This is a genomic window from Streptomyces sp. NPDC058985, from assembly GCF_042740985.1.
In the GTDB taxonomy this organism is placed as follows: Bacteria; Actinomycetota; Actinomycetes; order Streptomycetales; family Streptomycetaceae; genus Streptomyces.
Window position 1 is genome coordinate 164,699 of sequence record NZ_JBHYJX010000004.1, and the last position, 112,289, is coordinate 276,987.

The window sequence follows — 112,289 nt, forward strand, 5'->3', positions numbered from 1 at the left end:
TTTTTTTTTTTTAATTTTAGTTTATCTCGGTTATTATTCCCTGCCCCGGGCGGGGGGGGGCGCGGGGGGCCCGCCCCCCGGCCCCCCCTCCGCGCATCCGTACGCCCTACTCCTCGCCGAACAACTCCTTGGCGTGCGCCACGCTCAGGGAGCGGTCGAGCCAGGTCACCAGCACGTCGAGATCGGTACAGTCCGTGACCCTCTCCCGGACGGCGTCGGGGATCTCGACACCCCGCACCTCGAGAATGTGCAGGATGTCCTCGGCCTTGCCCTTGGCGCGGCCTTCGAGCCAGGACTCTTCGACGATCGTGTTGCTGCCCGGAAAGTTCGGGGTGTAAGTGGCCATCAGATGCCTCCAGTAGTCACGACCCGGGCCCTCACCCAGCCCGATCTCGACGATCTCCGCCCAGTCCACACGGTCCACGTCCCCGGCCTCTTCCGTCTCGGCGCTGCTCCCGGACCCGGACCTCTCGGCGTCGTCCGCCACTCCTGACGCCAGCGCGTCCAGTATGGCAGTCAGCCCCGGGTCCTTGGCGTAAGCGAGCGCGGAGAAGACGGCGACTCCAAGGTCCTGGGCCGCCTCGTCCGCCTCGGTGATCACGGGAAGGATTCCAGGCCCCAGGACCAGCGGAAAGACGACCATGCTCGTGTGGAAGCCCCGTCCGACACGGATCGGCTCCGCCGCCCACGACGCGGTCGCCTTGTCCTTGCAGACCACGAGAAGGAACGGTGGCAAGCGGTACTTGGCGTAGAGGTGGGCCAAGTAGTACGTCCAGCTACTGTGCTTGTCCGGATCCGGCTTGCCCTGCGACTCGACTGCGAGCACGAAGCCACCCTCCTCGCCGGCGGCACGGACGCGGAACACACTGTCCACGCGGCGCTCAAGTGGTCTGATCTCGGTGAGATCGGAGTCCACGGGCTCGATCGCGGTGTACTCCGGGAAACCAATGCCCGCCCGGGGGAGAAGCCGGGCGAACAGCCCCGGATCCGCCCGGAAGATCCGGTGCAGGGCTTCATGCGGTGAACTGACCATGCGATGGGACGTATTCGCGCGGGCACGCTGCACGCGGGCGTTCGACCGGGACTCAGCCGAAGGAGTGAAAGTGCCGCTGGCCTATGCCAGACCACGACGCGCGACACGCGCAGGGCGCCCGGCGGATGATCCGCCGGGCGCCCTGGGCGTGTGCAATGCCTACGCGAACTGGCGCAGGAAGGCCTGCCAGCCCTCGCGGGAGACGGTGAGCAGGGGGCCGTCCTGCTGCTTGCTGTCGCGGACGGCACGACCGGCGGGGGCGGTGTCGGCGACCTCGACGCAGTTGTTCTCCTGGCCCGAGTACGAGGACTTCCAGAAGGGGCTAACGACCTCGGTCACGATGTGTCTTCCTTCAAGCTCCGCAGGATGCCCCGGATGAGCTTCGCGCTCGCGTCCGGTGTCAACGCCGACGATCGTAGTAGGTCGAACGCATTGGCGTAAGCGGCGAGGTCTTCGGCTGCTTCAAGGACGGATGTACCACGCAGGTTGTCCATGGTGACCGCTTCGACCGTCGGCTCCTCGTCGAAGCTGAAGGAGGAGAAGGCAGAGGTATAGCCGAGCAGGACACCGGCACTGAACGGCAGCACCTGCACAGTGACGTTCTTCCGCTTCCCGATCTCAAGGAGTGCGGACAACTGCTCCCGGTGGATGTCGACGCTCACCAATGGGTGCGCGAGGACCGCCTCCGAGAGGATGGCCGTGTACGAGGCCCCGCCCTCTTCGATCTTCGCCTGCCGCCCCATACGGACCTTCACCAACTGTGCAGCCTGTTCTGGCTCCATGTAGTGGGGGCCGCCGACGATGACCGCTTCCGCGTAGGCCGGAGTCTGCAGCAGCCCGGGCACCATGATCGACACCCACTCGCGGATATAGGTCGCGTCGTCCTCCAATGCGAGGTGATCGACATAGTCCGGACGCAGGTGCTCCGCGTGTTCGAGCCACCAGCCCCGGTTCCGGGAGTGCTTGGCCAACTCCTCCAGCTTGGTGCGCACCTCCGGGTCTGTGACGCCGTACGCGTCAAGCAGTAGCCGGACCTCGATGACTCGGGCGGTGACGTGCCCGCTCTCAAGGCGGCTGACCCTGGCCTGACTTGCCGCGATGATCTCGGCGGCCTGCGGCTGGTCAAGCTTCGCGGCATGCCGGTACTGCCTCAGCGCCGTGCCAAGTCGCCTACTGCGTACGGTCGGCCGTCCCCCTGCGGGCATGGCTCCTCCCCTCTCCGCGCGCAACGATGCCACACCGGCCGTCAACATTGAGTGCGCGTCACTCGATCGAGTGGACGACTGAATGTATTCAGTTGAGCCGGTTGTGCGGGAGTTGTTTGCAGCCCTAGCTTCGGCTCATGCCCGCAACCGAGACCTTCCGCATCCCCAAGCGCAGGCGGCACGTTCCGACAGCCCGGCAGCGCCTACGAAAGGCCCTCGCAGACTGGGGCCTCACGGACGAACTCTGCGACGCCGTCGTCCTGTTAGCCAGCGAACTCGTCACGAACGCCGTGCTTCACTGCCGGGTCCCCCACGCACAGGTCAGGGTCACCCTCACCCTCGACGGGCCGGAACTGACCCTGGAGGTCTCCGACCCGGACCGGGACAGACTCCCCCGGCTCCACCACTCCGCCGCCGCCGACGACGAGGGCGGACGCGGGCTGGCCCTCGTATCGGCGCTGTCGGACGACTGGGGTTGCCGCCAGGACCCGTACACGAAGTGCGTCTGGGCGCGGTTCACGGTCGCGGGGAGGGTTGATGTGGCTCCGGCGACTCCGTGACGCACTCGCCCGACGCCGCACTCACGGGACGACTGCGGGCCTTGACCGCCAGGTACGCGAACCGGACCCGTACGTGTGGCCACTCCCCAGCCCGTACGACGCCCGCTGGCGCCGCTGGCACAAGCGGTGCCGGGCGGCGGGCCGTTACTTGCCGTGGCCGGGTGACGAGCATTGCTGGGCGGCGACGGACCACCCGCAGCCGCCATCGTCCTGGCGAACCGAGGACGACGCGGTACGGCCGTACGTCCTCAGACCTTGATACTGCGCCGCACCCTCGCGATCACTTGTTGCGCCTCGGCACCGTAGACAGCCGACTCCGCGAAGGTTTCCCAAACGCGGCGGTAGAGGGCAATCGTTTCCGCGTCGTCGAGCCAGAGCGCAGCGTGCCAGTCTTCGACGGTTACCAGCCTGTCATCCAAGATCCAGAACCCGTTCCCCGGCGGCAGGCGGAGTGCAGCGTCCAAGGGGACAATCCCGAGTTGAACGGTGTCCATACCCACCAGCCCAACCAACCGGTCCAGTTGCGCTGCCAGCACCGCCGGCGGGCAGGTCTCTGCCCGCAGCGCGCCCTCCCACATCAGTGTCTTCAGCTGTTTACCTGGCTGGTACAGCCACTCCTGCCGCTTCATACGGGCTCGTACCGCATCCTCTGAGTCTCGTGGAGAGTTTCGGAACTCCGCATAGCGCTCAAAGAGGTTCCGGGCGTAGTCAGCCGTCTGAAGCATGCCGTTGACGGCGAAGGTGTCCCACACATGCAAGGTACGGGTCTCTGCTACAAGGGTGTTCCACTCCTCCTGCACCGGGGCATGTCCAGCCGCCAACCGTCGGCGCCAGGAACGGATGTGACTCTCGAAACCCTTCAGACGGCTGCGCAGTTCGGGGTAAGCGGCAGGCTGCCCCACGGCCTCGCACCACGCTCGGAGATCGTCCTCCGTGGGAGTCTGCCTGCCGTTCTCCAGTTTGCTGACCTTCGACTGCGGCCATCCCAACCGTTGAGCCAGTGCAGTACCGGTGAGTCGGCCATTGGCACTTTCCACGCGCAGTTCCCTGAGTCTGCGCCCCAGCGCCGCACGCGCCCTCTGATAGTCCGTGCTCACCGGTACCGTTCAAGCTCCTACGCGTCGCCCTGCATGTCCGCCGTGAACCGCTTCCACGGTACGGCGTGATGCCAAGCAGCATCCCGCACCATGCAGCAGCGCACCACCTCCGCAGGCTCGGTGATCAGGTCCACGTGCGTGAGCTGGTCGTCGTCATCGAACCGCAGGAGCGCGATGAGGCGGCTGTCGAACAGCCAGAAGTCCTCGGCGGGGAGACGGAGCCGGTCTGCGTCGGCGCGCCACAGATTGCGGATGTCCTCACCCATGCCACTGTTCCGCTTGGCGTTGTCGAGGAGGTACCTCTGACCGACAGTGGCGGGCTGGTCGACGATGCGCACCCGCTCCACGCGTTTGCCTAGGTCGGTCTGTTCTCGGATCGTCTTGCAGTACGGGTGGTCGAACGTCCAGTTGGCTTTACCGGTCTCCACGAACTGACGGTAGGTGTCAGTCGTTTCGTCACTCGCGTAGCGCCGCCGCGTCTCCAGTCGCCACGCGGTGTGCTCGAACTTGCCGAACAGTCCGCCGAACTCGTCCAGTCCGATGGTTCGCGCGTTCCTCGCCCGGCCCTTCGGGGCCCAGTCCACCAGAAGGTCTCGTGGCACCACCACCGCGACCTCACCCTCCGAGAGGTGCTGAAGCTGTGAGACATCCTCCGGGTCGGTAAGTGGAGGGCCGTGCACGACAACCTCCCCACTGTCCAAATCCTCGTGCACAGACGGGCAGCCATCCTCACCGCTGCCTGTCCCGTTGAACCGCAACCTGCGCGCCATACGCACCAACCCCCTGGGGGCCTGGACTATGTTGCGCACCAGCATGTCGGTGTCTCTGCGTGCATGTCCACGCATCCTGAGTGACCGCAAGAGAATAGTGGGGAATATTCTCAACTCTGCTCCCCTCCCCTCCCTACGGTCGTCCCGAAGCCCCACCCGACAGGAAGGGACAGCCATGCCGAACCTCGGCGACCTGTATCAACTCGACCTCACCCACGCCTCATTCACCAAGGCATGCGGCGGCAACACCCACCCGGACGGCGAGTCCTGCGTCACCCTCGCCCGCATCGCCGACGACGCGTGGGCCCTCGGCGACAGCAAGCGCCCGGGCGCCGAGCCCCTGCGCTTCACGACGGAGGATCTGAGCGTGGCCGGGATCGACCCGGAGCGGTTCGGTCTCGCCCGCTGAATCACCGCCCGCACCCCCTTCCCGGTCGTCCCGACCGGGAAGGGGCCCGAGACGCCGAAGGACCGCCGGTGCACCACCACGGATATCTCTGGGTCGGCCCCAAGCCCCGCTTCGACCAGGAGGCCCTGCGACGCCCGCCGCATCCCGAGCCGCCGCCCGCCGGGAGCCGGCCGGAGCTGATCCAGCGGTACCGCGAGGTGGCCGCCGAGTTCCCCGCCTGCGACCTGCCGCCGCTGGAGACACGGCACTGGCTGCGCAAGCCGCCCGCTCAGGTGCGGGGTACCTGGGAGGAGCCACGGAACGCCGCGGCGTGGCTCCGCGACCGCCTGGCGGAGTACGCACCCCGCTTCGCGTCGTGCGCCCAGCGCGACGCCCTTCGCATCACCGCTCACGTCATCTCGGCGGAGGCACGGCTGGCGTGGGGCGGGGACGTGTCGCTGGGCTGCTACCTCGAACGCCCCGCGTTCCTCTCCCTCGCCCTGGTGACCTGTCTCCCGGACGACGGGGCCCACGCCACGCACTGTCCCGGTCAGCGTCACGAACCCGGGCTTGAAGCTGACACCGTGTGAGGACCTAGCGTTTGCGTCGTGGATGACGGGACGTGGTGGACGGTGGGCGACCTGGCGATCGCGTCCGGGGTGTCGGTGCGGGTGTTGCGCCACTGGGACGCGCTGGGCGTGGTGTCGCCCGAACGTACGCCGAGCGGCCACCGTCGTTACGGCCCCGCGCACGTCACTCGTCTCTACCAGGCGATGGCCCTGCGCCGGACCGGTCTGGGTCTTCGGCGGATCGCCGCTTTGCTGGACCAGGCGGATCCGGACCCGGCGGCGACATTGCGCGCCCACCTCGACGACGTCGAGGAGGACCTCGAACGGCGAAGGCAGCTCCGCGACCGGCTCGAGGCCGCGCTGGCGAGTTCGGAGTCGGACCAGTTGATGAAGGTGATCGAGACCATGACCATGTTCGAGCAGTACGTGCACGGCTACCGCGCCGAGGAGAGCACCCGTCTCGCGGACCAGGCGGGCGCCCTTGTCGAGCTGCTGCACGGTGACACCCGCTTCGGTCCGGGCGAACGAGTCCTGGAGATGGGGTGTGGCGTGGGCGCCCAGACCGCCACGCTGGCGTCGCGGAGCCCGCACACGGACTTCGTGGCGGCCGATATCGCCCCCGAGTCAATGGAGTCGGCCTCACGTCGCGTCGCTGCCGCGGGTCTCACGAATGTCGAGTTCGCCGAGAAGGACGTGTTCGCCCTCCCTGAACGGGAAGGCGGCTTCGCCGAGGCGTCCTTCGACCACGTCTTCGTGTGCTTCCTGCTCGAACACCTGCCCTCTCCGGTCGACGCGCTGCAGCGGCTCCGCCGCCTCGTCCGGCCCGGCGGCACGATCACCGTCATCGAGGGCGACCACGGCTCGGCCTACTTCCATCCGGACGACGAAGCCGCCCGCGCGGCCATCGCGTGCCAGGTGACACTGCAGCGCCACGCCGGCGGCGACGCCCTGATCGGCCGACGGCTCTTCCCCTTGCTGAACGAGGCGGACTGGTCGGGCATCACCGTCACCCCGCGCACCGTCTATGTCGACGACAGCCGGCCGGAACTGGCCGACAGCTTCACCAGGCGCACCTTCACCGCGATGATCTCCGGTGTCCGGGAGCCCGCCGTCGCGGCGGGGCTGATCGATCCGCGTACCTTCGACGCGGGCATAGCCGCCCTACGACGCACGGCCGAACCCGATGGGGTGTTCTGCTACACGTTCTTCAAGGCGGTCGCACACCGCCGGACCTGATCGTGACCGCAGAGGGGATCAGGCCAGCCCCGCCCCGATGGCGCGGCGGACCGCGTCGGCGCGGTCGTGGATGTGGGCCTTGGCGAACAGGTTGTTGATGTGGGTCTTGACCGTGGCCTCGCTGATGAAGAGCTTCTCGGCGATGCCCCGGTTGGACAGGCCCTGGCCGATCAGGGCGAGGACCTCGCGTTCGCGGGGTGTGAGGTCGTCCGGCAGGGGCTGCCCGGCCGGTCCCGGAGCGGGCGTCCTGGTCCTGGCCGTCGCCAGCAGCCGGTTCTGGACCTCTCGGTCGAGGACGGACTGGCCCGCGCCCGCGGCGCGGATGGCCCGGGTGATGTCCTGGCGTCCCGCGTTCTTGGTGAGGTATCCGCGGGCCCCCGCGCCGAGCGCGCCCAGGATCGACTCGTCGTCGGCGAAGGTGGTCAGGACGACCACCGCCACCTCCGGATGCTCCTCGGTCAGGCGGCGCGTGGCCTCGATTCCGTCCATCACGGGCATCCGCAGGTCCATCAGCACCACGTCGACCGGTCCGGCGGCGACGGCCGCCAGTACTTCGCCGCCGTCCGCGGCCGCCGCGACGACGTCGATGTCCTCGGCCAGCCCGAGCACCGCGGCGAGCGGCTCCCGTACGGCGGCCTGGTCGTCCGCGACGACCACCCTCAACCGCGCCGTGTTCCCGGCCTGTTCACTCATCGTGGTTGCTCAGCCATCGTGGTTGCTCACTCATCCTGGAATCACTGCCTTCACCTGCCAGCCGCCCTCGTCCCGGCCCTCGGTGACCGGTCCGGCGGCGACGCTCCCGCCCAGCAGGGCGACCCGTTCACGCATGCCGATCAGGCCCATGCCGCTGCCGGCTCCCGGGGTCGCCGTACGGGTGGCACGTCCGTTGCGGATCCTCAGTGTGATCGACGCGGCGGTGAACGTCAGCTCCACGCCGACCCGTCCGCCGGGCGCGTGCCGGGCGGCGTTGGTCAGGGCCTCCTGGGCGATCCTCAGCACGTTCTGGGTCACCTGGGCCGGCACCTCGCGGACGGTTCCGGTGACCGTGAGGGCGTCGTGGTGGCCCGCCGATTCGACCATCGCGGTCAGGCTCTCCAGCAGCGGCAGCGCGTCCTCACGCAGCGCGTGCACGGTCCACTGGGCCTGCTTCAGGCTCTCCTTGACCAGGCCGTGGGCCTTGGCGTTGGCCTCCCGGACCTTCTCCAGGTCACCGGTGTCGAGCAGGGCGTCGGCCAGTTCCAGCTGCATGTTGATCCCGGCGAGGGAGTGCGCGAGGACGTCGTGCACGTCCCGGGCGATCCGGCCGCGCTCGGTCAGTACGGCGGTCCGGGCCTCCGCGCGGGCGGCGCGTTCCGCGGACTCGGCGGCCGAGAGCGCCGAGCGGACGGCCTGGCGCTGACTGCGGTTGAGGATGCCGACCACGACCGGGACGCCGGTGGTGAGGCCGAGCACCCAGGGCAGATCCGGGTCTCCCGGCCCGAGGTGGAAGTACAGGACACCGGTGCAGAGCAGGGAGCACATGGCCGCGAGGGTGAGAGCCGGCCTGGTTTCGAGCCGGTGACCGGCGTGCCCGGCGAGGAAGAACGCGAACAGGTAGCCCGTACCGCTGCTGCCGGCACCGATCAGGGCGGCCGCCGCGACGACGCCGAGCGTGAGCCAGACGCGTGCCGCACGCGGAGGGACGCGCTGCTCGGGCAGGGACCGGGCCAGCAGTGCCGCGGAGTTCACCACGAACAGGCACGCGACCGCCAGGCCCTGGCCGCTGACCCCCATGGGCCGGATCGTCAGGGCTCCCACGACGATGACCGCGAGGTTCAGGCCCCACCGCACACGCGGGTCCTGACCGGGGACCGGCACCCGGACCGGCCGCGGTCCCGTCCCCGGGTCCGGGGACGGGGTGCTCTGGGTGGCGGACACGGGCCGAACATAGCGCACGGTCAGGCCGTACCGTCGAGGACGGGTACGGCGGGGGCGAGCGCCCCGGCCCGGGCGCGGCTGCGCAGGTAGATCGTGGCCACCCGCGTGACCACCTCGGTGACCGCCATCATCACGAACGCCGTCACCCATGCCTGGTCGCTCGTGATGTGGTGGGCGACGCTGAACCGGGCGACGTCGTCGGCGCCGCCGCCGTGCTCGGCCCAGACCTGGAAGCCCATGCGGGCGCCCATGCCCAGCACCCACAGGATCGCCGACACGGCGCCAGCCTTGATCATGAGGTGTCCGTCGAGTGCCCGGATCCGGGTGTACACGCCGCCCGCGACGCCGAGCGCGGCGCCCACGGCCGTCAGGGCCGCGATCAGCACCAGGTCGTTCCCCGCGGTCGGCACGGAGTCCAGGTACGAGTACGCCACGAAGGCCACGATCCCCAGCGGGATCAGGAAGGTCTTGCGGTCCAGCCGGGCCTCCCGCAGCTGCCGGAAGACGACGAGGACGAGGACGATGTCGGTGATCCACTCGGTCGTTGTCATGCCCTCAAGGCTGCTCGGCCGGGGCTCGCGACACCTGGACCCAGGGGTGGAGCGGGGGGTGGAGATCCGCCGCGTTCCCGGTCTCCACCCCCGGCCCGCCGAGGGACCGCACTCCGCCGGTGCCTACCGGCTCAGCCGCTGGAACCGCCGTACCGCCAGCGGCAGGAAGACCGCCGTCAGGATCACCGGCCACACCAGCGCCATCAGCAGCGCGTGCTGCTCGACCCAGGTGTCGCCGCCGCCGACCGGGGTGCCGAACAGGTCGCGGGCGGCCGCCGCCGTGGAGGAGATGGGGTTCCAGGCGGCCACCCAGCCCAGCCAGTCGGGCATGAGCTGCGGGGCGACGAAGATGCTGGAGATCATCGTCAGCGGGAAAGCCACCGCGAACAGGCCGCCCGCCGCCTCCGGGTTGGGGACGAGCAGGCCCAGCCACACGCCGATCCAGATCAGCGCAAACCGCAGCCACAGCAGCAGCCCGAACGCGGCCAGGAAGCCCCAGCCGCCGTCCGGACGCCAGCCCATGGCCATCGCGGTCAGCATCATGATGGCCAGCTCGGCGCAGGCGGCCAGCAGGTCGGTGACCCCGCGTCCGGCCACCACCGCGGAGGACGCCATCGGCATGGAGCGGAAGCGGTCGATGACGCCCTTGGTGGAGTCGTAGACGACGAGCGTCGCGGTGTTGATGAAGCCGAACGCCATGGTCATCACGAACATGCCCGGCATCAGGAAGTCCTTGTAGTCCCCGCCGCCCGGCACCGTCATCGCGCTGCCGAAGACGTAGCCGTACAGGAGGACGGAGAGGATCGGGAAGCCCAGCTGCCAGGCGATGTTGACGGGCTGGCGCTGGTAGTGGAGCAGGCCGCGGCGGACGAGGTTGCCGCAGTCGGCGAGCAGCCAGTACAGGCGCCCGCGCTCGGGCGGTGCCGTGGTCGGGTCGAGGGCACTCATGCCGACACCGTCTCCTTCTCCGCACGATCCGAGCGATCCGAGCGACCCGAGCGATCCGCACCATCCGCGCGATCCGTGCCATCCGTGCGATCCGCACCACCCGTGCGGTGTCCGGTCAGGCGCAGGAACACGTCGTCGAGGCTCGGCCTGCGCAGCCCGATGTCCTCCACGGCGACGCCCTCGTCCTGCAGGGTGCGCGCCACCTCGGTCAGCGCGGCCACCCGGTCGGTGACCGGGGCGTGCACGCGCAGCGTCTCCTCGTCGGACTCGGGCTCGCCCTCGCAGACCCGGGCGACCACCTTCACCGCCCGTGCCAGGCCGGCCCGTTCGGCGACCACGACCTCGACGCGGTCGCCGCCGACCAGGTTCTTCAGGCCGTCCGGGGTGTCGTCGGCGATGGACCTGCCCTGGTCGATGACGGTGATGCGGGAGGCCAGCTTGTCGGCCTCCTCCAGGTACTGCGTGGTCAGCAGCACGGTCGTGCCGCCCGCCACCAGGGCCCGCACCGATTCCCAGACCTCGCCCCGGCTGCGGGGGTCGAGGCCGGTCGTCGGCTCGTCCAGGAACAGGACGGACGGGGCGAGGATCATCGACGCGGCGAGGTCCAGGCGGCGCCGCATGCCGCCGCTGTACTTGCCGACGCCCCGGTCGGCGGCGTCGGTCAGGTCGAACTGGTCCAGCAGCTCGACGGCGCGGGCGCGGGCCCGGCGGCCGCCGAGGTGGAACAGGCGCCCGAACATCTCCAGGTTCTGCCGGCCGGTGAGCACCTCGTCCACCGCCGCGTACTGGCCGGTCAGGCCGATCCGGGCGCGCACCTCGCGCGGCTGCCGGGCGACGTCGAGGCCGGCCACCTCGGCCCGGCCCCCGTCCAGCTTCACCAGCGTGGACAGGATGCGTACCGCCGTGGTCTTGCCCGCGCCGTTCGGCCCGAGCAGGCCGTGCACGGTGCCCTCGCGGACGGCCAGGTCGAAGCCGTCGAGGGCGTGCTTGTCGCCGTAGCGCTTCTCCAGGCCCTCGGCGCGAACCGCGTGTCCGTCGCTCATGGGTCCCCCTCTCACTCGTCAACTGAGTACACCGTACCCGATTGCGCGTACGCCGTACCCAGTTTTTTTCCGCGGCCCTAGACTGACCCCATGGCGAGCGGCACGGAGACCAGCGGCAGCGGCGACATCGCCCGCACCCTCGAACTGTTGTGGGACACCGGCCCGCGTCCCAGCCGGGGGCCCAAGCCCGGCCTGACGCTGGAGCGGATCGTGGAGACCGCCGTCGAGGTCGCGGACCGGGAGGGGCTCGGCGCCGTCTCGATGCGCCGCATCGCCACCGAGCTGGGCACCGGCACCATGTCCCTGTACCGCTACGTCCCCGGCAAGGGCGAGCTGCTCGACCTGATGCTGGACCGGGTGCAGCGCCCCTCGGAGAACCCCGCCGAGCCGGGCGACGACGGCTGGCGCTCGGCGCTGCTCGCCCTGGGCCACGCCACTCTCGCCCTCTACCGCCGCCACACCTGGCTGCTGGAGGTCAACCAGTCCCGCCCGGTCCTCGGCCCGAGCGCGCTGGAGGGCATGGAGAGGGTGCTCGCCCGGATCAAGCCGATGGGACTGACCGACCCCGAGCTGCTGTCGGTGATCCTCCTGGTCGACGGGTACGTCGTCGGGGCCGCCCGCACCCAGGTGTACGCGGAGGAGGCCGAGCGCACCTCGGGACTCACGGACGCGCAGTTCTGGGAGGCGCAGGAGCCGATGCTGGTGAAGGCCATGACCAGCGGGCGCTATCCCGTCCTGGCCGGGATGTCGGACGACACCTTCGGCCCCGGCTTCGACCACTTCGAGTTCGGCCTGCAGCGCATCCTGGACGGTCTCGAGGTCTTCGTGGCCACCCGGAGCGCGGCACCGGTCCCCGCCGCGGACACCGGCGCCGACTGCTCAGCGCCGCCGGAACAGCCGTCGTAGCCCGAACAGCGCGAGGCACGCGACGACCAGCCCGGCCGCCCCGACCTTGAGCGTGTCCCCGCCGGGGACGCCGGAGTCGGAGTCACCCCCGCCCGAGGCGTCCGAACCGCCCCCGCCCGAGGAGCCCGCGCCGGGCGCGTCCTGGGCCTTGACCGGGCTGTCGGCGCCCTCCATGCCCAGCAGCAGTTTCGCGCCGTCGGTGGTGTAGGTGACGGACTCACCCTGTCCGAGGGGCACGCTGATCCGGTCCCTGCGCTGGATCTTCCCGCCGTTCCAGTCGTACCAGATGCCCCCGAGGTAGCCGCGCACGGCGAGCGACTTCCCGTCCGGGGAGAACGCGGCGTCGGTGGCCCAGAGGTCGACGGGGACGGTGGGCCGGAAGACGTTGGTGCCGGAGGCGGAGAGCTTCGCCGGGCCCTCGTAGAGGTGCCCGCCGTCCTCGTTCTTGTCGATGAGGTAGACCCGCCCGGTCTTCGGGTGGACGGCCATCGACTCCGCGTCCCGGGCGCCGTCCTCGTACTTCACGACGTACTGCGTCGCCTTGACGGTCTGGTCCTTCAGCTCTTTCGGCTCGGGCAGCTCGTAGATCCACACGTACGGCCAGGTGCCGCCGAGGTTGTCCCCGATGTCGCCGACGAAGATCCTGTTGCCCGGCCCGACCGCGATCGCCTCGACGTCGCGGGGCTTGCCGACGCCGGAGAGGGCGACGCGGGCGACGGTCTCGCCCGTGGCGCCGTCGACGGCGTACAGATAGGGCCCGTTGTCCTGGTCGTTGTGCGTCCAGTAGACGCCCGGGTGGAGGCGGGAGGCGGCGAGGCCGCTGGACTCGGTGATGCGCGGGTCCCTGATCGTGAACCCGTCGCTCCCGGGGACGCCGTCGGCTGCGGAGGCGGGCACGGCGAACGCGCCCACGAGGAGGGCCGCGGCGAGGAGGGCGAGGGGTCGGCGCATGTGCCAAGCCTGCCATCCCGCGCGGGCGTTCAGGCGGGCGGTCACCCTGGGTGGCCGGGCTCACATCCCGGGTGGTCTGGCTCACGTCGCGCCCGCCGGAGCGATCGTCCATGATGAGCGGATGCTCAGGTTCATGTTCGTCGGTGACTCCATGACGATCGGAAGCGCCGGCGAACACACGTGGCGCTATCGGCTGTGGCAGCACCTGTGCGCCTCGTACGGCCGCCCCTTCACCTGCGTCGGCCCGCGCGAGACGCTGCACGACCAGGTGACGGACGCCCCCACCTCGTACGCCTACGCCGAACCCGGCTTCCCGCGCGCCCACCTGGCCGGCTGGGGCGAGGGCTGGCACCACATGACGCCGCTGATCGCCGAGACGGTACGGGAGTACCGCGCGGACGTGCTCCTGGTCTCCCTGGGCCTGATCGACCTCGGCTTCTACACGAACGCGGAGCAGACCGCCGACAACGCCCGCGCCTTCGTCGCCGAGGCCCGCTCGGCCAACCCGCGCGTGCGCGTGGCCGTGATGCCGGTGCTGCACAACATCCGGGTGGACGCGGACCCCACCTTCGCCGGGCAGGTCCACCGCTTCAACGAACTCCTCGCCAAGACCGTCGCCGACCTCGACGAACCGCGCTCCTCCCTGCTGCTCGTCCCGCCGCCCGCGGAGTACGAGTTCCACGCGGACACGTACGACGGCACCCACCCCAACGAGAGCGGCGAGCACCGGATCGCGGCGGCGTTCGCCGAGGCGATGGAGGAGGGGTGGGGCCTCGGAGGGCCCTACTCCGCCGCCGCGTAGACCGCCGCGTAGACCACTGCGCAGACCGCCGTGGTCACCCGGACCCACCCCCTACCGGGGTATCACTGCGACCTGGCTCCTCAGGGTGACGCCGCGCCCCCGACCCGCACATAGGCTGGCGCCCATGACCTCAGTCGAGGAGGGTCGCCCTCGCGCGCTGCTCGCGGGGGCTTCGCGGCGGTGGGTACGGCTGCTGCCGTGGGCCGTGGCGTTCGTGCTGGCCGTCGCCCTGCTGCCCACCACCATCGTCGTCCTCACCGCCGACTACGGTCTGGGCGGCGGCCTGGCGAGCGCGCTGGCCGTCGCACAGGCCGCGCCGCTGCTGCTCGCCGTCGTACGCCCGCTGCGGGCCTGGTACGTGATCTTCGCCGCGGACGTGGCCGGGGCGCTGGCCCTGCTCACCGTCGACTTCGAAGCGCGCCTCCTGTGGCCGTTCCCGCCCATGGGGATCGTCGGGTACATCGGCCTGTGCCTCGCCCTGGGCCTGCGCGAGCGGCGCCGGACGCTGCTGCTGGTGTGGCTGGCGACGGCGGCAGCGAACGTCGGCCTGGGCTTCGCGGCGCCCCACGGCTTCGGCGCCAAGGGCCTGTTGCTCACCATCCTCGGAGGCGTCGCCCTCCTGCTGGGCGGTGTGCTGCGGGAGCGGCACGAGGTGCAGCGCAGGCTGGCCGAGCAGGAGACGATCAGCGAGGCCGAGCGGGGACGGCGGACGCTGCTGGAGGAACGCGCCCGCATCGCGCGCGAGCTGCACGACGTGGTGGCGCACCACATGTCCGTCATCACGGTGCAGGCGGACACCGCGGAGTACCGCCTCGCGACACTGCCTCCCGACGTGCGGGAGGAGTTCACCTCCATCGCGGCGACCGCGCGGGAGTCGCTCGGCGAGATGCGACGGCTCCTCGGCGTGCTGCGCAACGAGGAGGCGCACGGCGAGCTGGTGCCCCAGCCGGGTCTCCCGCAGATCGCGCAGCTGGTGGAGGCGACCGCGAGGACCGTCGGACCGGTGGAGTTCACCCCCTGCGACGCCGAGGTGCCGGAGGCGGTGGGCCTCTCGGCGTACCGGATCGTCCAGGAGGCCCTCGCGAACGTCGTACGGCACGCGCCGGGTGCCGCGACACGGGTGTCGCTGTCGGTGTCGGAGCCGGTCGCGGACGGCGGGGACCGGCTCACCGTCCTGGTCGTCAACGGACCGCCGCCGGAGCCGCCCGCCGCGCCGCTGGAGGCGGGCGGCACCGGGCACGGCCTGGTCGGCATGCGCGAGCGGGTCCGGATCATCGGCGGCACCCTCGACGTGGGGCCGCTGCCGGACGGCGGGTTCCGGATCGCCGCCCGACTCCCCCTGGCCGAAGCCGACTCGCCTGACGGAAGCTGAACCGACTCCCCCTGACTGAAGAGGACTCCACATGACCACGCGCGTCATGATCGTCGACGACCAGGCCATGGTGCGGGCCGGCTTCGCCGCGCTGCTGGCCGCGCAGAGCGACATCGACGTGGTGGGCGAGGCCCCCGACGGCGCCCAGGGCGTCGAGCTGAGCCGGCGCACCCGGCCCGACGTCGTGCTGATGGACGTCCGCATGCCCGAGATGGACGGCCTGGAGGCCGCGCGCCGCCTCCTGTCGCCCCCACCGGGCGTGACCCACCGGCCGCGCGTCCTGATGCTGACCACCTTCGACGTCGACGACTACGTGTACGAGGCGCTGCGGGCCGGCGCGAGCGGCTTCCTGCTGAAGGACGCGCCGCCCGCCGACCTCATCGCGGCGGTACGCGTCGTGGCCTCGGGCGACGCGCTGCTCGCCCCCTCGGTGACGCGCCGCCTGATCGCGGACTTCGCCCAGCAGCGCCCCGCCGCCCGGGGCAAGCCCGCGCTGCGCCTGAAGGCCCTCACCGAACGCGAGACCGAGGTCCTCACCCTGGTGGCCCGCGGCCGGTCCAACACGGAGATCGCCCAGACGCTGGTCCTGGCCGAGCAGACCGTGAAGACCCACGTGAGCCGCGTCCTCACCAAGCTCGACCTGCGCGACCGCGCCCAGGCGGTGGTCTTCGCGTACGAGTCGGGGCTGGTGGCGCCGGGTGAGTAGCCGCCACCCCCTACCGGGGTAGCACGCCCAGGTTGGCTCCCGGGTATGACGCCCGGGTCGCGGCCGCTGCCGCACTCTCCGTCCCGTCGACATCGCGTCGACATCGCGTCGAGCAGTGAACGGATGAGGGAGCGGAAGATGAGGCTACGCGGCGGCAAGCGGCAGAAGGCGGACGACCGGCCGGAGGCTCCGGCCGAGGGGATGCCCGGTCTCGCCGTCGAACTGCGCGGTGTCCGGCGGCAGTACGGGCGGGGCGCGGGCACCGTGCACGCGCTCGCGGGCATCGACCTCGCCCTCCCGCGCGCCACGTTCACCGCGGTCATGGGGCCGTCCGGGTCCGGCAAGTCCACCTTCCTCCAGTGCGCGGCCGGCCTCGACCGGCCGTCGGCGGGGTCCGTGCGCCTCGGCGGTACGGAGATCACCGGCATGAGCGAGAACGAGCTGACCGAGCTGCGCCGCAGCCGCCTCGGCTTCGTCTTCCAGGCGTTCAACCTGCTGCCGTCACTGACCGTGGAGCAGAACGTCCTGCTCCCCCTGCGCCTCGCCGGGCAGCGCCAGGACCGGCGCCGCGCGGCCGCCGTACTCGCCCAGGTCGGGCTGGCCGACAAGGCCCGGCGCCGCCCCGGCGAACTCTCCGGCGGCCAGCAGCAGCGCGTGGCCGTCGCCCGCGCCCTGGTCACCACCCCCGACGTGATCTTCGCCGACGAGCCCACCGGCGCCCTCGACACCGGCACCGCCACCGAGGTCCTCGGCCTGCTCCGGCACGCGGTGGACACCCTCGGCGCCACCGTCGTCATGGTCACCCACGACCCGGCCGCGGCCGCCTGGGCCGACCGCGTGCTCTTCCTCGCCGACGGCGGGTTCGCCGGCAGCCTGGAACGCGGTTCGGCGGAGCGGATCGCGGCACGCATGGCGTCGCTCACCGCCCGAAACGCCCAGACCGACGTGATGGCGGGGGTGGCGGCGTGAGGAGCCTCGCCCCGAACGGCCTCGCGCGCGCGGCCGTGCGCTTCAAACCCGCCTCGTTCGCGGGCACGTTCGTCGCGCTGATGATGTCGGCACTGATCGTCACGGCCTGCGGCATCCTGCTGGAGAGCGGCGTCCGCGCCTCGGTGCCGGCCGAGCGGTACGCGAACGCCCCGGTGGTCGCGGCCGCCGACCAGTCCGCGCGCCTCGTCGCCGACACCATCGACGGCCCGGAGGAGAACGCGTTCCCGCTGCCGGACACCGCCCGCGTGGACGCGGGGCTCGCCGCGAAGGCCGCCCGGGCGCCGGGTGCCGCGGCCGCGGTGCCGGACTTCACCTTCCCGGTGCGGCAGGGCGCGGGCCCCGGCGGCGGCACGGGACTCACCGGCCACGGCTGGGGCTCGCACGCCTTCACCGGCACCGCGCTGACCGAGGGCGCCGCACCCGGCGCGGGCGAGGTGGTGCTCGACGCCGCCGCGGCCCGTACCGCGAAGGCCGGCGTCGGCGACGCCGTCGCGCTCGAAACGGCCGCCGGACGCGCCGAATTCCGGGTCTCCGGGCTGGCCGAGGCCGGACCGGGCGACACCGCGGCGACCGGCGCGAGGGCAGGTGGCGGTGCCACCGCCTGGTTCGCCGACACCGAGGCACCCGTGCTGGCCGGGCACCCCGGCAAGGCCGACGCCATCGCCGTACTCGCCGAGGACGGCACCGGCACGGATGCCCTCGCCGCGGCCGTCGGCAAGTCCCTGGCCGGCTCCGACGCGCTGGTCCGCACCGGCGACGACCGGGGCGAGGCCGAGGACCACGGCCTGGCGTACGCCAAGGAGACCCTCACCGGACTCGGCGGCTCCTTCGGCGGCGTCGCCACCCTGGTCGCCGTCTTCACCGCGGCCGGGACCGTCGCCCTCTCCGTCGGCCAGCGCGGCCGCGAGTTCGCGCTGCTGCGCGCCGTCGGCGCCACCCCGCGGCAGATCCGCCGCGCGGTCGCCACCGAGGCACTCCTCGTCGCGCCGCTCGCCGGGCTGCTCGGCTGCCTGCCGGGGATCGCGCTGGCGAACTGGTGGTTCGGGCAGCTGAAGGACCGCGGGGCCATCCCGGAGGCGGTCGGCCTGCACGTCTCGTGGCTCCCGCCGGCCGCCGCCGTGGGCGCCGGGCTGCTCACGGCACTCGGCGCGGGCTGGGCGGCCGGACGCAGGCCCGCGAGGATCAAGCCGGGACAGGCGCTCGCCGAGGCCTCGGTGGAACGGCTGCGGCCGGGCGTCGTCCGTACCGTCCTCGGGCTGGCCGCCCTGGCCGGCGCGGCGGTCCTGGCGGGCGTCGCCGCCTCCGCCGCCGGTGGCGACGCGGCCAACGCCTCCCTCGGCGTGATCATGCTCTTCATGCTGGCCGTCGCCCTGCTCGGCCCGGTGGTGGCCCGGCTCTGCGCCGCGCTCTTCGGCCTGCTGCTGCGCGGCGGCGGTGCCCCGGCCGCGCTGGCCGCCGCCAACTCCCGCACCAACGCCCGCCGGCTGGCGTCCGCGCTCACCCCGATCGTGATGGCGATGGCCTTCGCCTCGACGCTGGTCTTCATGCACACGAGCGAGAGCCGCACCGCCGAGAACCAGCTCCGCGCCGGCCTCACCGCCGACCACGTCGTCACCGACCCGGCGGGCCTGCCCGCCGACGCCGCCGACCGGGCCGCCCGCGCCCCCGGCGTCGAAGCGGCGGTGAGCCTGCTGGACACCCAGGTGCTAGTCCCCGTCCGGGGCGGCGGCGAGACATCGCTCCAGGCGTCGGCGACCCAGGGCATCTCGGGCTCCGGCGCCCAGCTCGCCGAGGTGCAGGACCTCGACGTACGCAGCGGCAGCCTGGACCGCGTGGGTGCCGACCGGATCGCGGTCGACAGGACCCTCGCCACCGCGGCGGACGTCGAGGTCGGCGACGCACTGCCGCTCTACCTCCCCGACGGCACCCGGGCCCGCCCGGAAGTCGTCGCGGTCTACGGCCGCGGCCTGGGCCTGGCGGCGGTGACCATGGACCGCGCCTCGCTGGCCGGCCACGTCACCTCGGCCTTCGACAGCACGCTGCTGGTGAGCGGCGGCGAGGCCGGGCCGCTCACCGCGCTCGGCGAGGTCACCGACGCCTCGGGCTACGCCCTCGCGCGGAACGTGGAACGGGAACTCGGCGCCTGGGCCAACTACATGATGGCCGCCGTCCTGGGCGGCTTCGCCGCCGTCGCCGCCGTCAACACCCTGGTGATGACGGTCCTCGACCGGCGCCGCGAACTGACCGCGCTCCGCCTCGTCGGCTCCACCCGCAGCCAGGTGCTGCGGATGCTCCGCTGGGAGTCGCTGCTGGTGTCGGTGGCGGGCGTGGTGCTGGGCACCGCCATCGCCATGATCACGCTGACCCCGATGATGCGCGGCCTGACGGGCGAGTCCCCGCACGTCCCGCCGCTGCTGTACGCCACGTTCGCCGCGGTCGTGGTGGCCCTCGGCCTGCTCTCCGTGACGCTCCCCGCCCGGGCGGCACTGCGCGACCGGGACGGCTGAGATCACTTGCCTGGAGCGCACTCCAAGCCGTTGGCTGGGAACCATGGAGTACACGCAGCTGGGACGCACAGGACTCAAGGTCAGCAGGCTCGTCCTCGGGACCATGAACTTCGGTCCGCAGACCGACGAGGCCGACAGCCACGCCATCATGGACGCGGCGCTGGACGCCGGTCTGAACTTCTTCGACACCGCCAACGTGTACGGCTGGGGCGAGAACAAGGGCCGTACCGAGGAGATCATCGGCAACTGGTTCGCGAAGGGCGGCGACCGGCGCGACCGGACCGTCCTCGCCACCAAGGTGTACGGCAACATGGCCGCCGACGGCGAGGCGTGGCCCAACCACGACAAGCTGTCCGCCGTGAACATCCGGCGGGCGGTCGACGCCAGCCTCAAGCGGCTCCGGACGGACCACATCGACCTGTACCAGTTCCACCACGTCGACCGCGCCACCGGCTTCGACGAGATCTGGCAGGCGATCGACGTCCTGGTCCAGCAGGGCAAGGTGCTGTACGCGGGCTCGTCGAACTTCCCCGGGTACAAGATCGCCCAGGCCAACGAGACCGCCGCCCGGCGCGGCGGCACCATCGGCCTGGTCAGCGAGCAGTGCCTGTACAACCTGGCCGAGCGGCGGGCCGAGATGGAGGTCGTCCCGGCCGCGCAGGAGTACGGGCTCGGGGTCATCCCCTGGTCGCCGCTGCACGGCGGGCTGCTCGGCGGCGTGCTCAAGAAGGAGGTGCGGGGCGGACGGCGGGCCTCCGGACGGGCGGCCGACACCCTGGCCGACCCGGCGGGCCGGGCGCGGATCCAGGCCTACGAGGACCTGCTCGACAAGCACGGCATCGCACCGGGCGAGGCGGCGCTGGCCTGGCTGCTGACCCGGCCCGGCGTGACCGGCCCGATCGTGGGTCCGCGCACCGCCGAGCAGCTCGACTCGGCGCTGCGGGCCGTCGAGCTGGAGCTGTCGGACGAGCTGCTGGCCGGTCTTGACGAGATCTTCCCGGGTCCGGGGCCGTCCCCGGAGGCGTTCGCCTGGTAGCGGGGTGAGCGGGGCGGCGGCCGGTCAGCCCAGCGCCGCCGCCACCGCCACCACCACGAGCATCAGCACGAGTACACCGGCCATGATCCGGTTACGGGTCTTCGGGTCCACGCCTCCGAGCCTAACCGGACCCGCCGAGCGGGCTGCGGCCGACCGCCTCGTAACGGGGCTGCTCCCCGGGCACGCCTGACTTCGGCAGACGGCTGCGGACCAGGACCAGCTCCGTCACGGTCCAGGCCGGGCCGGTGAAGCCGTCCAGCGCCGCGAGGTACGGCCGTACGTCGTGCGCCTCCCGGCTGCGGGCGACCGTCAGGTGCGGCTTGTAGCGCCGGTGCTCCCCCATCGCGACGCCCGCCTTGCGCCCCGCCGCCTGCGCCCGTTCGGCGAGCAGCCGCAGCGTCGCGAGGTCACCCTCCGCCCCCACCCACAGGGCCCGCCCGTGCCCGAAGTGCCCGCCGCCGCGCAGCGCCAGCCCGAAGGGCTCGGTGCGGTGCGCGGCCCGCGCCAGCCGCTCCGACAGCTCCGGCACGAGTGCGTCGTCCACTTCCCCGTAGAACGCGAGCGTGAAGTGCCACCCCGGGCGCCCGGTCCAGCGCAACCCGTCCGCCCTGGGCAGCCCCCGCAGCCCGGCCACCTCGGCGGCGAGGGCGGCGGTGACGTCCTCGGGGGGCAGGACGGCGGCGAAGAGTCTCATGGGCCACAGTCTGCCCGGCATGACCTCAGTGCCGTGCAGGTCGTTGTACGCGCGACTGTATTCGTCCCGGGGAGGCACGGCTGACATGACCGACACCAGCGGCGAACTCACGCTCGACGTGATGTTCGAGTGGCTCGAGAAGATGCCCGTCCCTGAGGGATACAAGACCGAGATCGTCGGCGGTCACATCTTTCTGTGGCCTCAGCGGGACACCAGCTGGGACATCACCATGGCCGTCCTCGAGCAACTGCGGTCCAGGTACCCCCTCAAGTGCCTCGGGTCCGACATCCGCGTGGACTACCCAGGACGCCTCAACGGCTTCGCCTCCGACGTTGTGGCCCTCGCGGAGGGCGCCCAGCGGGACGGCAAAGACCACTGGCGCCATCAGGACGTCGAGTTCGTCGCCGAGGTCATCTCCAAGGACACCGCCGCCAACGACTACGGCCCCAAGAAGGCCACCTACGCCGCCGCCGGCGTCCCGGTGTACCTGATCGTCGACCCGTACACCGGCGAGTGGCACCTCCACACCCTGCCCAAGGACGGCGAGTACCACAGCGCCGTCAGCTTCGGCTTCGGCGAGGACGTCGACCTGACCGGGACCGTCGTCGGCCTCACCCTCAAGACCGACGACTTCCCCCGCGACTGACCCGGCGCCCGGGCCGCCTACGCCGCCGGTGCCAGCGCCTCCCGCCGCTCCCGCGGCACGAACCGCACCTTCGGGTGCCCCCGGTGCCAGCCGACCGAGAGGCGCAGGTTGCCGACGCGGGCCAGGACCAGGCCGATGACGATCGCGGCGGTGGCGGCCACCGCGCCGCCCGCGGCGAAGCCGACCCGGGCGCCGTAGGTGTCGGTGACCCAGCCGACGATCGGGGCGCCGACCGGCGAGCCGCCGAGGAAGACCATCATGTACAGGGCCATGACGCGGCCCCGCATGGCCGGGTCGGTGGACATCTGGATGCTGGTGTTGGCGGTGACGTTGACCGTCATGCTGAAGACGCCGATGGGGATCATGAGCAGGGCGAAGAGCCACAGCCCCGGTGCCGTCGCCGCCACGATCTCCAGGGCGCCGAAGGCCAGCGCCGCCGCGATCAGGACCCGCAGCCGGGCCGTGCCGCGCCGGGCGGCGAGCAGGGCGCCCGCCAGCGAGCCGACGGCCATGAGGGTGTTGAAGAGGCTGTACGCCCCGGCGCCCGCGTCGAAGACGTCGTCGGCGAAGGCGGACAGGAAGACCGGGAAGTTGAAGCCGAAGGTGCCGATGAAGCCGACCAGCGTGATGGTCCAGATCAGCTCGGGGCGCCCGGCGACGTAGTGCAGGCCCTCGCGCAGCTGCCCCTTGCCGCGCGGCGCGCGCTGGACGGCGTGCAGGTCGCGGGCGCGCATCAGCAGCAGGCAGCTGAGCGGCGCGACGAAGGAGAGGCCGTTGGCGAGGAACGCCCAGCCGGTGCCCACTCCGGTGATCATGAGGCCGGCGACGGCGGGGCCGACCAGCCGGGCGGACTGGAAGTTGGCCGAGTTCAGGCTGACCGCGTTCTGGAGCTGGTCCCGGTCGACCAGCTCGGAGACGAAGGACTGCCGCGCCGGGTTGTCGACGACGGTCGCCAGGCCCATCGCGAAGGCGGCGACGTACACGTGCCAGACCTGGACGTGGCCGGTCAGGGTGAGGACGGCGAGGAAGAGCGCGGTGACGGCCATCGCGGACTGGGTGACCAGCAGCGTGGGGCGCTTGCGCAGGCGGTCGACGAGGACACCGCCGTAGAGGCCGAAGAGGAGCATCGGGAGGAATTGCAGGGCCGTCGTGATGCCGACGGCCGCCGAGGAGCCGGTGAGGCTGAGCACCAGCCAGTCCTGGGCGATGCGCTGCATCCAGGTTCCGATGTTGGAGACGACCTGGCCCGTGAAGAACAGGCGGTAGTTCCTGACCTTCAGGGAGGCGAACATCGAGGTCCGGGACGTGCGGGGGGTGTCGGGGGCGGTCGGGTCGTCGTGGCCGTCAGGTGCGGGGGCGGAAGCTGCTCCGGATCCCGTACTCAAAAGGGTTCGCCTCCTCGCGAGAACTGCTTACTTGTGGGCGAGCTTCTCCAGCACGGGGGCGGCGGCGCGCAGTTTCGCCCACTCGTCCTCGTCGAGTCCCTCGACCAGCGTGGCCAGGAACGCGTTCCGCTTGCGGCGGCTCTCTTCGAGCATCACCACGGCCTGCTCGGTCTGCGTCACGACCTTCTGCCGCCGGTCCTCGGGATGCGGCTCGAGACGGACCAGGCCCTTCGCCTCCAGCAGCGCCACGATGCGGGTCATCGAGGGCGGCTGGACGTGTTCCTTGCGGGCGAGTTCGCCCGGGGTCGCGCTGCCGCAGAGGGAGAGGGTGCCCAGCACCGACATCTCGGTCGGGCTGAGCGACTCGTCGACCCGCTGGTGCTTGAGCCGACGGGACAGCCGCATCACGGCGGAGCGCAGGGAGTTCACGGCGGCGGCGTCGTCGCCATGCTTGAGGTCCGGCATGTTCCTTAGCCTAACTCATTAGTCTCGCGAAATACCACCGCACAACCGCCCGCGTGCCCGTGACGCCCGCCACCGAAACCCACGGTTCACCCGTACGAGTGAGTCGTTTCCGGAAATCGGAGCATCACCCGGCCGGCGGGGGCGACCCTCGACCGCATGGGGACCAGCGTGCTCAGCCTGCGGATGGACGGGGAGCTGCTCGAACGGCTCCGGCACCATGCGGCGAAAAGGGGAATGAGCGTCCAGGACTATGTCGTCCGGACGCTCATTCGGGATGACTTCGACGAGCGGTTCCAGTCCGCCGTGGAGGAGACGGAACGGTTCTACGGGGTCACCTGAACCCCGCCGGTCAGGTCAGACCGAGGGCCGGCATCAGGTAGTAGAAGGCGAAGACCGCCGACACCGCGTACATCGTGACCGGGACCTCGCGGCCCCGTCCGGCCGCCAGGCGCAGCACCGAGAAGGTGATGAAGCCCATGCCGATGCCGTTGGTGATCGAGTACGTGAACGGCATCATCAGCATCGTCACGAAGGCCGGGATCGCGATGGTGAAGTCGGACCAGTCGATCTCCCGGACCGAGCCGGCCAGGATCAGGAAGCCGACCGCGACCAGCGCCGGGGTGGCCGCCTGGGACGGGACCATCGTGGCGACCGGGGTGAGGAACAGCGCCAGGGCGAAGAGCCCGCCGGTGACGATGTTCGCGAAGCCGGTGCGGGCGCCCTCGCCGACGCCGGCCGTGGACTCCACGAAGCAGGTGGTGGCCGAGGCGGAGCTGGCGCCGCCCGCAGCGACCGCGATGCCGTCCACGAACAGGACCTTGTTGATGCCCGGCATCTGGCCCTCGCCGTCGGTCAGCTTGGCCTCGTCGCTGACGCCCATGATCGTGCCCATCGCGTCGAAGAAGCACGACAGCAGCACGGTGAAGACGAACAGCACGCCGGTCAGGACACCGACCTTCTCGAACCCGCCGAACAGGCTGACCTCGCCGACCAGCCCGAAGTCGGGCGTGGCGACGGGGTTGCCCGGCCACTCGGGCGTGGTCAGACCCCAAGAGGGGATGTCGGCGACGGCGTTGATGATCACCGCGACCACGGTCATCACGACGATCGAGATCAGGATGGCGCCGGGGGTCCTGCGGACGATCAGCGCGAGGGTCAGCAGCACGCCGAGGACGAAGACCAGCACCGGCCAGCCCTCCAGGTGGCCGCCGGTGCCCAGCTGGAGCGGGACGGTGGTCTGCGCGGCGTCGGGCATCCGGGTCACGAAGCCGGAGTCGACGAGACCGATCAGCATGATGAACAGGCCGATACCGATGGCGATGGCCTTGCGCAGGCCGTAGGGCACGGCGCTCATCACGCGCTCGCGCAGACCGGTGGCGACCAGCACCATGACGACGAACCCGGCCAGCACGACCATGCCCATGGCGTCCGGCCAGGACATCCGCGGGGCGAGCTGGAGGGCGACGACGGAGTTCACGCCGAGACCGGCGGCCAGCGCGATCGGGACGTTGCCGATGACACCCATCAGCAGCGTGGTGAACGCGGCCGTGAGCGCGGTGGCGGTGACCAGCTGACCGTTGTCGAGCTGGTTGCCGTACATGTCCTTCGCGCTGCCCAGGATGATCGGGTTCAGCACGATGATGTACGCCATCGCGAAGAAGGTGGCGAAGCCGCCCCGGATCTCACGGGGCAGCGTGCTGCCGCGCTCGGAGATCTTGAAGTAGCGGTCGAGGCCGTTCTGCGGGGGCCGCCGGTCCTCCGGCGACTCGGGGGACGGGGGGACCTTGGCGGAGGCCGAGGTGGGCATGCGGGGACCTCATCACCGACAGCAGGTTCCCCCACGGCCTTGTCGGTGTTTCTGCGCTTGGAGTTTTCTACGAAAGAAAGTGGTCAGAGACAAACGGGTTCAGTATGAACGTATGAGCCCGGGATCGCTATCTCCGCGCGTAGACCCCGTGGGTGCCGCGCCGACAACCCGTTCGCCCGCTCCTCGTAAGCTGTACGCATGAAGAAGTGGACACCCACGCGCGAGGCACCGGAGCCCCTGGAGGGCCCCGTGGTTCCGACCATCGTCGGCGGCACCGTCCTGTGGTTCGTCCTCTTCCTGGCGCAGCTCCCGTTCTACGGCTGGTTCGACGACCACGGCCACACCTGGTGGGTGTGGACCTGCCTGGCCGGAGCCGGGCTCGGCCTGATCGGCATCTGGTACGTCCGGGGCCGCGAGGCCGCCCTGCGGCGGGCGGCGCGGGACGACGCGTAGTACCAGGGCATCACCGGCCGGACCGCCCCGTCCTCCCCAGGTCGGATCTTTGCCGTTTTGAGCCGGTGAGGCCCCGAATCCGCCCGTACCGTCGAGCCCATGACGCATCTCGACGCCGACGACCGGCTCGACCCCGCGCACCCGCGTCCCGCCCGCACGCCGGCGACCGGGCTGACGGCGGCCGAGGTCGCCGAACGGACCGCACGCGGCCAGGTCAACGACGTACCGGTGCGCAGCAGCCGCTCGGTCGCCGACATCGTGCGCGCCAACGTCTTCACCCGGTTCAACGCGATCATCGGCGTCCTCTGGGTGATCATGCTGATCGTCGCGCCCATCCAGGACAGCCTCTTCGGCTTCGTGATCCTCGCCAACACCGGCATCGGCATCGTCCAGGAGTGGCGGGCCAAGAAGACCCTCGACTCGCTCGCCCTGATCGGCGAGGCCCGGCCGACCGTGCGCAGGGACGGGACGGCCACCGAGGTCAGCACCTCGCGGATCGTGCTGGACGACGTCATCGAGACCGGGCCCGGGGACAAAGTCGTCGTCGACGGTGTGGTGGTCGAGGCCGACGGTCTGGAGATCGACGAGTCACTGCTGACCGGCGAGGCCGACCCGGTCGTCAAGCGGCCCGGCGACCCGGTGATGTCCGGCAGCTTCGTGGTCGCGGGCGGCGGCGCCTTCCAGGCGACCAAGGTCGGCCGCGAGGCGTACGCCGCACAGCTCGCCGAGGAGGCCAGCCGCTTCACCCTGGTCCAGTCCGAGCTGCGGTCCGGCATCTCCACGATCCTCAAGTACGTCACGTGGATGATGGTCCCGACCGCTCTCGGCCTGATCCTCAGCCAGCTGCTGGCCAAGGACAACGAGCTGGACGACTCGATCGCGCGCACCGTCGGCGGCATCGTCCCGATGGTCCCCGAGGGCCTGGTCCTGCTCACCTCCGTCGCCTTCGCGATCGGCGTCGTCCGGCTCGGCCGCAAGCAATGCCTCGTCCAGGAACTGCCCGCCATCGAGGGCCTGGCCCGCGTCGACACCGTCTGCCTGGACAAGACCGGCACCCTCACCGAGGGCGGCATGGACGTCACCGCCCTGCGCCTCCTCGACGGCGCCGACGAGGCGTACGTCCGCACGGTGCTCGGTGCCCTCGGCGCGGCCGACCCGCGCCCCAACGCCTCGCTCCGGGCCGTCATCGAGGCCTACCCGGCGAACGGCGAGTGGCAGCGCACCGACGCCCTGCCCTTCTCCTCCGCCCGCAAGTACGGCGGCGCCGCGTTCAGCGGGCCCGACGGCGCCTCGGGCACCTGGCTGCTGGGCGCGCCGGACGTGCTGCTGGCCGAGGACCACCCCGCCCTCGCCGAGACCGGACGCCTCAACGAACAGGGCCTGCGGGTCCTCCTCCTCGCCCGCGCCTCCCGCGCCCTGACCGACCCCGCCGTCGCCGCGGACGTCGCGCCCACCGCCCTGGTCGTCCTGGAGCAGCGGCTGCGCCCGGACGCCGCCGACACCCTGCGCTACTTCGCCGAGCAGGACGTCCGCGCCAAGGTCATCTCCGGCGACAACGCGGTGTCCGTGGGCGCGGTCGCCGCCAAGCTCGGCCTGTCCGGCGCCACCGTCGACGCCCGCCGCCTGCCCGCCGACCGGGAGGCGATGGCCGGGGCGCTGGACGACGGCACGGTCTTCGGCCGCGTCACCCCGCAGCAGAAGCGGGACATGGTCGGCGCCCTCCAGTCGCACGGCCACACCGTCGCGATGACCGGCGACGGCGTCAACGACGTCCTCGCGCTCAAGGACGCCGACATCGGCGTGGCGATGGGCTCCGGCTCGGAGGCGACCCGGGCGGTGGCGCAGATCGTGCTGCTGAACAACAGCTTCGCCACGCTTCCGTCGGTGGTGGCCGAGGGCCGCCGGGTCATCGGGAACATCACCCGGGTCGCCACCCTGTTCCTGGTGAAGACCGTCTACTCGGTGCTGCTGGCGATCCTGGTGGTCTGCTCGCAGGTCGAGTACCCGTTCCTGCCCCGGCACCTGACCCTCCTCTCCACCCTCACCATCGGCGTCCCCGCCTTCTTCCTCGCCCTGGCCCCCAACAAGGAGCGGGCCAGGCCCCACTTCGTCCGGCGGGTGATGCGGTACGCGATCCCGGGCGGCGTGGTGGCGGGCGCGGCGACCTTCGTGACGTACCTGATCGCCCGCCACCACTACAGCGGCCCGGGCGCCCTGGACGCGGAGACCAGCGCGGCGACGCTGACGCTGTTCCTGATCTCGATGTGGGTACTCGCGATCATCGCCCGCCCCTACACGTGGTGGCGCGTCCTCCTGGTGGCCACGATGGGCGCGGCGTTCCTGGTGGTCCTGGCGGTCCCGTGGCTCCAGGACTTCTTCGCTCTCAAGCTGGTGGGGGTCACGATGCCGTGGGCCGCCGTGGGGGTCGCGGTGGTGGCCGCGGCCTCGCTGGAACTCCTGTGGCGATGGGTGGACCACCGCTTCCCCGCCTGAGGGTGATGCCGCAAGGGGCGCGGGGAACCGCGCGACCAGCCACCACGGCGCCGCGCCAACCCACGAGCCGGAGCCGTCAGTCGAACCAGCGGTCCCTGGCCAGCTCCTCCGTGCGGGACTCGTCCTCCAGCAGGGCCGCGACCTCGAACCGCCGTGGCCACTGCCCCGCCGCCCAGGCCAGCCCCGCGGCGACCCCCTCCAGCGTCGCCGCGTGCAGCGCCCCGTCGTCGGTCAGCCGCCAGTCGATCTCCACACCGTCGACGACCAGTTCCCCGTGCTCCACGTACGACGCCGGGGTCCGCGCCCCGAGCAGCACCCGCACCGGCTCCGGCACGTCGTGCTCGGTGCCCTCGGAGTCCACGTGCCCGGTGACGGACTCGCTCAGCCGCCGCACCTGGAACAGCTCCGCCAGCTCGGCGGCCCGGGCGGGCCGTACCGGCAGCAGCGGCACGCCCGAGGTGAAGGGCAGCAGGTCCGGCGAGTCGACCACGACCGCGTCGGCGGCGTCCACCACGCGCACCTCGCCGTCGACCACGGCCCGTACGTCGTCCGGCAGGGTGACCTGCTCCGGGTCCAGGTCGGCCAGCGCGCCGTACAGGGCGTGCAGTTGGGCGGCCGTGACCGGGCGGGCGGGGTCGGCGAGGCGGTCGAGCAGTTCGGCCGCGCCGCCGGGCTCGTCGAGGAGGGCGGCGACCGAGGTGCGTACGCCCAGCGCCCGCAGCACCTGCTCGTCCTCGAAGCCGGAGGCGTCGGCCTCGTCGTACAGGCCCCGCAGCAGCGGATCGGAGCCCGCCGCGCGGAGTCCGGCCGGGCGCCGTCCGCCGAGCACCGGGTGCCCGCGCAGCCACCACGCGGTGTACGGCCGTACGACCTCGTGGGTGCCGTCGGGCAGCAGCACGCGGACCGGCTGGACGAGCGCGTCGCGCAGGGGCGGCCGGGACAGCAGGGCGAGGGCCTCGGGCCACCGGTCGTCGTCCACCAGGTCCAGGTCGCGCACGGCGACGATCTCGGTGGCGACCGGCGGGACGGGCGTGTCCGGGAAGCGGTCCAGGACGTCCTCGCTCCACACGTCCACGGCGTCCAGCAGCCCGGCGTCGTCGGGTTCGGCGAAGTCCCCCTCGCGGGGCTCCAGTTCGTCCGGGTCGAGGACGACGTCGGTGGCGCGGACGAGGGCGAAGGTGACGAGTACGCCGCAGGCGGCCAGCGCGTCCTCCCCCCACTTCTCGGCCAGCTCCGCGTCCACGGCGGCGACCTCGTCCTCGCGCATGACCCGCGCGAACGGGCCGCCGGGGAAGACGAGTTCGCCCGCCGGGGAGAGTTCGCCGTCCTCGTCGGGCAGGGCGAGCGCGCCGAGCCAGGGCTCGTCCCCGGCGTCGAGTCCGGCGTCGCGGACCAGGCCGAGGACGGTGTCGGCCAGTTCCTCGGCGTCGAGGGCGTCCTCCTCCCAGTTCGCGCCGCCGTCGTCCTCCAGCGAGGCGGCCACGGCGGCCCGGACCTGCGGGGTGGTGAGCACGGCACGCGGGGTGGCCGGGAGGGCGCCGAGCTTCTCCAGGAGCGGATGGGCCGCGTCCGGGTGGGCGATCTTCAGGCCGAGGCGGGTGAGCACCTCCGGGTCGAGGGAGGCGGCCTCCGGGGACGGCAGCAGCACCTGCCGGGGCCCGATGGTGGTCCGCACCGCTCCCGTCCCCAACCCCTGGGAGGCGCCCCCGGCCAGCGGTACCGGCAGCCCCGAGAGCCGGTCGGGGTCGACGCCGGCGAGGCTGTCGTAGAGCCGGTGCCACCAGCCCGGGTCCTTCTCCAGACCGGCCAGCCGGTCGATCGCGTCGGTCAGCGGCACCCGGGCGACGCCGAGCGTGCGCAGCTCCACCCGGCGTTCGAGCCCGGCGCGCAGCAGGGTCGGCAGCACCTCGGCGAGGACCCGCACGGTGTCGGCGCCGGCGCCCTCCACCACCTCGGCGTCGCGCGGGCGCAGGGAGTCGGGCAGGTCGGGGTCGTCCTCGGCCGGTCCGGCGGCGGGCGGCAGGAAGGCGGTGCGCGGCAGCCGTTCGAGGATCGCCTGGCGCAGCGCGCCGTCCAGCTCGCCCTTGCCCAGCGGGCCGGGCACGAGGTCGATGAGACCGGCGGTGACCGGGCGCCAGTCGGCGAGCAGCCCGGCGTAGGCGTCGGCGGCCCGCTCGGTCAGGAAGCCGGTCAGCGGGCCGGGCGCGGCGTGCCGGCGGGTGGAGTCCAGCGGGAAGGAGGCGATGAGCAGGGCGGGCACACCGAGCGGCTCGTCGCTGGGTGTGGGCGCGTGCACCACGGGGCTGGTGCGGGGCCGCGCCGGGGTGCCGTCGGCGTCGACCGGCACCGCCCAGGTCACGGACCAGTGCGGGCGCAGCCGCTCCTCGACCGGCCGGTCGGCGAGCAGGTCGGGGGTGAGCGGGCCGTGCGCGGCGGCGGTGCGCCAGCGGGTGGTGCCCTCGCGGGAGTCCTCGACGACGGTGAGGGCGCCCTCGGTGCGGCGGGACAGCGTGCGGACGTCGTCCGCGACCTCGACCACGACCTCCGCCAGGCCCGGCAGGGCGAGCAGCAGGGCGTCGTCCACGGCGTGCAGGAGCCGTTCGGCGAGGTCGGCGGCGGCCGTGTCGCGCAGCGGGAGGATGACGGCCGTGTCGTAGGGGCCGGGGGCGCTGCCCTCGGCGGAGAACGGCAGCCGCAGCAGCGGGACGTGTCCGTCGCGCCGCCGGATCTCGTCGCCCAGTCCTGGGCTGTGCCCGGCGGTGTCGGCGGCCAGGTCGCGGGCCTCGGCCAGGGACCAGCGGACCCCGCCATGCCGGCTGACGACGGCGGGCTCGTCGGTGACGGCCAGCACGGCGGCGAAGCCGACCCCGAACCGGCCGACGGCGCCGTCCCCGGCGTCCCGCTTGGCGGAGGCGCGCAGCGTGGACAGCGACTCGACGCCGGTCGCGTCCAGCGGGGCGCCGGTGTTGGCGGCGACGAGGACGCCGTCGCGCAGGGTCAGCCGGAGCCGCCCCGGCACGCCGGACCGGGCGGCGGCGTCGGCGGCGTTCTGCGCCAGCTCGACGACCAGCCGGTCGCGGTAGCCGCCGAGGACGAGGTCCTCCTCGGCGTTGGCGTCCTCACGGAACCGGGCCGGGCTCGTCGCCCAGGCGTCCAGCACCCCGCGCCGAAGACGTCCCGTACCGAACGGATCGGCCCCTTCGGCGGCAGGCTGCACGAACATGCTCACGGTGACTCTCCTCATCGACGGACCACGAAGGTACCGCGAGGACGCCTCGTCACCGGCCCGGGATTCCTCCGGCCCGGGCGCCGTCATCCGGCGCGGGCGCCACCACCCGGCCCGACCGCCACCATCCGGCCCGGCCGCCACGATCCGGCGCGGGCGGCACCATCCAGCCCGACCACCACCATCCGGCGCGGGCGGCACCATCCAGCCCGACCGCCACCATCCGGCCCAGGCGCCACCATCCAGCCCGACCGCCACCATCCGGCCCAGGCGCCACCATCCAGCCCGACCGCCACCATCCGGCCGGGGCGCAGTGATCCCGCTCGGGCGCCGTCATGCGGCCGAGGGACACCATCCAGCCCGGCCGCATCATTTCAGCCCGTCCGGCGTTTGAGGACGAGGCCGTCAAGGCCGATGGGGGTCCGGGGGCGCAGCCCCCGGGGACGCGAGCCACGACGCACCCGCACCGATCCACCCGCCGAGGCAACCTACGAGTGCCCCAGCTCCGCCGACGCCTCGTCCTCCGCCAGGGAGACGGACCCCGAGTCCGACGCCGGCCGCAGCGGGAACGGATCCACCCGCGTCTCGTCGATCACCGGCGGAGCCACCCGCGGCGGCTTCGGCATCACCGCCGCCTCGGAGTGCCCCCCGCACCCGTAGGCCAGCGACACCACGTGCCCGTCCGCGGGCGAGAACTCGTTGGCGCACACCCCGAAGGCCTGCCCGAGCGAGCCGCCGATCCGGGCCAGGAATCCGCAGCTGACGCAGGACGCGGGGGCCGCCTGGGCCATCGCCGTCTTCGGGCCGTAGCCGTCCTCCCAGCGGTCGGCGGCGACGTGCAGCCCGTACCGGGACAGGACCCGGGTGCGGCGCAGGCCCAGCTCCTCGGCGACCGCCGAGATGGTGCCGCGGGCGGGCACCGTGGACAGCTCGGCGGGCGGCCCGGCGGTCACCTCCGCGTCCTCGGCCTCGACCAGGTCGGCCATTTCGTGGGAGACGGCGGAGTTCGGCGGCGGCTCGTCCTCGCCGGTCCAGCCGGGCTCCAGACGCAGGTCCTCCGCGTCGGTGGGCAGCAGGTCGCCGGGGCCCATGTCGCCGGGCCGCAGCCGCTCGCTCCACGGCACCCACTCGGGGGCGAGCAGCGCGTCGGGGCCGGGCAGCAGCACCGCCTCATCCACCGTGACGATCTTGGCGCGGGAGGCGCGGGCCACGGTCACGGCCCAGCGCCAGCCGCGGTAGCCCATCTCCTTGCAGGCGAAGTAGTGGGTGACGACCCGGTCGCCCTCCGACACCAGGCCCTCGTGCTCGCCGACGACGCCGGGGGCGGCGGCCTCCTCGGCTGCGGCGCGGGCGAGGTCGAGGGCCTCGGCGCACAGGCGGTCAGGGGTGCGGCTTCGCGTTGTCGCTGCGCTCACAGGTATCGCTTCTCTCCATACGCCGTCTCACGAGTGCGCCGCTGCCTGCGAGGGGCGGACGGAGCGGACCTGTGGACCGCGTCGACGTCCGCGCCCGATCGCGCTCGGGCACACCTACGTCATCCATTCTGCGGGATGGCCGTAAGGCGCGCGGCCGAGAACGTTCGCCACGGCGCGCTAGGCACGCTACCTGCTCATGTGCGCTGGGCCTACACCGACGGGAGTTTCGGCGGGGTACGGTCCGGTGTCGGTCCGCTCTTCCCGCCCGGCGCCGGCGGCCGCGTCACCCGACTCGATCACCGCCATCCGTGCCGATGGGACGCTACAGCCCCCGCTCTCGGGGCACTATGACGGGGTGGCAGCCGCACGGACGGAGTTCAAGGGCGGGGGCCGGAGGCGTGGCCCCGGCCCGCGGTTCCGCGCGCTCGGCCGCGCTCTTCGCCTTCCGGTGACCGGGACCGCGCGCGGTATCCGGAAAGCGACGCACGCGCACGGGGCCGGCGAGTCGGGCCTCGGCAAACTGATCGAGCTGCACGGGGTGAACGGCGCCGGCGACGTCATGATCACCGTGGCGCTCGCCTCCACCGTCTTCTTCTCCGTCCCCACCGACGAGGCCCGCGGCCGGGTCGCGCTGTACCTGGCCATCACCATGGCGCCGTTCACGCTGCTCGCGCCGGTGATCGGCCCGCTCCTGGACCGGGTGCCGCACGGGCGCCGCGCCGCGATGGCGTGCGCGATGGCCGCGCGGGCGCTGCTCGCGCTGGTGCTGTCCGGGGCCGTCATCACCGGCAGCATCGAGATGTACCCGGCCGCGCTCGGCGTGCTGGTCGCCTCGAAGGCGTACGGCGTGGTCAGAAGCGCGGTGGTGCCGCGGCTGCTGCCACCCCGGTTCTCCCTGGTCAAGGCGAACTCCCGGGTCACGCTGTGCGGCCTGCTCGCCACCGGCGTCGCCGCGCCGATCGCGGCCGGGCTCCAGCAGGTCGGGCCGCGCTGGCCGCTCTACGGCGCGTTCGTGATCTTCGTGGCGGGCACCGTGCTGTCGTTCACGCTGCCGCACACGGTGGACTCGGCGCGCGGCGAGGCCCGGGCCCTGCTCGCCGCCGACGAGGACCATCTGCACGGTCCGCTGCGCAAGCGGAGCAAGCGGCCGGGGCTGCGCACGGTCGGCCCGGCGGTGACGCACGCGCTGGCCGCCAACGCCGCCATCCGCTGCCTGACCGGCTTCCTGATCTTCTTCCTGGCCTTCCTGCTGCGGGTGCACCCGCTGTCCGGGCAGAGCGCGGCCGTGTCCCTGGGGATCGTGGGCGTCGCGGCCGGGACCGGCAACGCGCTGGGCACGGCGGTCGGGGCGTGGCTGCGGTCCCGGGCGCCGGAGATCATCATCGTGACGGTGGTCGCGATCGTGCTGGGCGCGGCGGTCACGGCCGCGGTGTTCTTCAGTACCGTCCTGGTGGCGTGTCTGGCGGCGGTCGCGGGGTTCGCGCAGGCGCTGGCCAAGCTGTCCCTGGACGCGCTGATCCAGCGGGACGTGCCGGAACTCGTCCGCACCTCGGCGTTCGCCCGCTCGGAGACGCTGCTCCAGGTCTCCTGGGTGCTCGGCGGCGCGGTCGGCATCGTGCTGCCCCTCAACGGCACGCTGGGCCTGTCGGTGGGCGCCGCGATCATCGCCGCCGGGTGGCTGACGACCGTACGGGGGCTCATCGGCTCGGCGCGGCACGGCGGGCCGGCCAGAGCCAGGGTGGCGTGATCACGCCACGCCGTACCCAGGTGGGGGACGGGCCGCGGGCGCCAGATAGCCTTCGCCCATGACCACGTTGCTCCGCGGCACTGCCGCCCTCGGACACGGCGCTGTGCGGCGCCGCCGCGCCGTCGCCGCCGCCGGCGCGGTATCCGCCGGACTGCTCCTGCTGTCCGCCTGTGACAAGCCCACGCCCATGGCCACGGTCACGGTCGGCAGTGACTCGGTCAGCTCCGAGGCCGAATGCGGCGGGCACGGCAAGACCCTGGAGACCGCCGAGATCCAGAAGTGCCTGGAGAACGACGACGTCAAGTCCATCTCGGTCAACGCCGACGACACGGTCCGCTTCGGCGTCGACCCGGAGGTCGCCGACGAGCGCTGGACGATCCTGATGAACGGTCAGCAGCTCACCGACGACACGGACAACACCTACCGGACGGTCCCGGGCAGCGTGTTCTTCAACGCCCAGTACGGCGCCCAGGGCGACTCCACGCTGGTCACCATCAAGGCCGGCGACGGCAAGGACGACAGCGAGGCGGCCACCGGCCTGTGGTCCTTCAAGCTGAAGAAGGACGACTGACCACGTCCGCCACGCGCGTTCTCGTGGCCACCGCGGTCCCCGCCGAACGGGACGCGGTGGCTCGGGCGTTCCCGGAGCCGGCCGCCGAGCTGTCCCGTCCCGGGGTGGTCCTGCACCGCCTCCCGGACGGCGGCCCGGACCTGCTGGCCGCCGGGGTCGGCCCCGCCCTCGCCGCCGCCTCCACCGCCGCCGCCCTGACCGCCGCGGCGCTCGACGGCGCCCCCTACGCCCTGGTCGTCTCGGCCGGCATCGGCGGCGGCTTCCCGCCAAACGCGCCGGTCGGCTCGCTCGTCGTCGCCGACGCGATCACCGCCGCCGACCTGGGCGCCGAGACCGCCGACGGCTTCCTGCCGGTCACCGACCTCGGCTTCGGCACCGTCACCCACCACCCGCCGCCCGCCCTGGTGCGCGCCACCGCCGCCGCGACCGGCGCCCGCCCCGGCACCGTCCTGACCGGGTCCACCGTCACCGGCACCGCCGAACGCGCCGCGCTGCTGCGCGCCCGCCACCCGGACGCGCTGGCCGAGGCGATGGAGGGCTTCGGCGTCGCCGAGGCCGCCGCCGCGCACGGGGTGCCGGTACTGGAACTGCGCGCCGTCTCCAACCCGGTCGGCCCGCGCGACCGTGCGGCCTGGCGCATCGGCGAGGCCCTCGCGGCGCTGACGGACGCCTTCGGGAAGCTCGCACCCGTCCTCAGGAGTTGGAACCCATATGACCGACACGACCGACGCGACCGGTTCGACCGCTGAGACCCTCCGGATCGCCTACTCGCCCTGCCCGAACGACACCTTCGTCTTCGACGCCCTCGCCCACGGCCGGGTGCCGGGCGCGCCCGCCCTCGACGTGACGTTCGCGGACATCGACATCACCAACGGCATGGCCGAACGCGGCGAGTTGGACGTACTGAAGGTGTCGTACGCCGTGCTGCCGTACGTCCTCGACGAGTACGCCCTGCTGCCCTGCGGCGGCGCCCTCGGCCGGGGCTGCGGGCCGCTGGTGCTGACCCGGGAGGCGGACGCGGACCTGCGCGGCCGCACGGTCGCGGTGCCCAGCGAGACGTCGACGGCGTACCTGCTGTTCCGGCTCTGGGCGGCCGACACGGTGCCCGGAGGGGTCGGCGAGATCGTGGTCATGCCGTTCCACGAGATCATGCCGGCCGTGCGGGACGGGAAGGTCGACGCGGGACTCGTGATCCACGAGGCGCGCTTCACGTACCGGAACTACGGGCTGCACAAGCTCGCCGACATGGGCGAGCACTGGGAGCACACCACCGGGCTGCCGATCCCGCTCGGCGCGATCATCGCCCGGCGGTCGCTGGGCGCCGAGACCCTGACCCGGCTGGCCGACGCGGTCCGCGCCTCGGTCCGCGCGGCCTGGGACGACCCGGAGGCCTCCCGGCCCTACGTCATGGAGCACGCCCAGGAGATGGACCCGGCCGTCGCCGACCAGCACATCGGGCTGTACGTCAACGAGTTCACGGCCGACCTCGGCGAGGCCGGCTACGCGGCGGTCCGGGGCCTGCTGACGCGCGCGGCGGCCGAGGGACTGGTGCCGGCCCTCGGCCCGGACGCGCTGGCGTTCCCCTGACGGGCGGGCCCGGTCAGACGTCCAACTGGTCGGCGACGGCGCGGAGCAGGCCGGCGATCTTCTTGCCGGCCGTCTTCTCGGGATAGCGGCCCCGCTCCAGCATCGGGGTGATGTTCTCCAGAAGGGTCGTCAGGTCCTGGACGATGGAGGCCAACTCGTCGGGCTTCTTGCGCTGCGCGGCCGCGACCGACGGGGCCGGGTCCAGCAGGGTCAGGGACAGGGCCTGGTCGCCGCGCTGCCCGGCGACGACGCCGAACTCCACGCGCTGGCCGGGCTTCAGCGCCTCGACTCCGGCGGGGAGGACCGAGGAGTGCACGAAGACGTCACCGCCGTCGTCGCGGGAGAGAAAGCCGAAGCCCTTCTCGCTGTTGAACCACTTGACCTTGCCAGTCGGCAAAGCACACGCTCCCTCGATCAGTCCCGGACGCTTACCGACGCCGGTGAACCACTGCCAGGACACCCTACCGGGGGTCTCTCCACGGGAGCAGGCCTTAAAACTGGCCTGCTCCGCCGGGGAACTACCCTGGTCGAGTGCGTGAACAAACCCAATCGAATTCCGCCGCGCCCGGTGACCGACTGATCCGCGCCGGCGCGATCGTCTTCTTCGTCGGTACGGTGGCCACTCTGGTCACCGTGGCCCCGCTGCTGCTGGGGACGACGCCGTTTCCCACCTACATGTTCGGCCTGAGCATGCTGATGGGCGTGGGCTTCCTGATCGCCGGGGCGGGGGTGTTCCGGTCGATCGCGGCCGGGCGCCGTCAGGCCCGCGCGGCGGCCGCCCCGTCGCCCTCGCCGTCCCCGTAGCCCGCGAGCCACTCCGGGAACTCCGTCAGGTCGGCGAGGACCACGTCCGCGCCGGCCGCGCGCAGTTCCCCGGCACCGCAGGGGCCGCTGGCCACCGCCACGGAGCGGGCGCCCGCGGCCCGGGCTCCGCGGACGTCGCCGACGTGGTCGCCGACGTAGACGTCCGCGCCGTGCTCGCGCAGCGCGACGGCCTTCTGCTCGGCCCACAGGTCGCCGACCACGGCGTCCGGCTCGATGCCGAGGTGCGCCAGGTGCAGCTTGGCGTTGGGCTCGTACTTGGCGGTGACGACGAGCGTCCGCCCGCCGGCCGCGCGTACGGCGGCGACGGCCTCCCGGGCGCCGGGCAGCGCGAGCGTCGGCTCGATCGCGTAGGTCGGGTACATCTCCCGGTAGAGGTCGGCGGTGGCGGCGATCTCCTCGGCCGGGAACCAGTTGGCCAGCTCCTCCACGAGCGGCGGCCCCAGCCGTGTCACGGCCAGGTCGGCGTCGACGTACGTCCCCGTCCGCTCACTCAGCGCCAGGTAGCAGGCCCGGATGCCGGGCCGCGAGTCGATCAGCGTCATGTCGAGATCGAATCCGACGGTGGGGGCGGTACGGGTGGTGAGGGCCATGGCCCCCATTGTGCAGGTCCCCTCGACGGCGCCGACCGGGCCCCTGGCCGGCCGGAGTGGGCCGGCCGCCGGACGGGCCCGCACCGGGTCCGGCAGCCGGCCGGTCACTGAGGCGCCACGCGCCACGCGCCTCGCCGCCAGACCGCCACGCCGCCACGCGACGAGACCGCCAGACCGGCCCGACCGCCGGAAACGACCCGGGACGCCCCACTCCGGCCACGCGAAGAGCACCGCCCCGGGCCACGCGCCTTGCCGCCACGCCGCCAGACCGCCAAGCCGCCAGACCACCAGAAACGACCCGGGACGCCCCACTCCGGCCACGCGAAGGGCACCGCCCCGGGCCACGCGCCTTGCCGCCACGCCGCCAGACCGCCAAGCCGCCAGACCACCAGAAACGACCCGGGACGCCCCACTCCGGCCACGCGAAGGGCACCGCCCCGGCGAGGCGAGCCGCCCGATGCGCCCAGCAGGCGCACCGGGCCCGTGCGATCCACGCGCGGGGACGAGAGGCGTGCCCGGCGCCTTCCTGCGAGGAGCGTTCAGCCGCGTGGGCGGCGGGAGTGCCAGAGCAGGTACAGGGCCGTGGCGACGGCGGCGCCGCGGAGGATCCAGGGCCAGGTCTCGGTGACCGCGTCGTTCATGTGGCCCTCGGCGATCGGGTCGCCCCAGCGGCCCTCCGTGCGGCCCCACAGCCAGACCACACCGGCGGCGGCGACCGTGCCGGGCAGGCCCAGGACCGCCCACTTCGACTGGGCCGCGGTCAGGCGGCGCGAGAGGTAGGCGATCAGCCAGCCCAGGCCGAGGGCGACGAGGTTGCCGAGGACGGCGCCGAGGACCAGGAGCCCGGCGGCGAGCAGGAGCAGCGGGTTGTTCCAGCCGCCCTCGGGCCAGGGGCGGGGCAGGCGGCGCGCCCTGCCCTCCGGGACGGGCTCCACGACCGCCTCCACGGCCGGCTTCGCCTCGGCGGTGGTCTTCTTCCGCGCCTGCTCCTCCGGCTTCGGCGGCGGTTTGAGCAGCTCCGGGATCTCCACCCCGCCGACGAACCCGGGCACGCTGTCGCCCATGGCGCCGAACGGGCCGCCCTCCACCCGCCACCAGTCCGGCTGCGGACCACGGCCGCCGCCTCCCAGCTCCTGCGCGCTCGCCACATGGGGTGGGGAGGCGGCCGGCTGTTCGGCCGGCCGTTCGGGCGGGGGTTCGGGCGCCTTCCGCCGCAGGCCCTTGCGGCGCTCGCCCCTGCGGGGGTCCGTTTCCCGCTGCTCGGGCACCGCGGTCGGCGGCGGCACCGGCGCCGGGCGGACCCCGCTCGTGCCGCCCGCCGCGTCGACGAGGTCGTCGGGGCTGCCGAGCCGGTCCAGGATGCGCCGGACGGCGGCGGGACTGTCCACGGTGGTCCTGGCCCGGTGCCGGTCGATCTCGTTGCGCAGCTCGGAGACCAGCCGCATGCGCGCGGCCGACGGCAGCTGCCGCTGCTGGGCCACGTCGCCGACGCGGCTCAGATACTCGTAGACGACCTGGTCGCTCTCGATCCCCACGGTCCCCTCCGGGGCGGTGTGTTGTGACAGCCCGTCGGACGAAGGTACCGAATCCTTCCGTGGGCGGCGGACACCCCGCGCACGGCACCGGCGCACGCCACCCTCCACCGTCACCCCCACCCGCTAACGTGGACGGGATGAGCACCGAGGAGAAGTCCGCGGCCCCCCGGTCCCTCGCGGAGGCGCTCCGTGTCCGGGACGACGTCTCGCTGGCCGCCCTCCTGCGCAGCCGTCCCGACCTCATCACTCCCGTGCCCACGGACCTGACGCAGCTCGCCACCCGGGCCGGCACCCGGGCCTCGGTCGTGCGGGCGCTGGAGCGTCTCGACCGGTTCGCGCTCCAGACGGCGGAGGCGCTGGCCGTGGCGTCGGACCCGGCGCGGTACGGCGAGCTGCTCGGTCTGATGGCGGGGGACGACGAGGACCCGGCCGTCGCCGCGGCGCTGCCCCGGGCCGTCGCCCTGCTGCGCGAGCAGGCCCTGGTGTGGGGCGCCGACGACCGGCTGCGGCTGGTGCGCACCGCCCGTGAGCTGCTCGCGCCCTCCCCGCAGCACCCGTCCCCCACGGGTCTCGGGCCCACCGTGCGGGAGGCGACCGCCGGGATGTCGCCGGGGCGGATCCAGGAGATCCTGACCACCGCCGGTCTGCCCTCGACCCACGACTCGGTCTCCGCGGTGACCGCGCTCGGCGCCCTGTTCGCCGACCGGCGCCGGATGACGGCCCTCCTGGCCGGGCTGCCCGAGGAGTCGCGGGAGGTGCTGGCCCGGCTGGTGTGGGGACCCCCGTACGGGCAGGTCACCCACGACCCGGCGGCGCACCTGCGCGCGCTCCTCGACCGCGGCCTGCTGCTGCCCACCGCGCCCGGCACGGTCGTCCTGCCCCGCGAGGTCGCCCTGCACCTGCGCGCGGGCCGCGCGCACCGGGCGCCCGAACCGGCCCCGCCCACGGTGGAGGCCGCCGCCACGCACCGTCCACAGGTTGTGGACGCCACCGCGGCCGGGCAGGCCCTCGCGGCGCTGGCGACCGTGGCCGAGCTGCTGAAGGAGTGGGACGAGGGCGGCCCGACGGTGCTGCGGGCCGGCGGGCTGAGCGTGCGCGACCTCAAGCGCACGGCCGTCGCCCTGGACCTGCCCGAGCCGGTCGCCGCCTTCTGGCTGGAACTGGCCTACGCGGCCGGGCTGATCGCCTCCGACGGCGAGGCCGACGAGCGGTACGCGCCGACCCCGGCGTACGACGAGTGGCGGGAGCTGCCGCCCGCCGAGCGCTGGGCGAGCCTCGCGCAGACCTGGCTGACGGCGACCCGGACGCCGGGTGTGGTCGGCGGGCGGGACGCGAAGGACCGGACGCTCTCCGCGCTGGGCCCGAACCTGGACCGTTCGGCGGCGCCGGAGGTACGGCACCGGGTGCTGGCCCTGCTGGCGGGCCTGCCCGAGGGGGCCTCGCCCACCGAGGAGTCGATGCTGGCCCGGCTGCGCTGGGAGCGCCCCCTGCGCGGCCCCGAGCGGGACCGGCGGGAGGACGACCTGCGGACCCGGCTCGCCCGGTGGACGCTGTCCGAGGCCGAGCTGCTGGGCATCACCGGCCGCGGCGCGCTGGCCGCGCCGGGGCGGGCCCTGATCGGGGCGCCCGAGCCGCCGCACCCGGCGAAGGAGCCCGAGGGCCCCGGCGACAAGCTCCCCGTCCACCACCGCACGCCCGCGCCGCCGGCTCCCCCGGCCCCCGGCGAACGGGCCGCCGCCGAGGCGGCCGCGGCCCGGCTGCTGGCGCCGCTGCTGCCGGAGCCGCTGGACCACGTGCTGCTCCAGGCCGATCTGACGGCGGTGGCGCCGGGGCCGCTGGAGCGTCCGCTCGCCGACCTGCTGGGGGTGCTCGCGGACGTGGAGTCCAAGGGCGGGGCGACGGTCTACCGGTTCACGCCGGGGTCGGTGCGCCGTGCGCTGGACGCCGGGCAGACCGCCGCCGACCTGCACACCTTCCTGGCCCGGCACTCCCGCACGCCGGTGCCGCAGCCCCTGACGTACCTGATCGACGACGTGGCCCGGCGGCACGGGCAGCTGCGGGTGGGCGCGGCCTCGGCGTACGTGCGCTGCGACGACGACGCGACGCTGGACGAGATCCTGGCCGACCGGCGGGGCGCAGGCCTGGGCCTGCGCCGCCTCGCGCCGACCGTGCTGGCCGCGCAGGCCGAGCCGGCAGCGCTGCTGGAGGGGCTGCGCGCGATGGGGTTCGCGCCGGCCGCCGAGTCCGCCGCGGGCGATGTGCTGATCGCGCGGGCCGACGCCCGCCGCACCCCGCCGCGGGCGGCGCCGGAGCCGGTCCCCGACGGTCCGCCCGCGCCCGACGACACCCTGCTGGCGGCCGCGATCCGCGCCGTCCGGGCGGGCGACCTGGCCTCCACGGCCCCGCGCAAGCCGGGCCCCGGGGACGGCGAGGGCGGGGCGACGGGCGGCGAGCTGCCCCGCACGGGCGCCGCCGAGACGCTCGCGACCATGCAGGCGGCCGTGCTGACCGGCGAGGCGCTGTGGATCGGCTACGTGAACGCGGAGGGCTCCGCCAGCCAGCGGGTGATCGCCCCGATCCGGGTGGAGGGCGGCTTCGTCACGGCGTACGACCACACGGCGGACGAGGTGCGCACCTATCCGCTGCACCGCGTCACGGGCGTGGCGGAACTGGCCGACGACGCGACGTGACACGCCCTCTTTCGGGCGTACGCGCCGGTTCATGCACGCCACGCCGGGTGATTCGCACCTGAGAGGGAGCTTTTTTCATAAACCGCATCGACCTTTCGGCGCTCGGGCAGCCACGGGGTGTCCTGCACCGAAACCGAAAGGAAGAACCCGATGCGTACTGCCGTTCGCCGAGTCGCCACCGTCCTGGCCTCCACCGCGACCCTGATCGCGGCGTTCGCCGCCGAGGCCGCCGCGGTCGGCATCGACCTCGGTGGAGGCCTCACCCTCTGACCGCCCGCTGATCCGTCACGCCCCCTTCCGGCGGGCCGGGCTCCCAGTCCCCCTGGGCCCGGCCCGCTCCGGATCACCTTCCCCCGCTCCCTCCCCCACCCTCCCCCTCCCCCTCTCCCTCTCCTCCCTCGCTCCGGAAGGCTCCCGATGCGCCCCAAGACCGCCGAACCTCTCCGCTCCACCGCCCGTTCCGCCATCGCCGTCTCCGTGGCCGCCCTGATCACCGCCGCGGCGCTGTTCGGCGCGCTCGCCCCCAAGGCCGCCGCGCTGCCGCTCCCGCTGCCCGCCACCGGCGTGGAAGCGCTGGTCACCGAGGGCGTCACCATCGAGGGGCCGCTGATCAACAACATCGGTCTCAGGTAGCCCGGCGGCGCGATCAGGCACACTGGACGTTTGGCCGATCCGTCGAGTCGCTGTCGGCCGTACGCACGCGAAAGGGTGCCGCCCGTGAATGGTCCGCTGATCGTCCAGTCCGACAAGACCCTGCTCCTGGAAGTCGACCACGAGCGGGCCGGTGACTGCCGTCGGGCCATCGCGCCGTTCGCCGAGCTGGAGCGGGCGCCCGAGCACATCCACACCTACCGGGTGACGCCGCTGGGCCTGTGGAACGCGCGGGCGGCCGGCCACGACGCCGAGCAGGTCGTGGACGCCCTCGTCGAGTACAGCCGCTACCCCGTGCCGCACGCGCTGCTCGTCGACATCGCCGAGACGATGGACCGCTACGGCCGCCTCACCCTCTCCAAGCACCCGGCGCACGGCCTCGTCCTGACGACGACCGACCGGCCGGTGCTGGAGGAGGTCCTGAAGTCGAAGCGGATCGCGCCGCTGGTCGGCACCCGCATCGACCCCGACACGGTGGCCGTGCACCCCTCCGAGCGCGGGCAGATCAAGCAGACGCTGCTCAAGCTCGGCTGGCCCGCCGAGGACCTCGCCGGGTACGTCGACGGCGAGGCGCACCCGATCGAGCTGGCGGAGAACGGCTGGGCGCTGCGGCCGTACCAGAAGCAGGCGGTGGAGAACTTCTGGCACGGCGGCAGCGGTGTCGTCGTCCTCCCCTGCGGTGCGGGCAAGACGCTGGTCGGGGCCGGTGCGATGGCGCAGGCCAGGTCGACGACGCTGATCCTGGTCACGAACACCGTCTCCGCCCGGCAGTGGAAGCACGAGCTGGTCAGGCGCACGTCGCTGACCGAGGAAGAGATCGGCGAGTACAGCGGCACGCGGAAGGAGATCCGGCCGGTCACCATCGCCACGTACCAGGTGCTGACGACCCGGCGGAAGGGCGTCTACCCGCACCTGGAGCTGTTCGACTCCCGGGACTGGGGGCTGATCGTCTACGACGAGGTGCACCTGCTGCCGGCGCCGGTGTTCAAGTTCACCGCCGATCTCCAGGCCCGGCGGCGGCTCGGTCTGACCGCGACCCTCGTCCGCGAGGACGGCCGCGAGTCCGACGTCTTCTCCCTCATCGGACCGAAGCGGTTCGACGCGCCGTGGAAGGAGATCGAGGCGCAGGGCTACATCGCGCCCGCCGACTGCGTCGAGGTCCGGGTCAACCTCACCGACTCCGAGCGGCTGGCGTACGCCACCGCCGAGACGGAGGAGAAGTACCGCTTCTGCGCGACGACCGACACCAAGCGGAAGGTGACGGAGGCGATCGTGCGGCGCTTCGCCGGGCAGCAGATCCTCGTCATCGGCCAGTACATCGACCAGCTCGACGAGCTGGGCGAGCACCTGGGCGCGCCGGTCATCAAGGGCGAGACGTCCAACGCCCAGCGGGAGAAGCTCTTCGACTCCTTCCGGCAGGGCGAGATCAGCGTGCTCGTCGTCTCCAAGGTCGCGAACTTCTCGATCGACCTGCCGGAGGCGACGGTCGCCGTCCAGGTGTCGGGCACCTTCGGTTCCCGGCAGGAGGAGGCGCAGCGGCTCGGCCGGGTGCTGCGTCCGAAGGCCGACGGCCACCAGGCGCACTTCTACTCGGTCGTCGCCCGCGACACCCTCGACCAGGACTTCGCCGCCCACCGCCAGCGCTTCCTGGCGGAACAGGGCTACGCGTACCGGATCATGGACGCGGACGAGGTGCTCGGCGAAGGGGTCTGAGGGGGCTGAGGGTCTGAGGGGGCTGAGAGGGCTGAGGGGGTCTTCCCGCGTCCTGGCGGGCCGGGGTCAGTGACGGCGGACGCCGGCCTCCTCGCCGTACTCGCCGAGGATCACGACGTCGAAGGCGGCGCCCGCGAACACCCGCACGGCGCGCACGGCGTCGCCGAGCCGGTGCCGGTGGCTGCCGGCCACGGGCGTGGCACCGGACGCACGGACCGGTGCCGGGGCGGGGTACATGGTTGCTGCGCTCATGTCTCCATGGTGCGACCGTCCGGCCCCGACCGGCATCGGTCTCCGGACCGAACCCGCTCCGCCCCCGCGTACACCTCCCGGGGGACGGGTGCCCCTCAGGTCGGAGGGCCCGTCCCCTAGGGGTCGAGCGGGATGACACCAGGGGAGCGAGCGGGGGATGACGCCGGCGGGTGAAAAAGCGTTGGCCCGCCCGCCGCCTCCTCCCCTAAAATCTCCGCTCTTGCCCGCCTCCCTCACGGAGTGCCGTCGTCCGGTTGGAAACCGGACGGCTTCCCGCGCGCGCCCGCGCCCACCGCACCGCAGGTCACCCGGAGGCACCGCCTTGTCCACGCCCGTCCACGACGACCCCGCGCCCGATCCTCTCTCCCGCGAGCGCGCCCACCTGGCCGCCTCGCGCTCCGCCCTGCGCGCCATGCGCGAGGACGTGGAGTCCCTCGACATCTCCGACGTGACGGCGAACTGGGTCAACGCCGCTGTCCTGGAGAGCCAGATCGAGGACCGCATCAAGGCGCTGGCCGACCTCAGCGAGACCCCGCTGTTCTTCGGCCGGCTCGACTACCTGCACGCTCCCGGTGCCGAGCAGGCCGAGGGCGCCGAGGGCGAGCGCTTCTACGTCGGGCGCCGGCACGTGCACGACGCGGACGGCGACCCCATGGTGATCGACTGGCGGGCGCCGGTCTCGCAGCCGTTCTACCGGGCGTCGAAGAAGGACCCGCTGGACGTCTCGCTGCGCCGCCGCTTCGGCTACACCGGCGGGGACCTCACGGCGTACGAGGACGAGCACCTGTCCGACCCGGCCGAGGCGGCGACCACCAGCAAGCTGCTCCAGCGGGAGATCGAGCGGCCGCGTGTCGGGCCGATGCGGGACATCGTCGCGACGATCCAGCCCGAGCAGGACGAGATCGTGCGCGCCGGGCTGACCGGCTCGGTCTGCGTGCAGGGCGGCCCCGGCACCGGCAAGACCGCCGTCGGCCTGCACCGGGTCGCCTACCTGCTGTACGCCCACCGCGAGCGCCTGGCCCGCACCGGCACACTGGTCATCGGGCCGAACCGGTCCTTCCTGCACTACATCGAGCAGGTGCTCCCGGCCCTCGGCGAGCTGACGGTCCGCCAGGCCACCGTGGAGGACCTGGTCGGTCACGTCGAGGTGCGCGGTGCGGACGAGGCGGCGACGGCGGTGGTCAAGGGCGACGCGCGGATGGCGGAGGTGCTGCGTCGGGCCCTCTACTCGCATGTCTCCCCGCCCGCCGAGGGGATCGTCGTGGTGCGCGGCTCACGGCGCTGGCGGGTGGCGGCGTACGAGCTGGAGGAGATCGTCCGCGAACTGCTCGCCCGCGACATCCGCTACGGCGCCGCCCGCGAGGCGCTGCCGCAGCGCGTCGCGCACGCCGTGCTGGTGCAGATGGAGCGGGCGGGCGAGGCGCCGGACGACCGGGTGCAGAACGCGGTGGCGCGCAACGCGGCCGTGAAGGCACTGGTGAAGTCGGTCTGGCCGCCGGTCGACCCGGCCAAGCTGGTCCTGCGGCTCCTCTCCGACGCGGACTTCCTCGCCGAGCACGCCGCGGGGGTCCTCTCCGAGGACGAGCGGAAGGCGGTGCTGTGGGTGAAGCCGGCCCGCTCGGTGAAGTCCGCCAAGTGGTCGCCCGCGGACGCCGTGCTGATCGACGAGGCGACCGACCTGGTCGAGCGCACCCACTCGCTCGGGCACGTGGTCCTCGACGAGGCGCAGGACCTCTCCCCGATGCAGTACCGCGCGGTGGGCCGGCGCTGCACCACCGGCTCGGCGACCGTCCTCGGCGACCTGGCGCAGGGCACCACGCCGTGGGCGACGCGGAGCTGGGCCGAGGCGCTGGGGCACCTGGGCAAGGGCGGGGCCGTGGTGGAGGAGCTGACGGCCGGTTTCCGCGTGCCGACGGACGTCATCGCGTACGCGTCCCGGCTGCTGCCGCACATCGCGCCGGGCCTGACGCCGGTCGCGTCGATCCGCGAGAGCCCGGGCTTCTTCGAGGTCCGCAGGACGCCCGCGGAGGGGACGGCCGGGGTGCTGGCGGCCTGCGGCGAGCTGCTGGCGCGTGAGGGCTCCGTCGGCCTGATCGCGGCGGACGCGCACGTGCCGGAGCTGGCGGCGGCGCTCGGCGCTGCGGGCGTCGGCTACGTCGGGCCGGGCGAGGAGACCACGCACGCCACCCGCCTGACCCTGGTCCCGGCCTCGCTGGCCAAGGGCCTGGAGTACGACTACGTGGTGCTGGACGAGCCGCGGGCCGTGGTGGACGGCGAGCCGGACGAGCGGACGGGGCTGCGGCGGCTGTACGTGGCGCTGACGCGCGCGGTGTCGGGACTGATCGTGACCCACGCGACGGAGTTGCCGCCGCAGTTGGCCTCGTCCTAGCTGCGGGCAGTCGTGCCTCCCCCAGTGCCTGAACGGCCTGGGAGGTTCCCCCAGGGGCGGCACGGGTGGGCGATGGGGGTCCCCCCGCTCGAGCGAAGCCGAGAGTGGGGGAGGCACCCCGCAGCGCCGGGCTGCGCCACCCACCCCCGCCTGCGCCAACGCGGGTTCATCACTCGATCGGCGTTCAGCCCCCCAACACCCGCCGCCACTCCGCGACCGCCTCCGCCGACACCGGCCCCGCCCACCCGGAGGGCCGCGCCGCCCCGCCGATGTGGAAGGCGTCGATCCCCGCCGCGAGCAGCCCCGGCACGTGGTCGAGGCGCAGGCCGCCGCCGACGAGGAGCTGCTGCTCGTAGCCCGGCTCGCCCCGCCGCCGCGCCTCGGCGAGCAGGACGGTCATGCCCTCGTCCACGCCCCCGGCCGCGCCTGCCGTGAGGTAGGTGTCAAGGCCCGGGAAGTCCCCGAGCTGCTTGCGCAGGGCGTCGCGGTTCGCGGCGCGGTCGATCGCCCGGTGGAAGGTCCACCGGCACCCGTGCAGCACCCCCGCGATCCGCTCCACCGCGTGGAGGTCCACGTCCCCGTCCGGGTCGAGGAACCCGAGCACGAACTCCGTCGCCCCGGCCTCCCGCATCCGGCCGGCGAGCCGCGTCAGCCGTTCGACGTCCCCGGCGGCGAATCCGTCCGCGAGGCGCAGCATCACCCGCAGGTCGATGTCGACGGCGGCGCGGATCGCGGCGACGGTCTCGGCCGACGGGGTGAGTCCGTCGGCCGCCATGTCGGTGACCAGTTCGAGGCGATCCGCGCCTCCGGCCTGGGCGGCGACCGCGTCCTCGACGTCGAGGGCGATCACCTCCAGGACTGCACGCTTGCTCATGGGACCCCATTCGTCGGCCTGCTACAGGTCTAGTCCAATCCAAGACTACGCCCAGACGGCAGGCCGGGGCGCCCCCTCAGTCGCCGAAGAGATTCAGCTCCGCCGCCTCCACCCCGGCCAGCTCGTATCCGGCGGGGTCGCCCGGCGGCCGGCCGGCGTACAGCCGTACGAGGGTGGCGGCGTCGCCGATGAACCGGCCCGGGGGCCGCTCACCGCTCACCGCGCCGAGTTTCAGGGGCTCGTCCACGTCGTCGAGGTCGGCGTGGAGCGGCACGTGGCCGCGGTCGCGGGTGAGGGTGGCGAGCAGCGCGAGGGCGGCGGGCAGGGCGGGCCCGGCGTACGCGCCCGGCTCGCCCAGGGCCGCCCGCACGTCACCCGCGTGCACCCACTCCCCCAGCGCGATCCCGTCCAGCTTGCCGCCCGCGCCGCCGATCACCGGACCGGCCTCGGTCATGCCGCGCTCCAGCTCGTCCACGACGCGGGCGTTGCTCCAGTCCGCGCGTTCGGCGATGTCGCGGTCGTTGGACTCGGGGGAGAAGACGCCGTCCTCGAAGCGGCTCTCCACCACCCGGATGAGGGCGCTGGAGCAGTGCGCCAGCACGTCGCGCACGGTCCAGCCCGGACACGCGGCCACGGGCAGCGCGAAGTCGGCGTCCGCCCGCGCCCGCAGCAGGGGCACCAGTGCGTCCCGCTCGGTGGTGAGCAGCCGGCCGGGCAGCTCGGGGTCGCGTACGTCGTTCACGTCGGCAGGAGTCGTCATGGACCCCACGTTAGGGCCGGGCGGGGGCCGCGGTCAGCGTCCCGTCAGGTCGTCGACCTCGGCGGCGAAGAGCAGGGCGGGGTCGAAGCCCATGCCGGTGAAGTGTCCGGCGAGTTCGAGGGAGAGGGCGCCGTGCACGCGGGTCCAGAAGGCGAGGGCCCGGTGCAGGGCCGCGGCGGGGGCCGGGTGGCCGCCGGCCCACTGCCGGTGGCCGTCGAGGTGCGCGTCGAAGTCGGTGGCGGGGCCGTCCGACGGCAGCGCGGCGCAGGCGTCGAGGATGACCGCCATGGTCTCGGCGGCGATCCCGGTGATGTCGTCGGGGGCGTGGTAGCCGGGGACGGGGGTGCCGAAGACGAGGAAGTAGCGCTGGGGGTCGGCGAGGGCCCACGCGCGCAGGACGTGCGCCAGTCCGGCGAGGTCGGCGCCGGAGTCGGCGGCCGCCTTGAAGCCGTCGGCAAGGCTGCGGTAGGCGTCCCGGACCAGTTCGGTGATCAGCTCGTCGCGCCCGGCGAAGTACCGGTAGAGCGCGGGTCCGCTCATGCCCATCCGCTTGGCGATCGCGTTGAGCGAGAGCGCGGAGGCGCCCGCCGTGGCGATCTGCTCCCACGCGTGTTCCTTGATCTCCGCGCGCACCTGGGTGCGGTAGCGCTCGCGCGGGGTCCCGGTGCGCGCCTCGGGCATGGTCCGCCGCCTCTCCTCTTCCACGTCGCTGCCACGTCGCTTCGTCGCCGCTTCATCGTCAAGATGGAGTGAGAGGTTATCACCGGAGCTACCGCCGGAAGCTGGAAGAATGGCCGCATGGCCGACCTCGACGCCCTGCGCTCCCGCTTCGCCCGTGCCCTGGAGCAAGCCGCCGCCCCCGGTTCCGGCCCCGACCCGGCGCCGTACGCCGACCGCCTGCTCGCCCGATGGCAGGAGCCGCACCGGCGGTACCACACGCTCGCGCACCTGACCGCCGTACTGGACCACGTCGACGTACTGGCCGGGCACGCCGACGACTTGGCCGCCGTCCGGCTCGCCGCCTGGTTCCACGACGCGGTCTACCTCCCCGAGCGCTCCGAGAACGAGGAGCGCTCGGCCCGGCTCGCCGAGCGCGCCCTGGCCGAGGCCGGGGTCCCGGCGGAGCGCACCGCCGAGGTGGCCCGGCTGGTCCGCCTCACCGTCACCCACGCCCCGGCCGGCGACGACCGCGACGGACAGGTGCTGTGCGACGCGGACCTGGCGGTCCTCGCCTCGCCGCCGTCGGCGTACGCGGCCTACACGGCCGCCGTGCGCGAGGAGTACCACTTCGTGCCGAACGACGCCTTCCGCGAGGGCCGGGCCGCGGTCCTGCGACAGCTGCTCGGCCTGCCCCGGCTGTTCCACACCCCGCACGGCCGCCGGGAGTGGGAGGCGACCGCCCGCCACAACATCACCGGCGAGCTGGAAATGCTGTCGCTCGGAGACACCCCGGACGCTTAGCCTGCCCGGCATGCGGACCATGGGTGGGGAACAGGTGGAGGAAGCCGTCGCGAGCGCCGTCGCGCTGCTGCGGACGGCGGTCGACCGGGACTGGGAGACGGCGCGGGCGGGCCGGCTGGAGTGGAGCTGCCGGTACACGGCGGAGCACGTCGCGAGCGATCTCATCGCCTACGCGGGGCAGTTGGCCGGACGCGCCACCACGGCCTACGTCCCCTTCGAGATCACCCTCGACGAGGGCACCGACAACGAGGGCGTGCTCCATGTGATCGAGACGACCTGCGCGCTGCTCGCCGCGACCCTGCGCACCACCCCGCGCGAGGTCCGCGCCTTCCACCCGTACCCCTACCGCAGCGCGAACCGCGAGGGCTTCGCCGCGATGGGGATCGCCGAGGTGCTCCTGCACACGCACGACATCGCCGAAGGGCTCGGACTGACCTACGAGCCGCCGGGCGGGCTGTGCGCGGGGGTCCTCGCCCGGCTCTTCCCGCACGTCCGGCCCGGCACCGACCCCTGGAGCACCCTGCTGTGGGCCACCGGCCGCGGCGACCTGCCCGATCGTGCCCCGGTCACCGAGTGGCGCTGGCGCAACAACCTGGTGATCCCCACCGAACGGCTCACCCTCCAGGGCGTCACACCGGCCGCCGCCACCGACCTCGCCGCGGGCGGCGACGGCGGGTTCGAGTGGGTCGGCGACGGGCCCTTGCAGGGCACCCGGGTCGCCGCCGGGCTGCTGCTCAAGGCGTACGAGGCGGGCGTGCACCGGCCGGAGTGGGGTGTCTTCGTGCTCGTGCGCACGGAGGACGGGCGCGCGGTCGGCGGTATGGGCTTCCACGGGCCGCCGGACGAGGACGGGCGGGTGGAGGTCGGCTACGACCTCGCCGAGGCGGGCCGCGGCCACGGCTACGCCACCGAGGCGCTGCGCGCGCTGTCCGCGTGGGCGCTGGCACGGGAGGAGGTGACGTCGGTGTTCGCGACGACCGAGCCCGCCAACGTCGCCTCCCAGGCAGTGATCACCCGCGCCGGCTTCACCCGGATCGCCGGCGACGAGAGCGACGAGGGGCAACTCGCCTACGAGCTGCGCGGCTGACCCGCGGAACCTGCCCCGGCTCCGGAACCCGTTCCCGAGCCCTTGCGGCGCCGCAGCCCCGCCCCGTGCAGCAGCCGCACCACCTCACGGCTGCTGACCTCCAGCGCACCGGCGGACACCGCGTCGGCGTACCGCTGGGCGGGGACGTCGTAGTGGTCGCGTTCGAAGGCGCGGCGCGGCACGCCCAGCGTCGCGGCGAACGCGTGCAGCTCGGCGTAGGAGACGTCGCTGACCAGGTGCGACCACATGCGGCCGTGGCCCGGCCAGGTCGGCGGGTCGATGTAGACGGTCACGAGTACGTCCTCACAGGTACGCCCTCACCGGGCCGGGCCGCCGGCGGCGGCACCGCCCAGCGAACCGACCGCGGCGACCTTCACGCCCGCCTTGCCGCACACCCAGTGCGGGTCGGGACCCAGTTCCGGCTCGACGTCCAGCGCGTGCGGGTCGCCGGAGCCGCAGACCGGGCAGAGCGGCCAGCGGCCGTACCGCTCCAGCAGGGCGTCCTGCACGTCCTGCGCGACCAGCCCGGCCACGAACTCCGCGCCCTCGGGCCACTGCTCGACCCACCAACGCCGTTGTACGACGGACTCCTCGACCAGCGACACGACGTCCGGCTCGGCGACCTCGCCCGCCACGAGATCGGCGAGTACGAGGGCGCGCGCGGCGTGCAGCACCTGCTCCAGGGGGCTGATGGGGTCCATGCACCCATTGTGCGCACTCTTGACCCGCGGACCGAAACGAAAATATCTTTCATGAGTGACCGATGAAGTGAAGGAAACTTTCGCGAATGCCTCCGGGGGCCGTCGCGCCACCGGCGGCGGGACCGCGCCGCCCGCGCCCGCCGCCCTCGCGGCCAAGGTGCGCACGCTGGCGCCGTCGATGACCCGCTCCATGCAGCGGGTCGCTGAGGCCGTCGCCGGCGACCCGGCCGGTTGCGCCGCCCTCACGGTCACCGGTCTCGCCGAGCTGACCGGCACCAGCGAGGCCACCGTCGTACGCACCGCCCGGCTGCTCGGCTACCCCGGCTACCGCGATCTGCGCCTCGCACTGGCCGGGCTCGCCGCCCAGCAGCAGTCCGGCCGCGCGCCCGCCATCACGACGGACATCGCGGTGGACGACCCGATCGCCGACGTCGTCGCCAAGCTGGCCTACGACGAGCAGCAGACCCTCGCCGACACCGCCGCCGGGCTGGACACCGGCCAGCTCGGCGCGGCCGTCGCCGCGCTGGCGGCCGCCCGCCGCACCGACGTGTACGGCATCGGCGCCTCCGGCCTGGTCGCCCAGGATCTCACCCAGAAACTCCTGCGCATAGGGCTGATAGCCCACGCCCACAACGACCCGCACCTCGCCGTGACCAACGCGGTGCAGCTGCGCACCGGGGACGTCGCCCTCGCGATCACCCACTCCGGGTCGACCGGGGACGTCATCGAACCGCTGCGGGCCGCCTTCGAACGCGGCGCGACGACCGTCGCCATCACCGGCCGCCCCGACAGCCCCGTCACGCAGTACGCCGACCACGTGCTGACCACGTCCACGTCGCGGGAGAGTGAGCTGCGGCCGGCGGCGATGTCCTCACGGACGAGTCAGCTGCTGGTGGTGGACTGTCTGTTCGTGGGGGTGGCGCAGCGGACGTATGAGGCGGCGGCGCCGGCTTTGGCGGCGTCCTATGAAGCGCTGGCCCATCGGCATGGGGGGTCCCGCGGGAGACCGTAGACGGTATTCGCCATGCGCGGCTGCGGGCCCGTCGTGGCTGGTCGCGCCCACGCGGCGGAGCCGCACATCGATACAGTCCCGCGCCCCTGGGGCAATACAGAGACCGACCTTGGAAAGAGCCGTTTCCTGATGACTGCAACCCCCCATCACCCCGATCTCCGTTCCCAGTTGGAGACCCTCGCCACCGAGGCGTTCCGGCCCGAGCTGGCCGAGATCGATCGGCTGTCCACCCTCGACATCGCCCGGACGATGAACGGTGAGGACGCCGGCGTCGCCGCCGCCGTCGCCGCGCGGCTGCCGGAGATCGCCGGTGCCATCGACGCCGTGGCCGCCCGGATGGCGCGCGGCGGGCGGCTGGTCTACGCGGGCGCCGGGACCGCCGGGCGGCTCGGGGTGCTGGACGCCTCGGAGTGCCCGCCCACCTTCAACACCGCCCCGGGGCAGGTCGTCGGCCTGATCGCGGGCGGCCCGGACGCCATGGTCACCTCCATCGAGGGCGCCGAGGACTCGCCCGACCTGGCCCGTGCCGACCTGGAGGCGCTCGGGCTCACTGCCGACGACGCGGTGGTCGGCGTCTCCGCCTCCGGCCGCACCCCGTACGCCGTCGGCGCCGTCGAGCACGCCCGCGCGGCCGGCGCGCTGACCGTGGGGCTGGCCTGCAACGAGGGCAGCGCCCTGGCCGCCGCCGCCGAGCACGGCATCGAGGTCGTCACCGGGCCCGAGCTGATCACCGGATCGACCCGCCTGAAGGCCGGCACGGCGCAGAAGCTCGTCCTCAACATGCTGTCGACGATCACCATGGTCCGGCTCGGCAAGACGTACGGGAACCTAATGGTGGACGTGCGCGCGTCCAACGAGAAGCTGCGCGCCCGCTCACGCCGGATCGTCGCGCTCGCCACCGGCGCCGCCGACGCCGACATCGAGCGCGCGCTGACGGCCACCGACGGCGAGGTCAAGCACGCGATCCTGGTCCTCCTCGCCGACGTGGACGGCCCGGCCGCGGCCCGCCTCCTGGCGGACTCCGACGGCCACCTGCGGGCAGCGCTGGCGGCGGCGGACGGCTGACCCGCGCGACGGCGTCCGGCGGTCCGGGCGGCGGAGGGGTGCCGGGAGGGGTGCCGGGAGGGGTGCCGCTCCCGCCGCGTGGCCGTCCGCCCCGAAGCCCGACCCCGGTACCGGCGGGCGCGGCGCCCTGTTCCGCGGCCGGGCCCGCCGGGCAGGTCCCCGCCCACCGGCCCGGGGCCGTCCTGCGGCGTGTGGGATTCTGGAGGGCATGAACCACGCCCAGCTGACCGCCCTGGGCCGCGCCCTGCGCCTCCTCGGTGAGCACGGCGAGGCCCTGACCGGTGACACCCCGGACGCCAAGCTGCACGAGGTCCGCGCGGACGTGAAGCGCGCGCTGGACCTGCTGGAGGAGAGCGTCGCGACGGCGGCCCCCAGCACCCGCTGCCCGGAGCATCCGACCGGACCGGTCGACGAGGCCGCCCCCGACCGCTGCCTGCTGTGCGAGACCCGCCGCCGCAGCGCCCGCCGCGCCGAGTACAACGGCGGCCCCCTCCCGGCCCGGCCCACCGAGCCGGTCCAGTCCCGTTACGGGGTACGGGGCGACCGTCCGCAGCCCCAGCAGCGCTGGCTGCCCGAGCTGTGGAACGGGCAGGCGTGGCAGCTGTGCGGCACCCCGCGCCGCGACCGCCGCGAGGCCGAGCTGTACATCGCGGCCCAACTGCGCGCCCCGCGCGCGGCGATGGCGTACCGGCTGGTCCACGAGTTCACGGACTACGAGGTGCTGCGGGTGTGGGGCACACCGGTGCGGGTCGACATCGAACCGATGGGCGGCCTCTGAGGTGGTCAGACGGAACGACCTGCGGCGCGCCGCCCTCGTCGACGCCGCCATCGAGGTGCTGGCCGCGCAGGGCGCCCGGGGTCTGACCTTCCGGGCGGTGGACGCCGAGGCCGCCGTCCCGGCCGGCACCGCGTCCAACTACTTCGCCAACCGCGACGACCTGCTCACCCAGACCGGCGCCCGCGTCTACGAGCGTCTCCACCCGGACGAGGCGACGATCGCCCGCCAGCGCGCGGCCGGGAACGACCGCGACACCTACGTCCGGCTGATGCGCGAACTCGTCGACCGCATCTCCTCCTTCCGCTCCGGCTACCTCGCCCTGCTCGAACTGCGCCTGGAGGCCACCCGGCGCCCGGGTCTGCGCGCCGTCCTGACCGAGCGCATCCGCGAGGACGTCGACGCCAACGTCGCGTACCACGAGGGCTCCGGCCTCCCCGGCGACGCCATGGCCGTCAAGCTGCTCTACCTCGCCCTGAACTGGCTGATCGTCGAACAGCTCACCCTCCCGGACGTGTTCACCGAGGAGGAGCGCGACCGGCTGGTGACGGCTGCGGTCGAACGGATCGTGGTGCCGGACGCGGACTGACCGCGCGGGTCAGATCTGGTTCTCCCCGCCGTCGACATGCCAGTTGACGCCGAGCACGAAGCTGCTCCGCCCGGACGCGAGAAAGGCCACCACCTCCGCGACCTCCTCGGGGCGCCCCACCCGGCCGAGGGGGACCCCCGCGGCGAACCGCGCCTTGGTCGCCTCCGGGTCCGCCGAGGTGGCGGCCACCGAGTCGAGCGCGGGGGTGGCGATGGTGCCCGGGGAGACGGCGTTGACCCGCACACCCCGGCCCTTCAGCTCATTCGCCCAGGTCCGGACGTACGAACGGACCGCCGCCTTGGTCGCCGCGTACGTGCCGAAGGCCTCCACCCCGTCGTCGGCGCGGACCGAGGTGTTGACGACGACGGACGCCCCGTCATTGAGCAGCGGCAGCGCCTTCTGCACGGTGAAGACGGTGCCGCGCACATTGACCCCGAAGATCTGGTCGTAGTGCTCCTCGGTGGTCTCCTCCAGGGTTGCGAAGGCGCCGGACCCCGCGTTCGCGAAGAGCACGTCGAGCCCCCGGCCACGGGCACGCACCGCTTCGTAGAGCCGGTCCAGGTCGGCCTGGTCGGCGATGTCCCCCACCACCGCGGTCGCCCGCTCCGCGCCGATCGTCTCCACGGCGGCGTCCAGCTCGGTCTTGCGCCGCCCGGTGACGAACACGTGCGCCCCGTCCGCCGCCAGCCGCACGGCGGTGGCCAGACCGATGCCGCTGCTGCCGCCGGTGATCACCGCGGTCTTGCCGTCGAACTGTCCCATGGGAATGACCTCCATCAATTTAAGTACCGATCGGTACTGAACAGCGACCGTAGCACTTCAAAACCGATCGGTACAGAAGAGGTATGCTCGGTGCCATGGATGCCATGGATGCCACGGAGAGGGGCCGGAAGAAGGCGCCGGTCGGCCGGCCGCGGGGCTTCGACGCCGACGAGGCGCTGGAGCGCGCGATGCGGGTCTTCTGGGAGCACGGCTACGAGGGCGCCGGCCTGACCGACCTCACCAACGCCATGGGCATCACCCGCACCAGCATGTACGCGGCCTTCGGCAACAAGGAGGCCCTGTTCCGCAAGGCCCTGGAGCGCTACGAGCAGGGCCCCGCCTCCTACCTGGCCCGGGCCCTGAAGGAGCCGACCGCCCGCGAGGTCGCCACCGCCTTCCTGAACGGCTCGGTGCGGACCACCACCACCCCGGACCGCCCCAGCGGCTGCCTCGGCGTCCAGGGGTCCCTCGCCGCGGGCGAGTCGGGCCGGGCCGCCCGGGACTTGCTCGCCGACTGGCGCAACGGGGGCGTCGACCAGCTACGGGATCGGTTCCGGCAGGCCGTGGACGAGGGCGACCTGCCGCCCGGCACCGACCCCGCCCTCCTCGCCCGCTACCTGATGACCGTCGCCAACGGGATCGCCGTCCAGGCGGCGGGCGGCGCCACCCGGGACGACCTCCGACAGGTGGCCGACATCGCCCTGCGGGGCTGGCCGCCGGTCTGACGGGGGCCGCGCTAGCCCCGCGCGCTCTCGTGGTTCGTGCGCCGCAGTCTGGCCCGCATCACCTGGTCCGTCGCCGCCGCCGCGACCGACCCGTGCGGGCAGTCCCACTCCCGGCCGCCGCCGACCGGACGCAGTTGCACGCTGCCGCCGACGTGCCCCATCACCTCCCCCACCCGGCCGTCCCGCACGTCCACGGCATGCGTGCCGACGGCCGGGCTCTCACCCCGCACCACCGACGCCAGCCGCTCGGCCACCCGGACGTTGCAGCGTCCCAGCTCGACCAGGGCGAACGGCTCGTCGCTCGCGCCGGTCACCGGATCGACGCACAGGGACGGCAGGACGATGCCCTCACCCACGAGAGCCTGCCGCAGGGACTCGACGACTTCCTCGGTCGACCGCACCCTTCTCCACCTCCACGCTGAGTTCGTGATTCGCCACACAGCGTGTCCGGTACGCCTCTAACCTGGCCAGAGAGGGTGCCCCAACAACCCCTGCTGTACGACCGGGAGTTCCGTTGCCATGCCTGGACCGAAAGACCTCGACCCCTCGACGTCCCCCCGCGCCCTGCTGGGTGCGGAGTTGCGCCACGCGCGGGAGAAGGCCGGGCTGAGCCAGGAGGAGTTGGGCGGGCGGTTGTTCGTCAGCGGGTCGTTCATCGGCCAGTTGGAGGCAGGGACGAGGCGGATGCAGCGCGAGTACGCCGGGCTGCTGGACGACGCGCTGGGGACGGAGGACTTCTTCCGGCGCAATTGCGCGGCTTCGGCGAAGTCGAAGTATCCCGAGCATTTTGCCGAGGCGGCGGAGGCGGAAGGGTCAGCTACGGCGATCAAGGAGTACGCGTCGATGCTGATCCCGGGGCTGCTTCAGACTCCCTCCTACGCTCGGGCCGTATGCCGCGCCTATCAGCCGACGGCGACTGACGAAGTGATCGACGAACTGGTGACGGCGCGGATGGAGCGGGCCCGCATGCTCGCCGATCCAACAGAGCCCATGTTGTGGGCCGTCATTGACGAATCCGCGCTGCGCCGCGCCACCGGCGGGCGGGAAGTGATGGCAGGGGCACTCCGCCACATCGCCGCCCTCATGCGCGAGAACCGGGTCATCGTGCAGGTGTTGCCCTTTGACGCGGGAGCACACCCCGCGATGCAGGGCTGCGTCAAGCTGATGGACTTCGCGAGCGCCCCTCCGCTCGTGTACCTCGAAGGGGTGGGCACCGGGCGGGTGGACGATGACCCGGCCACCGTCGGGCGCTACAGGTTCTACTACGAACTCCTCATGGTCTCCGCGCTCTCGCCCACGAAATCCCTGTCCATGATCGAGGAGCTGGCGCAGAATTACGCCCATGGAGACGACCTCTGAGTACGCGTGGCACGGGTCTAGCTACAGCGGCGGCAGCGGCGGCAATTGCTTGGAGATCGCTCGCTGGCGCAAGTCCACGTACAGCGGCGGCAGCGGCGACAACTGCCTGGAAATGGGGCTTGGCAACCCCGCCACCACCCCCGTCCGCGACTCCAAGGACCCCGACGGACCAACCCTCCTCTTCCAAGCCGCCGCCTGGTCCGTCTTCGTAGACGCCCTCAAGGCGTCCCCAGTCACCGCCGATTGACCGCGTAGCGTCAGTGCGGCGGCGGAGCCGGGTGCAGGGCGTTGGACGCCGTGCAGCCGGCCTCCCCCCGCATCCGCTGGATCCGGGGCGGCACCCACACCTCGGTCTCGCCGGGGCCCACGCGGGCGAGGAGGCAGTCCTGCGGGCCGAAACCGTCGCCCGGCACCAGCAGGAGCACGCCGACCCGTCCGCCCTCGGCCTGCACCTCGCTGCGGATCTCCGGGTCCATGTCCAGCGCGCCGATCACACGGCGCACCTCCGCCTCGTCGGCCCGGCCACCCTCCGGCACCCGCGGGAGCTTCGCGCGCAGTTCCCTTTCGGGCAGCTGGGGCGGCTCGGGCGGTGGGCCGAAGACCAGGGGAAGGCTGTCCGGGCAGTCCACGTCACGGGGCTTCTCGCGCCACTCGGACCAGGGTGCCACGCGGACCGCGAAGCACCGCCGTACGGTGACCTCCTCGACGTCGAAGGTCGCGTTGTACGCCGTACCGGACGTGCGGACGACCAGTTCGAGGCCGTCCCCCTCGTGGGACGAGGTGCCGTCCACCCGCATCACCTCCACCCCCTCCATGGCGGCGGCCTCACGCCCCGCCTCATCCGGCGTGCGGGTGCGCTGGCTGTAGAGCCGCTCTCCCACCGTCCTGGCCACCTCGCGGGCCTCGTCCGTCGCCTTCTCCTCGGAGGGCTCGGCCACTCCGCAGCCCGCGACGAGCAGCGCCAGGGGCGCGAGCAGCAGGAGCGGACGCAGTACGCGTCCGGCGCTCACACGCCCCGTCCCACGAGGGGCAGCGGCGTGAACTCGTGATCCTCCCAGAGGCGCCTGGAGGTCTCCCCCGGGTAGGGCGCGACGACCGGCTCGGCGTCGAGGACCTGGACCAGGCGCCGCTCCGTGTCGTACGCCGGCCAGCCGGGGTCGCCGGTGCGGGCGAACGCCGTCCAGGAGGAGCGGAAGCGGTCCGACAGGGCCAGCGCCTCCGGCGACGGTTCCGCGCCGTCGAAGAAGAGGATCCCGAGGTCGGCCCCGAAGGTGCCGAAGAGCAGCGGGACGTCCAGGGCGTGGCAGGCGCCGAGGGCCCCGCCGACTGCCGGGGCGGGCCAGGTCAGTTCGTAGACGTGGGCGCGCCCACCGCCGGCGACGTGTGCCTCGGCCAGGTGGAGTGAGGGCATGCCGAACAGCCAGTCCGTCTGGACGCGTTCGTAGAGGTCGTTCGCGGAGGCGCCCGGGAACGCCTCGCGGTAGGCCGCCTCGCCGCCCGGGGCGTACAGGCGCAGGGCCGCGCCCGCCCGCTCCTCGCCGATGGAGCCGAGCTTGCCCGCCATCATGGAGAACAGGCGGTTCTCGTCGCGGTTGTGACCGACGACCAGGTCGACCTCGCGGGAGGCGCCGGAGGCCAGCGCCCGCCAGGGCATGACCGGCAGGACCTCGCCGTCGACGACCGGGGCGTACGGGGTGACGGTGGGCGCCGCCTGTCCCCAGCGGTCGACGCGGCCGGGCATCTTCGGGGCGAGGGCCTGACCGGCCTTGACGAGCTGCTCGGGAGGAACGGTGCCCAGGTCGGCGACGGTGGGGCGCAGCCCGGCCTCGGCGGCGAGGGCGGTGCCGAGGTCCCGGGCCAGTTCCGGTGAGAAGAAGGTGCCCGGCACGCTCTGCGCGATGGCCCGCCCGAAGAGCCCGGCGGCGCTCGGCATGGCGAGCAGAGCGGCCACGGAACCGGCGCCCGCGGACTCCCCGAAGACGGTGACGCGGCCCGGATCGCCGCCGAACGCGGCGATGTTGTCCCGCACCCACTCCAGCGCGGCCACCTGGTCGAGCAGACCTCGGTTGGCCGGGGCGCCCTCGATGTGGGCGAAACCCTCCATGCCGAGGCGGTAGTTGAGGGTGACGACGACGAGGTCGCCGTCGGCGGCGATGCGGCGGGCGTCGTAGCCGGGGCTGCCGGAGTGGCCGAGTTTGTAGGCGCCGCCGTAGATCCACACCATCACCGGGCGGCGGGCGGCCGGATCGGGCTCGGGCGTCCAGACGTTGACCGTCAGCCAGTCGTCGCCCTGGGGGAGCGCACCGGCCGGGCCCGCCACGGCGAGGTCCTGCGGGGGCGGCGGGCCGAAGACGTACGCGTCGCGTATGCCGTCCCAGGGGCGGGCGGGGCGCGGGGCGGCGAACCGGCCCTCGCCCACCGGGGGTTCGGCGAAGGGGATGCCGCGGAAGACGGTCAGCCCGTCCTCCGCGCGCCCGCGCACCGCACCGGCGGCCGTGCGCACCACGGGTTCCACTGACTCCACGGATCCAGGGATCGTCATCCCACGGACCCTACGCCGTGGTGCGCACCGCGAGCGGACCGGGTCAGCTGAGGGTCTTCAGCGACGCCGCGTCGTAGGGGGCGAGGCTGTCGAAGCGTCCGGCGAGGACCTTCTCGGCCCACAGCGGGTCCTGGAGCAGCGCGCGGCCGACGGCGACGAGGTCGAACTCGTCGCGTTCCATGCGGTCGAGGAGGTTGTCGAGACTGCCGACGGGCGCGCCCTCGCCCAGGAACGCCTTGGTGAAGTCGCCGTCGAGGCCGACCGAGCCGACGGTGATGGTGGTCCTGCCGGTCAGCTTCTTGGTCCAGCCGGCGAGGTTGAGGTCGGAGCCGTCGAACTCGGGCAGCCAGTAGCGGCGGGTGGAGGCGTGGAAGGCGTCGACGCCGGCCGAGGCGAGCGGGGTGAGGATCGCCTCCAGCTCCTCGGGGGTCTCGGCGAGGCGGGCGTCGTAGGCCTCCTGCTTCCACTGCGAGTAGCGGAAGATCACGGGGAACTCCGGCGAGACCTTCTCCCGCACGGCGGCCACGATCTCGGCGGCGAACCTGGTGCGGGCCACGGGGTCGCCGCCGTAGGCGTCGGTGCGGCGGTTGGTGCCGGACCACAGGAACTGGTCGACGAGGTAGCCGTGGGCGCCGTGGATCTCCACGCCGTCGAAGCCGATGCGCTCGGCGTCCGCGGCGGCCTGGGCGAAGGCGCCGATGACGTCGTCCAGGTCGCGCCGGGTCATGGCCGTGCCGGTGACCTCGTCCTCGCCGATGCGCAGCCCGGACGGGCCGACGGCGGGGGCGTCCGCGAAGGGCGGCTGGCCGGCCTTGCGCACCATGCCGATGTGCCACAGCTGCGGCACGATCGTGCCGCCCGCCGCGTGCACCGCCTCGGCGACCTTCGCCCACCCGGCAAGCTGCTCCTCGCCGTGGAACCGGGGCACCCGGCTGCTCTGCCCGGCGGAGTCGTGACCGACGTACGTCCCCTCGGTGACGATCAGGCCGACACCGGCGGCGGCGCGGCGGGAGTAGTACGACACCACGTCCTCACCGGGGACACCGCCCGGGGAGAACATCCGGGTCATCGGCGCCATCGCGATGCGGTTCGGCACGGTGAGTCCGTTGATGGTGGCCGGGCGGGCGAGGATCCGGGCGGCGCGGGAGGCGGCCTCGACGGGGGTGACGGTCACGGGGGAGGGCTCCTTGGTGGGGGGTACCAGGTGGTATGTGCGTGTGCATGGACACTCTCCTGCGTGAACCCCGTATCCACCAGCCCTCATTCCGCCCACGGCACCCGCCGGGACGTGATCCGGCCCACACCCCCGGACAGCGCCGAGGGCGGCACCCCCCGTTCGGGGAGTGCCGCCCTCGGTTCGTTCGGGACGCTCGATCAACCGGAACCGGTCGATCAGAAGTCCATGTCACCGCCCGGCATGCCGCCCGGAGCACCGGCCGCGGCGGCCTTCTCCGGCTTGTCGGCGATGACGGCCTCGGTGGTGAGGAACAGCGCGGCGATGGAGGCGGCGTTCTGCAGCGCGGAACGGGTCACCTTCGCCGGGTCGATGATGCCCTCGGCGATCATGTCGACGTACTCGCCGGAGGCGGCGTTCAGGCCGTGGCCGACCTGGAGGTTGCGCACCTTCTCGACGACGACGCCGCCCTCGAGACCACCGTTGACGGCGATCTGCTTCAGCGGGGCCTCCAGGGCGAGCTTCACGGCGTTGGCGCCGGTCGCCTCGTCACCCGACAGCTCCAGCTTCTCGAAGACCTGGGAGGCCTGGAGCAGGGCCACGCCACCACCGGCGACGATGCCCTCCTCGACGGCCGCCTTCGCGTTGCGGACGGCGTCCTCGATGCGGTGCTTGCGCTCCTTGAGCTCGACCTCGGTGGCGGCACCGGCCTTGATGACGGCCACGCCGCCGGCCAGCTTCGCCAGGCGCTCCTGGAGCTTCTCGCGGTCGTAGTCCGAGTCGCTGTTCTCGATCTCGGCGCGGATCTGGTTGACGCGGCCGTTGACCTGGTCGGTCGAGCCGGCGCCGTCGACGATGGTGGTCTCGTCCTTGGTGATGACGACCTTGCGGGCGCGGCCCAGGAGGTCCAGGGACGCGTTCTCCAGCTTGAGGCCGACCTCCTCGGAGATGACCTCGCCGCCCGTGAGGATGGCGATGTCGCCGAGCATGGCCTTGCGGCGGTCGCCGAAGCCCGGGGCCTTGACGGCGACGGACTTGAAGGTGCCGCGGATCTTGTTGACCACCAGGGTCGACAGGGCCTCGCCCTCGACGTCCTCGGCGATGATCAGCAGCGGCTTGCCCGACTGCATGACCTTCTCCAGGAGCGGCAGCAGGTCCTTGACGTTGCCGATCTTGGAGTTGGCGATCAGGATGTACGGGTCGTCGAGCGACGCCTCCATACGCTCCATGTCGGTGGCGAAGTACGCCGAGATGTAGCCCTTGTCGAAGCGCATACCCTCGGTGAGCTCCAGCTCCAGACCGAAGGTCTGGGACTCCTCGACGGTGATGACGCCTTCCTTGCCGACCTTGTCCATGGCCTCGGCGATCAGCTCGCCGATCTGGGTGTCGGCGGCGGAGATGGAGGCCGTGGAGGCGATCTGCTCCTTGGTCTCGACGTCCTTCGCCTGCTCCAGCAGGGCGGCGGAGACGGCCTCGACGGCCTTCTCGATGCCGCGCTTCAGGGCCATCGGGTTGGCGCCGGCCGCGACGTTGCGCAGGCCTTCCTTGACCAGGGCCTGGGCGAGAACGGTCGCGGTGGTCGTACCGTCACCGGCGACGTCGTCCGTCTTCTTGGCGACTTCCTTGACCAGCTCGGCGCCGATCTTCTCGTACGGGTCCTCGAGCTCGATCTCCTTGGCGATGGAGACACCATCGTTGGTGATCGTGGGGGCGCCCCACTTCTTCTCGAGGACGACGTTGCGGCCCTTGGGGCCGAGCGTCACCTTGACGGCGTCCGCGAGCTGGTTCATGCCGCGCTCGAGGCCGCGCCGTGCCTCCTCGTCGAACGCGATGATCTTGGCCATGTGAAGTGGTCCCTCCAGGACTGGGGGTGATTCCTTCGGACCGCGCCCGCGCCCGCGACGGACGGCTCGCCTGCCTTGTGGTTCCTTCCCCACCCGGCCTGCGGGCCTCACCGACCCGGTCCTTCGTTGTCACTCTCACCTTCAGAGTGCTAACGCCAATGATTAGCACTCGACCCCTCCGAGTGCAAGGTGCGCTCGCGAAGCGAGCTCGATGAGGGGTGGTGGTCGGGCGACGGGTGGGCGCAAGCGCCTCCGGGGATCCGGGCCCCCCTCTCCGCCACCCGCGAACACCGGGCGCGCCCCGGTCCGGGCAGGCCGAAGGGCCCGCACCTCCCGGGAGGTGCGGGCCCTTCGGAGAAGAACCGTTTACTTGCGGTGGCCGAACGTCTCAGGCGCTGAGGCGAACCATGTCGGCCTGCGGGCCCTTCTGACCCTGCGAGATCTCGAACTCGACCCGCTGGCCTTCTTCGAGGGTGCGGTAGCCGTCCATCTGAATCGCGCTGTAGTGGACGAAAACATCCGCACCACCGTCGACCGCGATGAAGCCGTACCCCTTCTCCGCGTTGAACCACTTGACGGTGCCCTGAGCCATGCCTAACTCCCCTATTACTGGCCCTTGCACAGATCCGCACTTCGCGGACCCGGGTCAGACCTCACCCCCCACGACTGGGGGCGTGCGCCGGAACGCGTCGACCGCGGCTGAATGTATCTGTCCAACTGCCGTCTGCAACAGGTCAATCGGACGAGAAATCTGGACGTACCGGGTCCGTAATATGACGAGCTTTCCCCTGAATGTGGGTCAAGTCGGGGCACACAAAAGTCACAAAAGCCGCGAAACACACCCACACTTTGGCTGCTTCTTGTCGGGCGGGCGGCAGGAATTCAAGGTTCCCGATGTCTTGATCGGGAGCGCGTTCCCCAACTCTACCGCGCTCAATCCAATGGAATTGCCCCCTCCGCTTCTCTCACGGAGGGGGCAATTCGATGAACTCTGCGTCACCGCGATTACCTGCGGTAACGAAAGGGCGGGTCAGCCGCCGGCGACCGCCGGGATGATGGAGACACCCGCGCCGTCCGGGGTCGCGGTCTCCAGGCCCTGCTCGAAGCGCACGTCGTCGTCGTTGACGTAGACGTTGACGAAGCGGCGCAGCTTGCCCTGGTCGTCCAGGACGCGGGCGGCGATGCCGGTGTGGTTCTTCTCCAGGTCGGAGATGACCTCACCCAGGTTGGCCCCCTGGGCGTCGACCTCGGCCTTGCCGCCGGTGTAGGTGCGCAGGATGGTGGGGATGCGGACGGTGACGCTCACTTGGACCTCCGGTCGGGATGACTTACCTAGGGGCGCGGGGAACTGCGCGACCAGCCCCCACCGCGCCCGCAGACGACGTACAAGCTGTCTTACGCGAGCCCGGCCTCGCGGAACGAATCCAGGTTGGGACGAATGGTCGCGGTCAGCCCGGTGCCGGCCACCGCGTCCAACGTCTTCAGACCGTCGCCGGTGTTGAGCACGACGGTGGTCAGCGAAGGGTCCAGCACACCGCTCTCGACCAGCTTCTTCGTCACCCCCACCGTCACACCACCGGCGGTCTCCGCGAAGATGCCCTCGGTCCGGGCGAGCAGCTTGATCGCGTCCACGACCTGCTCGTCGGTGACGTCCTCCACCGCGCCGCCGGTGCGGCGCGCGATGTCCAGGACGTAGGGGCCGTCGGCGGGGTTGCCGATGGCCAGCGACTTGGCGATGGTGTCCGGCTTCTGCGGGCGCACGACGTCGTGGCCGGCCTTGTACGCCGTGGACACCGGCGAGCAGCCCTCGGCCTGGGCGCCGAAGATCTTGTACGGCTTGTCCTCGACCAGACCGAGCTTGATCAGCTCCTGCAAGCCCTTGTCGATCTTCGTGAGCTGGGAGCCGGAGGCGATCGGGACGACGATCTGGTCCGGCAGCTTCCAGCCGAGCTGCTCGCAGATCTCGTACGCGAGGGTCTTGGAGCCCTCGGCGTAGTACGGCCGCAGGTTGACGTTGACGAAGCCCCAGCCCTCGCCGGCCGGGTCGCCGATCAGCTCGGAGCAGAAGCGGTTCACGTCGTCGTAGTTGCCCTGGATGCCGACCAGCTCACCGCCGTAGACGGCGGCCATGACGACCTTGCCCTGCTCCAGGTCGTGCGGGATGAACACGCAGGAGCGGAAGCCGGCCCGGGCCGCGGCGGCGCCGACGGCGCCGGCCAGGTTGCCGGTGGAGGAGCAGGAGAGGGTGGTGAAGCCGAAGGCGCGGGCGGCCTCCAGGGCCTGGGCGACGACGCGGTCCTTGAAGGAGTGCGTCGGGTTGCCGGAGTCGTCCTTGACGTAGAGACCGCCGGTGACGCCCAGCTCGCGGGCCAGGTTGTCGGCCTTGACCAGCTTGGTCCAACCCGGGTTGATGTTCGGCTTGTCGGCCACGTCGGCGGGGACGGGCAGCAGGGGGGCGTAGCGCCAGATGTTCGCGGGGCCCGCTTCGATCCGCTTGCGCAGCTCCTCGGTGTCGTAGGCCGAGAAGTCGTAGGCGATCTCCAGCGGGCCGAAACACTCCTGGCAGGCGAAGAGCGGGCCGAGGGGGACGCGGTGGCCGCACTCGCGGCAGCTCAGCGCGGCGGCGGGGCCGAGGTCGACGGTGGTGTCGGTGGCGCCCGGGGTGTTCGTGGGGGTTTCGGCAGTCTGCACAGCCATGGAGGCGAGGCCCTTTCTCCTCATCTTTCCCACGACGCATCTCGCCGTGAGACGGATTTGGCACCTTCCCTAGCCGGGAGCCTCGCCACGTCCGTGTGACAAGAACCGACTGGAGGGTTGCCGGGGCTTCATCGGGCCGTATCCCTCTGCCCCTCTGGATGAGCGGTATGAAGTTGTTGTCCTTCGCGGTACGCGCGGTGACCCCGGCATGCGGTGGTCCTGCGCGTTGTTCAAGACTGTAACCGAAGGCCAGGACGGTTGAGATAGTCGTCCGTACCGCGAGATGGATCACAACGGATCACGAAGGAGCCCTGGGACCGTGCTGGAAGAAGTCGGGCGCTGGCTGAGCGCGCGTTCCTGGTCCGCCGGGGACCGGCCGATCCGGCAGCTGCTGGCCGCCAAACAGGCCACCGGGCAGACGGTCAGCGTGGTGCTCCCCGCTCTCGACGAGGAGGCGACGGTCGGCGAGATCGTCACGGTGATCCGCCGCGAGCTGATGGACCGGGCTCCGCTCGTCGACGAGATCGTGGTCGTGGACTCCGGGTCGAGCGACCGTACGTCGGCGGTGGCCGCGACGGCGGGCGCGCGCGTCGTGCACCGCGACGCGATCCTGCCGCGGGTCCCGGCGGTGCCGGGAAAGGGCGAGGTGCTGTGGCGTTCGCTGCTGGTCACCGGCGGCGACATCGTCTGCTTCGTCGACGCCGACCTGCGCGAGTTCTCCGCCGACTTCGTCTCCGGGACCGTCGGCCCGCTGCTCACGGAACCGGACGTGCAGCTCGTCAAGGCGATGTACGACCGCCCCCTCGGCACCACCCCGGGCCAGGGCGGCCGGGTCACCGAGCTGGTGGCCCGCCCGTTGCTCAACCTGCACTGGCCGCTGCTGGCCGGCTTCGTGCAGCCGCTCGGCGGCGAGTACGCGGCCCGCCGCTCCCTGCTGGAACGGCTCCCCTTCCCCGTCGGCTACGGCGTCGAGCTGGGCATGCTGGTCGACGCCCTGCACCTGGTCGGCCTGGACGCCCTCGCCCAGGTCGACGTCGGCGTCCGCCGCCACCACCACCAGGACGGCCAGGCCCTGGGCCGCATGTCCGCCGCGATCTACCGCACCGCCCAGCTCCGCCTGGCCCGCGGCCACCTGGTCCGCCCGACCCTCACCCAGTTCGAACGCGGCCCCTCGGGCTTCGAGCCCCGCACCCACGCCGTGGACACGGAGGAACGGCCACCGATGAGGGAGATCGCGGAGTACGCGGCGCGGCGGGTGGCGTGATCGGCACCGCTGTGGTGTGCGACCACGTTTGAGTATTTCGGGGCCGGGCTAGGTTGAGGCGTATGGCTTCAAGCTTCGGTGCTGCTCAGGTGCTGGTCGCCTCCAATCGGGGGCCGGTCTCGTACGAGGTGCGTGAGGACGGGTCGCTGCACGCGAAACGCGGGGGCGGCGGCCTGGTCTCCGGGCTGTCGTCGATCGGCCCGGACGCGGGGGCGCTGTGGGTGTGCTCGGCGCTCGGCGACGGCGACCGCGAGGCGGTGCGGCGCGGGGTCGGCGAGGAAGGCGTGCGGATGCTGGACGTGCCGGCGGACGTGCACGCCGACGCGTACAACGGGATCGCCAACTCGGTGCTGTGGTTCGTGCACCACATGCTGTACCAGACGCCCGTGGAGCCGGTCTTCGACGCGGAGTTCCGGCGGCAGTGGGCCTCCTACGAGGCGTACAACCGGGCCTTCGCCGAGGCGCTGGCCGAGGAGGCCGCCGAGGGCGCGGTCGCGATCGTGCAGGACTACCACCTGACGCTGGTGCCGGGCATGCTGCGCGAGCTGCGGCCGGACCTCAGGATCGGTCACTTCTCGCACACGCCGTGGGCGCCGCTCGACTACTTCCGGCTGCTGCCGGACGACATCGCCGAGCAGGTGCTGCGCGGCATGCTCGGCGCCGACCGGCTCGGGTTCCTCACCCGGCGCTGGGCCGACGCGTTCACCGCCTGCTGCGACGCCCTGGTGGGCGGGCTCGGCGGTACGGAGACCGGTGTGCACGGGCTCGGGGCGGACGCGGACTTCCTGCGGAAGCGGTCGCACGAGGCGGACGTGGACGAACGGATGGCGGCCTTGCGGGAAGAGATCGGCGAGGGCCGCCGCACGATCGTGCGGGTGGACCGGACCGAGCTGTCGAAGAACATCGTGCGCGGGCTGCTGGCGTACCGCGAACTGCTGGCGACGCGGCCTCAGTGGCGGGAGCGGGTGGTGCACGTCGCGTTCGCCTATCCCTCGCGGCAGGATCTCGCCGTGTACCGCGACTACACGGCCGAGGTGCAGCGCGTCGCGGACGCGGTCAACGAGGAGTTCGGCACGGCGGACTGGACGCCGGTCGTGCTGCACGTGAAGGACGACTTCGCGCGGTCGCTGGCGGCGTACCGGCTGGCCGACGTGGCCCTCGTCAACCCCGTGCGGGACGGGATGAACCTGGTCGCGAAGGAGGTGCCGGTCGTCTCCGACGAGGGGTGCGTGCTGGTGCTGTCGCGGGAGGCGGGGGCGTACGAGGAGCTGGGCGAGGACGCGGTGGTGGTGAACCCGTACGACGTGTCCGGGACGGCCGAGGCGCTGCACACCGCGCTGTCCGTCGCCCCGGCGGAGCGTGCCGAGCGCTCGAAGCGGCTGGCCGCGGCGGGCACGGCGCTGCCTCCGGCGCGGTGGTTTCTTGAGCAGTTGGATGCGCTGAGGTCTTGATGGCGGGTGCCCGGCGCTGGTGCCGGGGGGTGGGTGTACGTGGCCCGGCGTAGCGGGGTGCCGCCTGCGCCCACCCGTGCCGCCCCTGGGGTACCTCCCAGGCCGTTCAGGCACTGGGGGAGGCACGACTGCCCGCAGGCGGCGGCGGGGGGAGCTAGGCGAGGCGGGCAGCCAGGGCGCGCAGCAGTCGTACCACTCCCGTCGGGCCGTCGACCACCAGGTCGGCGCTCTTGTGGAGGTCCGGGACCTCGTCGCTGCCGCTGCAGACGAGGAGGCCCGGGGTGCCCTCGGAGCGGAGTACGTCGACCGCCGCGAAGGCGGGGAGGTCGCCGAGGTCGTCGCCGGCGTAGAGGACGGACGCGGCGTCCGTGTCGTGGACGTACGCCCGTAGCGCGGCGCCCTTGTCCATGCCGGGTGGGCGCAGTTCGAGGACCATGCGGCCCGGTTCGACGATCAGGCCGTGCCGGGAGGCCAGGTCGGTGAGGGGGACGCGCAGGACGTCGAAGGCGGCCTGCGGGTCGGGGGCGCGGCGGGTGTGGACGGCGACCGCGTGGCCCTTCTCCTCGGTCCAGGTGCCCTCCCCCGCCCCGGACCGCTCCAGCAGGGCCGGCAGCTCCGCGCGGACGGCGGCGACGCCGGGATGCGGTTCGGGCGTGCTGAGGGTGCCGGTGGCGGCGTCCCAGCGCTCGGCGCCGTAGTGGCCGAGGACGACGAGGTGGTCGAGGCCCGGGACGTCCGCGAAGCCGCCGTGCCGGACGGCGACCTCGGCCGGGCGGCCGGTGATCACCGCGACGGCGGCGACCTTCGGGGCGAGGGCCGCGAGCGCCGGTACGGCGTCCGGGTGGGCCCGCGCCCGGTCGGGGTCGGCGACGATCGGGGCCAGCGTGCCGTCGAAGTCCAGCGCGATCACCGCGCGGCCGGGGTCGGCGAGGAGCGCGTCGAGCCCCGCGCGTCCGGCCGCCGTCGACGGGGCCGGCAGGGGGGCCGGGGAGTCGGCTGGGGATTCGGCACGGGTGGAGTCCTGGTGGCTGCCCATACCGCGAACCTATCCCGCCGGCGCGGACGGCAACCCCGTCGCCGCCTCACCGCTCCGCGCGGCGGGACTCCCGTATGCGGCGGAGGCGGTTGACCGTGACCGGGTCGGCGGCCAGGGCACGGGGGTCGTCCAGGAGGGCGTTGAGGAGCTGGTAGTAGCGGACGGGGGCCAGGCCCAGTTCCTCGCGGATCGCGCGTTCCTTCGCGCCGGGGCCGGGGAAGCCGCGGCGCTCCAGTGCGAGGATGCCGCGCTCCCGCTCGGCCAGCTCTTCCAGGTCCATGTACGGCACCGTAGCGCCCGCCACCGACAGCGCGGCCCGCGAGGTTCTGTCGCGAAAGTCCTACTCCGCGCTGCCCACCCGCATCGCGGTCGCCTGGATCTGGGTGAGCACCTCCTGGGGGCTGCCGCCGGGGGCGACCGCCTGGCCGATCCGCTTCTTGACGTCCGCGCTGACCGAGGCCCAGGAGGTCTTGCCGACCGGGTACAGCTCGGAGAGCAGCAGTTCGTCCAGGAACGGCTTGAGGTCCTCGTCCTCGGCCGCGGTGCTCATGGCCTGGGAGGCGGAGGTGGTCACCGGCAGCAGGTCGTACCGGCGGGAGAAGTCGAGGACGTTCTCGTCGCTGTAGACGAAGTCGAGGAAGTCGCCGATCTCCTCCTGGTGGCCGTTCTTCTTGAAGGCCGTCATCCAGTCGGACACCCCGAGCGTGTTCTGGCTCTCGCCGTCGGCGCCGGGGGTCGTCACCATGCCGTACTTCACGCCTTTGTCGGAGGCCATCTTCATCAGCGAGGGGTGGCCGTTGAGCATGCCGACGTCACCGCCCGCGAAGGCGGCGAAGGCGTCGGCGCGGTTGAGCTTGCCGGGGGCGACCGGGCCGGTGAGGCCCTTGGCGACCAGTTCGTCCCGCAGCCAGGTGAACGTGGTGACGTTCTGCGGCGAGTCGACGGAGTACGTGCCGAGGTCGTCGGTGTAGCCGCCCCCGCCGCTGAGCATCCACTGCATGGTCTCCGCCTGCGCCTCCTCGGCGCCCAGCGGCAGGGCGTACGGGTACTTCACGCCCTTCGCGTCGAGCGCCTCGGCGGCGTCGGCGAGGTCGTCCCAGGACTTGGGCGGGGTGACGCCGGCCTCGGCGAAGAGGGTCTTGTTGTAGAAGAGCACGCGGGTGGAGGCCGCGAAGGGCAGCCCGTACTGGACCCCGTTGACCTGGCCGGCGCCGGCGAGCTGGGAGACGAAGCCGGCCTGGACCGGGATCGAGAGCACGTCGTCGGCCGCGTAGAGCAGGTCCTTGTCCGCGTAGTCGGAGTAGGCGCCGATCTGCGCCATGTCGGGCGCCTCACCGGCGTCGACCATCTCCCGGACCTTCCGGTCGACGTCGTTCCAGGAGTAGACGTCCACCTCCACGTGCACGTCGGGGTTCTTGGCCTCGTAGGACTTGACCAGGTCGTTCCAGTAGTTCTGGGAGCTGTTGTCCTTGCTGTCGCCGTAGTCGGCGGCGACCAGCTTCAGGGTCACCTCGCCGGAGTCGCCGCCGAGGCCGCAGCCGCCGAGGACCGCCGTCATGCCCAGTGCGGACACCACCGCGATCGTTCCTGTCCTACGCCGCTGCACCCTGAATCCCCAACCCTGTGCCTGTTCGTTTAACGGATTAAGGTCTACACCACGGCAGTGGACTAGACCTCTCCCGGGTCAACGGGCCACACTGTCCCCGTGAGACATGTCATCGCCCTCGATGTGGGCGGCACCGGGATGAAGGCCGCCCTCGTCGGGCCCGGGGGCGAGCTGCTGCACCGGGCCCGCCGGGCCACCGGCCGCGAGCGCGGGCCCGAGGCGGTGGTCGCGGGCATCCTCGACTTCGCCGCCGAGCTGCGCACCCACGGCGCCGACCGGTTCGGCGAGCCCGCCCGCGCGGCCGGCGTCGCCGTCCCCGGCATCATCGACGAGGAGCACGGCACCGCCGTGTACGCGGCCAACCTCGGCTGGCGCGACGTACCCCTGCGGGCCCTGCTCGGCGAGCGGCTCGGCACCGTCCCCGTCGCCCTCGGCCACGACGTGCGCGCGGGCGGGCTCGCCGAGGGCCGGATCGGGGCCGGTCAGGGCGCCGACCGGTTCCTGTTCGTGCCGCTGGGCACCGGCATCGCGGGCGCCATCGGCATCGACGGCCGGGTGGAGTCGGGCGCCCACGGCTTCGCGGGCGAGATCGGCCACGTCGTCGTGCGGCCCGGCTCCCTCCCGTGTCCGTGCGGGCAGCGCGGCTGCCTGGAGCGGTTCGCGTCCGCGTCGGCGGTCAGCCAGGCGTGGGCCGAGGCCTGCGGCGACCCGGCCGCGGACGCCGCCGACTGCGCCAAGGCCGTCGAGTCGGGCGACGCCCGCGCGCTCGCGGTCTGGCAGGACGCCGTGGACGCGCTGGCCGACGGACTGGTCACCGCGCTCACTCTGCTGGACCCGCGCGTCCTGATCATCGGTGGCGGCCTCGCCGAGGCCGGGGAAACCTTGTTCACACCGCTGCGGGACGCCGTGCGGCGGCGCGTCACCTTCCAGAAGCTGCCGGAGATCGTCCCCGCGGCGCTGGGGGACACCGCCGGCTGCCTGGGTGCCGGACTGCTCGCCTGGGACCTGCTCGGCACCGGACCGACCGGCACCACCCCCTCGACCGCGACTCCCCCGGAGGTAACCACCTGATGGCCCCAAGCAAGGTTCTCGCCGGTGCCCGGGTGGTACTGCCCACCGGGACCGTGGACGACGGCCGCGTGATCGTCGACGGCACCCGGATCACGGACACGGCGCCCCCCGGCGCGGAAGTCCTCGACCTGTCGGGCCACTGGGTGGTGCCCGGCTTCGTCGACATCCACAACCACGGCGGCGGCGGCGCCTCCTTCACCGGCGGCACGCCCGAGGACATCCTCAAGGGCGTCGAGACCCACCGCCGCCACGGCACCACCACGGTGGTCGCCTCCGCCGTCACCGGCGAGCTGGACTTCCTGGCCCGGCGCGCCGGGGTGCTCGCGGAGCTGGCCCAGCAGGGCGACATCGCCGGCATCCACTTCGAGGGGCCCTTCATCTCCCCGTGCCGCAAGGGCGCGCACGACGAGCAGCTGCTGCGGTACCCCGACCCGGCCGAGGTCCGCAAGCTGGTCGACGCGGCGCACGGGCACGCGAAGATGGTCACGCTGGCCACCGAGCTGCCGGGTGGCCTGGACTCCGTACGGCTGCTCGCGGAGCACGGCGTGATCGCGGCGGTCGGGCACACGGACGCGACGTACGAGCAGACGGTCCAGGCCATCGACGCGGGCGCCACGGTCGCCACCCACCTCTTCAACGCGATGCCGCCGCTCGGCCACCGCTCCCCCGGCCCGATCGCGGCGCTCCTGGAGGACGAGCGGATCACCGTCGAGCTGATCAACGACGGCACGCATCTGCACCCGGCCTCGCTCCAGCTGGCCTTCCACCACGCGGGCGCGGACCGGGTCGCCTTCATCACGGACGCGATGGACGCGGCCGGCTTCGGCGACGGCCGCTATCTGCTCGGCCCGATGGAGGTCGAGGTCGCGGACGGGGTGGCCCGGCTGGTGGAGGGCGGCTCGATCGCGGGCTCCACGCTGACCCTGGACCGCGCCTTCAAGCGGGCGGTGACGGTCGACGGGCTGCCCGTCGGGGACGTCGTCGCGGCGATCTCCGCCAACCCGGCCCGGCTGCTCGGCCTCGGCGACCGGATCGGCTCCCTGGAACCCGGCAAGGACGCCGACCTGGTGGTGCTGGACGACGCCTTCGACGTGGTGGGTGTGATGCGCCGGGGCGAATGGGTCGTAGAGCCCCAACTGGGCTGATCCGTCGGGCATCGGGCCGACGGGGGACTGGGCCGGCCGCCGTCCGTTTGGCATGATCGTGTCGTCGGAAAACATCTCCGGGACAGACGGCCGGAGGCGATCGGGGGAGGTCGGTACCGGTGATCCTCACCGTCACGCTCAACACCGCTCTCGACATCACCTACCGGGTCCGGTCCCTGCGGCCGCACGCGTCCCACCGGGTCACCGACGTGACGGAGCGGGCAGGCGGCAAGGGGCTGAACGTGGCCCGGGTGCTGGCCGCCCTCGGGCACGAGGTGACGGTCACCGGATTCGCGGGCGGCACCACCGGCGGCGTCGTACGCGACGGGCTGGCCGGCGTGCGCGGGGTGACCGACGCGCTGGTGCCCGTCGCCGGGGCCACCCGGCGCACCATCGCCGTCGTCGACGAACGCACCGGCGACACCACCCAGCTCAACGAACCGGGCCCGGCCGTCGCACCCGCCGAGTGGAACGCCTTCCAGGACGGGTACGAGCACCTGCTCGCCGGTGCCTCCGCGGTGGCGCTGTGCGGCAGCCTGCCGCCGGGCGTCCCGGTGGGCGCCTACGCCGGCCTGGTGCGGTCCGCGCGCGCCGCGGGCGTGCCGGTGCTGCTCGACACCAGTGGGGAGCCGTTGCGGCGGGGCGTCGCCGCCCGGCCGGACCTGATCAAGCCGAACGCCGACGAGCTGGCCGAGCTGACCGGCTCGCACGAGCCGCTGCGGGCCACCCAGGCGGCCCGGCGCCGCGGCGCCCGCTCGGTGATCGCGTCGCTGGGCGCGGAGGGGCTGCTCGCGGTGACCCCGGAGGGCCGCTGGCGTGCCGCGCCGCCCGCCCATGTGCGCGGCAACCCGACCGGTGCGGGCGACTCGGCGGTCGCGGGCCTGCTCTCCGGCCTGGTCGAGCACCTGCCCTGGCCGGACCGGCTGGCCCGCGCGGTCGCCCTGTCCGCGGCGACGGTCCTCGCACCGGTGGCCGGCGAGTTCGACCGGGCGGCGTACGAGGAGCTGGTCGGGCGCGGGGTCGCGGTGACGGCGGAGGCGGGGGCGGCGTGATCCCCCGAGGGGGCGGCTAGTCGGTAGAGAGTGAGAACTGGTCGAAGGCCACGTCGCACTTGTTGCCCTCGTTGCACGCGAGCTCAATCGTGTTGGTGCCCTTGGTGAGGTTCACGTTGGCCCAGGTGGTCTGCCAGCCCTTTTCCCAGTCGCCCTGGGGCGTGCCGCCGAAGTTCTTCATGTTCAGCGGGCGCGAGCTGGCCTTCCCGTTGATCACCAGAGTGGCGTCGGCGTCCACCCCGGGGATGCCGTAGCGCACGTTCAGGCGGTAGCTGCCGGCCTTCTCGATGCCGTTGACGGTCCAGGTGACCTTGGCGCCGACCTGGTTGAAGCCCGTGACGTAGACACCGCCGTCGGCCTCCGCGCCCTTGACGTCCGAGGCGGTGGTCACCCCGGGTGACAGGCGCAGGGTCTTCGCGTCGACCCCGGGAAGCTTGACCTCCTCTTCCTCCCCGCCGTCGCTCGCGGACGCGCTCGGTTCGGTGGTCTGGGACTGGCCGGTGGTGGGGTCGCCGCCCGCCTCGTTGCCGCCCTTGTCGTCGTCCGAGCCGCTGCTCGTCATGGCGACGGCGATGCCGATCACGACGGCGGCGACCACGGCGACCGCGCCGATCAGCAGGCCCTTGGTGTTGGGGCCGCGGCGTCCGCCGCCCCCGCCGTGCCCGGACTGCGGCGAGCCGGTGTGAGAACCGCCACCGCCGCCGGGGAACGTCTCCGGGGCGGCGTAGTGCGCGTTCGGCTGCCCGTAGGCGCCCTGCGGCTGGCCGTAGGCACCCTGCTGGGGCGGGGCGGCCTGGCCGAAGGCGGCGGTCTGGGTGCCCTGGTGCTGCTGTGGCGCCCCGTACTGCCGTGTACCGACGGGACGCACCCGGTTGACGGAGTTCGGGTAGCCGTAGCCACCGGACGGCGGCTGGGCCCCGTTGGCCTGCCCGTCGGCGTAGAGATAGCCGAAGGGGTCGTCGTCCTCGGGCGTGCTCGCGCCGTTGTTGCCGGGCGTCATCCCTTGGTCTCCTAACCAGATGCGGTGCGTTGCGGTACAGGTGTGAGAGGGCGAGCCTACCCGCTCGGGCTGGCCCAAACGGGTGACTCAGACCGCATCAGCGCGCTGACCTGGTGATCATCCGGCTCGGCGGTGCTGTTTGGGACGAGATCGTTTCTCGACGTACATCCGTTCGTCAGCTGACTTCAACACCTCGTCCGCCGTCATGCCGCAGTGTGCCCATCCGATGCCGAAACTGGCGCCCACGCGGACGGCCCGGCCCTCGGCCCTGATCGGCTGGATGATCTCGTTGCGCAGGCGTACGGCGAGGTCCTGGGCGTCGGCGCGGCCGAGACCGTTGGCGAGGATCACGAACTCGTCGCCGCCGAGCCGGGCCACCGTGTCGCCGTCGCGGACGCCGCCGCCGAGCCGGCGGGCGACCTCGATGAGCACGGCGTCGCCCGCGTTGTGCCCGAACCGGTCGTTGATCGACTTGAAGCCGTCCAGGTCGCAGAAGAGGACCGCGAGGCCCTTGGTGCCGTCGTCCCGGCCGTCCTCGGGGGCGACCGCGTGTACATGGTGGTCGTAGGCCCCGTACGGCTCGGCGGGCGCGCTGAAGTCGAAGGTGTGGCCGCCGGAGTCGAAGACGGCGGGATGTCCGTAGGCGGCGTCCATCGCGTCGGCGATCGCCGCGTGCGAGGACTGCGGGCGCTGGCAGAGCCGGGCGGCCAGGCGGGAGCGCAGTTCGGCGGAGTTGGGCAGCCCGGTGAGGGAGTCGTGGGAGGCGCGGTGGGCGAGCTGGAGCTCGCGGCGCTTGCGTTCCTCGATGTCCTCGACGTGGGTGAGCAGGAAACGGGGCCCGTCGGCGGCGTCGGCGACGACGCTGTTGCGCAGCGAGACCCAGACGTAGGTGCCGTCGCGGCGGCCCAGGCGCAGCTCGGCCCGGCCGCCCTCGGCGGAGGTGCGCAGCAGGGTGCCGATGTCCTCGGGGTGGACGAGGTCGGAGAAGGCGTAGCGGCGCATCGCGGAGGCGGGGCGGCCCAGCAGGCGGCAGAGCGCGTCGTTGGTGCGCAGGATCCGGCCGTGCTGGTCGCCGCCCATCTCGGCGATGGCCATGCCGGAGGGGGCGTACTCGAAGGCCTGGCGGAAGCTCTCCTCGCTGGCCCTGAGCGCCTGCTGGTCGCGCTCCAGGCGGACCAGGGCGCGCTGCATGTTGGAGCGGAGCCGGGCGTTGCTGATGGCGATGGCGGCCTGGAAGGCGTACATCTGCAGGGCCTCGCGGCCCCAGGCGCCGGGCAGCCGGCCGTTGCGCGGGCGGTCCACGGACAGGACGCCGATCAGCTCGCCGCTGCTGCCGCCGCCCTGCGGGCCCGGCGCGTACATCGGGGCGAAGAGGCGGTCCGAGGGGTGCCACTCGTCCTCGAAGCGGGGCGCGGGTCCGTCGGTGTACCACTGCGGGACGTCGTCGTCGTCGAGGATCCAGCCCTCGGTGTGGGGTATGAAGATCAGGTCGCCCCACTGCTCGCCCATGTTCAGCCGCCGGTCCCAGGAGTCGCGGGAGCCCGCGCGGCCGGTGATGAGCGCCTCGGCGGCCGGGTTGCCGGCGAAGGCGGCGACGACGAGGTCGCCGTCGGGACGGACCAGGTTGACGCAGGCCAGCTCGTACCCCAGGGCCTGGACGACGCCGTCGGCGACGGCCTGCAGGGTGTCGGCCAGGCTGCGGGCCTTGTTCATGTCGGCCATGGCCTGGTGCAGTTGCCGCAGGGACGCAAGACGGACATAGGGCTCCGACTCGGTCTCCATGCTCGCCCTCCCCCCGAGACCTCGCAGCGAATCAAGGGATCTCTCCGGCGCCCTTACTGATGGTGCCCTTGCAGGTTCCCCGCCACTGAATCACAGCGCGCTCCCCACTCGGTACACAGGGTCAACAATTACCGCCCCTTGTGACTCAAGTCACAGCAGAAGATGAACAATTGAGTGGAGTTTCTGCGTTTTCCCTGTGCGTTTACTGAACGCAAATTTTGTGGCTATGCGCACGTCTCCGTCCGTGGTCCTAGGTCCCGGTTCGGACCGGGGTCCGATGTCCGGCCGAGAGTCCGGAGATTAGCGTGATGGTGTGCCGAATACTCCCTCCCTCACGTCCCACGCGTCCCCCGCGCTCCCGTTGCCGTCGCCCGCCGCCGGGCATGCTGAGGGGGTGAGCAACGAGGAATTCCGTGCCGCCATGTCCCGGCTGGCCTCGGGCGTGGTCCTGGTGACCGCCCAGGAGCCGCCGCTCGACGCCGACGACCCGCTGGCGCCGGGCGGCGAGGACGTCGGGATGACGGCCACGGCCTTCATGTCGGTCTCGCTGGACCCGCCGCTGGTCCTGGTCAGCCTGCGGACCGGCTCCCGCATGGACGACCTGCTCGACGAGCAGCCCCTGTGGGCGGTCTCCGTGCTCTCCGAGAGCCAGCGGCACATCGCGGGCCGCTTCGCGATGAAGGGCCGGATCAGCGACCGCCTCCTCTTCGCCGACATCCCCTACGTGCGGGGCGGGGCGACCGGGGCGCCGCTGGCCGGGGGCGCCCTGGCCACCCTGGAGTGCCGCACCGAGCAGCGGGTGCCGGCCGGGGACCACGTGCTGGTCATCGGCCGGGTGCTGACCGCCGCCCTGCCGAGCGCGGACGGCGGGCCGCTGACGTACTTCCGGGGCCGGTACCGGCAGTTGGGCTGAGCCGTCATCCGCTCGCCCGTCCTCGCGGCGCCTGCCCAGGGTGCGCGCATGACGACGAACGCCGGTCTCCGCCTGGAAACGATCACTTCCGCGAACTTCGAGGCCGCCACCGGCATCCGGGTGCGCCCGGAGCAGGAGTTCGCCGTGGCCCCGGTGGTGAAGTCCCTCGCCGGAGACGGTGGGCGTGCTGGAGCTGCACTGAACACCCCGGAACACGCCCCGAAAGGGGCGCGGGGAACTGCGCGACCCGCCACGACGAACCCGCGGACTGGCACAACGGGGACCCCCGCGTCGGTCAGTCCCAGTCCCGCGCGGAGCGCCCCCGCTTGGTCTGGGCGCGCTGCTTCTTCTCGCGCAGGCGGCGCTCGTTGATGCCGCGCGGGATGCGGGTGGGGCGACGCTGCTTCGGCGGCGGCGCGGTGGCCTCGGCGAGCAGCGCCGCCAGGCGCACCGCGGCGGTCTCGCGGTTGCGCCACTGGGAGCGGTGCTCGGAGGCGCGGACGCTGACGACGCCGTCGGTCAGGCGCCCGGCCAGCCGTTCGAGTGCCCGCCGCTTCCACACCTCCGGCAGGGCATCGGTCCGCGCCAGGTCGAACCGCAGCTCGACCGCCGTGTCGGTGGTGTTGACGTGCTGGCCGCCCGGCCCCGAGGAACGCGAGAAGCGCCAGACCAGCTCGGCCTCGGGAAGGGAGACGGAACCGCGGATGACATGGGGACCGGACATGCCGTCCATGTTCCCGTCCCCGAACCGGTCACGTCACCCGAATATCCTCGGCGCCGGACTCGGTAAAGAAAGTAAAGAGAGCCGGAACCTTACGTACCCCCCTCGACGTTCATGGGGGTAGCTGTAGCTTTCTTGCCGTACGTACACGAGGGAAGGGACTCCCAACAATGGCTGTAAGCCTGTCCAAGGGTGGCAACGTCTCGCTCACCAAGGAGGCTCCGGGCCTGACCGAGGTCACCGTGGGCCTCGGCTGGGACGTCCGTACCACCACCGGCACCGACTTCGACCTCGACGCGTCGGCCATCGCGGTCAACACGCAGGGCAAGGTCTACTCGGACGGCCACTTCGTCTTCTTCAACAACAAGCAGACGCCGGACAACACCATCGTCCACACCGGTGACAACCGCACCGGCGAGGGCGCCGGCGACGACGAGGCGATCAACGTCAACCTGGCGGGTCTGCCGGCCGACATCGAGAAGATCGTCTTCCCGGTCTCGATCTACGACGCGGAGAACCGCTCGCAGAACTTCGGCCAGGTGCGCAACGCCTACATCCGCATCCTCAACCAGGCCGGCGGCGCCGAGATCGCACGCTATGACCTGTCCGAGGACGCCGCCACCGAGACCGCCATGGTCTTCGGCGAGCTGTACCGCAACGGCGCCGAGTGGAAGTTCCGCGCCGTCGGCCAGGGCTACGCCTCGGGCCTGGTCGGCATCGCCCAGGACTTCGGCGTGAACGTCTGACGTTCGCCCGCCGAGCAGTCCCGTACACGTACGAAGGCCCCCCGGACGTCCGGCCGGGGGGCCTTCGGCGTGTCCGGTCGGCTTGCTCCGGCGTCCGTGTCACGGCAGCAGGCGCTGCTCCTTGGCCACGGCGACCGCGCCCGCGCGGGTGTCGACGCCGAGTTTGTCGTAGATCCGGCGCAGATGGGTCTTGACCGTGGCCTCGCTGATGAACAGGGCACGGGCGATCTCCCGGTTGCCGAGACCGGTGGCGAGCTGCGCCAGGATGTCGCGCTCGCGGTCGGTAAGGGAGGGCCTCGGGCGCCGCATGTTGGCCATGACCCGGCTGGCGACCGGCCCCGACAGCGCCGTACGGCCCTGGGCGGCGGCGTGGATCGCGGCGAACAGCTCCTCGGGGCGCTCCGCCTTCAGCAGGTAGCCGGTGGCGCCGGCCTCGATGGCGCGGGTGATGTCGGCGTCGGTGTCGTACGTGGTCAGGACGAGTACGTGCGGTGTGCGGCCGGGTCCGGGGCCGGCCGGCGGGGTCGCCGTGAGGCGGCGGGTGGTCTCCACGCCGTCGATGCCCTCGCCGAGCTGGAGGTCCATCAGCACCACGTCCGGCGCCAGCCGTCCGGCGAGCGCGAGCGCTTCCTCGCCGGTGCCGGCCTCGCCGACCACCTCGATGCCGGGGGCGCTGTCGAGCAGGGCGAGCAGCCCGGCCCGTACGACGACGTGGTCGTCGCAGACCAGGATGCGCACGGGGGCGGGAGCGCCGGCTGCCGGGTCGGTCATCGGGGTGCCTCCTGGGCGTCGGCCGGGTCGGTGCGGGGCGGGTCCAGGGGGACGGCGGCGGACAGGGCGGTGCCCTCGCCGGGCGCGGACTCGACGGTCAGGGTGCCACCGAGCTGGCGCAGCCGGGCGCGCATCGCGGGCAGTCCGTGGCCCCGCACTCCGGCGGCGGCGTCGGGCAGGGCGGCCGGGTCGAAGCCGTGGCCGTCGTCGGTGACGTCCAGAACGGCCTGGTCGTCGAGAAGGGTGAGGCTGAGCGCGGCGGTGGACGCGCCCGCGTGCTCCCGGACGTTGGCCAGGGCGCCCTGCGCGATGCGCAGCAGGGCCGACTGGACGCGGTCGGGCAGCGGCGGGACGCGGGCGCCGTCGTCGACGTGGACGCGCACGGTGAGGTCGTCGCCGGACTCCCGCGCGGCCAGTGCGCGCAGCGCCGCCTCCAGGCCGCCGCCCCGGGCGAGGTCGGCCGGGGCGAGGTCGTGGACGAAGCGGCGGGCCTCGGCGAGGTTGTGCTCGGCGACGGAGGCGGCGCCCCGGACATGGGCGCGGGCCTTGCCCGGGTCGGACTCCCAGACCCGCTCGGCCGCCTGGAGCAGCATCCGCTGGCTGGACAGGCCCTGCGCGAGGCTGTCGTGGATCTCCATGGACAGCCGCTGGCGTTCGGCCAGGGTGCCCTCGCGGCGCTCGGCGGCGGCGAGTTCGCGGCGGGTGCGGACCAGGTCGTCGATCAGGGCGCGCTGCCGGGCCGTCTGCCGTTCGGTGTGCAGGAACACGGCGGCGGCGATGGCGGCGACGGCGGGCGGGGCCAGCAGCAGGTTCGGGTCGAAGTGCCCGGCGAGCCGGGACTGCGCGGCGACCACGAACACCGTGAGGACGCCCACCAGGACGAGCGCCGCCCGGGGCGGCAGGGTGCGCAGGCCGGTGTAGAAGAGGGGCACCGCGCACCAGGAGAAGCTGGGCGCGAGGACGACCAGCACCATCCACACCACGACCACCAGGCCCAGCCAGGCCACGCGCCGCCCCCCGGGCCGCTCCCCGGGACCGCTCAGGACCGGCCCGAGCAGGTGCAGCAGGGCCAGCGCGAGGGACAGGGCGAGGATCCACGGGGTGCGGGGCTCGCCGGGGTGGCGCAGCAGGAAGCGGGCGAGGGCGCCGCCGAGCAGCAGGAGGAACGCCGCGTGCATGACGGCACCGAGCCACCGGGTGTCGGGGTCGTAGAGCTTCGGCATCCGCGCGCCTCCTTTCCGGTCCGGGTCCCCCAACGTGCCGCAAGAGGGCGCTGAGCTGCCCGAACACACCCATGGTGCCCTGTGCGGGGGGTGTCCGGGTCAACCGATCGGACGACCCCGGCCTCGCCCGTTCCGTCGTCCGGGAGCAGCCGGAACGGCGACCGGGCACCGGTGCGGCGGGACGGAGGGTGGAGAGCGGGACGCGGCACAGCGCCCGATCCCGCCCGATCCCGCCCGACCCCGTCCGACCCCGAGGAGCAGACCGCCATGAAGAAGACCCTCTCCCGACGCGCCCGCATCGCCACCGGGGGCGCCGTGCTCGCCGCCGTCGCCGCCGGCACCTTCGGCACGGTGGCCGCGAACGCCTCCGCTCCGGAGAGCGCCCGGGACTCCGCCGCGTCCGCCGCCCCCGCCTCCGCCGGGTCGCGCTCCACCACGACCTCCACGCACCTGACGATCGACGCCGCCACCGAGGCCGCGCAGGCCGCGCTGAAGGCGGCGAAGAAGGAAGGCCAGCGGATCACGGTGGCGGTCGTCGACCGCAACGGCAACACGATCCTCACCATGCGCGGTGACGGCGCCGGCCCGCAGTCCTACGAGTCGGCCGAGAAGAAGGCGTTCACCGCGGTCTCCTGGAACGCCCCGACCAGCGAGCTGGAGGGCCGCCTGGAGAACGCCCCGAACCTGAAGGACATCCCGGGCACCCTCTTCCTGGGCGGCGGCGTCCCGGTCACCTCCGGCAAGGCACCGATCGCCGGGATCGGTGTCGCGGGCGCCCCGTCCGGCACCCTGGACGAGAAGTTCGCGCGGGCGGGCGCCGAGGCGCTGAACTAGGTGTACTGCCCAGGGACCAGGAGGCGGCGGGACTGCCCGTAGGGCCCGGCACCCGGTCTCAACGGGCGTTTCACGTGAAACGCCGCATAGGATCACGACGTGCGCATCTCCCGTCCCCTCATAGCCGCAGCCACCGTCACCGCCCTCGCGGCGTGCAGCGGTGGCGGCGCCGTGGACGGCGGTCCCGGTGGCTCGGGCGTGCGCGATCCGTACTTCCCGAAGGCGGGCAACGGCGGCTACGACGTCGGCCACTACGACCTGAAGCTGGCCTACGAGCCCGACGACGAGCACCTCGCCGGCACCGCGACGATCACCGCCCGCGCCACCCGGGACCTGTCGGCCTTCGACCTCGACCTCAAGGGCCTGGACGTCGAGGAGGTCACGGTCGAGGGCCGGGAGGCCCGCTTCAACCGGGCCGGGCAGGAGCTGACCGTCCGGCCGGCGGACGAGCTGCGCGACGGGGAGACGTTCCGGGTGAGCGTCCGCTACTCCGGCGAACCCCAGACGGTGACCGATCCCGACGACTCCGAGGAGGGCTGGCTGCCCACCGCCGACGGCGCGGTGGCGCTCGGCCAGCCGGTCGGCTCGATGGCGTGGTTCCCCGGCAGCCACCACCCCTCGGACAAGGCGACGTACGACCTCGCCGTGACCGTGCCGGACGGATACGGCGTGGTCTCCAACGGGGAGCTGCGGGACGAGCGGACCCGTGGCGGCCGTACGACGTTCACCTGGCACACGGCCGAGCCGATGTCGAGCCATGTGGCCACGGTCGCCGTCGGCGAGTGGGAGACCGACCGCTCCACCACCGACGCCGGTCTGCCGGTGTACACAGCCGTCGACCCGCAGCAGTCCGACGCGAGCCGCGAGGTGCTGGCGCGGATTCCCGAGGTCGTGGAGTGGGGCGAGGAGAACTTCGGCCCGTACCCCTTCTCCTCCACCGGCGCGATCGTCGACCGCGTCGAGGACGCCGGATACGCGCTGGAGACCCAGAACCGGCCCTACTTCCCCGGCGCCCCCGGCCAGGTCCTCCTCGTCCACGAACTCGCCCACCAGTGGTACGGGAACTCGGTCAGCCCGAAGACCTGGCGGGACATGTGGCTCAGCGAGGGCTTCGCCACCTACGCCGAGTGGCTGTGGGAGGAGGACGAGGGCGGCGACACCGCCCAGCAGACCTTCGACGCGCTCTACGACGGGACCTACTACGACGACGAGGACGCGAACGACTCGATCTGGGCGTTCCCGCCCGCCGACCCGCCCGACGCCGAGCACATCTCGGCGAGCCCCGTCTACCAGCGCGGCGCGATGGTCCTGCACAAGATCCGCCAGAAGGTCGGCGACGACGCCTTCCTGGCCCTGCTGCGGGGCTGGGCCGGCGCGCACCGCCACGGCAACGCGGACACCGAGGACTTCACGGCCTACGTGGAGAAGTCGGCGCCGGACGAGGACTTCACGGAGATCTGGGACGACTGGCTCCACGGAGACGGCCGGCCGGACCGCCCGTGAGGAACCGCCGCCGTCCCCGCGGTCTCACCCCTCGAAGGTGTCGAGCAGCAGGGCCAGGTCCGGGGGCCAGAGCGGTTCGGGTGCCTCGGCCAGTTCGGCTCGGCTCCACCAGCGCCATTCGAGGATGCCGTCGGCGGCGTGTGCGGCGGCGAGGCCGGGGCCGGTGGGTTCGCGGCGCGGGGCGTGGGTGACGTAGATGTGCTCGTGCTGGCGGACGGGGCCGACGCTGAGGTGGGTGAAGTCGTGTTCCCAGGTGCAGAGCAGCGGGCCGGGCTCCAGGTCGTGCCAGCCGGTCTCCTCGCGCACCTCGCGCAGGGCGCCCTCGCGGGGGGTCTCGTCCGCGTCCAGTCCGCCGCCGGGCATCGCCCAGTGCACGCCGACCTCGATGTTGTCGTAGCGCAGGAGGAACACCGCACCCTCGGGGTCGAGCACGGCGACCCGGGCGGCGCGGCGCGGGGTGCGCGGCACGCCGCTGTCGAACTCCTTGCGCAGCACCGTGCAGGGACGGCCGCGCTCCAGGTCGGGGCGGTGGTCGACGGCCGTGTAGCCGAGGGCGGTCCAGAAGGCGAGGGCCTCGGTGTGGGCGTCGAGCACGGCGAGCCGTACGGCGGTGCGGCCGGTGGCCCGGAGCTGTTCCTCGACGAGCGACGCGAGCCGCCTGCCGTGGCCCCGGCGCCGCAGCTCCGCGTCCACCATCAGCAGCCCGATCCAGGGGTCCGGGTCGGCCGGGTCGGGATGCCGGGCGAGTGTGATCGCGACGCCGGTCAGCCGGCCCGCGTCCCTGGCGAGCAGCACCTCGGCGCCCGGTCGCGCCAGCTCGTCGGCCAGCGCCGCCGCCACCTGCTCCGGCCGGATGTCGTCCGGGTCGGGGAAGTCGCCGCTGAGCGCGTGGAAGTCGCGGTGGGCGGCGTAGAGGGCGGTCAGCTCGGTGAGGAGGGGGCCGGGGATGTCGTGGCCGGGGCCGGGCCGCAGGGGGGTGATGATCACGTGGGCAACCTATCCGGTCGGCGTGACACCATCACCTGCGTGCTCGACATCGGTTACGCCCTCTCCACCCGCTTCCCCGACCCGCCGCAGACGGACTACCGGCGCGCGGACGTCCGCGCGCTGCGGCACGACCTGTTCTGCGGGGACGTCTATCTCGCCGACACCAAGGCCGACCGGGAACTGTCCACAGCCTGGGGATGGGTGCCGGTGCTCGACTTCGCCTGGGCGCTGTGCGACATCGTGGAGCGGGTGGACCGGGACCCGGCGGGCTCCCGGGCGGCCCGGCCGCAGCGGGCGGAGCTGGACTTCACCGAGTCCACGGACCGCCTGCTCTTCGAGCGCCGCTTCGGCTGGGTCGACATCGAGGCGGAGTGGATGCCGGCGGACGAACCCCCGCTGTCCTTCTCCCACGCCGAACTGCGCCGGGAGTCCCGTGACTTCCTGCACGACCTGGTCGCCGATCTGACCGACATGCACGAGGACCTGGCGGACAACCCGGCGATCTGGACCCTCCAGGCCCGCTTCCCGCGCCTGACCTGACCCGCCACCCCGGCGCGCCCCCTCCGGACGCCCCACTCCGGCACGCCCATCCTGACGCCCCGCTTGGCGCGCCCATCCTGACGCGCCACCCCGGGGTCCACCCAGCCCCCCCCACCTGGCGCGCCCACCCTGTTGCCCGACCCCGGCGCGCGCCCACCCCTGGCGTGCCCACGCTGGCGCGCCGGCCTCGACGCCCCGGCCCGGCGCTACCCGTCCGCCAGCACCCGCACCCCCAGCTCCGCCGCCAGTACCGGTGCCAGGTCGAGCAGCTGGGCCGGGCTGATCACGGCGCCCGACAGCCGGTCCACGCCCCGGGCCAGCTCCAGCGGGGCGGCGCCGCGCAGGTCGACGTCGACGAGGGTGGCCGCGCTGAGGTCGGCCTCCTTGAGGGCGCAGTCCACGAACTCGACGCGCTCCAGGCGGGCACCGCCGAAGTCCGGTTCGACCAGGACGCAGCTCTCGAAGACGACGTCCTTGAGCCGGGACCGGCGCAGGTTCAGGTAGTCGATCTTGCCGCCGCGGATCAGAACCCGTTCCAGTACGGCGCCGTGCAGCTGGGTGCCGCCGAGGCGGGCGTCGCGCAGCTCGACGTCGCGCAGGGTGGCCTCCGCCAGATTGGTGCCCACTCCGCGGACGCCGGTGAGGACCGAGTCGAGCAGCCGGGCGCGGGGCAGTGACGCCTCGTCCAGCGCGCACCCGGTCAGCGCGCAGTCCATGAAGCGGGCGCCCGCGCCGTCCTGGCCGGTGAGGTCCGTCTCCGCGAAGTCCAGCGCGTCGTAGTCCCCGTCCGGCTCCAGTCCCGCGTCCTCGTACGGCGCCAGCGGTGGCAGCCGCAGCTCCGGGCGCCGCGCCGCCCGCACCGTCGTACCCCGCCCGTCCGCCGCCGCTCTCCTCGCCATGACCCCATGCTGCACCCCGCCACTGACAACCGGCGCCGACCTGCGCGAACGCTTCCGTTCCGGCGCGATGTCACATTCGGCACCCCGTTGGCCGTCGTAGGGGCAGACAGGTCACGCACCAGGCGACCCCGACCCGAGGGAGACCCCGAGCCATGCATCGCATCACCGTCGTCGGCGGCGGCCTCGCCGGACTGACCGCGGCCATCACCGCCGCCGAGGCGGGGGCCAAGGTCACCGTCCACGAGGCGCACCACACGCTCGGCGGCCGCGCCCGGACCGCCGAGGGCCCCTACCGGACCAACGAGGGCCCGCACGCCCTCTACAACGGCGGCCCGCACTGGTCGTGGCTGCGGCAGCGCGACCTGATCGGTCCGCTCGCGCCGCTGCCGCCGCTGGAGGCGGCCCGGCTGCGGCTGCGGCACAAGGGCGTGCTGCGCCGCACCCCGCCCTTCGCCATGCTCAAGCTGCTGCGCCGGGGCCTGGGTCCGGCGCCCGTCGACACCGACTTCCTGACCTGGGCGACCGGTGTCGCGGGCGAGGAGGGGGCGCGGGCCGCCGCCCACTACTGCGCCGTCGCCCTGTTCCACCACGACCCCGGGTCGCTGTCGGCGGCCTTCGTGCAGGAGCGGCTGCGCCGGGCCGCCAAGCTGCCGCCCGAGGCGCACTACCCGCGCGGCGGCTGGGCCGGGGTCGTCGACCGGATGGCCGCCCTGGCCTGGAACCTCGGCGTCCGGGTCGAGACGCTCTCCCGTGTCGACGCCCTCCCCACCGACGCCCCCGTCGTCGTCGCCACCTCGCTGGACGCGGCCCGCCGGCTGCTGGGCGACCCCACGCTGACCTGGCCGAGCGGGCGCACCGTCCTCGTCGACCTGGCCCTGCGGACCCGGCGCGGTGACGCGTTCGCGGTCTCCGACCTGGACGCGCCGGGCTGGATCGAGCGGTTCACCGCGCAGGACCGCACCCTGGCCCCGGCGGGCGAACAGCTGATCCAGGGGCAGATCCCCGTCGCGCCGCGGGAGTCGAAGGCCGACGGCACCGCCCGTGCCGAGCAGCTGCTGGATCTCGGGATGCCCGGCTGGCGCGAGCGGCTCACCTGGCGGCGCGAGGCCGTCGCGAACGGCCGTACCGGCGCCGTCGACCCGCCGGGCACCACGTGGCGGGACCGGCCCGCCGTCGACCGGGGCGACGGGGTGTATCTCGCCGGGGACCAGGTGGCCGCGCCGGGTCTGCTCTCCGAGGTCTCGTTCAACAGCGCGCTCACCGCGGTCTCCCTCGCCCTCGGCCGGAGCCGCGGGGAACTTGACCTCAAGCATGCTTGAGGTCGTTGAGTGGAGTCCGTACCGGCCGGCCCAGGCCCGTACGGACCGCTCTTCCGTTGGGGGACCCTCATGCACGCCATCCGTCTGCACGCCTTCGGTCCGGCGGAGAACCTCGTCCTGGACGAGGTCGAGGATCCCCGGCCCGGCCCCGGCCAGGTCCGGATCACCGTCCGCGCGGCGGGCGTCCATCTCCTGGACACCGCCCTGCGCGAGGGCGCCCAGGGGCCGTTGCCCGCGCCGGCCGAACTGCCCACCGTCCCCGGCCGCGAGGTCGCGGGCGTCGTCGAGTCCGTCGGGGAGGGCGTCCCGGCGGACCGGATCGGCAGGCGCGTCGTCGTCCACCTCGGCTTCGCCCCCGGGGGCTACGCCGAACTCGCCGTCGCCGGCCTCGCGCGCCTGCACGAGATCCCGGAGAACCTGGACTTCGCCGAGGCCGTCGCCATGATCGGCACGGGCCGTACGGCGATGGGGATCGTCCAGTTCGCCGACCTCGGCACCGGCACCGTGGCCGTGATCCCGGCCGCCGCCGGGGGCCTGGGCACCCTGCTGACGCAGTACGCGAAGAACGCGGGCGCCACCGTGATCGGACTCGCCGGAGGCCCCGGGAAGACCGCCCGGGTCGCCGCGAACGGTGCCGACCTCGCCGTCGACTACACGGACCCGCGGTGGCCGGAGAAGGTCCGCGCCCACCTCGGCGGGCGCCCGGCGACGGTCGTCCTCGACGGCGTCGGCGGCGACGTGGCCCGCGAGGCCGTCGCGCTGCTCGGGCCCGGCGGCCGGCACGTGGTCTTCGGCTGGTCGGCGTCGGGGCCGCTCGACGGCGCGCCGTACCTGGTCGACGGCGTCTCCCAGCAGGTGCTCGGCCCGGTGATGCTGGAGCGGGCCGGCGGCGCCGACCCCCTCCGCACCCTCGAACTGCGCGCGCTCGACGAGGCCGCCGCGGGCCGCCTCGTCCCGGCCGTGCACCGCTTCCCGCTCGCCGCTGCCGCCGCCGCGCACCGTGCGCTGGAGAACCGCGGCACGACCGGCAAGGTGGTCCTGGAGCCGTGACCCACCGTCACGACCGGACACAGAAAGCATGCGGAATGCCCCGATCCGTGGTCTTCTGGCCAGATGAGTGGCACCTGGTCAGGTGAGCCGGCCGCGCCCACGGATGCCGATCCCCGCCGCTGGTGGGGGCTGGTGGTGATCGCCCTGGCCCAGCTGATGGTCGTACTGGACGCGACCATCGTGAACATCGCGCTGCCGTCCGCGCAGCGCGACCTGGGCATGTCCGACGGCAACCGCCAGTGGGTGATCACCGCCTACACCCTCGCCTTCGGCGGCCTGCTGCTGCTCGGCGGGCGGGTCGCCGACCTGGTGGGGCGAAGACGGACCTTCGTCATCGGGCTGATCGGCTTCGCCGCCGCCTCGGCGATCGGCGGTGCCGCCACCACCCCGGCGATGCTCTTCGGCGCCCGCGCCCTCCAGGGCGTGTTCGCCGCGCTCCTCGCGCCGTCCGCGCTCTCCCTGCTGAGCACCACGTTCAGCGACCCGCGGGAACGGGCGAGGGCCTTCGGCATCTACGGCACGCTGGCCGCGAGCGGCGCCGCAGCCGGGTTCATCGTCGGCGGCGTGCTCACGGAGTACCTGAACTGGCGCTGGTGCCTGTACGTCAACATCCCCTTCGCCGTCGCCGCCGTCATCGGCGCCTACACCCTGCTGCGCGACCGTCCCGGCCACGGCGGCGCCCGCCTCGACGTCCCCGGCGTGCTCCTCGGCTGCGGCGGCCTGGTCGCCCTCGTCTACGGCTTCGGCGAGGCGCAGCCCCGGGGCTGGAGCGACCCGCTGGTGCTGGCCCTGTTCGCCGCGGCGGTCGTGCTCCTGGCCGCCTTCGTGTGGTGGCAGACCCGCGCTCCGGTGCCGCTGCTGCCCCTGCACATCATCCGCGACCGCAACCGGGCCGGCTGCATGCTGACGATGATGCTGGCCGTCATCGGCATGTTCGGGATGTTCCTCTTCATGACCTACTACCTCCAGGTCATCCTCGCCTTCTCTCCCCTCATGACCGGCCTGGCCTTCCTGCCGATGACCGCCTCGATCCTCACGGGCTCCACCCAGATCTCCGCCCGGCTGCTGCCGCGCGTGGGCCCGCGCATGCTGATGGTGCCGGGCATGCTCCTCGCCTGCGGCGGCATGGTGATCCTCACGCAGATGACCGTGGACTCCTCCTACGCGTCCGAGATCCTGCCCGCGCTGATCCTGATGGGGCTCGGCATGGGCCTGACCTTCATGCCGGTCTTCTCCACCGCCACCGCCGGGGTCGCCCCGCGGGACTCCGGCGTGACCTCGGCGACCGTCAACACCTCGCAGCAGATCGGCGGCTCGATCGGCACCGCGCTGCTCAACACCATCGCGACCGGCACCAGCGCCTCCTACATCGCCTCCCGCCTCACCGGCCCCACGCCGCGGGAACAGGTCGTCCGGGAGGGCATCGTCCACGGCTACACGGTCGCCATCTGGGTGGCCGCCGGCATCATGCTGCTGGCCGCACTGGTCGCGGGCCTGATGGTGACGGCCAAGGCCCCGAGACACGACGCCCCGGCCGACGACCCGGTGCCGGAGCCGGTGGCCTGAGAGGCAGCCCCCGCCCCCGCCGAGGCCCCCGATATCCAGGTGACCGCGGCACCGCGCCCAGGTAGCGTCGTCGCCCGTGATCGACGTTCCGGACGGACTCGCGGCCTCGCAGGCGAAGTACAACGGAGCGGCGGGGCGCGCCTTCGTCGACGCACTGCCGGAGCTGGCCGCCTCCTTCCTGCGGCGGTGGGAGCTGCGGCTGGACGGGCCCTCGATGCACGGCTGGGCGGCGCTGGTGCTGCCGGTCGTGCGCCGCGACGGCGTCCCGGCCGTGCTGAAGCTCCAGCTCCTCGACGCGGAGACCGAGGGCGAGCCCCTCGCGCTGCGGGCGTGGGACGGGGACGGAGCGGTCCGGCTGCTCGACCACGACCCGGCCACCGGCACCATGCTCCTGGAGCGGCTGGACGCGGGCCGCATGCTCAGCCACGTCGAGGACTCCCGCGCGGCCGTTCTCGTCATCGCCCGGCTCCTCGCCCACCTCACCGCGACCCCCGCGCCGCCCGGCGTGCGCGGTCTCGGTGACATCGCGCGGACCATGCTGGAGCGGACGCCCGGGACCCTGGGCGCCATCCCGGACCCGGCGGACCGGAGACTGGTCGCCGACTGTGCCGCCGCCCTGCGCGAGGTCGCCGACGAGCCCGGCGACCGCCTGCTCCACTGGGACCTGCACTTCGAGAACGTCCTGGCCTCCGCACGCGCCCCCTGGCTGGCCATCGACCCCAAGCCGCTGGCCGGCGACCCCGGGTTCGACCTGCTGCCCGCCCTGGACAACCGCTACGACCCGGCCGAGACGCGGTGGCGCTTCGACGCGATGACCGACGTCCTCGGCCTCGACCGGCGGCGGGCCCGCGCCTGGTCCCTCGCCCGCGTCCTCCAGAACTGCCTGTGGAACGTCGAGGACGGCGACCCGCTGGAGGCCGAACAGCTGGAGATCGGGCGGCTGCTGCGGGACCTGTGAGCCGGCGGGGGCCGACCCGGGACCCGTGAACCGGCGACGGCCAGCCCGGGACCCGTGAACCGGCGGCGGCCGGCCCCTCAGCCCTGCGCCCGGGGCCGGTCGCGTCCGCGTTCCCGGTCCAGCGCGGCCGGCAGCTCGGTCCTGCGCCGAATCCGCAGTTTGCGGTAGGTGCTGGTCAGATGGGTCTCGACGGTGCGCCGGGCCAGGTGCAGCAACTCGGCGATCTCGGTGTTCGTGCGGCCGTCGGCGGCCAGTTCGGCGATCCGGCGCTCGCTGCCGGTCAGCGACCCGGCGCCGGTGTGGGACGCGACGGAGCCCCGGGCGCCGCCCTCGCGCAGGGCCTGTCCGGCCAGGGTGAGCCAGCGCAGGGCGCCCTTGCGTTCGGCGAGTTCGGCCGCCTCGCGCAGCAGGGTGCGGGCACGGCCGCGTTCCCCGGCCGCGATCAGCTGGCGGCCCTGGGCGAGGAGGGCCGGTATCAGCTCCATGTCGGTGTCGGCGGGCGCGTCCCGCAGGGTCCGTACGGCCTCCTCGGCCAGCTCCAGACCCCGGCGCCCGCCGGTCGCGGTGCCCAGCACTCTCAGCGCGCGGCCCACGGTGCGCGGGGTGTTCCACACCCGGGCGAGCCGCAGTTCCTCCGTCGCCAGGGCCAGCGCCTCCGGGCCGCCGCCCAGGGCCAGCCGGCACTCCGCGACCGCCGTCCGCCACGGGGTCACGACCGGGCTGACCACCTCGCGGGCCGACTGGCGCCGCCCGCACTCCAGGAAGTCGTGCAGCGCGCCCGCCGGGTCGCCGGCGGCGGCGCGCAGCACTCCCCGCGCGTACAGGTAGCGGTTCAACTCCCAGTTCTCGGGCACCTCGCGCAGCTCGAAGCGGTCGGCGTAGCGCAGCGCCTCGTCGATGCGGCCGGTGTGGACGAGGGCCATCAGGGCGTGCGCGTCCCGGTTGGTGGGGCCGTTGGCGCGTCCTGGGTCGGTGGCGAGCAGCCGGGCCAGGTCGCCGCGGGCGGCGGCGATGTCGGCGCGGGTGTTGAGGATCGCGTGCTGCATCGGGTGCAGCAGGGCGGGGTGCTGTCCGGCCAGGCCGCGTTCCACCAGCCGGTCCGCCTCGTCGAGTTCGTCGGCCCACTGGGCGACCGCGGCGGCGGTGCCCAGCAGGAAGGGCTCGGCGAGCGGGTCGGTGGGCTGCGCGAGCAGGTCCCGCACCCGGACCATGGCCTCCTCGGCGGAGATCAGCGCGGCCGTCGCCGCGTACCGCACCAGCAGGGCCTGTCCGGCGGTGCCCACCAGCTCCGGGGAGTGCCGGCCGGTCTCGGACAGCCAGCGGTACACCTCCTGCCGGGTCGCCAGGTCCTCGTCGGACAGCATCGCGGTGGCGGTCTGCACGGTGCGGGCCAGGCCGGGGTGGCCGGAGAGCCGGCCCTCCGTGCGGCGCAGCACCTCCATGGCGGTACGGATCTCGCCGCGGCCGGCCAGGGCGGTGCCGAGGGCGACCGCCGTACGCACCCGGTTGCGGGGCTCGGCCGGCAGGTGCTGGGCCTCGGCGAGGCGGGCGATGGCGGCGGGGGTGTCGGCGGAGGCGTACTCCAGGGAGCCCAGTTCGGTCAGCAGCCGCTGGCGGAGGTCGTCGGTCAACCGCTCGTCCAGGGCCCGGCGCAGGTAGGCGACGGCGTCGTCCGGGCGGCCGTCGTGCACGGCGACCGTCACGGCGTCCCGCAGCACCCGCAGCGCCCAGGGCAGGCCGACGACCGGGGTGCGCAGCAGGTGCCGGGCGACCGCCTCGACCCGGTCGCCCCGGCGCAGCATGGCCTCCGCCGCCGCCCGGTGCACGGCCTCCCGGCGGGGCCGCGGCCAGCCGGTGAGCACGGCGTCGCGCAGCAGCGGGTGGGCGAAGCGGGGGCGGCCGCCCGCGTCGTCGCGCAGCAGACCGAGCCGCGTCATGGCGGCGAGCCAGCCGGCGACCCGCGCGGGGTCGGCCCCGGCGGCCTCGGCGAGCACGTCGACGGGGTCTCCGGCGCCGGCCGCGCCCGCGGGCCCCTCCGGGGCAGTGGGCGTACGCCAACGGCCGGGCGTGCGGTGCCGAGCCTGAGCGGACGGGTCGTCAGGGCCGTGACGAGAGGCGGGCGTGTCCCCCGGGAACGCTTCGTACGCGTCGTGGAGTGCGTACGACGAACCGCCCTCCATCCCCGGCACGTCGCGGCCGGGCCGCGGGTACGGCCCGTGCGCCGGGTGCCCGACGACCGCGCCGCGCTGCGCGGGCACCGTCGTCTCCCCGTACGGCCCCCGCCCGGCACGGCCGGCACCGCCGGGCCAGGCGCCGGTGTGCGGACCGGGGGCGGTGGTGAGGGGGGCCGGATCCGTGATGAGGGGGTCGAGGGCCAGGGAGGGGCCGGGGTCCGCGCAGGCCGCCCGCCGGGTCTCGGTCCGGGCGTACCGCACGGGCTGCGGGTACGGGCCGCCGTCCCCGTACTCGGCGGGCCGGTCGTGCTCCGGCTCCGCGTGCCCCGTGGGCGTCCGTGCGGCCGGCTGGTCGCGGGCATGGCGAAGCTCGGCCCGGCGCGACGGCCGGCCCGGGGGCCAGGCCTGTTCCAGGGCCGCGAGGCTGCGGGCGACGTCGGCCGTCGCGGGGCCCGCGCTCTTCAGCCACCAGGAGACGGCCGCCGGATAGGACCCCGGGTACAGCTCCGCGGACGTCTCGGGCACCCGCGGCAGGCCCTCGGGGTGCCGGGTGCCGCCCAGGTCGTCCAGCAGGGCGTGCAGCAGCAACGGGCTGCCCGCACCGGCCCGTACGCAGTCCGCCGTCCACCGTGCCGAGGCGCCGGGGAAGGCGGCGCGGACCAGTTCGGCCGCCGCCGCGTCACTGAGCGGGGCGAGGGTGTGGGTGCGCACGAGGGAGGGCGACAGCGCCTGGGTGAGTCCGGCGGGCCGCGGTTCGATGTCGTACTGGCTGCGCTCGGTGGCGACCAGCAGGAGCGGTAATCGGTCGACGTGCCGGCCCGCCTCCGCCAGCCAGCGCCGCGAGGGCTCGTCGGCGAGGTGGACGTCGTCCACGGCGACCAGCAGCGGTCCCTCCTCGGCGTAGGAGCGCAGCAGCCGCCACAGCCGGGCCGCGCTGCCCCGGTCGTCGTCCCCGGGCGCCACGTCGGCGAACTCGGGTACCGGGCCGAGGAGATGGAGGACAGCGGAGAAGGGCACCGCGGTGTCCTCGGGCGAGCACCGCACGCGCAGCACCCGCAGGCCGCGGTCGGCGGCGTGCCGGGCGGCGGTCTCCAGGACGGCGGTGCGGCCGGTGCCGCTCGCACCACGCAGCAGGACGAGGCGGCCGGTGCCGGCCCGCGCGCGCTCGATCTCGGCCGCGAGCAGCGCGTGGGCGTCATCACGTTCGCGCAGCGGTCCGGTCATCGGTGCCTCCTGTGGTGGATGGTGCTCCCCCGGTGTGTGAGACGTCTGAACGGGCTGAGGGGTGGCATGAACTCGCCGATATCGCCGCGTCGCGTTCCCGGACCCGGCGGTGGCTGTGTCGGGGCTCACGGTGGTCCGCGGCCACCCCCACGGGCCCACGCACCCTTGCGTGCACCCTTGTGACCTGCTGAAACGCCCTGGTGTCGGTGGTTCGTGGTGCTGGTCGCGCTGGTCTCGTGGTGTGCCTCGTGGTGCTCCACGATTGCGGAGTCCCACTTGTCACAGAAGTGTGGAACACGCTCATCCGCTACCGGCCTGCGCCGCGTAACGGGCTCGTGAACAGGGGGGAAACGGTTGCTCAACTCACCCCGGACCACCATCACCACGACCACCCGCGGCTCCGGTGGAGCCGTCGGCGTCACCGACCGGCGCGTGCCGGTGGCGGTGACCGCTCCGGATCCGATCAGCCGCGAGGGCGCGGTCAGCCAGCTGCGGCGGCATCCGGAGATCGACCTGCGCGAGGGCTCGGGGCCGGGCACGGTGGCCCTGCTCATCGAGGACACGCTGGACGAGGCGGCGCTCACCCGGCTGCGCCGGATCGTGCGCAGCGAGGGCGCGCGTGCCGTGCTCGTGGTCGGCGCGATCCGCGAGAGCGAACTGCTCGACGTCGTCGAGTGCGGCGTCGGCGCCATCGTCTGGCGGCACGAGGCCACCGCGCACCGGCTGGTGCAGGCGGTGCTGGCCGCGGCGCGCGGCGACGGAGACCTGCCCGCGGACCTGCTCGGCCGGCTCATCAGCCAGGTGGGCACGCTGCACCGGGGCGCGGCGGGCCGACCGGGCGCCCCCTCGCTGGGCCTCGCACCCCGTGAGGTGGACGTCCTGCGTCTGGTCGCCGAGGGTCTCGACACCGGAGAGATCGCAGGCAAGTTGTCCTACTCCGAACGGACCGTCAAGAACGTCATGCACGGACTCACCACGCGACTGCACCTGCGCAACCGCGCGCACGCCGTGGCCTATGCCCTCCGGGAAGGCTACATCTGACCGAACGGGCAATCGAGAGCGGACCCTCGGGGCCGCGCGGGCAGAACGCCCTGCCCCGCCGTCGTCCCCGACGCGCCTGCGGGCGGGACGGCGGCGGGGACACGATCGGTGAGGGACGGCCGCGGCAGGGCCGGCCGGACTCAAGTACGGGCAGGGCGGGAGTGCTGGCGTGATCCACGAGGTGGACGAGGTCCTCAAGGGCCTCATCAAAAGTGGGGCGTTGGCCGGCTCGGGCATCGACGTGGCCTTCGAGGCGCCCACCCGTGACTGGGCGGCCCGGCGCAACGGCCCCGTGGTCAACGCGTATCTGTACGACATCCGGGAGGACACGGCCCGGCGCCAGAGCGGGAAGATGCCCGTCCACGACGACCGGAACATCGTGGTGCGGCGGCGCCGCCCGCCGCGCTGGTTCAAGCTGTCGTACCTGGTGACGGCCTGGACGAAGACCCCGCAGGACGAACACCGGCTGCTGTCCGCCGTACTGGCGACCCTGCTGCCGCGCGAGCTGCTGGCGCCCGGTGAACTCCCCCCGTCCCTGGCCGCGCTCGACCTGTCGGTGCCGCTGACGGTGGCCGGCGTGCAGACCGAGTCCCGCTCCCTCGCCGAGATCTGGTCCGCCCTGGGCGGCGAACTGAAGCCCTCCCTCGACCTGGTGGTGACCGTGCCGTTCCCGGCGTTCCCCGAGTACGACGCCGGGCCCCCGGTCACCGAGGGCGCGACGGTCCTGGTCGGCGGCATCGACGGCGACCCGCCGATGTCCACCGGGCGCTCCCACCGGCCGCACCAGGTGGCCGCGGCCCGCGCCGCCCGCAAGGAGGCCCTGGGACACAAGGACGCCCTGGACCGCAAGGACCCGGCGGACACCCGTACGGGCAGGCGATGAACGTCCCTCGCACCGACGCCCCGGAGACCGCCCGTACCGGCTCCGCGACCGACCCGTACGACCACCCCGCCGAGATGCTGACGGTCCGTCTGGCCGCGCTGCGGGACCGGGTGGCCGCGCTGGTCGAGCACCGCGCCCCCGCCGACCCGACGGCCGACGACCCGCTGCGCGGCCTCTACCTGTCGGACGAGGCCGTCCAGCACCTGCTGCGCACCTGGCCGGCCGGCGAGGAACCCGGGGCCGGCGACCCGGTCGCCGTGGGCGGTCCGACGGGCCCCGGGGACCGGCTGGCGTGGCTGGCCGGGCGCACCAGGCTGACCGAACTGGACAGCTCGGTGCTGCTCATCGCCCTGGCACCCGACGTCGACCGCACCTTCGAGCCGCTCTACGGCTACCTCAACAACGACGTGAGCCGCCGCCGCGCCACCGTGAGCCTCGCCCTCGAACTGTGCGGCGTGCCCGCGCACCTGCCCGCGGCCCGCGCCCGCTTCCACGCCTCGGCACCGCTGTGCGCCCTGGGCCTGCTGGAGGTGGAGGAGCCCGAGCGGCCCTTCCTCACCCGTTCGCTGCGGGTACCCGACCGCCTGATCGGCCACCTGCTGGGCGACGACACCCCCGACGCCGCGCTGCTCGGCCTGGAGCAGCCGATGCCGCGGCCGCTGCCCTCGACGGCCGCCGGAAACGACGACTTCGTGAGCCGCCTCGCCGCCCGGCTGCACGACGGCCCGCTCACCGCCTACCTGCGCGAACCGCGCGAGGGCGACGGCCTGGCCGCCCTGGCCTCGGTGCTGGAGGCCGCCAAGACCGACGCGCTGCGCTGCTCCTCGCCCGAGAACCACGTCCCCGAGCTGCTGCGCGAGGCCCGCCTCAGCGGCCGGGCGGTCGTGGTGTCGGGTCTGCCCGAGAAGCCGGGGCCGCTGGTGCGGGAGCTGACCGCGGCGACGGACGTCACCGTGCTGATGACCGACCCCCGCCCCTACGACCCGCAGTGGTCCCCGGCCGACCCGCTGGTCCTGGATGCCCCGGGCCGCCGGGCCGGGGGCGCGGCCGCCTGGCGGGCCGCGCTGGGCGCCGACGCCGACGGGTTCGACCTGGCCACCGCCGTCGCCCCGTACCGGCTCGGCGGCGACCGCATCCAGCGGGCCGCGCTCACCGCCCGCTCCCTCGCCGCCTTCGACGGCACCGCGCTCACCGCCGAGCACGTCCGGCTCGCCGCCCGCCGGCAGTCCGCCTCCGGCCTGGAGAGCCATGCCCGGCGGATCCGGCCCGACGTGGACTGGACCGACCTGGTCCTGCCCGACAAGCCCCTCACCCAGCTGCGCGAACTCGCCCTGCGCGCCCGCCACCGCGACCAGGTCCTCGGGGAATGGCGGCTCAGCGCGGGCGGCGGACGAGGCCGGGGCGTGCTCGGCCTGTTCGCCGGCGAGTCCGGCACCGGCAAGACCCTGTCGGCGGAGGTGGTCGCGGCCGACCTGGGCCTCGACCTCTACGTGGTCCAGCTGTCGTCGGTCGTGGACAAGTACGTCGGCGAGACCGAGAAGAACCTCGAACGGATCTTCACGGAGGCCGACCGCACCGACGCCGTACTGCTCTTCGACGAGGCCGACGCCGTCTTCGGCAAGCGCTCCGAGGTCAAGGACGCGCACGACAAGTACGCCAACATGGAGAGCGCCTACCTGCTCCAGCGGCTGGAGTCCTTCGACGGCATCGCCCTGCTCACCACCAACCTGCGCGCCAACATCGACGAGGCGTTCACCCGGCGCCTGGACCTGGTGGTCGACTTCCCGTTCCCGGACGTCGACCAGCGCCTGGCGCTGTGGCGGCACGGCCTCTCCCACGTCCCGTCCGTCGACGGCATCGACCCGGCGGACCTCGCCCGGGACTTCGAGCTGGCGGGCGGTTCGATCCGCAGCGCGGTCGTCACCGCCGCCTATCTGGCCGCAGGGCGCGGGGGAACGGTGACGGCGGACGACCTCCTGGAGGGCGCCCGCCGCGAGTACCGCAAGGCCGGCCGGCTGGTCCCGGGGGAAGGCGACTGGTGATCCCGCCCTCCCGGTCCGTCACTTCTTCGTCAGCTTGATGATCTTCCATTCCTGGTCGTCGCTGTTGCTGCAGTGGTAGAGCGTCAGCTTCTCCCACGCCTCGCCGGTGCTGAAGCCGCTCACGTCCAGGCACTTGTTGTTGCTGGCGAAGTTGCGGATCCAGTAGTCCCCGCTCTCCTGCTTGTCGGCCCACCAGAGCTGGTTGTCCGCCTGCGTGCCGTCGCAGGTGAACTCGGTGATGTCCGTGGTGACGGGCGCGGCGCCGTAGCCCGCCAGGTCCATGCAGAGCCGGTCCTTGACGTTCACGATCTGGAAGAGGGGCGCCCCGTTGGGTCCGCCCTTCGGGTACTTCACTTCGAGGTCCCAGATCTGGTTGTCGCCGACCTCGTTGCAGTCCGACTGCTGGACCCGGCCGTTCAGCTCGCCCTTCTCGCGGCCGGGGAGTTCGGCGCACATCTTGGTGGTGGCGTTGCGCAGCATGACGTTCTTGGCGGGCACCAGCGGCTTCACGGCCGGTTTCTTGGGCTTCTCGGGCGCCTTGGACTCGCCGCCCTTGTCGCCGTCGCCGTCGCCCTTGCCCCCGCCGTCGTCCTTCGGCTCCTGGGTGACCGGCTGCTGGGGCTGCGGCTGCTCGGCGGCGGCGGGCGATTCGGCCTGGCTGGGCAGGGTTTCCGGGGACGCGCTGGGGCTGGGGGCGAGGGCGGCGCCGGCCTGCTCCGTCTGCTCCGTCGCACTCGTACGGACCTGCGGCTTGTACGCGATCCAGATCATCACGAACGCGATCGCGATCGCCAGGAAGATCCCGAAGAACGTGGCCAGCCAGCGCGGCAGGAACCCACGCTGCACATACGTCCCCTCGACCTCCGTCGGATCCGTCCCCGACCGTTTGACGGACAGGGTGTAGGGACGCTCCTCCTTCGAACCGAACCAGATGATCTCCCGCGGCTTCAGCGTCGTCTCCACGAACGCCGCACGACCCGGCTCGATCTGCACATTCCCCGGACGGATCTCGTACGACAGATGATCCCCGTTGTCGCTCCCCGCGACCGACGCCGTCACCTTCGTATTACCGAGATTGTCCACCGCCAGCCGCGGCCGGCCCCGGAACCGGCCCTTCACCGTCGGCGGCACCAACTCCGCACGCACCTCGGTGAACGCCGTGATCGTCAGATTCCCCTCAGGAACCGTCACCGCATCCGGATGCTCCGTCGGCGTAATCCGCACCGCATACGGATTCGGCCCCGCCACCGCATCCGACGTCCGCGGCGGAGCGAACGTCAGCTCCACCGTCCCCGTCGTCCCCGGATACAGACGCAACGTCTGCGGCTCCACCGTCGTCCAGGGCGACACATCCCCGACCGGCTCGAACCGATACTCATCGACGACGTCACCGGTATTACGCACCCTCAGGCGCACACGCGTACTGCTGCCGGGGTCCACAGTCGCGGACGCGGGCTCCAGCGAAGTCCACAGGCTCACGTGGCGAGGCTAGAGGCGATCTCACGGGGCGTCAGCGGACCTCGGGGCAGTGGTGCGTGCCCCGAGGTACTTGATGCGACGGCCTCCCGGCCCCCGCCGTCAGTCCTTGCTGGGGTGGACGATCTTCCACTCCTGGTCGTCGGTGTTGGTGCACTCGGCGATGTTGAGCGGGGTCTCGGTGCCGCCGCGCTGGCCCTTCACGTTCAGGCACTTGCCGTTGCTGGCGAAGTTGCGGATCCAGTAGTCGCCGCTCTTCTGCTTCTGGATGTACCAGAGCTGGTTGTCCGCCGTGGTGCCGTCGCAGTGGAACTCACCGATGCCGGTTCCGACGGGACGGCCGTCGTACTCGCCCAGGTCCATGCAGAGCTTGTCGGTGACGTTGCGGATCTGGAAGAGCGCGGTCCCGCCCGGGCCGCCCTTCTTGTACTTCACTTCGAGGTTCCAGTACTGGTTGTCGCCCTCTTCGTGGCAGTTGGCCTGCTGGACGATCCCGTTGATCTGGCCCTTCTCCCGCCCGGGGATGTCGGCGCACATCTTGGTGGTGGCGTTCCACAGCATCACGTTCATGGCGGGCACGACGGGCTTCGGCTTCGGCGGCTGCTTGGACTCGCCGCCTCCCCCGCCACCGCCACCACCGCCGTCCTCGTTCTCGTCCTTCTCGGAGACCTGCGGCTCGGGCTCCGCGGCGGGCGATTCGGCCGCGCTGGGCAGGGTCTCGGGGGTGGCGCTGGGGCTGGGGGCGAGGGCGGCGCCGGCCTGCTCCGTCTGCTCGGTCGCACTCGTACGGACCTGCGGCTTGTACGCGATCCAGATCATCACGAACGCGATCGCGATGGCCAGGAAGATCCCGAAGAACGTGGCCAGCCAGCGCGGCAGGAACCCACGCTGCACATACGTCCCCTCGACCTCCGTCGGATCCGTCCCCGACCGCTTCACCGACAGCGTGTAAGGACGCTCCTCCTTCGAACCGAACCAGATGATCTCCCGCGGCTTCAACGTCGTCTCCACGAACGCCGCACGACCCGGCTCGATCTGCACATTCCCCGGACGGATCTCGTACGACAGATGATCCCCGTTGTCGCTCCCCGCGACCGACGCCGTCACCTTCGTATTACCGAGATTGTCCACCGCCAGCCGCGGCCGACCCCGGAACCGGCCCTTCACCGTCGGCGGCACCAACTCCGCACGCACCTCGGTGAACGCCGTGATCGTCAGATTCCCCTCAGGAACCGTCACCGCATCCGGATGCTCCGTCGGCGTAATCCGCACCGCGTAGGGATTGGGTCCCGCCACCGCGTCAGAGGTACGGGGCGGAGCGAACGTCAGCTCCACCGTCCCCGTCGTCCCCGGATACAGACGCAACGTCTGCGGCTCCACCGTCGTCCAGGGCGACACATCCCCGACCGGCTCGAACCGATACTCGTCCACCACGTCACCGGTATTGCGCACTCGCAACCGCACACGCGTACTGCTGCCGGGGTCGACGGTGGCGGACGCGGGCTCGAGGGAAGTCCAAAGGCTCACGCCGCGACGCTACGTGTGATCCGATGCGACGTCAGGAGTCGCAAGGGCAAACCGGTTTGCCCTTGCCGACGACGTCATACGGTGATGCGGACCGCCTCCAGCTGGTGCCGCTGGTCCATCGGGCTGCCGAAGTACCGCCAGTTCCCGTCCTCGGTGCAGCCCTGCTTCTGCCAGCCCACGTCCTTGACATGGGTGTTCGGGCAGACGGTGCCCTCCGTCGTCTTGAGGGTGAACCCCTCCAGCGAGGACACCGCCTCCTTGGTGCTGCCGAGGTACATGTCGACGCCGTCGCCGGCGCTCGCCCACTTGTCCCCGGTCAGCCAGCCCTCGACGACGTGGGCGCCATTGCCGGAGACGCCCTTCGTGCCGGACACGGCAATGTTGAGTGCCTTGATCGGCAGGCTCTTGCCGACGGTGCCGGCCTCGGCGCCGTCGCACACCGGTTGCTGCCAGCCCTTGTCCGCGACGTAGGCGCGGTAGCAGATGTGCCGGCCCTCGCTGCGTTCGGCCAGCTCCTTCACCGCCGTGGCGGCGGTACGCACCGGTGGCTTGGCCTTCTTCGTCGGCTTCTTGGACGGCTCGCCACCGCCACCACCGCCGCCTCCGCCGTCGTCGTCCTTAGCGTCGGGCTGGGCGGGCTGTGCCGCGGGCGACTCGGCGGGGGCCGGGGGAGCCGCGCTGGGCAGGGTTTCCGGGGACGCGCTGGGGCTGGGGGCGAGGGCGGCGCCGGCCTGCTCCGTCTGCTCGGTCGCACTCGTACGGACCTGCGGCTTGTACGCGATCCAGATCATCACGAACGCGATCGCGATCGCCAGGAAGATCCCGAAGAACGTCGCCAGCCAGCGCGGCAGGAACCCACGCTGCACATACGTCCCCTCGACCTCCGTCGGATCCGTCCCCGACCGTTTGACGGACAGGGTGTAGGGACGCTCCTCCTTCGATCCAAACCAGATGATCTCCCGCGGCTTCAACGTCGTCTCCACGAACGCCGCACGACCCGGCTCGATCTGCACATTCCCCGGACGGATCTCGTACGACAGATGATCCCCGTTGTCGCTCCCCGCGACCGACGCCGTCACCTTCGTATTACCGAGATTGTCCACCGCCAGCCGCGGCCGGCCCCGGAACCGGCCCTTCACCGTCGGCGGCACCAACTCCGCACGCACCTCGGTGAACGCCGTGATCGTCAGATTCCCCTCAGGAACCGTCACCGCGTCAGGATGCTCCGTCGGCGTAATCCGCACCGCGTAGGGATTGGGTCCCGCCACCGCGTCAGAGGTACGGGGCGGAGCGAACGTCAGCTCCACCGTCCCCGTCGTCCCCGGATACAGACGCAACGTCTGCGGCTCCACCGTCGTCCAGGGCGACACATCCCCGACCGGCTCGAACCGATACTCGTCCACCACGTCACCGGTATTGCGCACTCGCAACCGCACACGCGTACTGCTGCCGGGGTCCACAGTCGCGGACGCGGGCTCCAGCGAAGTCCACAGGCTCACGACGTAAACGTACGAATTGGACGGCGGGCTGTCAGGGGCCTTCAGGGCATTGCACGTTGCCCTGACGGGCCGTTCGGCGAAGGGCCGGGACTAGTCCGCATCCTCGGCGTGTTCGGCAGCGGACCGCTGGGCGACGACGGACGGGGCGACGTCGACCCCGGACTCGAAGGCATCGCTGTCGCGCACCGCCGCGACCTCGGAGTCCTGCCCGGGGTCCGTGTGGGAGGGGCCGGCGCCGTTGCTGACTCCCGTTTCCGTGATGCCCCTGCTGTTCTTGTCGAGGTGGCTGGCCTCGTGGGCGAGGATCCCCTCGTTGCCGATGGCGGACGGGCCGAGGTACACGTCCATGCCGATCGTCATGGCCTCGGCGCCCATGGCCGCCGTCGCGCGCTGAGCGATCGGGTCCGCGTGAACGCGGCCGTCGGCGATTTTCGGGTTCTGGTAGAACGACGTCGCCTTGGCGAGAAACGACCCGGGGAGCGACGAGGAGGGCGTTTCCTTGGCGGCGGCCAGGAGCTGGCTCTGGCCCTCCGGGCTTCTGTCGTCGATCCCGTCGTGCCCGCAGCCGGCGCCGTGCTGATGCTGCTCCGGGTCGAAGCGGCGCTGGACGACACTGCTCACCGCCGCGTTCCCGGCCTGGTTCTGGAGGGTCAGCATCCGGTCGGCCGTGGTGCCGAGCGGGGAGGCGCGGCGGGCCGGGCTCTTCTCACCGGTCCGCTGGTCGGCCTGGTTCTCGTGTGCGCGCACAACGCTCCCTCGGCAGATGGTGGCTCGGCACAGGACGGGACTCTCGCAGGTCTACCCGGACCGGCCGCCCGGCGCAACGGCCGTGAGGGCAGGCTTGAGGGCAGGCGTCCGATCAGGCCGAGGAGAGCTGATTGGTGATCTCCTTCTCCCAGGCTCCCTGCTGCGCCGGGTCGTTGAGCGAGGCCGTCCACTCCTCCTCCGACTGGTGGTGCTGGTCCGGGCCCGCCTTGAGGACCACGAGCAGGGCGCGCGCCGACCGGCGGATGTCCTCCGGAACGTCCCTGCCCACGCGGACGTCCGGTCCGGCGGCGAGCGCGTAGAGCTTCTGCGCCATGTGGTGGCGCTCGCCCTGCTTGACGGACTTGGTCACCTTGAAGAACTCCGCGACGGCGTCGCGCCGTCGGACGCCCTGGGCGCCTGCCGCCCCGGCCCCCTCCGTCCGCTCCGCCTCGTTCTCGTCCTGCGCCAACGTGGGCCGGGCCCACCGGTCGGGATGCCGGGCCTCGACATAGCGGTTGGAGCCCGCCCTGGCCCCCTTGTAGAGGCCGTTGCCGAGCAGGAAGGCCGCCGCCACACCGGCCACGGCGGGTGCCGCCGGACCAGTGACCGCCCCGGCGGCGGCCGCGATCGCCAGCCCGCCGGCGGCGGTACGCACCGAGTTGCCGCCCAGGTTGGCGACGCGCTTGGCCAGTTTGGTGTGCTGCTTGTGGCGGGCGTACTGGCGCAGCTCGACGATCTCGGCCTGCAGCCGGCTGTTGAGGCTGGCGACCGCGGCCGCGAACTCGTCGATCTCCGGTTCGTTCCCCTGCGCCTGCTCAGCTGTCGCCTCGCCCAGCCGCGCCTGCGCCCGGCCCAGCTGGTCGAGTACGTCCTGGAGCATCCCCGCCGCCTTCGGCGCCGCGTCCGGGGCTTCCAGGTCGAGGGCCTTGAGCCGGCTCTTCTTGGTGTACGTCTTCCAGACCGCGGGGATCTCCCGGAGCACCGCGATCATGGAGAAGGCCACGGTGGCACCGCCGGTCAGCTCACCGAGGGCGGTCACCCCGTTCAGGTTGCCGGAGTTCTTCACCGCGGCGTTGGCCATGCTGCTGAGGTCGCCGACGACCATGCTGCCGCTCGACGCCACGCCGAGCGGCTTCCCCTTCATGTCCTTCCTGGCCTTGTGGGAGGCCGGGCCGGTGTCGTGGCGGCTCTTGCGCGCGGTGTTCAGGGTGCGCAGGTCGTTGATGACTCCCAGGGCGTCGGTGACGAAGTTGATGCCGCTGCCGACCTGTCCCATGACCGCGGTGGTCTGCATGTCGCCGGTGTCCGACGTGGCCTTCGCCTGCGTCCGCACGCCCGCTTCGGTCGGCGCGTTGACGCGGGTGGCCATGGTGTCCGGTGTGTCGAGGACCTTCTTGGACTTGTCGGCCTTGGCCTCGGTGCCGAGGAGCTGGTCGACCTTCTCGTTGACCTGTCCGAGCTTGGCCCGGATGGCGGCCAGGCGCCGCCGCAGCCCGCGTCGGCGCTGCTCCACTTCCTCCTGGCCGCGCTGTTCCTCGGCCGCCTCCCGCTCCTCCTCCGCCGCGGCCCGTTCCTCTTCGGCCGCGACCTGCGCCTCTTCGGTCACCGGCGCCTCTTCGGCCACGACCTGCTCGGCAGGGGCCACGACCTGCTCGGCGGGGGCCACCACCTGCTCCGTCTCGGCCACCACCGGCTCCGGCGGGGCCGGCTCCACCACCGGCTCCGGCGGGGCCGGTTCCACCTCCGTCCCCGTCCCCTGCCGACGGCGCGCGGCCTCCTGCGCCCGCTGGTGCTCCGCCGCGACCGCGTTCATCCTCGCCGCCGTCCGCCGGCGCCGCTCGGCCGCCGCCTCAGGCCGCCGGCGACCCGCCGCGGCCGCCTCCGCGCCCACCTGCCGGTGCGCCTCCGTCACTTCCTCCCGCCGACGGCCCTCAGCCGCCGCCTCCGCCGCCACCGCCCCCACCCGTCGGCGCCGCTCGGCCGCCACCTCCGGCCGCCGGCGACCCGCCGCGGCCGCCTCCACGCTCACCGCTCCCACCCGGCGACGCTGCTCCTCCTGTTCGGCCAGCTCCCGTGAGGCGGCGGCACCGCGCAGGTCGGCCGGAGCGGAGTTCGACCGGGCGCGGCCGGTCAGCAGGTCCGCGCCGCCCGCGCGCTGGACCACCTCGGCCACGGCCCTGTTACCCGCTTGGGCCTGCAGAGAGGCCATGGAAGGCTGCGTCTGCCGAGGCAGGCGCCGAGCGGGAGAAGCCGTGTCCGTGCGAGGGGTCTGCGTTTCGTGCAAGCGGTCCGGCACGGACAACTCCTCCTCGTGAACCTGAGCTGACATCCTGGCGAACTGACACTCAACACAAGATGTTGAAGCAAAAATGGCCGCATTCCACAGAGAAGGGCGACGACTCTGCCCCAAGGGGCACGAGAGGGGGCAGCCGGCATGCCCCTGGACCGGCCCCCCAGGACGTTTCGACGGCGGCAACGCGCGCGTGAAGCTGGGGGGCGTCCTGTCTCGTACCCCGAGGAGAGCAGAGCATGCCGTCCTACCTGTCGCCCGGCGTCTACGTCGAGGAGGTGGCCAGCGGCTCGCGCCCGATCGAGGGGGTGGGCACCTCGGTGGCGGCCTTCGTCGGTCTCGCCCCGACCGGCCCGCTGAACGAGCCCACGCTGGTGACCAACTGGACGCAGTACGTCGCGGCGTTCGGTGACTTCACCGGCGGGTACTACCTCGCGCACTCCGTCTACGGGTTCTTCAACAACGGCGGTTCCGCCGCCTACGTCGTCCGCGTCGGCGGTTCGGCCGAGGACGCGGCCGGCGACGTCACGGACGGCTCCGCCGCCCCCGCCGCCGTCACCGGCAGCGCCGCCAAGGCCGCGCTGCCCGCCGCCGAGCCCAAGCAGCTCGGCACGTTCGCCGTGACCGCCACCGGTGAGGGCCAGACCGGCCCGCTGACCGTCGAGGTCGCCGACCCCGAGGGCGAGGGCCCCGCCGAGCGCTTCAAGCTGATCGTCAAGGACGGCGAGAAGGCCGTCGAGACCTTCGACGTGAGCGCCAAGAAGGGCAACCGCTCCTACGTCGTCACCCAGGTCAAGGAGCGCTCCAAGCTCATCACCGTGACCGAGGCCGCGCCGTCCGCGCAGCTGGCCCGTCCGGAGAACCAGACCCTGACGCTGCCCGCGCCGCCGTCCGCCGCCCCGGCCGGTCCGGTCGAGCAGGCCGAGAGCGCGCACCCCGGCCCGGCCCAGTACCTCGGCGACTCCTCGGACCGCACCGGCTTCGGTGGTCTGGAGGCCATCGACGAGATCTCCATGGTCGCGGTGCCCGACCTGATGGCCGCCTACCAGCGTGGCGCGATCGACCTGGAGTCCGTCAAGGCCGTCCAGCTCGGACTCATAGCCCACTGCGAGCTGATGGGCGACCGCGTCGCCATCATCGACCCGCCGCCCGGCCAGAACGCCCGTCAGATCCGCGTCTGGCGCCAGGAGACGGCCGGCTACGACTCCAAGTACGCCGCCCTGTACTACCCCTGGATCAAGTCCTTCGACCCGGCGACCGGCCAGTCCCGCCTGGTGCCGCCGAGCGGCCACGTCGCCGGCATCTGGGCCCGCAACGACTCCGAGCGCGGCGTGCACAAGGCCCCCGCCAACGAGGTCGTGCGCGGCGCCGTCGACCTGGAGCTGCAGATCACCCGCGGCGAGCAGGACCTGCTCAACCCGATCGGCGTCAACTGCATCCGCTCCTTCCCCGGCCGCGGCATCCGCGTCTGGGGTGCGCGCACCCTCTCCTCCGACCCGGCGTGGCGCTACCTGAACATCCGCCGGTACTTCAACTACCTGGAGGAGTCGATCCTGATCGGCACCCAGTGGGTGGTGTTCGAGCCGAACGACCACAACCTCTGGGCCCGCATCCGCCGCAACGTGTCCGCGTTCCTGGTCAACGAGTGGCGCAGCGGCGCCCTCTTCGGCCAGAGCCCGGCAGAGGCCTACTACGTCAAGTGCGACGAGGAGACCAACCCGCCGGAGTCGGTCGACCTCGGCCGGGTCATCTGCGAGATCGGCATCGCGCCGGTCAAGCCCGCCGAGTTCGTGATCTTCCGGCTGGCGCAGTTCTCCAGCGGCAGCGGTGAGCTGGAGGAGTAGGACCCGCGTCCCGAGCCCCTCCGCACCGCCCGCCTCTTCCTTTCACTCAGACACCTAGAAGGACAGCGAACCAATGGCACTCATGCCGGGTGACTCCCTCACAGCGAACAACTTCGGCCTCCAGATCGACGGAGTGATGGTCGAGTACCTCGCCGAGGTCAGCGGCCTCTCGCAGGAACAGGACGTCATCAAGTACCCGCAGAACAACAGCGCCACCGGCAAGGCGGAGACGGCCGTGCTGCCGGGCAACAAGAAGGACGGGCAGTGCACCGTCGTGCGCGGTATGACCCAGTCCTCGTCGTTCAACCAGTGGATCAACGACTCCATGAACGGCCGGATGAGCACGGCGCGCAAGAACGCCTCCATCATCCTCATGGACTACGAGGACAACCCGGTGAAGCGGTACAACCTCCGCAACGCCTGGTGCAGCAAGATCGACGCGAGCACGGTGAAGGCGGGCGACACCTCCGCGCTGACCGAGACGGTCACCATCGTGTTCGAAGAACTGGTCGTCGAATAATGCGGCGTGCGGCCGGCGGGGCGCCTGCGGCCCCCGCGGCCCCCGAGGCCCCTCAGACCGCGGCGGCGGGAGCGGACTTCCCCCGTTCGGCTCCCGCCGCCGCACCCGCGGAGCCACCGGCCGCGACGGCGCCCCGGCAGCAGTTGCGCACGGAGTTCCCGTTCGAGCTGCCGCGCGGGTACGTCGACGAGTCGGGCACGGTCCACCGGGACGGTGTGATGCGCCTGTCGACGGCCCGGGACGAGCTGATCCCGCTGCGCGACGTGCGGGTGCAGGAGAACCCGGCGTACCTGTCGGTGGTGCTGCTCGGCCGGGTCATCACCCGGCTGGGCACGCTGTCGATGGTGCACGACGGGATCGTGGAGAACATGTTCGCCTCCGATCTGGCGTTCCTCCAGGACTTCTACCGCCAGATCAACGCGGAGGGGCACACCCGCGCGGCCGTCGAGTGCCCGCACTGCTCGGAGCCCTTCGAGGTGGAACTCGGCGGGAGCCGCCTGGGGGAATCGTGACGTACGCGACCGACCGGCTGCATGAGGAGATCGCGTACGTCGCCTACCACTTCCACTGGGGCCTGGAGGCGATCCTGGACCTGGAGCACCAGGACCGCCGCCGGTACACGGACCAGATCGCGTCCCTCGTGACGCGTGGCATGGCGGAGGGCTGATCGTGGGATTCCTGGACCGGCTGCGGGGCCGTCGGGACGGCGTCGGCGGGACCACGCCTCCGCCCGAACCCTCGGGTACCGACCCGGGCACGGCCTCGGGCGGGAGCGGCACGGGCGGGAGCAGCACGGGCGCAAGTGTCACGCCCGCTCCCGCGCCCGTGGCCGTCGCCGCATGGACGGGCCTGCCGCCGATCCAGCGGGCGACGGGTGCGGCACGTACGGGAGTGGCGGACGCCGGTTTCGGCGGCCGCCTTCCGACGTGGCAGAACCCGTCGTTCACGGGGTCGCCGTCCCCCGCGGTCCTCGACCCCGCGTCGGGCGACGGCATGCTGTCCGGCGCGGTCGGCACGCCGTCCCGCCCGGCGGCCGGTCTGGAACACCCCGCGCAGTCCCTGCCGTTGGCCTCGCCGTCCGCCGCACCGCCGGTGCAGCGGATGCCGGTCGCCCCGCTGCGGGCGATCCCGGCGGACACCCCGGCGCCGACGGCTGCCCCGACTGCCACGACCTCCACGGTCCAGGCGCCGGGGACGCGGTCGGCCGGTCCGGCCGTGCCGGGTGCGCGCGCGGGGGCGTCCGCTGGTCCGTCGGCCCCGCCGGGGGCGAGGGGCGGGGCTCCCGCCACGCCGAGTGCGCGCGGCGGTGGACCGGCCCCGTCGTCGCCCGCGCCCGCCGCCCCGGCCATGCCGGCCACGCCGGTCCAGCGGTCACGCTCCACCGGGTCCGCGTCTTCCTCGTCGTCTGCGGCACCCGTGAACCCCTCGCCGCAGGCAGCCCGTGGTGTCCGCGTGACACCGGTGCCGCCCGCGCCGCCCCGCCCGCGGCAACCGCTGACCAAGGCCCCGTCCGGATCGCCGGCCGTGCAGCGCCGCGCCCTGCCCTCGACCCGCCGGACCTCCGACGCCCCGCCGAAGTCCTCCGGAACGGCGCCCTCGTCGAGTGCCGACGACCGAGCGGAACCCGGCTCGGCACCGGCCGGGCCCGTCGCTCCGGCCCCCGACTCCGGCGATTCCGGCGGCGACGTCGCGGCCACACCGCCCGTGGCGCCCCCGGAACCCCCGGAACCCCCGGTGCAACGCGCCGTGCGCCCGCAGCAGCAGGGCCCGGCCGCCGCCGACTCCCCGGCCGGCCCGCCCGTCCAGCGGTCGGTTCCCCGTCCGCCTGCCTCTTCCGGCGGCGCCCCGGCCTCCAACGCCCCGGTGCGCGGCTCCTCTTCGCCGTCCGGCGACAGCGCGGCATCCGGTATGCCGGGCCGCCCGCCCGCACCTCCGGTACAGCGTGCGACGCGGGCCTCGGGCGGTCCGGCCTCCCCCGCCCCGGCCGGCGGTGCCTCCTCCGGTACGCCGGTCCAGCGGGCCGCGTCACCTGGGCCGAACCGGCCCACACCCGCGACGGGCAAGGCCGCGCCGACCGGGACACCGACGGCACCGGCCACCACCCGGCCGGCCTCTCCGGCCTCTTCGGCTCAGGGAGCCTCCTCGCCGTCCGGCGGCGGCACGGAGAGCGGTACGCCCGTCCAACGGGCCGCGTCACCCCGGCCGAACCGGCCCGCACCCGCGACGGGCACGGGCACACCGGCCGGCACCCCGCCCACTCCGGTCCAAGGCACCACCTCGCCGTCCGGGGGCGGCACGGCATCCGGTGCGCCGGTCCAGCGGGCCGTGGAGCGATCCGGCCCGGCACCGGCCACCCGTCCCGACCCCGCCCGCGGAGCCGGGGCCGCCGACCCCGGTGAGCGCCGGTCCGCCGCCGCACCGGAGCCCCCGACGACCG

Annotated in this window: 106 protein-coding genes, 1 pseudogene and 1 riboswitch (1 of these 108 cut by a window edge); of the genes and pseudogenes, 56 read left to right on the forward strand and 51 right to left on the reverse strand. The window is 73.0% G+C overall.

Annotation, left to right across the window (positions count from 1 at the left end; all coding sequences use genetic code 11):
- Positions 1–106 precede the first annotated feature (106 nt).
- From ACFW01_RS05090 to ACFW01_RS05100, 3 genes are all read right to left on the reverse strand, one after another.
- Positions 107–916 carry a hypothetical protein gene (locus ACFW01_RS05090; protein ID WP_384502410.1) on the reverse strand — a complete coding sequence of 270 codons (810 nt, stop codon included), beginning with the start codon at positions 914–916 and terminating at the stop codon, positions 107–109.
- Between the two features lie 276 nt (positions 917–1,192).
- Positions 1,193–1,372: a DUF397 domain-containing protein gene (locus tag ACFW01_RS05095; protein ID WP_234957118.1), complete on the reverse strand. Its 180-nt coding sequence runs from the start codon at positions 1,370–1,372 to the stop codon at positions 1,193–1,195.
- Positions 1,369–2,238 (reverse strand): helix-turn-helix transcriptional regulator, encoded by an 870-nt coding sequence (locus tag ACFW01_RS05100; RefSeq protein WP_234957117.1) that lies wholly within the window; start codon positions 2,236–2,238, stop codon positions 1,369–1,371. The genes ACFW01_RS05095 and ACFW01_RS05100 overlap by 4 nt, the downstream gene beginning before the upstream one ends.
- A gap of 137 nt (positions 2,239–2,375) precedes the next feature.
- On the opposite strand from ACFW01_RS05100, the gene ACFW01_RS05105 reads away from it, so the two are divergent.
- Entirely contained in the window at positions 2,376–2,798 is a 423-nt protein-coding gene (locus ACFW01_RS05105) for an ATP-binding protein (RefSeq protein ID WP_384502411.1), read from the forward strand.
- 248 nt (positions 2,799–3,046) lie between these two features.
- On the opposite strand, the gene ACFW01_RS05110 is transcribed toward ACFW01_RS05105, so the two are convergent.
- Positions 3,047–3,895 (reverse strand): helix-turn-helix transcriptional regulator, encoded by an 849-nt coding sequence (locus ACFW01_RS05110; RefSeq protein ID WP_234957115.1) that lies wholly within the window; start codon positions 3,893–3,895, stop codon positions 3,047–3,049.
- A 17-nt stretch (positions 3,896–3,912) separates the two neighbouring features.
- Positions 3,913–4,665, reverse strand: coding sequence for a DUF6879 family protein (locus tag ACFW01_RS05115; RefSeq protein WP_234957114.1), 753 nt, complete (start codon positions 4,663–4,665; stop codon positions 3,913–3,915).
- A gap of 175 nt (positions 4,666–4,840) precedes the next feature.
- Between ACFW01_RS05115 and ACFW01_RS05120 the strand changes: the two genes are divergently transcribed.
- The 3 genes from ACFW01_RS05120 to ACFW01_RS05130 all read left to right on the forward strand — a co-directional run bounded on the left by ACFW01_RS05120 (position 4,841) and on the right by ACFW01_RS05130 (position 6,858).
- Entirely contained in the window at positions 4,841–5,074 is a 234-nt protein-coding gene (locus ACFW01_RS05120) for a DUF397 domain-containing protein (protein WP_384502412.1), read from the forward strand.
- Between the two features lie 68 nt (positions 5,075–5,142).
- Positions 5,143–5,643, forward strand: coding sequence for a hypothetical protein (locus ACFW01_RS05125; protein WP_234957112.1), 501 nt, complete (start codon positions 5,143–5,145; stop codon positions 5,641–5,643).
- 18 nt (positions 5,644–5,661) lie between these two features.
- On the forward strand, positions 5,662–6,858 hold the full coding sequence (locus tag ACFW01_RS05130) for a methyltransferase domain-containing protein (RefSeq protein ID WP_384502413.1): 1,197 nt from the start codon (positions 5,662–5,664) through the stop codon (positions 6,856–6,858).
- Positions 6,859–6,876: 18 nt separating this feature from the next.
- Here ACFW01_RS05130 and ACFW01_RS05135 read toward each other — a convergent pair whose 3' ends face one another.
- From ACFW01_RS05135 to ACFW01_RS05155, 5 genes are all read right to left on the reverse strand, one after another.
- A complete protein-coding gene (locus ACFW01_RS05135; RefSeq protein WP_384502414.1) occupies positions 6,877–7,551 on the reverse strand; it encodes a response regulator in 675 nt (224 codons plus the stop codon).
- 30 nt (positions 7,552–7,581) lie between these two features.
- The gene (locus tag ACFW01_RS05140) at positions 7,582–8,793 is read right to left on the reverse strand and encodes a sensor histidine kinase (RefSeq protein WP_384502415.1); all 1,212 of its coding nucleotides are present in this window, start codon (positions 8,791–8,793) and stop codon (positions 7,582–7,584) included.
- 2 nt (positions 8,794–8,795) lie between these two features.
- Positions 8,796–9,326 carry a hypothetical protein gene (locus tag ACFW01_RS05145; protein ID WP_234957108.1) on the reverse strand — a complete coding sequence of 177 codons (531 nt, stop codon included), beginning with the start codon at positions 9,324–9,326 and terminating at the stop codon, positions 8,796–8,798.
- Positions 9,327–9,449: 123 nt separating this feature from the next.
- Entirely contained in the window at positions 9,450–10,274 is an 825-nt protein-coding gene (locus tag ACFW01_RS05150; protein WP_234957107.1) for an ABC transporter permease, read from the reverse strand.
- Positions 10,271–11,317 (reverse strand): ATP-binding cassette domain-containing protein, encoded by a 1,047-nt coding sequence (locus tag ACFW01_RS05155; RefSeq protein WP_234957106.1) that lies wholly within the window; start codon positions 11,315–11,317, stop codon positions 10,271–10,273. The genes ACFW01_RS05150 and ACFW01_RS05155 overlap by 4 nt, the downstream gene beginning before the upstream one ends.
- Positions 11,318–11,407: 90 nt before the next feature.
- Between ACFW01_RS05155 and ACFW01_RS05160 the strand changes: the two genes are divergently transcribed.
- Positions 11,408–12,223 carry a TetR/AcrR family transcriptional regulator gene (locus ACFW01_RS05160; protein ID WP_234957105.1) on the forward strand — a complete coding sequence of 272 codons (816 nt, stop codon included), beginning with the start codon at positions 11,408–11,410 and terminating at the stop codon, positions 12,221–12,223.
- Here ACFW01_RS05160 and ACFW01_RS05165 read toward each other — a convergent pair.
- Positions 12,197–13,174 carry a WD40 repeat domain-containing protein gene (locus tag ACFW01_RS05165; RefSeq protein ID WP_384502416.1) on the reverse strand — a complete coding sequence of 326 codons (978 nt, stop codon included), beginning with the start codon at positions 13,172–13,174 and terminating at the stop codon, positions 12,197–12,199. The genes ACFW01_RS05160 and ACFW01_RS05165 overlap by 27 nt on opposite strands.
- Before the next feature lie 121 nt (positions 13,175–13,295).
- Here ACFW01_RS05165 and ACFW01_RS05170 point away from each other — a divergent pair, with 121 nt between their 5' ends.
- The 6 genes from ACFW01_RS05170 (at position 13,296) to ACFW01_RS05195 (ending at position 20,587) form a co-directional block, all read left to right on the forward strand.
- The gene (locus ACFW01_RS05170; protein ID WP_234957103.1) at positions 13,296–13,976 is read left to right on the forward strand and encodes a GDSL-type esterase/lipase family protein; all 681 of its coding nucleotides are present in this window, start codon (positions 13,296–13,298) and stop codon (positions 13,974–13,976) included.
- Between the two features lie 124 nt (positions 13,977–14,100).
- Complete coding sequence (locus ACFW01_RS05175) at positions 14,101–15,348, forward strand: sensor histidine kinase (protein WP_384502417.1); 1,248 nt, start codon at positions 14,101–14,103, stop codon at positions 15,346–15,348.
- Between the two features lie 31 nt (positions 15,349–15,379).
- On the forward strand, positions 15,380–16,054 hold the full coding sequence (locus ACFW01_RS05180; RefSeq protein WP_234957101.1) for a response regulator transcription factor: 675 nt from the start codon (positions 15,380–15,382) through the stop codon (positions 16,052–16,054).
- A 138-nt stretch (positions 16,055–16,192) separates the two neighbouring features.
- Complete coding sequence (locus tag ACFW01_RS05185) at positions 16,193–17,023, forward strand: ABC transporter ATP-binding protein (protein WP_234957100.1); 831 nt, start codon at positions 16,193–16,195, stop codon at positions 17,021–17,023.
- Positions 17,020–19,551, forward strand: coding sequence for an ABC transporter permease (locus ACFW01_RS05190; protein WP_384502418.1), 2,532 nt, complete (start codon positions 17,020–17,022; stop codon positions 19,549–19,551). The genes ACFW01_RS05185 and ACFW01_RS05190 overlap by 4 nt, the downstream gene beginning before the upstream one ends.
- 43 nt (positions 19,552–19,594) lie before the next feature.
- The gene (locus tag ACFW01_RS05195) at positions 19,595–20,587 is read left to right on the forward strand and encodes an aldo/keto reductase (protein WP_234957098.1); all 993 of its coding nucleotides are present in this window, start codon (positions 19,595–19,597) and stop codon (positions 20,585–20,587) included.
- A 121-nt stretch (positions 20,588–20,708) separates the two neighbouring features.
- Here ACFW01_RS05195 and thpR read toward each other — a convergent pair whose 3' ends face one another.
- Positions 20,709–21,281: an RNA 2',3'-cyclic phosphodiesterase gene (gene thpR / locus ACFW01_RS05200; protein WP_384502419.1), complete on the reverse strand. Its 573-nt coding sequence runs from the start codon at positions 21,279–21,281 to the stop codon at positions 20,709–20,711.
- An 85-nt stretch (positions 21,282–21,366) separates the two neighbouring features.
- Between thpR and ACFW01_RS05205 the strand changes: the two genes are divergently transcribed.
- Positions 21,367–21,927, forward strand: a complete 561-nt coding sequence (locus ACFW01_RS05205; protein ID WP_234957096.1) for a Uma2 family endonuclease — start codon at positions 21,367–21,369, stop codon at positions 21,925–21,927.
- Between the two features lie 17 nt (positions 21,928–21,944).
- Here the strand turns inward: ACFW01_RS05205 and ACFW01_RS05210 are convergent, their stop codons facing one another.
- Entirely contained in the window at positions 21,945–23,312 is a 1,368-nt protein-coding gene (locus tag ACFW01_RS05210; protein ID WP_234957095.1) for an MFS transporter, read from the reverse strand.
- A gap of 27 nt (positions 23,313–23,339) precedes the next feature.
- Positions 23,340–23,777 (reverse strand): MarR family winged helix-turn-helix transcriptional regulator, encoded by a 438-nt coding sequence (locus ACFW01_RS05215; protein ID WP_114527826.1) that lies wholly within the window; start codon positions 23,775–23,777, stop codon positions 23,340–23,342.
- Positions 23,778–23,933: 156 nt separating this feature from the next.
- Here ACFW01_RS05215 and ACFW01_RS05220 point away from each other — a divergent pair, with 156 nt between their 5' ends.
- Complete coding sequence (locus ACFW01_RS05220; RefSeq protein WP_064728497.1) at positions 23,934–24,116, forward strand: ribbon-helix-helix protein, CopG family; 183 nt, start codon at positions 23,934–23,936, stop codon at positions 24,114–24,116.
- A 10-nt stretch (positions 24,117–24,126) separates the two neighbouring features.
- Here ACFW01_RS05220 and ACFW01_RS05225 read toward each other — a convergent pair whose 3' ends face one another.
- Entirely contained in the window at positions 24,127–25,584 is a 1,458-nt protein-coding gene (locus ACFW01_RS05225) for an NCS2 family permease (protein ID WP_384502420.1), read from the reverse strand.
- A gap of 198 nt (positions 25,585–25,782) precedes the next feature.
- On the opposite strand from ACFW01_RS05225, the gene ACFW01_RS05230 reads away from it, so the two are divergent.
- Both ACFW01_RS05230 and ACFW01_RS05235 read left to right on the forward strand, forming a co-directional pair.
- The gene (locus tag ACFW01_RS05230; protein ID WP_125494322.1) at positions 25,783–26,037 is read left to right on the forward strand and encodes a DUF2530 domain-containing protein; all 255 of its coding nucleotides are present in this window, start codon (positions 25,783–25,785) and stop codon (positions 26,035–26,037) included.
- A gap of 99 nt (positions 26,038–26,136) precedes the next feature.
- Positions 26,137–28,530 carry an HAD-IC family P-type ATPase gene (locus tag ACFW01_RS05235; RefSeq protein WP_384502421.1) on the forward strand — a complete coding sequence of 798 codons (2,394 nt, stop codon included), beginning with the start codon at positions 26,137–26,139 and terminating at the stop codon, positions 28,528–28,530.
- Between the two features lie 76 nt (positions 28,531–28,606).
- Here the strand turns inward: ACFW01_RS05235 and ACFW01_RS05240 are convergent, their stop codons facing one another.
- Positions 28,607–31,759, reverse strand: a complete 3,153-nt coding sequence (locus ACFW01_RS05240; RefSeq protein ID WP_234957092.1) for a sacsin N-terminal ATP-binding-like domain-containing protein — start codon at positions 31,757–31,759, stop codon at positions 28,607–28,609.
- 485 nt (positions 31,760–32,244) lie between these two features.
- Positions 32,245–33,171: a DUF3027 domain-containing protein gene (locus tag ACFW01_RS05245; protein WP_234957091.1), complete on the reverse strand. Its 927-nt coding sequence runs from the start codon at positions 33,169–33,171 to the stop codon at positions 32,245–32,247.
- Between the two features lie 355 nt (positions 33,172–33,526).
- On the opposite strand from ACFW01_RS05245, the gene ACFW01_RS05250 reads away from it, so the two are divergent.
- The 4 genes from ACFW01_RS05250 to ACFW01_RS05265 are packed head-to-tail and all read left to right on the forward strand — an operon-like array spanning position 33,527 to position 37,076.
- On the forward strand, positions 33,527–34,918 hold the full coding sequence (locus ACFW01_RS05250) for an MFS transporter (RefSeq protein WP_234957090.1): 1,392 nt from the start codon (positions 33,527–33,529) through the stop codon (positions 34,916–34,918).
- Between the two features lie 58 nt (positions 34,919–34,976).
- Positions 34,977–35,489 (forward strand): DUF2771 domain-containing protein, encoded by a 513-nt coding sequence (locus tag ACFW01_RS05255; RefSeq protein WP_234957089.1) that lies wholly within the window; start codon positions 34,977–34,979, stop codon positions 35,487–35,489.
- Positions 35,490–35,512: 23 nt separating this feature from the next.
- Positions 35,513–36,238: a futalosine hydrolase gene (locus ACFW01_RS05260; RefSeq protein ID WP_234957088.1), complete on the forward strand. Its 726-nt coding sequence runs from the start codon at positions 35,513–35,515 to the stop codon at positions 36,236–36,238.
- Complete coding sequence (locus tag ACFW01_RS05265) at positions 36,201–37,076, forward strand: 1,4-dihydroxy-6-naphthoate synthase (RefSeq protein WP_234957087.1); 876 nt, start codon at positions 36,201–36,203, stop codon at positions 37,074–37,076. The genes ACFW01_RS05260 and ACFW01_RS05265 overlap by 38 nt, the downstream gene beginning before the upstream one ends.
- A 13-nt stretch (positions 37,077–37,089) precedes the next feature.
- Here ACFW01_RS05265 and ACFW01_RS05270 read toward each other — a convergent pair whose 3' ends face one another.
- Positions 37,090–37,473: a cold-shock protein gene (locus ACFW01_RS05270; RefSeq protein WP_053132946.1), complete on the reverse strand. Its 384-nt coding sequence runs from the start codon at positions 37,471–37,473 to the stop codon at positions 37,090–37,092.
- A gap of 134 nt (positions 37,474–37,607) precedes the next feature.
- Between ACFW01_RS05270 and ACFW01_RS05275 the strand changes: the two genes are divergently transcribed.
- Positions 37,608–37,880 carry a hypothetical protein gene (locus ACFW01_RS05275; protein ID WP_125495502.1) on the forward strand — a complete coding sequence of 91 codons (273 nt, stop codon included), beginning with the start codon at positions 37,608–37,610 and terminating at the stop codon, positions 37,878–37,880.
- On the opposite strand, the gene ACFW01_RS05280 is transcribed toward ACFW01_RS05275, so the two are convergent.
- Positions 37,835–38,491, reverse strand: a complete 657-nt coding sequence (locus ACFW01_RS05280; RefSeq protein WP_234957086.1) for a haloacid dehalogenase-like hydrolase — start codon at positions 38,489–38,491, stop codon at positions 37,835–37,837. The genes ACFW01_RS05275 and ACFW01_RS05280 overlap by 46 nt on opposite strands.
- 539 nt (positions 38,492–39,030) lie before the next feature.
- On the reverse strand, positions 39,031–40,026 hold the full coding sequence (locus tag ACFW01_RS05285) for a hypothetical protein (RefSeq protein WP_234957085.1): 996 nt from the start codon (positions 40,024–40,026) through the stop codon (positions 39,031–39,033).
- 137 nt (positions 40,027–40,163) lie between these two features.
- Between ACFW01_RS05285 and ACFW01_RS05290 the strand changes: the two genes are divergently transcribed.
- The 3 genes from ACFW01_RS05290 (at position 40,164) to ACFW01_RS05300 (ending at position 45,080) form a co-directional block, all read left to right on the forward strand.
- Positions 40,164–42,716: a helicase-associated domain-containing protein gene (locus ACFW01_RS05290; protein ID WP_234957084.1), complete on the forward strand. Its 2,553-nt coding sequence runs from the start codon at positions 40,164–40,166 to the stop codon at positions 42,714–42,716.
- A gap of 417 nt (positions 42,717–43,133) precedes the next feature.
- Positions 43,134–43,349 (forward strand): hypothetical protein, encoded by a 216-nt coding sequence (locus ACFW01_RS05295; RefSeq protein ID WP_384502422.1) that lies wholly within the window; start codon positions 43,134–43,136, stop codon positions 43,347–43,349.
- Between the two features lie 84 nt (positions 43,350–43,433).
- A complete protein-coding gene (locus ACFW01_RS05300; protein WP_384502423.1) occupies positions 43,434–45,080 on the forward strand; it encodes a DNA repair helicase XPB in 1,647 nt (548 codons plus the stop codon).
- Between the two features lie 66 nt (positions 45,081–45,146).
- Here the strand turns inward: ACFW01_RS05300 and ACFW01_RS05305 are convergent, their stop codons facing one another.
- Positions 45,147–45,332: a hypothetical protein gene (locus ACFW01_RS05305; protein ID WP_234957081.1), complete on the reverse strand. Its 186-nt coding sequence runs from the start codon at positions 45,330–45,332 to the stop codon at positions 45,147–45,149.
- A gap of 322 nt (positions 45,333–45,654) precedes the next feature.
- Here ACFW01_RS05305 and ACFW01_RS05310 point away from each other — a divergent pair, with 322 nt between their 5' ends.
- A complete protein-coding gene (locus ACFW01_RS05310; protein WP_384502424.1) occupies positions 45,655–47,721 on the forward strand; it encodes a HelD family protein in 2,067 nt (688 codons plus the stop codon).
- A gap of 184 nt (positions 47,722–47,905) precedes the next feature.
- Here the strand turns inward: ACFW01_RS05310 and ACFW01_RS05315 are convergent, their stop codons facing one another.
- From ACFW01_RS05315 to ACFW01_RS05325, 3 genes are all read right to left on the reverse strand, one after another.
- Positions 47,906–48,595, reverse strand: coding sequence for a copper homeostasis protein CutC (locus tag ACFW01_RS05315; protein ID WP_234957079.1), 690 nt, complete (start codon positions 48,593–48,595; stop codon positions 47,906–47,908).
- Between the two features lie 76 nt (positions 48,596–48,671).
- Positions 48,672–49,355 carry a maleylpyruvate isomerase family mycothiol-dependent enzyme gene (locus ACFW01_RS05320; protein ID WP_234957078.1) on the reverse strand — a complete coding sequence of 228 codons (684 nt, stop codon included), beginning with the start codon at positions 49,353–49,355 and terminating at the stop codon, positions 48,672–48,674.
- A 33-nt stretch (positions 49,356–49,388) separates the two neighbouring features.
- Complete coding sequence (locus tag ACFW01_RS05325; RefSeq protein ID WP_234957077.1) at positions 49,389–50,036, reverse strand: TetR/AcrR family transcriptional regulator; 648 nt, start codon at positions 50,034–50,036, stop codon at positions 49,389–49,391.
- A gap of 117 nt (positions 50,037–50,153) precedes the next feature.
- Between ACFW01_RS05325 and ACFW01_RS05330 the strand changes: the two genes are divergently transcribed.
- Together ACFW01_RS05330 and ACFW01_RS05335 are read left to right on the forward strand one after the other, a co-directional pair.
- A complete protein-coding gene (locus tag ACFW01_RS05330; protein WP_384502425.1) occupies positions 50,154–50,816 on the forward strand; it encodes a hypothetical protein in 663 nt (220 codons plus the stop codon).
- Between the two features lie 10 nt (positions 50,817–50,826).
- A complete protein-coding gene (locus ACFW01_RS05335) occupies positions 50,827–51,903 on the forward strand; it encodes a GNAT family N-acetyltransferase (RefSeq protein WP_384502426.1) in 1,077 nt (358 codons plus the stop codon).
- On the opposite strand, the gene ACFW01_RS05340 is transcribed toward ACFW01_RS05335, so the two are convergent.
- Together ACFW01_RS05340 and ACFW01_RS05345 are read right to left on the reverse strand one after the other, a co-directional pair.
- Complete coding sequence (locus ACFW01_RS05340; RefSeq protein WP_234957074.1) at positions 51,885–52,196, reverse strand: DUF4031 domain-containing protein; 312 nt, start codon at positions 52,194–52,196, stop codon at positions 51,885–51,887. The genes ACFW01_RS05335 and ACFW01_RS05340 overlap by 19 nt on opposite strands.
- Positions 52,197–52,220: 24 nt before the next feature.
- Positions 52,221–52,604 (reverse strand): hypothetical protein, encoded by a 384-nt coding sequence (locus tag ACFW01_RS05345; protein ID WP_234957073.1) that lies wholly within the window; start codon positions 52,602–52,604, stop codon positions 52,221–52,223.
- A gap of 67 nt (positions 52,605–52,671) precedes the next feature.
- Here ACFW01_RS05345 and ACFW01_RS05350 point away from each other — a divergent pair, with 67 nt between their 5' ends.
- The 4 genes from ACFW01_RS05350 to ACFW01_RS05365 all read left to right on the forward strand — a co-directional run bounded on the left by ACFW01_RS05350 (position 52,672) and on the right by ACFW01_RS05365 (position 56,045).
- Positions 52,672–53,616 (forward strand): MurR/RpiR family transcriptional regulator, encoded by a 945-nt coding sequence (locus tag ACFW01_RS05350; protein ID WP_234957303.1) that lies wholly within the window; start codon positions 52,672–52,674, stop codon positions 53,614–53,616.
- 129 nt (positions 53,617–53,745) lie between these two features.
- The gene (gene murQ / locus ACFW01_RS05355) at positions 53,746–54,681 is read left to right on the forward strand and encodes an N-acetylmuramic acid 6-phosphate etherase (protein WP_384502427.1); all 936 of its coding nucleotides are present in this window, start codon (positions 53,746–53,748) and stop codon (positions 54,679–54,681) included.
- Between the two features lie 208 nt (positions 54,682–54,889).
- On the forward strand, positions 54,890–55,459 hold the full coding sequence (locus ACFW01_RS05360; protein WP_125494151.1) for a hypothetical protein: 570 nt from the start codon (positions 54,890–54,892) through the stop codon (positions 55,457–55,459).
- A 1-nt stretch (position 55,460) separates the two neighbouring features.
- A complete protein-coding gene (locus ACFW01_RS05365) occupies positions 55,461–56,045 on the forward strand; it encodes a TetR/AcrR family transcriptional regulator (RefSeq protein WP_234957071.1) in 585 nt (194 codons plus the stop codon).
- Positions 56,046–56,054: 9 nt separating this feature from the next.
- Here ACFW01_RS05365 and ACFW01_RS05370 read toward each other — a convergent pair whose 3' ends face one another.
- Positions 56,055–56,807, reverse strand: coding sequence for an SDR family oxidoreductase (locus ACFW01_RS05370; protein WP_384502428.1), 753 nt, complete (start codon positions 56,805–56,807; stop codon positions 56,055–56,057).
- 95 nt (positions 56,808–56,902) lie between these two features.
- Between ACFW01_RS05370 and ACFW01_RS05375 the strand changes: the two genes are divergently transcribed.
- Positions 56,903–57,532 (forward strand): TetR/AcrR family transcriptional regulator, encoded by a 630-nt coding sequence (locus ACFW01_RS05375; protein ID WP_384502429.1) that lies wholly within the window; start codon positions 56,903–56,905, stop codon positions 57,530–57,532.
- Between the two features lie 11 nt (positions 57,533–57,543).
- On the opposite strand, the gene ACFW01_RS05380 is transcribed toward ACFW01_RS05375, so the two are convergent.
- Entirely contained in the window at positions 57,544–57,933 is a 390-nt protein-coding gene (locus ACFW01_RS05380; protein ID WP_234957069.1) for a hypothetical protein, read from the reverse strand.
- A 118-nt stretch (positions 57,934–58,051) separates the two neighbouring features.
- On the opposite strand from ACFW01_RS05380, the gene ACFW01_RS05385 reads away from it, so the two are divergent.
- Both ACFW01_RS05385 and ACFW01_RS05390 read left to right on the forward strand, forming a co-directional pair.
- Positions 58,052–58,891 carry a helix-turn-helix transcriptional regulator gene (locus ACFW01_RS05385; RefSeq protein WP_234957068.1) on the forward strand — a complete coding sequence of 280 codons (840 nt, stop codon included), beginning with the start codon at positions 58,052–58,054 and terminating at the stop codon, positions 58,889–58,891.
- The gene (locus ACFW01_RS05390; RefSeq protein WP_234957067.1) at positions 58,875–59,138 is read left to right on the forward strand and encodes a DUF397 domain-containing protein; all 264 of its coding nucleotides are present in this window, start codon (positions 58,875–58,877) and stop codon (positions 59,136–59,138) included. Before ACFW01_RS05385 ends, ACFW01_RS05390 begins: the two co-directional genes overlap by 17 nt.
- A 10-nt stretch (positions 59,139–59,148) precedes the next feature.
- On the opposite strand, the gene ACFW01_RS05395 is transcribed toward ACFW01_RS05390, so the two are convergent.
- The 7 genes from ACFW01_RS05395 to thrC form a co-directional block, all read right to left on the reverse strand.
- Positions 59,149–59,901 (reverse strand): translation initiation factor IF-2, encoded by a 753-nt coding sequence (locus ACFW01_RS05395; RefSeq protein WP_384502430.1) that lies wholly within the window; start codon positions 59,899–59,901, stop codon positions 59,149–59,151.
- Positions 59,898–61,433 (reverse strand): carboxylesterase family protein, encoded by a 1,536-nt coding sequence (locus ACFW01_RS05400; protein ID WP_234957065.1) that lies wholly within the window; start codon positions 61,431–61,433, stop codon positions 59,898–59,900. The genes ACFW01_RS05395 and ACFW01_RS05400 overlap by 4 nt, the downstream gene beginning before the upstream one ends.
- Before the next feature lie 43 nt (positions 61,434–61,476).
- Positions 61,477–62,607, reverse strand: coding sequence for an NADH:flavin oxidoreductase (locus ACFW01_RS05405; protein ID WP_384502431.1), 1,131 nt, complete (start codon positions 62,605–62,607; stop codon positions 61,477–61,479).
- A gap of 218 nt (positions 62,608–62,825) precedes the next feature.
- Positions 62,826–64,451 carry a chaperonin GroEL gene (gene groL / locus ACFW01_RS05410; RefSeq protein WP_122619604.1) on the reverse strand — a complete coding sequence of 542 codons (1,626 nt, stop codon included), beginning with the start codon at positions 64,449–64,451 and terminating at the stop codon, positions 62,826–62,828.
- A 388-nt stretch (positions 64,452–64,839) separates the two neighbouring features.
- The gene (locus ACFW01_RS05415; RefSeq protein ID WP_004929928.1) at positions 64,840–65,043 is read right to left on the reverse strand and encodes a cold-shock protein; all 204 of its coding nucleotides are present in this window, start codon (positions 65,041–65,043) and stop codon (positions 64,840–64,842) included.
- Positions 65,044–65,481: 438 nt separating this feature from the next.
- Complete coding sequence (locus tag ACFW01_RS05420; RefSeq protein WP_064728532.1) at positions 65,482–65,757, reverse strand: MoaD/ThiS family protein; 276 nt, start codon at positions 65,755–65,757, stop codon at positions 65,482–65,484.
- Between the two features lie 89 nt (positions 65,758–65,846).
- On the reverse strand, positions 65,847–67,148 hold the full coding sequence (gene thrC / locus ACFW01_RS05425; protein ID WP_384502432.1) for a threonine synthase: 1,302 nt from the start codon (positions 67,146–67,148) through the stop codon (positions 65,847–65,849).
- Positions 67,149–67,165: 17 nt separating this feature from the next.
- A riboswitch (SAM riboswitch) is annotated at positions 67,166–67,313 on the reverse strand.
- 154 nt (positions 67,314–67,467) lie between these two features.
- On the opposite strand from thrC, the gene ACFW01_RS05430 reads away from it, so the two are divergent.
- Both ACFW01_RS05430 and ACFW01_RS05435 read left to right on the forward strand, forming a co-directional pair.
- Positions 67,468–68,412, forward strand: a complete 945-nt coding sequence (locus tag ACFW01_RS05430) for a glucosyl-3-phosphoglycerate synthase (protein ID WP_384502433.1) — start codon at positions 67,468–67,470, stop codon at positions 68,410–68,412.
- Positions 68,413–68,474: 62 nt separating this feature from the next.
- A complete protein-coding gene (locus ACFW01_RS05435) occupies positions 68,475–69,863 on the forward strand; it encodes a trehalose-6-phosphate synthase (RefSeq protein WP_234957061.1) in 1,389 nt (462 codons plus the stop codon).
- Positions 69,864–70,017: 154 nt separating this feature from the next.
- Here ACFW01_RS05435 and otsB read toward each other — a convergent pair whose 3' ends face one another.
- The 3 genes from otsB to ACFW01_RS05450 are packed head-to-tail and all read right to left on the reverse strand — an operon-like array spanning position 70,018 to position 72,457.
- Complete coding sequence (otsB, locus tag ACFW01_RS05440; protein WP_384502434.1) at positions 70,018–70,899, reverse strand: trehalose-phosphatase; 882 nt, start codon at positions 70,897–70,899, stop codon at positions 70,018–70,020.
- Positions 70,900–70,945: 46 nt separating this feature from the next.
- Complete coding sequence (locus tag ACFW01_RS05445; protein WP_384502435.1) at positions 70,946–71,179, reverse strand: DUF3263 domain-containing protein; 234 nt, start codon at positions 71,177–71,179, stop codon at positions 70,946–70,948.
- A gap of 60 nt (positions 71,180–71,239) precedes the next feature.
- Positions 71,240–72,457 (reverse strand): extracellular solute-binding protein, encoded by a 1,218-nt coding sequence (locus ACFW01_RS05450; protein WP_384502458.1) that lies wholly within the window; start codon positions 72,455–72,457, stop codon positions 71,240–71,242.
- 147 nt (positions 72,458–72,604) lie between these two features.
- On the opposite strand from ACFW01_RS05450, the gene ACFW01_RS05455 reads away from it, so the two are divergent.
- The 3 genes from ACFW01_RS05455 (at position 72,605) to ACFW01_RS05465 (ending at position 75,773) form a co-directional block, all read left to right on the forward strand.
- Positions 72,605–73,576: an ROK family protein gene (locus tag ACFW01_RS05455; RefSeq protein ID WP_384502436.1), complete on the forward strand. Its 972-nt coding sequence runs from the start codon at positions 72,605–72,607 to the stop codon at positions 73,574–73,576.
- On the forward strand, positions 73,576–74,721 hold the full coding sequence (gene nagA, locus ACFW01_RS05460; protein ID WP_234957059.1) for an N-acetylglucosamine-6-phosphate deacetylase: 1,146 nt from the start codon (positions 73,576–73,578) through the stop codon (positions 74,719–74,721). Before ACFW01_RS05455 ends, nagA begins: the two co-directional genes overlap by 1 nt.
- Before the next feature lie 119 nt (positions 74,722–74,840).
- Positions 74,841–75,773: a 1-phosphofructokinase family hexose kinase gene (locus ACFW01_RS05465; protein ID WP_234957058.1), complete on the forward strand. Its 933-nt coding sequence runs from the start codon at positions 74,841–74,843 to the stop codon at positions 75,771–75,773.
- 16 nt (positions 75,774–75,789) lie between these two features.
- Here the strand turns inward: ACFW01_RS05465 and ACFW01_RS05470 are convergent, their stop codons facing one another.
- Both ACFW01_RS05470 and cdgB read right to left on the reverse strand, forming a co-directional pair.
- Complete coding sequence (locus ACFW01_RS05470) at positions 75,790–76,773, reverse strand: CBM35 domain-containing protein (protein ID WP_234957057.1); 984 nt, start codon at positions 76,771–76,773, stop codon at positions 75,790–75,792.
- Between the two features lie 117 nt (positions 76,774–76,890).
- Complete coding sequence (gene cdgB, locus ACFW01_RS05475) at positions 76,891–78,555, reverse strand: diguanylate cyclase CdgB (protein ID WP_234957056.1); 1,665 nt, start codon at positions 78,553–78,555, stop codon at positions 76,891–76,893.
- 313 nt (positions 78,556–78,868) lie between these two features.
- Between cdgB and ACFW01_RS05480 the strand changes: the two genes are divergently transcribed.
- Positions 78,869–79,468 carry a flavin reductase family protein gene (locus ACFW01_RS05480; protein ID WP_373462974.1) on the forward strand — a complete coding sequence of 200 codons (600 nt, stop codon included), beginning with the start codon at positions 78,869–78,871 and terminating at the stop codon, positions 79,466–79,468.
- A 48-nt stretch (positions 79,469–79,516) separates the two neighbouring features.
- A pseudogene (locus ACFW01_RS05485) lies at positions 79,517–79,639 on the forward strand (GNAT family N-acetyltransferase); the annotation flags it as partial.
- A gap of 124 nt (positions 79,640–79,763) precedes the next feature.
- On the opposite strand, the gene arfB reads toward ACFW01_RS05485, so the two are convergent.
- The gene (gene arfB, locus ACFW01_RS05490) at positions 79,764–80,201 is read right to left on the reverse strand and encodes an alternative ribosome rescue aminoacyl-tRNA hydrolase ArfB (protein WP_234957055.1); all 438 of its coding nucleotides are present in this window, start codon (positions 80,199–80,201) and stop codon (positions 79,764–79,766) included.
- Positions 80,202–80,359: 158 nt separating this feature from the next.
- Here arfB and ACFW01_RS05495 point away from each other — a divergent pair, with 158 nt between their 5' ends.
- Positions 80,360–80,935: a TerD family protein gene (locus ACFW01_RS05495; protein WP_055417542.1), complete on the forward strand. Its 576-nt coding sequence runs from the start codon at positions 80,360–80,362 to the stop codon at positions 80,933–80,935.
- A 99-nt stretch (positions 80,936–81,034) separates the two neighbouring features.
- Here ACFW01_RS05495 and ACFW01_RS05500 read toward each other — a convergent pair whose 3' ends face one another.
- Positions 81,035–81,706 (reverse strand): response regulator transcription factor, encoded by a 672-nt coding sequence (locus tag ACFW01_RS05500; RefSeq protein ID WP_234957054.1) that lies wholly within the window; start codon positions 81,704–81,706, stop codon positions 81,035–81,037.
- Positions 81,703–82,929 carry a sensor histidine kinase gene (locus ACFW01_RS05505; protein ID WP_234957053.1) on the reverse strand — a complete coding sequence of 409 codons (1,227 nt, stop codon included), beginning with the start codon at positions 82,927–82,929 and terminating at the stop codon, positions 81,703–81,705. The genes ACFW01_RS05500 and ACFW01_RS05505 overlap by 4 nt, the downstream gene beginning before the upstream one ends.
- A 267-nt stretch (positions 82,930–83,196) precedes the next feature.
- On the opposite strand from ACFW01_RS05505, the gene ACFW01_RS05510 reads away from it, so the two are divergent.
- Positions 83,197–83,763, forward strand: coding sequence for a heme-binding protein (locus tag ACFW01_RS05510; protein WP_234957052.1), 567 nt, complete (start codon positions 83,197–83,199; stop codon positions 83,761–83,763).
- Positions 83,764–83,862: 99 nt separating this feature from the next.
- Entirely contained in the window at positions 83,863–85,266 is a 1,404-nt protein-coding gene (locus ACFW01_RS05515) for a M1 family metallopeptidase (protein ID WP_384502437.1), read from the forward strand.
- Between the two features lie 24 nt (positions 85,267–85,290).
- Here the strand turns inward: ACFW01_RS05515 and ACFW01_RS05520 are convergent, their stop codons facing one another.
- Positions 85,291–86,253 (reverse strand): GNAT family N-acetyltransferase, encoded by a 963-nt coding sequence (locus tag ACFW01_RS05520; RefSeq protein WP_234957050.1) that lies wholly within the window; start codon positions 86,251–86,253, stop codon positions 85,291–85,293.
- 39 nt (positions 86,254–86,292) lie between these two features.
- On the opposite strand from ACFW01_RS05520, the gene ACFW01_RS05525 reads away from it, so the two are divergent.
- Positions 86,293–86,793 (forward strand): hypothetical protein, encoded by a 501-nt coding sequence (locus tag ACFW01_RS05525; protein ID WP_234957049.1) that lies wholly within the window; start codon positions 86,293–86,295, stop codon positions 86,791–86,793.
- 206 nt (positions 86,794–86,999) lie between these two features.
- On the opposite strand, the gene ACFW01_RS05530 is transcribed toward ACFW01_RS05525, so the two are convergent.
- Entirely contained in the window at positions 87,000–87,692 is a 693-nt protein-coding gene (locus ACFW01_RS05530) for a pentapeptide repeat-containing protein (protein WP_384502438.1), read from the reverse strand.
- 152 nt (positions 87,693–87,844) lie between these two features.
- Here ACFW01_RS05530 and ACFW01_RS05535 point away from each other — a divergent pair, with 152 nt between their 5' ends.
- The 4 genes from ACFW01_RS05535 to ACFW01_RS05550 all read left to right on the forward strand — a co-directional run bounded on the left by ACFW01_RS05535 (position 87,845) and on the right by ACFW01_RS05550 (position 92,585).
- On the forward strand, positions 87,845–89,011 hold the full coding sequence (locus ACFW01_RS05535) for an NAD(P)-binding protein (protein WP_384502439.1): 1,167 nt from the start codon (positions 87,845–87,847) through the stop codon (positions 89,009–89,011).
- 69 nt (positions 89,012–89,080) lie between these two features.
- On the forward strand, positions 89,081–90,061 hold the full coding sequence (locus ACFW01_RS05540) for a zinc-binding dehydrogenase (RefSeq protein ID WP_234957046.1): 981 nt from the start codon (positions 89,081–89,083) through the stop codon (positions 90,059–90,061).
- A gap of 63 nt (positions 90,062–90,124) precedes the next feature.
- On the forward strand, positions 90,125–91,627 hold the full coding sequence (locus tag ACFW01_RS05545; protein ID WP_384502440.1) for an MFS transporter: 1,503 nt from the start codon (positions 90,125–90,127) through the stop codon (positions 91,625–91,627).
- A gap of 76 nt (positions 91,628–91,703) precedes the next feature.
- On the forward strand, positions 91,704–92,585 hold the full coding sequence (locus tag ACFW01_RS05550; protein WP_234957044.1) for an aminoglycoside phosphotransferase family protein: 882 nt from the start codon (positions 91,704–91,706) through the stop codon (positions 92,583–92,585).
- A 77-nt stretch (positions 92,586–92,662) separates the two neighbouring features.
- Here the strand turns inward: ACFW01_RS05550 and ACFW01_RS05555 are convergent, their stop codons facing one another.
- Complete coding sequence (locus ACFW01_RS05555) at positions 92,663–95,983, reverse strand: AAA family ATPase (RefSeq protein ID WP_234957043.1); 3,321 nt, start codon at positions 95,981–95,983, stop codon at positions 92,663–92,665.
- Between the two features lie 354 nt (positions 95,984–96,337).
- Here ACFW01_RS05555 and ACFW01_RS05560 point away from each other — a divergent pair, with 354 nt between their 5' ends.
- The 3 genes from ACFW01_RS05560 (at position 96,338) to ACFW01_RS05570 (ending at position 99,949) form a co-directional block, all read left to right on the forward strand.
- A complete protein-coding gene (locus ACFW01_RS05560; RefSeq protein ID WP_384502441.1) occupies positions 96,338–97,024 on the forward strand; it encodes a LuxR C-terminal-related transcriptional regulator in 687 nt (228 codons plus the stop codon).
- A gap of 169 nt (positions 97,025–97,193) precedes the next feature.
- Positions 97,194–97,907: a DUF4255 domain-containing protein gene (locus tag ACFW01_RS05565; RefSeq protein ID WP_234957042.1), complete on the forward strand. Its 714-nt coding sequence runs from the start codon at positions 97,194–97,196 to the stop codon at positions 97,905–97,907.
- Positions 97,908–97,981: 74 nt separating this feature from the next.
- Positions 97,982–99,949, forward strand: a complete 1,968-nt coding sequence (locus ACFW01_RS05570; protein WP_384502459.1) for an ATP-binding protein — start codon at positions 97,982–97,984, stop codon at positions 99,947–99,949.
- Positions 99,950–99,967: 18 nt separating this feature from the next.
- Here the strand turns inward: ACFW01_RS05570 and ACFW01_RS05575 are convergent, their stop codons facing one another.
- From ACFW01_RS05575 to ACFW01_RS05595, 5 genes are all read right to left on the reverse strand, one after another.
- A complete protein-coding gene (locus tag ACFW01_RS05575; RefSeq protein WP_384502442.1) occupies positions 99,968–101,428 on the reverse strand; it encodes an RICIN domain-containing protein in 1,461 nt (486 codons plus the stop codon).
- Positions 101,429–101,527: 99 nt separating this feature from the next.
- On the reverse strand, positions 101,528–102,952 hold the full coding sequence (locus ACFW01_RS05580) for a ricin-type beta-trefoil lectin domain protein (RefSeq protein WP_384502443.1): 1,425 nt from the start codon (positions 102,950–102,952) through the stop codon (positions 101,528–101,530).
- 74 nt (positions 102,953–103,026) lie between these two features.
- A complete protein-coding gene (locus ACFW01_RS05585; RefSeq protein ID WP_384502444.1) occupies positions 103,027–104,451 on the reverse strand; it encodes a hydrolase in 1,425 nt (474 codons plus the stop codon).
- A gap of 90 nt (positions 104,452–104,541) precedes the next feature.
- Positions 104,542–105,198 carry a DUF4157 domain-containing protein gene (locus ACFW01_RS05590; protein ID WP_234957040.1) on the reverse strand — a complete coding sequence of 219 codons (657 nt, stop codon included), beginning with the start codon at positions 105,196–105,198 and terminating at the stop codon, positions 104,542–104,544.
- A gap of 112 nt (positions 105,199–105,310) precedes the next feature.
- Positions 105,311–107,407 carry a hypothetical protein gene (locus ACFW01_RS05595; RefSeq protein ID WP_384502445.1) on the reverse strand — a complete coding sequence of 699 codons (2,097 nt, stop codon included), beginning with the start codon at positions 107,405–107,407 and terminating at the stop codon, positions 105,311–105,313.
- A 320-nt stretch (positions 107,408–107,727) separates the two neighbouring features.
- Between ACFW01_RS05595 and ACFW01_RS05600 the strand changes: the two genes are divergently transcribed.
- The 5 genes from ACFW01_RS05600 to ACFW01_RS05620 all read left to right on the forward strand — a co-directional run.
- Positions 107,728–109,332, forward strand: coding sequence for a phage tail sheath subtilisin-like domain-containing protein (locus ACFW01_RS05600; RefSeq protein ID WP_384502446.1), 1,605 nt, complete (start codon positions 107,728–107,730; stop codon positions 109,330–109,332).
- Positions 109,333–109,405: 73 nt separating this feature from the next.
- Positions 109,406–109,852 carry a phage tail protein gene (locus ACFW01_RS05605; RefSeq protein WP_125495634.1) on the forward strand — a complete coding sequence of 149 codons (447 nt, stop codon included), beginning with the start codon at positions 109,406–109,408 and terminating at the stop codon, positions 109,850–109,852.
- Positions 109,852–110,364: a hypothetical protein gene (locus ACFW01_RS05610; RefSeq protein ID WP_234957037.1), complete on the forward strand. Its 513-nt coding sequence runs from the start codon at positions 109,852–109,854 to the stop codon at positions 110,362–110,364. Before ACFW01_RS05605 ends, ACFW01_RS05610 begins: the two co-directional genes overlap by 1 nt.
- On the forward strand, positions 110,361–110,519 hold the full coding sequence (locus tag ACFW01_RS05615) for a DUF6760 family protein (RefSeq protein ID WP_185832758.1): 159 nt from the start codon (positions 110,361–110,363) through the stop codon (positions 110,517–110,519). The genes ACFW01_RS05610 and ACFW01_RS05615 overlap by 4 nt, the downstream gene beginning before the upstream one ends.
- 1,658 nt (positions 110,520–112,177) lie before the next feature.
- Positions 112,178–112,289, forward strand: the 5' end (the start) of a protein-coding gene (locus tag ACFW01_RS05620; protein WP_384502447.1) for a hypothetical protein. Its footprint extends 2,174 nt past the window's final position; the window shows 112 of its 2,286 coding nt (coding positions 1–112); its start codon is at positions 112,178–112,180; its stop codon lies beyond the right edge, outside the window.

Coding starts and splice junctions, on each gene's coding strand:
- ACFW01_RS05120 (WP_384502412.1), top strand. CDS start 4,841: ATGCCGAACCTCGGCGACCTGTATCAACTCGACCTCACCCACGCCTCA.
- ACFW01_RS05220 (WP_064728497.1), top strand. CDS start 23,934: ATGGGGACCAGCGTGCTCAGCCTGCGGATGGACGGGGAGCTGCTCGAA.
- ACFW01_RS05155 (WP_234957106.1), bottom strand. CDS start 11,317: ATGAGCGACGGACACGCGGTTCGCGCCGAGGGCCTGGAGAAGCGCTAC.
- ACFW01_RS05375 (WP_384502429.1), top strand. CDS start 56,903: ATGGATGCCATGGATGCCACGGAGAGGGGCCGGAAGAAGGCGCCGGTC.
- ACFW01_RS05175 (WP_384502417.1), top strand. CDS start 14,101: ATGACCTCAGTCGAGGAGGGTCGCCCTCGCGCGCTGCTCGCGGGGGCT.
- ACFW01_RS05540 (WP_234957046.1), top strand. CDS start 89,081: ATGCACGCCATCCGTCTGCACGCCTTCGGTCCGGCGGAGAACCTCGTC.
- ACFW01_RS05160 (WP_234957105.1), top strand. CDS start 11,408: ATGGCGAGCGGCACGGAGACCAGCGGCAGCGGCGACATCGCCCGCACC.
- nagA (WP_234957059.1), top strand. CDS start 73,576: ATGGCCCCAAGCAAGGTTCTCGCCGGTGCCCGGGTGGTACTGCCCACC.
- arfB (WP_234957055.1), bottom strand. CDS start 80,201: ATGGACGGCATGTCCGGTCCCCATGTCATCCGCGGTTCCGTCTCCCTT.
- ACFW01_RS05280 (WP_234957086.1), bottom strand. CDS start 38,491: ATGGCCCTCACCACCCGTACCGCCCCCACCGTCGGATTCGATCTCGAC.
- ACFW01_RS05230 (WP_125494322.1), top strand. CDS start 25,783: ATGAAGAAGTGGACACCCACGCGCGAGGCACCGGAGCCCCTGGAGGGC.
- ACFW01_RS05295 (WP_384502422.1), top strand. CDS start 43,134: ATGCGCCCCAAGACCGCCGAACCTCTCCGCTCCACCGCCCGTTCCGCC.
- ACFW01_RS05535 (WP_384502439.1), top strand. CDS start 87,845: ATGCATCGCATCACCGTCGTCGGCGGCGGCCTCGCCGGACTGACCGCG.
- thpR (WP_384502419.1), bottom strand. CDS start 21,281: ATGAGACTCTTCGCCGCCGTCCTGCCCCCCGAGGACGTCACCGCCGCC.
- ACFW01_RS05450 (WP_384502458.1), bottom strand. CDS start 72,457: ATGACGGCGGTCCTCGGCGGCTGCGGCCTCGGCGGCGACTCCGGCGAG.
- ACFW01_RS05385 (WP_234957068.1), top strand. CDS start 58,052: ATGCCTGGACCGAAAGACCTCGACCCCTCGACGTCCCCCCGCGCCCTG.
- ACFW01_RS05150 (WP_234957107.1), bottom strand. CDS start 10,274: ATGAGTGCCCTCGACCCGACCACGGCACCGCCCGAGCGCGGGCGCCTG.
- ACFW01_RS05545 (WP_384502440.1), top strand. CDS start 90,125: ATGAGTGGCACCTGGTCAGGTGAGCCGGCCGCGCCCACGGATGCCGAT.
- ACFW01_RS05170 (WP_234957103.1), top strand. CDS start 13,296: ATGCTCAGGTTCATGTTCGTCGGTGACTCCATGACGATCGGAAGCGCC.
- ACFW01_RS05500 (WP_234957054.1), bottom strand. CDS start 81,706: ATGACCGACCCGGCAGCCGGCGCTCCCGCCCCCGTGCGCATCCTGGTC.
- ACFW01_RS05115 (WP_234957114.1), bottom strand. CDS start 4,665: ATGGCGCGCAGGTTGCGGTTCAACGGGACAGGCAGCGGTGAGGATGGC.
- ACFW01_RS05370 (WP_384502428.1), bottom strand. CDS start 56,807: ATGGGACAGTTCGACGGCAAGACCGCGGTGATCACCGGCGGCAGCAGC.
- groL (WP_122619604.1), bottom strand. CDS start 64,451: ATGGCCAAGATCATCGCGTTCGACGAGGAGGCACGGCGCGGCCTCGAG.
- cdgB (WP_234957056.1), bottom strand. CDS start 78,555: ATGGAGACCGAGTCGGAGCCCTATGTCCGTCTTGCGTCCCTGCGGCAA.
- ACFW01_RS05215 (WP_114527826.1), bottom strand. CDS start 23,777: ATGCCGGACCTCAAGCATGGCGACGACGCCGCCGCCGTGAACTCCCTG.
- ACFW01_RS05390 (WP_234957067.1), top strand. CDS start 58,875: ATGGAGACGACCTCTGAGTACGCGTGGCACGGGTCTAGCTACAGCGGC.
- ACFW01_RS05315 (WP_234957079.1), bottom strand. CDS start 48,595: ATGAGCAAGCGTGCAGTCCTGGAGGTGATCGCCCTCGACGTCGAGGAC.
- murQ (WP_384502427.1), top strand. CDS start 53,746: ATGACTGCAACCCCCCATCACCCCGATCTCCGTTCCCAGTTGGAGACC.
- ACFW01_RS05530 (WP_384502438.1), bottom strand. CDS start 87,692: ATGGCGAGGAGAGCGGCGGCGGACGGGCGGGGTACGACGGTGCGGGCG.
- ACFW01_RS05495 (WP_055417542.1), top strand. CDS start 80,360: ATGGCTGTAAGCCTGTCCAAGGGTGGCAACGTCTCGCTCACCAAGGAG.
- ACFW01_RS05470 (WP_234957057.1), bottom strand. CDS start 76,773: ATGACGCCCGGCAACAACGGCGCGAGCACGCCCGAGGACGACGACCCC.
- ACFW01_RS05510 (WP_234957052.1), top strand. CDS start 83,197: ATGAAGAAGACCCTCTCCCGACGCGCCCGCATCGCCACCGGGGGCGCC.
- ACFW01_RS05195 (WP_234957098.1), top strand. CDS start 19,595: ATGGAGTACACGCAGCTGGGACGCACAGGACTCAAGGTCAGCAGGCTC.
- ACFW01_RS05600 (WP_384502446.1), top strand. CDS start 107,728: ATGCCGTCCTACCTGTCGCCCGGCGTCTACGTCGAGGAGGTGGCCAGC.
- ACFW01_RS05145 (WP_234957108.1), bottom strand. CDS start 9,326: ATGACAACGACCGAGTGGATCACCGACATCGTCCTCGTCCTCGTCGTC.
- ACFW01_RS05290 (WP_234957084.1), top strand. CDS start 40,164: ATGAGCACCGAGGAGAAGTCCGCGGCCCCCCGGTCCCTCGCGGAGGCG.
- ACFW01_RS05330 (WP_384502425.1), top strand. CDS start 50,154: ATGGCCGACCTCGACGCCCTGCGCTCCCGCTTCGCCCGTGCCCTGGAG.
- ACFW01_RS05225 (WP_384502420.1), bottom strand. CDS start 25,584: ATGCCCACCTCGGCCTCCGCCAAGGTCCCCCCGTCCCCCGAGTCGCCG.
- ACFW01_RS05185 (WP_234957100.1), top strand. CDS start 16,193: ATGAGGCTACGCGGCGGCAAGCGGCAGAAGGCGGACGACCGGCCGGAG.
- ACFW01_RS05255 (WP_234957089.1), top strand. CDS start 34,977: ATGACCACGTTGCTCCGCGGCACTGCCGCCCTCGGACACGGCGCTGTG.
- otsB (WP_384502434.1), bottom strand. CDS start 70,899: ATGGGCAGCCACCAGGACTCCACCCGTGCCGAATCCCCAGCCGACTCC.
- ACFW01_RS05235 (WP_384502421.1), top strand. CDS start 26,137: ATGACGCATCTCGACGCCGACGACCGGCTCGACCCCGCGCACCCGCGT.
- ACFW01_RS05400 (WP_234957065.1), bottom strand. CDS start 61,433: ATGACGATCCCTGGATCCGTGGAGTCAGTGGAACCCGTGGTGCGCACG.
- ACFW01_RS05605 (WP_125495634.1), top strand. CDS start 109,406: ATGGCACTCATGCCGGGTGACTCCCTCACAGCGAACAACTTCGGCCTC.
- ACFW01_RS05180 (WP_234957101.1), top strand. CDS start 15,380: ATGACCACGCGCGTCATGATCGTCGACGACCAGGCCATGGTGCGGGCC.
- ACFW01_RS05335 (WP_384502426.1), top strand. CDS start 50,827: ATGCGGACCATGGGTGGGGAACAGGTGGAGGAAGCCGTCGCGAGCGCC.
- ACFW01_RS05415 (WP_004929928.1), bottom strand. CDS start 65,043: ATGGCTCAGGGCACCGTCAAGTGGTTCAACGCGGAGAAGGGGTACGGC.
- ACFW01_RS05165 (WP_384502416.1), bottom strand. CDS start 13,174: ATGCGCCGACCCCTCGCCCTCCTCGCCGCGGCCCTCCTCGTGGGCGCG.
- ACFW01_RS05105 (WP_384502411.1), top strand. CDS start 2,376: ATGCCCGCAACCGAGACCTTCCGCATCCCCAAGCGCAGGCGGCACGTT.
- ACFW01_RS05570 (WP_384502459.1), top strand. CDS start 97,982: ATGCTGACGGTCCGTCTGGCCGCGCTGCGGGACCGGGTGGCCGCGCTG.
- thrC (WP_384502432.1), bottom strand. CDS start 67,148: ATGGCTGTGCAGACTGCCGAAACCCCCACGAACACCCCGGGCGCCACC.
- ACFW01_RS05610 (WP_234957037.1), top strand. CDS start 109,852: ATGCGGCGTGCGGCCGGCGGGGCGCCTGCGGCCCCCGCGGCCCCCGAG.
- ACFW01_RS05265 (WP_234957087.1), top strand. CDS start 36,201: ATGACCGACACGACCGACGCGACCGGTTCGACCGCTGAGACCCTCCGG.
- ACFW01_RS05595 (WP_384502445.1), bottom strand. CDS start 107,407: ATGGCCTCTCTGCAGGCCCAAGCGGGTAACAGGGCCGTGGCCGAGGTG.
- ACFW01_RS05345 (WP_234957073.1), bottom strand. CDS start 52,604: ATGGACCCCATCAGCCCCCTGGAGCAGGTGCTGCACGCCGCGCGCGCC.
- ACFW01_RS05555 (WP_234957043.1), bottom strand. CDS start 95,983: ATGACCGGACCGCTGCGCGAACGTGATGACGCCCACGCGCTGCTCGCG.
- ACFW01_RS05435 (WP_234957061.1), top strand. CDS start 68,475: ATGGCTTCAAGCTTCGGTGCTGCTCAGGTGCTGGTCGCCTCCAATCGG.
- ACFW01_RS05205 (WP_234957096.1), top strand. CDS start 21,367: ATGACCGACACCAGCGGCGAACTCACGCTCGACGTGATGTTCGAGTGG.
- ACFW01_RS05100 (WP_234957117.1), bottom strand. CDS start 2,238: ATGCCCGCAGGGGGACGGCCGACCGTACGCAGTAGGCGACTTGGCACG.
- ACFW01_RS05360 (WP_125494151.1), top strand. CDS start 54,890: ATGAACCACGCCCAGCTGACCGCCCTGGGCCGCGCCCTGCGCCTCCTC.
- ACFW01_RS05505 (WP_234957053.1), bottom strand. CDS start 82,929: ATGCCGAAGCTCTACGACCCCGACACCCGGTGGCTCGGTGCCGTCATG.
- ACFW01_RS05305 (WP_234957081.1), bottom strand. CDS start 45,332: ATGAGCGCAGCAACCATGTACCCCGCCCCGGCACCGGTCCGTGCGTCC.
- ACFW01_RS05320 (WP_234957078.1), bottom strand. CDS start 49,355: ATGACGACTCCTGCCGACGTGAACGACGTACGCGACCCCGAGCTGCCC.
- ACFW01_RS05325 (WP_234957077.1), bottom strand. CDS start 50,036: ATGCCCGAGGCGCGCACCGGGACCCCGCGCGAGCGCTACCGCACCCAG.
- ACFW01_RS05445 (WP_384502435.1), bottom strand. CDS start 71,179: ATGGACCTGGAAGAGCTGGCCGAGCGGGAGCGCGGCATCCTCGCACTG.
- ACFW01_RS05135 (WP_384502414.1), bottom strand. CDS start 7,551: ATGAGTGAACAGGCCGGGAACACGGCGCGGTTGAGGGTGGTCGTCGCG.